Annotated in this window: 88 protein-coding genes and 1 tRNA gene (1 of these 89 running past the window's edge); 28 read left to right on the forward strand and 61 right to left on the reverse strand. The window is 42.1% G+C overall.

Annotated features, from left to right (window positions below; translation table 11 throughout):
- On the reverse strand, nucleotides 1-2,075 hold the 5' portion of the coding sequence (locus ACRD6K_RS13790) for a UvrD-helicase domain-containing protein (protein ID WP_430973703.1). Its footprint begins 1,240 nt before the window's first position; the window shows 2,075 of its 3,315 coding nt (coding positions 1-2,075); it begins with the start codon at nucleotides 2,073-2,075; the stop codon falls past the left edge of the window.
- A 209-nt stretch (nucleotides 2,076-2,284) separates the two neighbouring features.
- Here ACRD6K_RS13790 and ACRD6K_RS13795 point away from each other — a divergent pair, with 209 nt between their 5' ends.
- Together ACRD6K_RS13795 and ACRD6K_RS13800 are read left to right on the forward strand one after the other, a co-directional pair.
- A complete protein-coding gene (locus ACRD6K_RS13795; protein ID WP_299578100.1) occupies nucleotides 2,285-3,247 on the forward strand; it encodes a sensor histidine kinase in 963 nt (320 codons plus the stop codon).
- Nucleotides 3,240-3,890, forward strand: coding sequence for a response regulator transcription factor (locus ACRD6K_RS13800; protein WP_430973704.1), 651 nt, complete (start codon nucleotides 3,240-3,242; stop codon nucleotides 3,888-3,890). Before ACRD6K_RS13795 ends, ACRD6K_RS13800 begins: the two co-directional genes overlap by 8 nt.
- Before the next feature lie 33 nt (nucleotides 3,891-3,923).
- Here the strand turns inward: ACRD6K_RS13800 and ACRD6K_RS13805 are convergent, their stop codons facing one another.
- The 9 genes from ACRD6K_RS13805 to ACRD6K_RS13845 all read right to left on the reverse strand — a co-directional run bounded on the left by ACRD6K_RS13805 (nucleotide 3,924) and on the right by ACRD6K_RS13845 (nucleotide 12,917).
- Nucleotides 3,924-5,144 (reverse strand): transaldolase family protein, encoded by a 1,221-nt coding sequence (locus ACRD6K_RS13805; RefSeq protein ID WP_430973705.1) that lies wholly within the window; start codon nucleotides 5,142-5,144, stop codon nucleotides 3,924-3,926.
- Nucleotides 5,145-5,247: 103 nt separating this feature from the next.
- Entirely contained in the window at nucleotides 5,248-6,129 is an 882-nt protein-coding gene (locus ACRD6K_RS13810) for a fructosamine kinase family protein (RefSeq protein WP_430973706.1), read from the reverse strand.
- A 93-nt stretch (nucleotides 6,130-6,222) separates the two neighbouring features.
- Nucleotides 6,223-6,648 carry a DUF5606 family protein gene (locus tag ACRD6K_RS13815; RefSeq protein ID WP_299578096.1) on the reverse strand — a complete coding sequence of 142 codons (426 nt, stop codon included), beginning with the start codon at nucleotides 6,646-6,648 and terminating at the stop codon, nucleotides 6,223-6,225.
- A gap of 100 nt (nucleotides 6,649-6,748) precedes the next feature.
- Complete coding sequence (locus tag ACRD6K_RS13820; protein WP_430973707.1) at nucleotides 6,749-7,636, reverse strand: tetratricopeptide repeat protein; 888 nt, start codon at nucleotides 7,634-7,636, stop codon at nucleotides 6,749-6,751.
- Nucleotides 7,637-7,848: 212 nt separating this feature from the next.
- On the reverse strand, nucleotides 7,849-9,453 hold the full coding sequence (locus tag ACRD6K_RS13825; RefSeq protein ID WP_430973708.1) for a fumarate hydratase: 1,605 nt from the start codon (nucleotides 9,451-9,453) through the stop codon (nucleotides 7,849-7,851).
- A gap of 156 nt (nucleotides 9,454-9,609) precedes the next feature.
- Nucleotides 9,610-10,440 (reverse strand): aminotransferase class IV, encoded by an 831-nt coding sequence (locus tag ACRD6K_RS13830; RefSeq protein WP_430973770.1) that lies wholly within the window; start codon nucleotides 10,438-10,440, stop codon nucleotides 9,610-9,612.
- Between the two features lie 144 nt (nucleotides 10,441-10,584).
- A complete protein-coding gene (locus ACRD6K_RS13835) occupies nucleotides 10,585-11,298 on the reverse strand; it encodes a LytR/AlgR family response regulator transcription factor (protein WP_430973709.1) in 714 nt (237 codons plus the stop codon).
- Nucleotides 11,299-11,499: 201 nt separating this feature from the next.
- Nucleotides 11,500-11,877, reverse strand: coding sequence for a RidA family protein (locus ACRD6K_RS13840; RefSeq protein ID WP_299578091.1), 378 nt, complete (start codon nucleotides 11,875-11,877; stop codon nucleotides 11,500-11,502).
- Nucleotides 11,878-12,077: 200 nt separating this feature from the next.
- On the reverse strand, nucleotides 12,078-12,917 hold the full coding sequence (locus ACRD6K_RS13845; RefSeq protein ID WP_430973710.1) for a hypothetical protein: 840 nt from the start codon (nucleotides 12,915-12,917) through the stop codon (nucleotides 12,078-12,080).
- 322 nt (nucleotides 12,918-13,239) lie between these two features.
- Here ACRD6K_RS13845 and ligA point away from each other — a divergent pair, with 322 nt between their 5' ends.
- From ligA to ACRD6K_RS13865, 4 genes are all read left to right on the forward strand, one after another.
- Complete coding sequence (gene ligA, locus ACRD6K_RS13850) at nucleotides 13,240-15,246, forward strand: NAD-dependent DNA ligase LigA (RefSeq protein WP_430973711.1); 2,007 nt, start codon at nucleotides 13,240-13,242, stop codon at nucleotides 15,244-15,246.
- A 129-nt stretch (nucleotides 15,247-15,375) separates the two neighbouring features.
- Nucleotides 15,376-15,903, forward strand: a complete 528-nt coding sequence (locus ACRD6K_RS13855; RefSeq protein ID WP_430973712.1) for a DUF6913 domain-containing protein — start codon at nucleotides 15,376-15,378, stop codon at nucleotides 15,901-15,903.
- 22 nt (nucleotides 15,904-15,925) lie between these two features.
- Nucleotides 15,926-16,807, forward strand: coding sequence for a 4-hydroxy-tetrahydrodipicolinate synthase (gene dapA, locus ACRD6K_RS13860; RefSeq protein ID WP_299578088.1), 882 nt, complete (start codon nucleotides 15,926-15,928; stop codon nucleotides 16,805-16,807).
- Between the two features lie 147 nt (nucleotides 16,808-16,954).
- Entirely contained in the window at nucleotides 16,955-17,782 is an 828-nt protein-coding gene (locus tag ACRD6K_RS13865; protein ID WP_299578087.1) for an FRG domain-containing protein, read from the forward strand.
- Nucleotides 17,783-17,797: 15 nt separating this feature from the next.
- Here the strand turns inward: ACRD6K_RS13865 and ACRD6K_RS13870 are convergent, their stop codons facing one another.
- The 5 genes from ACRD6K_RS13870 to ACRD6K_RS13890 all read right to left on the reverse strand — a co-directional run bounded on the left by ACRD6K_RS13870 (nucleotide 17,798) and on the right by ACRD6K_RS13890 (nucleotide 24,268).
- The gene (locus ACRD6K_RS13870; RefSeq protein WP_299578086.1) at nucleotides 17,798-18,631 is read right to left on the reverse strand and encodes an HAD-IIB family hydrolase; all 834 of its coding nucleotides are present in this window, start codon (nucleotides 18,629-18,631) and stop codon (nucleotides 17,798-17,800) included.
- A gap of 1 nt (nucleotide 18,632) precedes the next feature.
- Nucleotides 18,633-19,505: a pyridoxamine kinase gene (locus ACRD6K_RS13875; protein WP_430973713.1), complete on the reverse strand. Its 873-nt coding sequence runs from the start codon at nucleotides 19,503-19,505 to the stop codon at nucleotides 18,633-18,635.
- Nucleotides 19,506-19,626: 121 nt separating this feature from the next.
- Nucleotides 19,627-22,113: an endonuclease MutS2 gene (locus tag ACRD6K_RS13880; protein ID WP_430973714.1), complete on the reverse strand. Its 2,487-nt coding sequence runs from the start codon at nucleotides 22,111-22,113 to the stop codon at nucleotides 19,627-19,629.
- A gap of 53 nt (nucleotides 22,114-22,166) precedes the next feature.
- The gene (locus tag ACRD6K_RS13885; RefSeq protein WP_430973715.1) at nucleotides 22,167-22,556 is read right to left on the reverse strand and encodes a response regulator; all 390 of its coding nucleotides are present in this window, start codon (nucleotides 22,554-22,556) and stop codon (nucleotides 22,167-22,169) included.
- Nucleotides 22,557-22,603: 47 nt separating this feature from the next.
- A complete protein-coding gene (locus tag ACRD6K_RS13890) occupies nucleotides 22,604-24,268 on the reverse strand; it encodes an alanine/glycine:cation symporter family protein (RefSeq protein ID WP_430973716.1) in 1,665 nt (554 codons plus the stop codon).
- Between the two features lie 150 nt (nucleotides 24,269-24,418).
- On the opposite strand from ACRD6K_RS13890, the gene ACRD6K_RS13895 reads away from it, so the two are divergent.
- Together ACRD6K_RS13895 and ACRD6K_RS13900 are read left to right on the forward strand one after the other, a co-directional pair.
- Nucleotides 24,419-24,727 carry a hypothetical protein gene (locus ACRD6K_RS13895; RefSeq protein ID WP_299578081.1) on the forward strand — a complete coding sequence of 103 codons (309 nt, stop codon included), beginning with the start codon at nucleotides 24,419-24,421 and terminating at the stop codon, nucleotides 24,725-24,727.
- Between the two features lie 5 nt (nucleotides 24,728-24,732).
- The gene (locus ACRD6K_RS13900) at nucleotides 24,733-24,939 is read left to right on the forward strand and encodes a PspC domain-containing protein (protein WP_299578080.1); all 207 of its coding nucleotides are present in this window, start codon (nucleotides 24,733-24,735) and stop codon (nucleotides 24,937-24,939) included.
- Here the strand turns inward: ACRD6K_RS13900 and ACRD6K_RS13905 are convergent.
- Complete coding sequence (locus ACRD6K_RS13905; RefSeq protein ID WP_430973717.1) at nucleotides 24,936-27,071, reverse strand: Tex family protein; 2,136 nt, start codon at nucleotides 27,069-27,071, stop codon at nucleotides 24,936-24,938. The two genes, ACRD6K_RS13900 and ACRD6K_RS13905, sit on opposite strands and share 4 nt — an antisense overlap.
- A gap of 292 nt (nucleotides 27,072-27,363) precedes the next feature.
- On the opposite strand from ACRD6K_RS13905, the gene ACRD6K_RS13910 reads away from it, so the two are divergent.
- A complete protein-coding gene (locus ACRD6K_RS13910; protein ID WP_430973718.1) occupies nucleotides 27,364-27,762 on the forward strand; it encodes a hypothetical protein in 399 nt (132 codons plus the stop codon).
- Nucleotides 27,763-27,764: 2 nt separating this feature from the next.
- Here ACRD6K_RS13910 and ACRD6K_RS13915 read toward each other — a convergent pair whose 3' ends face one another.
- From ACRD6K_RS13915 to ACRD6K_RS13930, 4 genes are all read right to left on the reverse strand, one after another.
- Nucleotides 27,765-29,003, reverse strand: coding sequence for a tetratricopeptide repeat protein (locus ACRD6K_RS13915; protein WP_430973719.1), 1,239 nt, complete (start codon nucleotides 29,001-29,003; stop codon nucleotides 27,765-27,767).
- Between the two features lie 58 nt (nucleotides 29,004-29,061).
- A complete protein-coding gene (locus ACRD6K_RS13920; protein ID WP_430973720.1) occupies nucleotides 29,062-30,558 on the reverse strand; it encodes a TonB family protein in 1,497 nt (498 codons plus the stop codon).
- Entirely contained in the window at nucleotides 30,551-30,937 is a 387-nt protein-coding gene (locus ACRD6K_RS13925; RefSeq protein WP_299578075.1) for a BlaI/MecI/CopY family transcriptional regulator, read from the reverse strand. The genes ACRD6K_RS13920 and ACRD6K_RS13925 overlap by 8 nt, the downstream gene beginning before the upstream one ends.
- Before the next feature lie 287 nt (nucleotides 30,938-31,224).
- The gene (locus ACRD6K_RS13930) at nucleotides 31,225-32,022 is read right to left on the reverse strand and encodes an amidohydrolase (protein WP_430973721.1); all 798 of its coding nucleotides are present in this window, start codon (nucleotides 32,020-32,022) and stop codon (nucleotides 31,225-31,227) included.
- Nucleotides 32,023-32,237: 215 nt separating this feature from the next.
- On the opposite strand from ACRD6K_RS13930, the gene ACRD6K_RS13935 reads away from it, so the two are divergent.
- The 3 genes from ACRD6K_RS13935 to prmA all read left to right on the forward strand — a co-directional run bounded on the left by ACRD6K_RS13935 (nucleotide 32,238) and on the right by prmA (nucleotide 34,469).
- A complete protein-coding gene (locus ACRD6K_RS13935) occupies nucleotides 32,238-32,660 on the forward strand; it encodes a DsrE family protein (protein WP_430973722.1) in 423 nt (140 codons plus the stop codon).
- Nucleotides 32,661-32,789: 129 nt separating this feature from the next.
- Nucleotides 32,790-33,548: a triose-phosphate isomerase gene (gene tpiA / locus ACRD6K_RS13940; protein ID WP_299578072.1), complete on the forward strand. Its 759-nt coding sequence runs from the start codon at nucleotides 32,790-32,792 to the stop codon at nucleotides 33,546-33,548.
- Between the two features lie 90 nt (nucleotides 33,549-33,638).
- On the forward strand, nucleotides 33,639-34,469 hold the full coding sequence (prmA, locus tag ACRD6K_RS13945) for a 50S ribosomal protein L11 methyltransferase (RefSeq protein ID WP_430973723.1): 831 nt from the start codon (nucleotides 33,639-33,641) through the stop codon (nucleotides 34,467-34,469).
- A 103-nt stretch (nucleotides 34,470-34,572) separates the two neighbouring features.
- On the opposite strand, the gene ACRD6K_RS13950 is transcribed toward prmA, so the two are convergent.
- From ACRD6K_RS13950 to ACRD6K_RS13960, 3 genes are all read right to left on the reverse strand, one after another.
- A complete protein-coding gene (locus tag ACRD6K_RS13950) occupies nucleotides 34,573-35,295 on the reverse strand; it encodes a DUF3307 domain-containing protein (RefSeq protein ID WP_430973724.1) in 723 nt (240 codons plus the stop codon).
- Nucleotides 35,295-35,969: a helix-turn-helix transcriptional regulator gene (locus ACRD6K_RS13955; protein ID WP_430973725.1), complete on the reverse strand. Its 675-nt coding sequence runs from the start codon at nucleotides 35,967-35,969 to the stop codon at nucleotides 35,295-35,297. Before ACRD6K_RS13955 ends, ACRD6K_RS13950 begins: the two co-directional genes overlap by 1 nt.
- A gap of 69 nt (nucleotides 35,970-36,038) precedes the next feature.
- A complete protein-coding gene (locus ACRD6K_RS13960; protein WP_430973726.1) occupies nucleotides 36,039-36,539 on the reverse strand; it encodes a metallophosphoesterase family protein in 501 nt (166 codons plus the stop codon).
- A gap of 127 nt (nucleotides 36,540-36,666) precedes the next feature.
- Here ACRD6K_RS13960 and ACRD6K_RS13965 point away from each other — a divergent pair, with 127 nt between their 5' ends.
- The 4 genes from ACRD6K_RS13965 to ACRD6K_RS13980 all read left to right on the forward strand — a co-directional run bounded on the left by ACRD6K_RS13965 (nucleotide 36,667) and on the right by ACRD6K_RS13980 (nucleotide 39,788).
- On the forward strand, nucleotides 36,667-37,161 hold the full coding sequence (locus ACRD6K_RS13965) for a SixA phosphatase family protein (protein WP_299578067.1): 495 nt from the start codon (nucleotides 36,667-36,669) through the stop codon (nucleotides 37,159-37,161).
- Nucleotides 37,162-37,288: 127 nt separating this feature from the next.
- The gene (locus ACRD6K_RS13970; RefSeq protein WP_430973727.1) at nucleotides 37,289-37,990 is read left to right on the forward strand and encodes a 16S rRNA (uracil(1498)-N(3))-methyltransferase; all 702 of its coding nucleotides are present in this window, start codon (nucleotides 37,289-37,291) and stop codon (nucleotides 37,988-37,990) included.
- A gap of 116 nt (nucleotides 37,991-38,106) precedes the next feature.
- Nucleotides 38,107-39,042 carry a polyprenyl-phosphate transporter gene (locus ACRD6K_RS13975; protein WP_299578065.1) on the forward strand — a complete coding sequence of 312 codons (936 nt, stop codon included), beginning with the start codon at nucleotides 38,107-38,109 and terminating at the stop codon, nucleotides 39,040-39,042.
- On the forward strand, nucleotides 39,039-39,788 hold the full coding sequence (locus ACRD6K_RS13980; RefSeq protein WP_430973728.1) for a shikimate dehydrogenase family protein: 750 nt from the start codon (nucleotides 39,039-39,041) through the stop codon (nucleotides 39,786-39,788). The genes ACRD6K_RS13975 and ACRD6K_RS13980 overlap by 4 nt, the downstream gene beginning before the upstream one ends.
- Nucleotides 39,789-39,827: 39 nt before the next feature.
- Here the strand turns inward: ACRD6K_RS13980 and tolA are convergent, their stop codons facing one another.
- The 4 genes from tolA to ACRD6K_RS14000 form a co-directional block, all read right to left on the reverse strand.
- A complete protein-coding gene (gene tolA, locus ACRD6K_RS13985) occupies nucleotides 39,828-40,832 on the reverse strand; it encodes a cell envelope integrity protein TolA (RefSeq protein WP_430973729.1) in 1,005 nt (334 codons plus the stop codon).
- Nucleotides 40,832-41,242, reverse strand: a complete 411-nt coding sequence (locus ACRD6K_RS13990) for an ExbD/TolR family protein (protein ID WP_430973730.1) — start codon at nucleotides 41,240-41,242, stop codon at nucleotides 40,832-40,834. The genes tolA and ACRD6K_RS13990 overlap by 1 nt, the downstream gene beginning before the upstream one ends.
- A 5-nt stretch (nucleotides 41,243-41,247) precedes the next feature.
- Nucleotides 41,248-41,955 carry a MotA/TolQ/ExbB proton channel family protein gene (locus tag ACRD6K_RS13995; protein WP_430973731.1) on the reverse strand — a complete coding sequence of 236 codons (708 nt, stop codon included), beginning with the start codon at nucleotides 41,953-41,955 and terminating at the stop codon, nucleotides 41,248-41,250.
- Nucleotides 41,956-42,104: 149 nt separating this feature from the next.
- Entirely contained in the window at nucleotides 42,105-46,421 is a 4,317-nt protein-coding gene (locus tag ACRD6K_RS14000; protein WP_430973771.1) for a translocation/assembly module TamB domain-containing protein, read from the reverse strand.
- Between the two features lie 169 nt (nucleotides 46,422-46,590).
- Between ACRD6K_RS14000 and tsaD the strand changes: the two genes are divergently transcribed.
- The gene (gene tsaD / locus ACRD6K_RS14005) at nucleotides 46,591-47,628 is read left to right on the forward strand and encodes a tRNA (adenosine(37)-N6)-threonylcarbamoyltransferase complex transferase subunit TsaD (protein ID WP_430973732.1); all 1,038 of its coding nucleotides are present in this window, start codon (nucleotides 46,591-46,593) and stop codon (nucleotides 47,626-47,628) included.
- Nucleotides 47,629-47,760: 132 nt separating this feature from the next.
- Nucleotides 47,761-48,729 carry a CobW family GTP-binding protein gene (locus ACRD6K_RS14010; RefSeq protein ID WP_430973733.1) on the forward strand — a complete coding sequence of 323 codons (969 nt, stop codon included), beginning with the start codon at nucleotides 47,761-47,763 and terminating at the stop codon, nucleotides 48,727-48,729.
- 8 nt (nucleotides 48,730-48,737) lie between these two features.
- Here the strand turns inward: ACRD6K_RS14010 and ACRD6K_RS14015 are convergent, their stop codons facing one another.
- The 4 genes from ACRD6K_RS14015 to ACRD6K_RS14030 all read right to left on the reverse strand — a co-directional run bounded on the left by ACRD6K_RS14015 (nucleotide 48,738) and on the right by ACRD6K_RS14030 (nucleotide 51,178).
- A complete protein-coding gene (locus ACRD6K_RS14015) occupies nucleotides 48,738-49,433 on the reverse strand; it encodes an LrgB family protein (protein WP_299578058.1) in 696 nt (231 codons plus the stop codon).
- Nucleotides 49,417-49,785, reverse strand: a complete 369-nt coding sequence (locus tag ACRD6K_RS14020; RefSeq protein WP_299578057.1) for a CidA/LrgA family protein — start codon at nucleotides 49,783-49,785, stop codon at nucleotides 49,417-49,419. The genes ACRD6K_RS14015 and ACRD6K_RS14020 overlap by 17 nt, the downstream gene beginning before the upstream one ends.
- Before the next feature lie 46 nt (nucleotides 49,786-49,831).
- Nucleotides 49,832-50,425, reverse strand: a complete 594-nt coding sequence (locus ACRD6K_RS14025) for an HAD-IA family hydrolase (RefSeq protein WP_299578056.1) — start codon at nucleotides 50,423-50,425, stop codon at nucleotides 49,832-49,834.
- Nucleotides 50,426-50,569: 144 nt separating this feature from the next.
- On the reverse strand, nucleotides 50,570-51,178 hold the full coding sequence (locus ACRD6K_RS14030; RefSeq protein ID WP_299578055.1) for a histidine phosphatase family protein: 609 nt from the start codon (nucleotides 51,176-51,178) through the stop codon (nucleotides 50,570-50,572).
- A gap of 256 nt (nucleotides 51,179-51,434) precedes the next feature.
- Between ACRD6K_RS14030 and ACRD6K_RS14035 the strand changes: the two genes are divergently transcribed.
- Nucleotides 51,435-54,692 carry a S41 family peptidase gene (locus tag ACRD6K_RS14035; RefSeq protein ID WP_430973734.1) on the forward strand — a complete coding sequence of 1,086 codons (3,258 nt, stop codon included), beginning with the start codon at nucleotides 51,435-51,437 and terminating at the stop codon, nucleotides 54,690-54,692.
- A gap of 245 nt (nucleotides 54,693-54,937) precedes the next feature.
- Nucleotides 54,938-55,522, forward strand: a complete 585-nt coding sequence (locus tag ACRD6K_RS14040; protein ID WP_430973735.1) for a PhnA domain-containing protein — start codon at nucleotides 54,938-54,940, stop codon at nucleotides 55,520-55,522.
- 107 nt (nucleotides 55,523-55,629) lie between these two features.
- Here the strand turns inward: ACRD6K_RS14040 and rlmF are convergent, their stop codons facing one another.
- The 3 genes from rlmF to ACRD6K_RS14055 all read right to left on the reverse strand — a co-directional run bounded on the left by rlmF (nucleotide 55,630) and on the right by ACRD6K_RS14055 (nucleotide 58,150).
- Complete coding sequence (gene rlmF, locus ACRD6K_RS14045) at nucleotides 55,630-56,595, reverse strand: 23S rRNA (adenine(1618)-N(6))-methyltransferase RlmF (protein WP_430973736.1); 966 nt, start codon at nucleotides 56,593-56,595, stop codon at nucleotides 55,630-55,632.
- A gap of 197 nt (nucleotides 56,596-56,792) precedes the next feature.
- Nucleotides 56,793-57,251, reverse strand: a complete 459-nt coding sequence (locus tag ACRD6K_RS14050) for a ribose-5-phosphate isomerase (RefSeq protein WP_430973737.1) — start codon at nucleotides 57,249-57,251, stop codon at nucleotides 56,793-56,795.
- Between the two features lie 35 nt (nucleotides 57,252-57,286).
- Nucleotides 57,287-58,150: a helix-turn-helix domain-containing protein gene (locus ACRD6K_RS14055; protein WP_430973738.1), complete on the reverse strand. Its 864-nt coding sequence runs from the start codon at nucleotides 58,148-58,150 to the stop codon at nucleotides 57,287-57,289.
- Nucleotides 58,151-58,296: 146 nt separating this feature from the next.
- Between ACRD6K_RS14055 and ACRD6K_RS14060 the strand changes: the two genes are divergently transcribed.
- The 6 genes from ACRD6K_RS14060 (at nucleotide 58,297) to ACRD6K_RS14085 (ending at nucleotide 63,358) form a co-directional block, all read left to right on the forward strand.
- The gene (locus tag ACRD6K_RS14060) at nucleotides 58,297-59,397 is read left to right on the forward strand and encodes an L-rhamnose/proton symporter RhaT (RefSeq protein ID WP_299578049.1); all 1,101 of its coding nucleotides are present in this window, start codon (nucleotides 58,297-58,299) and stop codon (nucleotides 59,395-59,397) included.
- 12 nt (nucleotides 59,398-59,409) lie between these two features.
- A complete protein-coding gene (gene rhaM, locus ACRD6K_RS14065) occupies nucleotides 59,410-59,724 on the forward strand; it encodes an L-rhamnose mutarotase (RefSeq protein ID WP_299578048.1) in 315 nt (104 codons plus the stop codon).
- A 65-nt stretch (nucleotides 59,725-59,789) separates the two neighbouring features.
- Complete coding sequence (locus tag ACRD6K_RS14070; protein ID WP_430973739.1) at nucleotides 59,790-61,064, forward strand: L-rhamnose isomerase; 1,275 nt, start codon at nucleotides 59,790-59,792, stop codon at nucleotides 61,062-61,064.
- Nucleotides 61,065-61,311: 247 nt separating this feature from the next.
- On the forward strand, nucleotides 61,312-61,650 hold the full coding sequence (locus tag ACRD6K_RS14075; RefSeq protein ID WP_430973740.1) for a hypothetical protein: 339 nt from the start codon (nucleotides 61,312-61,314) through the stop codon (nucleotides 61,648-61,650).
- A gap of 108 nt (nucleotides 61,651-61,758) precedes the next feature.
- Nucleotides 61,759-61,842: transfer RNA gene (locus tag ACRD6K_RS14080), tRNA-Leu, on the forward strand.
- Between the two features lie 286 nt (nucleotides 61,843-62,128).
- Nucleotides 62,129-63,358, forward strand: a complete 1,230-nt coding sequence (locus tag ACRD6K_RS14085; protein WP_430973741.1) for a site-specific integrase — start codon at nucleotides 62,129-62,131, stop codon at nucleotides 63,356-63,358.
- Nucleotides 63,359-63,396: 38 nt separating this feature from the next.
- Here the strand turns inward: ACRD6K_RS14085 and ACRD6K_RS14090 are convergent, their stop codons facing one another.
- Entirely contained in the window at nucleotides 63,397-64,311 is a 915-nt protein-coding gene (locus ACRD6K_RS14090) for an ArdC family protein (protein WP_430973742.1), read from the reverse strand.
- Between the two features lie 154 nt (nucleotides 64,312-64,465).
- Between ACRD6K_RS14090 and ACRD6K_RS14095 the strand changes: the two genes are divergently transcribed.
- Nucleotides 64,466-64,759, forward strand: a complete 294-nt coding sequence (locus tag ACRD6K_RS14095) for a hypothetical protein (RefSeq protein WP_430973743.1) — start codon at nucleotides 64,466-64,468, stop codon at nucleotides 64,757-64,759.
- 66 nt (nucleotides 64,760-64,825) lie between these two features.
- Here the strand turns inward: ACRD6K_RS14095 and ACRD6K_RS14100 are convergent, their stop codons facing one another.
- Complete coding sequence (locus ACRD6K_RS14100; protein ID WP_430973744.1) at nucleotides 64,826-65,266, reverse strand: RrF2 family transcriptional regulator; 441 nt, start codon at nucleotides 65,264-65,266, stop codon at nucleotides 64,826-64,828.
- A 22-nt stretch (nucleotides 65,267-65,288) separates the two neighbouring features.
- Nucleotides 65,289-66,014, reverse strand: a complete 726-nt coding sequence (gene ric, locus ACRD6K_RS14105) for an iron-sulfur cluster repair di-iron protein (protein ID WP_430973745.1) — start codon at nucleotides 66,012-66,014, stop codon at nucleotides 65,289-65,291.
- Between the two features lie 132 nt (nucleotides 66,015-66,146).
- On the opposite strand from ric, the gene ACRD6K_RS14110 reads away from it, so the two are divergent.
- Nucleotides 66,147-68,402, forward strand: a complete 2,256-nt coding sequence (locus ACRD6K_RS14110) for a nitric-oxide reductase large subunit (protein ID WP_430973746.1) — start codon at nucleotides 66,147-66,149, stop codon at nucleotides 68,400-68,402.
- Nucleotides 68,403-68,799: 397 nt separating this feature from the next.
- On the opposite strand, the gene ACRD6K_RS14115 is transcribed toward ACRD6K_RS14110, so the two are convergent.
- The 24 genes from ACRD6K_RS14115 to mobC form a co-directional block, all read right to left on the reverse strand.
- The gene (locus tag ACRD6K_RS14115; RefSeq protein WP_430973747.1) at nucleotides 68,800-71,208 is read right to left on the reverse strand and encodes a glycoside hydrolase family 95 protein; all 2,409 of its coding nucleotides are present in this window, start codon (nucleotides 71,206-71,208) and stop codon (nucleotides 68,800-68,802) included.
- 90 nt (nucleotides 71,209-71,298) lie between these two features.
- Nucleotides 71,299-72,891, reverse strand: coding sequence for a beta-N-acetylhexosaminidase (locus ACRD6K_RS14120; RefSeq protein WP_430973748.1), 1,593 nt, complete (start codon nucleotides 72,889-72,891; stop codon nucleotides 71,299-71,301).
- Nucleotides 72,881-74,548 carry a glycoside hydrolase family protein gene (locus tag ACRD6K_RS14125; protein ID WP_430973749.1) on the reverse strand — a complete coding sequence of 556 codons (1,668 nt, stop codon included), beginning with the start codon at nucleotides 74,546-74,548 and terminating at the stop codon, nucleotides 72,881-72,883. The genes ACRD6K_RS14120 and ACRD6K_RS14125 overlap by 11 nt, the downstream gene beginning before the upstream one ends.
- An 84-nt stretch (nucleotides 74,549-74,632) precedes the next feature.
- A complete protein-coding gene (locus ACRD6K_RS14130) occupies nucleotides 74,633-77,590 on the reverse strand; it encodes a glycoside hydrolase domain-containing protein (protein WP_430973750.1) in 2,958 nt (985 codons plus the stop codon).
- A complete protein-coding gene (locus ACRD6K_RS14135) occupies nucleotides 77,587-79,881 on the reverse strand; it encodes a glycosyl hydrolase family 95 catalytic domain-containing protein (protein ID WP_430973751.1) in 2,295 nt (764 codons plus the stop codon). Before ACRD6K_RS14135 ends, ACRD6K_RS14130 begins: the two co-directional genes overlap by 4 nt.
- 12 nt (nucleotides 79,882-79,893) lie before the next feature.
- The gene (locus tag ACRD6K_RS14140) at nucleotides 79,894-82,410 is read right to left on the reverse strand and encodes a glycosyl hydrolase family 95 catalytic domain-containing protein (RefSeq protein ID WP_430973752.1); all 2,517 of its coding nucleotides are present in this window, start codon (nucleotides 82,408-82,410) and stop codon (nucleotides 79,894-79,896) included.
- A 152-nt stretch (nucleotides 82,411-82,562) separates the two neighbouring features.
- Nucleotides 82,563-83,999: a Gfo/Idh/MocA family protein gene (locus tag ACRD6K_RS14145; protein ID WP_430973753.1), complete on the reverse strand. Its 1,437-nt coding sequence runs from the start codon at nucleotides 83,997-83,999 to the stop codon at nucleotides 82,563-82,565.
- 39 nt (nucleotides 84,000-84,038) lie between these two features.
- Nucleotides 84,039-87,179, reverse strand: a complete 3,141-nt coding sequence (locus tag ACRD6K_RS14150) for a DUF5107 domain-containing protein (RefSeq protein WP_430973754.1) — start codon at nucleotides 87,177-87,179, stop codon at nucleotides 84,039-84,041.
- Nucleotides 87,180-87,400: 221 nt separating this feature from the next.
- Nucleotides 87,401-89,020, reverse strand: a complete 1,620-nt coding sequence (locus ACRD6K_RS14155) for a cellulase family glycosylhydrolase (RefSeq protein WP_430973755.1) — start codon at nucleotides 89,018-89,020, stop codon at nucleotides 87,401-87,403.
- A 291-nt stretch (nucleotides 89,021-89,311) separates the two neighbouring features.
- Nucleotides 89,312-89,932, reverse strand: coding sequence for a beta-galactosidase small subunit (locus tag ACRD6K_RS14160; protein WP_430973756.1), 621 nt, complete (start codon nucleotides 89,930-89,932; stop codon nucleotides 89,312-89,314).
- Complete coding sequence (locus ACRD6K_RS14165) at nucleotides 89,884-92,403, reverse strand: glycoside hydrolase family 2 TIM barrel-domain containing protein (protein ID WP_430973757.1); 2,520 nt, start codon at nucleotides 92,401-92,403, stop codon at nucleotides 89,884-89,886. Before ACRD6K_RS14165 ends, ACRD6K_RS14160 begins: the two co-directional genes overlap by 49 nt.
- Nucleotides 92,404-92,439: 36 nt before the next feature.
- Nucleotides 92,440-95,610 (reverse strand): NPCBM/NEW2 domain-containing protein, encoded by a 3,171-nt coding sequence (locus ACRD6K_RS14170; RefSeq protein ID WP_430973758.1) that lies wholly within the window; start codon nucleotides 95,608-95,610, stop codon nucleotides 92,440-92,442.
- Between the two features lie 388 nt (nucleotides 95,611-95,998).
- The gene (locus ACRD6K_RS14175) at nucleotides 95,999-97,345 is read right to left on the reverse strand and encodes a BNR-4 repeat-containing protein (RefSeq protein ID WP_430973759.1); all 1,347 of its coding nucleotides are present in this window, start codon (nucleotides 97,343-97,345) and stop codon (nucleotides 95,999-96,001) included.
- Between the two features lie 25 nt (nucleotides 97,346-97,370).
- The gene (locus tag ACRD6K_RS14180; RefSeq protein ID WP_430973760.1) at nucleotides 97,371-98,495 is read right to left on the reverse strand and encodes a glycoside hydrolase family 88/105 protein; all 1,125 of its coding nucleotides are present in this window, start codon (nucleotides 98,493-98,495) and stop codon (nucleotides 97,371-97,373) included.
- 600 nt (nucleotides 98,496-99,095) lie between these two features.
- On the reverse strand, nucleotides 99,096-100,709 hold the full coding sequence (locus ACRD6K_RS14185; RefSeq protein ID WP_430973761.1) for a RagB/SusD family nutrient uptake outer membrane protein: 1,614 nt from the start codon (nucleotides 100,707-100,709) through the stop codon (nucleotides 99,096-99,098).
- A gap of 18 nt (nucleotides 100,710-100,727) precedes the next feature.
- Nucleotides 100,728-103,979 (reverse strand): TonB-dependent receptor, encoded by a 3,252-nt coding sequence (locus ACRD6K_RS14190; protein ID WP_430973762.1) that lies wholly within the window; start codon nucleotides 103,977-103,979, stop codon nucleotides 100,728-100,730.
- Nucleotides 103,980-104,086: 107 nt separating this feature from the next.
- A complete protein-coding gene (locus ACRD6K_RS14195; RefSeq protein ID WP_430973763.1) occupies nucleotides 104,087-105,172 on the reverse strand; it encodes a FecR family protein in 1,086 nt (361 codons plus the stop codon).
- A gap of 145 nt (nucleotides 105,173-105,317) precedes the next feature.
- Nucleotides 105,318-105,911 carry an RNA polymerase sigma factor gene (locus ACRD6K_RS14200; RefSeq protein ID WP_430973764.1) on the reverse strand — a complete coding sequence of 198 codons (594 nt, stop codon included), beginning with the start codon at nucleotides 105,909-105,911 and terminating at the stop codon, nucleotides 105,318-105,320.
- Nucleotides 105,912-106,159: 248 nt separating this feature from the next.
- A complete protein-coding gene (locus ACRD6K_RS14205) occupies nucleotides 106,160-106,357 on the reverse strand; it encodes a VHS/ENTH/ANTH domain-containing protein (RefSeq protein WP_430973765.1) in 198 nt (65 codons plus the stop codon).
- A gap of 86 nt (nucleotides 106,358-106,443) precedes the next feature.
- The gene (locus ACRD6K_RS14210) at nucleotides 106,444-107,397 is read right to left on the reverse strand and encodes a HipA domain-containing protein (protein WP_430973766.1); all 954 of its coding nucleotides are present in this window, start codon (nucleotides 107,395-107,397) and stop codon (nucleotides 106,444-106,446) included.
- Nucleotides 107,387-107,722 carry a HipA N-terminal domain-containing protein gene (locus tag ACRD6K_RS14215; RefSeq protein WP_430973767.1) on the reverse strand — a complete coding sequence of 112 codons (336 nt, stop codon included), beginning with the start codon at nucleotides 107,720-107,722 and terminating at the stop codon, nucleotides 107,387-107,389. Before ACRD6K_RS14215 ends, ACRD6K_RS14210 begins: the two co-directional genes overlap by 11 nt.
- Entirely contained in the window at nucleotides 107,719-107,928 is a 210-nt protein-coding gene (locus tag ACRD6K_RS14220) for a helix-turn-helix transcriptional regulator (RefSeq protein ID WP_299578030.1), read from the reverse strand. The genes ACRD6K_RS14215 and ACRD6K_RS14220 overlap by 4 nt, the downstream gene beginning before the upstream one ends.
- A 133-nt stretch (nucleotides 107,929-108,061) precedes the next feature.
- Nucleotides 108,062-108,976, reverse strand: a complete 915-nt coding sequence (locus ACRD6K_RS14225) for a relaxase/mobilization nuclease domain-containing protein (protein ID WP_430973768.1) — start codon at nucleotides 108,974-108,976, stop codon at nucleotides 108,062-108,064.
- 22 nt (nucleotides 108,977-108,998) lie between these two features.
- Complete coding sequence (mobC, locus tag ACRD6K_RS14230) at nucleotides 108,999-109,367, reverse strand: plasmid mobilization relaxosome protein MobC (protein WP_430973769.1); 369 nt, start codon at nucleotides 109,365-109,367, stop codon at nucleotides 108,999-109,001.
- Between the last annotated feature and the right edge of the window lie 200 nt (nucleotides 109,368-109,567).

Consider the following 109,567-nt stretch of genomic DNA (forward strand, 5'->3'; position numbering starts at 1 on the left):
GAGCTGGACAAGAAATCAGAAAGTTTGTTACTGTCGTCCGTCAGCTTTTCGAACCAGTTGATATCATCCGGTTTAACCAGCGCATCAAAACCAAGCGAGAGCTGGTCAGAAGAAGGAAAAGACAAATCGGGTACCCGATGAATAGCCTGAAGCTGATCATACAGCTCATTATAGTACAAATGATTGGCCAGCGCCAATGCCACCGCATCGTTCGGATCGGCCAACAGATGAAGCAGAGCGAGCACAAAACCTACGGCCGGTGAGTTTTTCACATAAAGCGACTCACTGGATAAAATATTGAAATTGTAAGCAGAATCGCCCAGCGCATTTTCCTGTAGCAAGCGATCGGCCACCATCTTGGCTTCGTCCTTTTTACGCACCAATACCGCAATCTCCGAAGCGCTGGCTCCGCTTGACTGAACTTCCTTGATTCTTTCTACCAATTCATCCAGAATCGTCTCCAACAGTTCTTCCTTCTCTTCCTCTTTCGGCTTATCAAAAAACCGCATCCGAATCGCGCCATCGTTTTCCAGCTTGGTATTCGCAATCTCTTGCAAACTTTGTCCGTAAATAGCTTCAATCTGCCCCGACATTTCGGTATCCTTCAGCCGGTTGGCTTCCAGCTCCTCATTGATGTTTTGCTGAAACAGATAAGGCATGACCTGAAAAATACTGTTATTGAAGCGAATAATATTTCCGGTACTTCGCCAGTTCTTTTGCAAAGTCTCCTCTTCCACCCCATTGCCGGGAAACTGCGTATTTACTTCGCCTGCAAGCAGGTTCCAGTCACCATTTCTCCAACGGTAAATGGCTTGTTTCACATCGCCAACAACCATGCCCAAATGATCTTCTGAAAGAGCGTTTAAAATCAAAGGGCGGAAGTTTCCCCATTGCAAGCCCGAGGTGTCCTGAAACTCATCAATCATGAAGTGGTTGTAAAAAACACCGGTTTTCTCATAGATAAATGGCGTGTCCGAATCATCGATAATGCTTTTCAACAAGGTTCCCGATTCAGAAATCAGCACAACACCTTTCTCCTGCGTTACTTTGCGCACCATGGCTTGCAAGTCAACCAGAATCCCTAAGGTATAAAGTTGGCTCACGATGAGTTTGGCGCTGTTGTATTCGTGCAGTTTTTGAAAGTAAAACTCAACCGCTTCATTTAACAATAGTTGCAAAGCAACTGCCGCTTCCATCACATTGGCTTTGTCGTTCTTCTTCGTCCACACTTCCGGATCGTTGGCTGCATCCAGCACCCGGGTGCCGGGCCAGTTATCCAGGTTCAAATCGATCAGCCGCTGAAATGAACTGCAAGCACCGCTTTTCTTATATTTAAAATCATCCACCGACACGCCATGTTGCTGCATGGTCAGTAAACCAGCCCGCCCAATTCGTTTCAAATTACTTTCAAACTGAAAAATCAGACGATTCAGATCCTTTTGGTACTGCGTGATAAATGCTTTATCATTGATTTTCTCATGCAGGGTTTGGTTCAGTGCCTTGAAGGTTTCATTGTAAATTTGCACGCCCAACTTCAGAATATCATTTTTCAGGTTCCAGCCACCGCCTTCCCTGATCTTTTCATTGGCAAACTTCTTCAACCATTCCAGTAACTCCGGGTTATCTTCGATGGAAAGCAGCAATTCGTCCACTGCTTCCTCCAGAATCAGGTTGTCTTCCAAATCAACCTGGTACGATGAATTGATGCCCAGCTCGCGGTTAAACGATTTGATAACCCGCTGAAAAAAACTGTCAATCGTGCTGATTGAAAAACGCGAGTAATCGTGCAAAATCCGTTTCAGACTTTTTCGTGCACGTTCAGCAATATCCGGCTCACTCAGCTTCATTTCCTGCTTCAGTAAAGGCAAGTAAGGCGAAGGCTTTTCTTTGGCCAACACATAAAGCTCTTCGATCACCCGTTCTTTCATTTCCGTGGTGGCCTTGTTGGTAAAGGTAACTGCCAAAATGTTTTTGTAGTTCCACTCGTTATCCAGGGCAATCTTCAGGTATTCAAGGGCCAGGCGAAAAGTTTTTCCGGAGCCGGCTGAGGCTTTATAAATTTTGAGTTTCGACATGCTTATTTTCGAAAAAGTTAACTGAAAGTATGTGTTAAACAAAAGTACAATAATATTGCGATCCGACTTAAGTAAGCAGCAAATAGTCGGTGCATTCAATCAGGATTCAACTTCGGCCCAAAGCAGGTTTTCTTTCAACAGCCGGCCATTCAAAGTTTGAAAAGCCCTTTGGCAATTGTACATTTGCAGGAAGCTCAAATTCAACACGCATGGTACTTCAAGTTTTATTAGGATTTTCCATCATCCTCCAGTTTTTTGCGGCAGGGGTTGCCATCAAGCTCACCCGCGTCACTAAATTCAATTTCTCCTGGATTTTGCTGACCGTTGGCTTCATCGTCATGGCCATCAGCCGCATGGTTGAATTCCTGCCCTTCATCAGCAATTTTGAACCTCAAGAGCTGGGTGAAGTCGTCATTTGGTTTGGCGTGGTTATTTCCCTCACCTTTGCCATTGGCGTTTTCATGATTCAGCGGATTTTTAAATACATGAAACGCGTAGAAGATTCGCGCCGCCTGATGGAAAAGATGTTCCTGAATGCCATCATTCAAACCGAAGAAAAAGAACGAAAGCGCTTTGCCAAAGACCTGCACGATGGTCTGGGGCCTTTGCTTTCGACAGTAAAAATGTCCATTTCATCGCTCGCTCAGCTGGAACACGACCAGGCTTCGCGGGAAATTGTATCGAACACAGAAATGGTCATCAATGAAGCCATGAAATCGCTTAAAGAAATTTCGGATAACCTGAGTCCGCATGTCCTCAACAACTTTGGGCTGCTGCGTGCTTTGCGCAATTTCACCAACAAGATCAATGCAACCAAAGCTATTCGCATTCACCTGAGTTCGAACATTACCAACGAGCGGTTTTCCAACAACATCGAGGTCGTGCTCTACCGGGTGGTATGCGAGCTGATCAACAATACCATTAAGCACGCCAAAGCCAAAAATATACGTATCAACCTTCAGCACATTGAGCAGGAGCTTGTCATCACCTATAAGGACGATGGCATTGGGTTCAACAAAAAACAACTGGAGAAGCAGCCTTCAACGGGAGGAATGGGCTTATCCAATATTTACTCGCGCATCAATTCGCTGAAAGGTGAACTGCATATTGAGAGTAAACCTCACCAAGGTACCCGTGTCAACATCAAAGTAAAAATAGATAAGGATGAATAAACCCAACTACCATATCATGCTGGTCGACGACCACACCTTATTTCGCAATGGCTTGCGAATTTTGCTAAACAACCTGAACGAGTACACCGTAAGCGGAGAAGCTGCTAACGGGCAGGAATTTCTGGATTTGCTGGAAACACAAACCCCTGACCTGGTCCTGCTGGACATTGACATGCCGGTAATGGATGGCATTGAGGCTGCCAGCAGGGCCATCAAAAAGAATCCCGACCTGAAGATTATTACCCTTTCGATGTATGGGGAAGAGGATTATTACTACAAAATGGTTGATGCCGGAGTTAAAGGTTTTTTGCTGAAGGATTCAGATATTCAGGAAGTCAAACTGGCACTGGAAACGGTAGCAGAAGGGGGTACTTATTTTTCTTCCGAACTCCTTCAAAATCTGGTCAGCAGCCTGCGATCCAAGTCTCAACATCATGAAAAACAGAATGTTTTATCCGAACGGGAAACAGAAATTCTGATTCTCATTTGCCAGGGATTTTCAAACCAGGAAATTGCCGATCAGCTATTCATTTCCAAGCGAACGGTTGACAAACACCGCTCCAATATTCTGGAGAAAAGTGAAAGTAAAAATACCGCTCAACTGGTCATGTATGCCATTAAAAACCAATTGGTCGAAATTTGAGACAGGCAAAAAAAGGATCTGTTAAGCCAAACTTTAACTGATCAGCCGTTCGATCCGTGCATCCAGTTGCGCCTGATCTTTTGTAAAACTGGCCAGCCCGGCCAGATTCAGCAAGGTATCAACAGCCAGTTCGCCAGACTTTATTCTTGAAGCCCATCGCTCGTGCACCGGAATCTTGCCCTCGCTGGCAATATCCTCCAGATCCTCATCACTTAAATACGGGAACAGATCTCGGAAGCCGGCATCATGCACTCGCTGAATCAGTTCATTGCCATCCAGAGGAAGGTTGGCACCAAGGTCCAGGGCCAGCGCAAGTTCCTCTTCCGAGACATGCCACAGCTTCGAAATCAAAGGCTCATCTTCCGGCGAATTTAAGTGAACCGGGTAATCGGCATCAAGCCTGGAGCTGAAGCTCCCCTTCAGGCTTGCTTTTCCTGCTGCGGCTACCTGGGTTGGCATGGTAAATACATCCACTCCGGCCAAATCTTCCAGCTGGCTGGCACTGCGTAAACTGGCCGCAATCAGCTTGGTGGGAACCTTATTTTTTGAAGTCAGTTTGGTCACCCAACGCTGGGTTTCAAGAACGGCCTTTTCCCCTGCTCCGGAACCATCTCCAAGCCCATTGTCTTTAAGGTAAGCCCCCAGACGCCCCAGGAAAACATTCAGGTAATTGGGTTTTGTAATTGACGCCACCAAAACATTCTGGCGAGCACTAAATTCAAGCGTAAAATTGATTTTTACGCCTAAATCCCGCAACTTGCGCGCAGCAAGCATCCCCGAAGCCGTATAGGGAACCTTGACAATAAACTGCTCAGGGCATAGTTCGAAATAGCGCAACCCATAATCTACCGTAGCCTCCATATTGTGGGCTGTATTGGTGTGCAGTTCAACACTGACAAATCCCCCAAACGTTTTAGCCAGCCTCAAGCCGTGCCTGGCGTTTACGATAAAGGCTATTTCCATGATCTGCTCCCGGATGGGTAAATCTTTAACAATTGCTTTCGCCTGACCGATCAGCTTGTCATAAATTCCTTTCTGAATTTCTTTATTAATTAAGGTGTTATTGGTGGTTAAGGCCGTCATTTCGGAGGTCCAGTTTTTATTCGCTTCATCGATATCCCCCGTGTCCAGCCACAGTTCGGTACCGGTATTTTTCAGGCTTTGCCAAAAGGGATCAGGTGTTGCTGCAGCAACAGGCTCATTAACTTCACTTAATACAAATTCTTTGATCTTTGTTTTCAGTTTAGCATCCATAGTCGGTTATTTATAGATTGAACGAATCAGAACCTCAACAACCAAATATACCTAATTTATTTATATTGTTATATTTAGACCGTCCTTTTATAACAACTACTGATTACAGAAAACGCTGAGCAAGACTGAGCGCCTGGCTGCCATAAAAACCGCCAAACAAATAATAATGATTCAACACGTGATAGAGTTGGTAAAGCTCAATCCGCTCTTCCCAGCCTGGATTTAAAGGAAACTCGTTTTGATAAGCGCTCCAACACGTTTGTGAGAATCCGCCAAACATGGTCATCATGGAAAGTTCCATTTCGCGGTCGGCATAATAGGCTGCCGGATCAATCAAAGCTGGCCCCTGCGACGTATAAAGGTAATTGCCTGACCACAGGTCGCCATGAATCAGTGACGGAGTCGTGTCAGCAGGGATAAGCTCCGGCAAGCGCGCCACCAGTTTTTCATAGGTATTTCTTTCGCGGGAAGCAAGTGCCCGATGCTGGCTGATCTTTTCAACCAGGTAAAGAATACGCTGAGATCCAAAGAAAGCAATCCAATCGCTGTTCCAGCGGTTATCCTGTTCGGTGGCGCCACAGTAATTGTTATGCGAAAATCCAAAGGCCTTGTTTGTTTTTCGATGCAGTCGGGCCAGGCCCATGCCCAACTTTTCATCTTCGGAAGGAGCATGCCCGGGCGTTAGGTAGTCCATCAGTAAATAGCCGGGAAGCTGACCAGCTTCATGAGCCAGAACAACCTTGGGGATGAGCAGGTCTGATTGGTCGGCTTCGCCGAGTGCTTGTAGAGATTCCGCTTCACGAGTAAACAAGTCAGCCGGCGTATTGGCATTCCATTTCAGAAAGAAATTTCCGTGGTTGGTTTCCAGCTTAATACTGGTACTGATACATCCTCCGCCAACTGCTTTTTGGTTAGTAATCACCAAATCCTGACTAAAGCTCGTGCGATAATTATCAATGATGTGCCTGAGAATTTTTTGCTCCATGCAAACAAATTTCAGCATAATAAAAAAAAGTAGCAAACCCGCTTCCTAAAAAAGCTGATTGGCTACTTTTGTATTCTCTTGTAAGCTTAGCTATTAAGCTTCTGTCTCAGTCTCGGGTGTTTCGTCCGCTTCTGTTTCTTCGTCAAAGTTCAGCAATTCTTTGCTCTGAAGCAAGTTGTACCATTGAATGACTTTTTTCATATCCGAAACATATACGCGATCCTGATCATAGTCAGGGAGAATTTCTCCGAAATACGTTTTCAGCTCATTCCCTGAACTCACTTTAGCTACTTCGCCAGCATTTTCCTTTTCAGAAATACTTTTAAGAACTTCTTTCAAAGGCACTTCTCCTGTTTCAGTAAAGATAGCGATATCTTCCAACGCACTAATCTTCGATGTAGAATAAGCTGGCATTCTTTTCCCAGTCACCAAAGATTCAACGATAATACTGTTTTTTGCTTCAGCCACCAGTTTAAAGAGTCCTGGTTGGCCTGATATAGACATTATTCCTTTCAACATAAATTCAAATTTTTATCTCGGCGAATATACTATTTTCCATGGATTCAGCCTAAACAACCCGAACCGAATTGCAAGTGCTGCAGACCGGGATTAGTGCTTTCTATTCCAGATATTTACGATACAGATTAGCTGATTTCGGATCTTCGAACCGGGTATAAATATTGACCAAATAAGCGGCATAGCGTGAATTTTGATCCATTTCCCACAAAGGCTTAAAGTAGGACAACGATTTCTGGAAATCGGCAGTTACCGTTTTCAGCGCCTGGGTGAGTTTAATGTGCTGCACCCGTGTATGATTCTCTTGGTATTTCTTCATCTCGCTCTGGTAGCGGTTTTCAGCTTGGTTGTAGTACTTTATCCCCATCCATTCCAAGGCGGCTACATTCTTCGGATTGAGAGCCAGAATTTCCTCTGCAACAGAGTCACAAACAGCTTCATTCTTTAATTTCTTCTGAATGGAAAAATACGGATCGAGGTATTTTTCTTGCTGACGATCTTCCATTCTCAAAGATGGCCATAAGGCCAAAGCCTTTTCACGCTCATTAATCTGACTATAGATTTCAAATAAGCGTGCATTCACCTTTTTAAGTTCAGGCTGATCGGGATAGTTGGCTTGGTAAAACTCCAGTGCGTCCAGTTCTTTGGACAGGTTCTTCTTTTGTTCGTAAAGAGCCGCCAAGTTCAAGTACATGTCCGAATCGGCATAATTAAGCGACTGGGCCTGCTCCAGCCAATTCAAAGCCAGCTCAGATTGATTGGCCTGCGTAGCCATTTTTGCAGCTTCTGCATAATAGGCCGGGGGGACCTCATTCCCATCAAGCAATTGCTGTTCAAAATACAACCGCCAGTTTTCGGTTGCCGCCTCAAAATTCCCTTCTGCAACAGCCTGTTGTGCCATATTCCGGTAAGATGTGGTTACTTTAGGAGCCCCGCAACCACCTGCCATTAGCGCAATCATTACAATTAAAATACCTGATCTTGATTTCATAGTTTTCTCTTTGTTTTTCCAACGTCATTATTAACACAAATGTTATACCCGCCAATCACCTCAAGTACTTATCATGAAATAACAACTCAATAATTATGGCCCGTTCTGCAACGCTTCAAAATTGCAAACAAGGCACTTATTCGTATAAAAGAAAGGTCATTTCTGTATGTTGAAATGACCTTCCCAGGTTTATATTTTGATTGATAAAACGATTAAACCTGTTTGAAGAAATCGTTTCCTTTGTCATCAACAATGATGAAGGCCGGGAAATTTTCCACACGGATTTTGCGGATGGCTTCCATACCCAATTCTTCGAAATCAACAACCTCAACGGACTTAATGTTCGTTTTTGCTAAAATAGCAGCCGGGCCTCCAATTGATCCCAAGTAAAAACCGCCGTATTTCTGGCAAGCATCAGTCACCTGCTGCGAGCGGTTTCCTTTAGCCAACATGATCATAGAACCACCTAAACTCTGGAACAGATCAACATAAGGGTCCATACGTCCGGCCGTTGTAGGGCCAAAGCTTCCGGAAGGCATACCTGCCGGAGTTTTTGCAGGACCTGCATAGTAAACCGGATGTTTTTTGAAGTAATCAGGCAATTCTTTTCCTTCGTCAACCATTTGTTTCAAACGAGCATGCGCCATATCGCGGGCAACAATCAGTGTTCCTTTCAAGTTCAAACGCGTTTTGGTCGGGTATTTGCTCAACTCAGCCAATACTTCTTCCATCGGACGATCCAGATCGATATCAACAGCTGGTGCCAATTCAGGAGCTTGCTCAGGCAAATACTTCGCCGGATCTTTCTCCAGTTGCTCTACAAAAATACCTTCTTCTGTAATTTTTGCTTTGATATTGCGGTCGGCGCTACAGCTTACGCCCAGCCCTACCGGACAAGATGCAGCGTGACGTGGCAAACGAATCACCCGTACATCATGTACGAAGTATTTTCCACCAAACTGTGCTCCAATGGCGCTATCCTGGCAAATCTTTTGTATTTTTTCTTCCCACTCCAAGTCGCGAAAAGCCTGTCCACCCTCATTTCCTTCTGTTGGCAAGTGGTCATAGTATCCGGCTGATGCTTTTTTCACGGTAGCCAGCGTTGCTTCGGCCGAAGTACCGCCAATAACCAAAGCCAAGTGGTATGGAGGACAAGCGGAAGTTCCAAGGTCTTTAATTTTTTCCTGAACAAATTTGGTCAGGTTCTCTTCGTTCAACAATGATTTGGTTTGCTGATACAGAAAGGTTTTGTTACCTGAACCACCACCTTTAGTTACAAACAAGAATTCGTATTGATTGCCTTGTTCGGCATAGATGTCAATTTGAGCCGGCAGGTTGTTGCCTGTATTTTTTTCCTCGAACATTGAAAAAGGAACCACTTGCGAATAGCGTAAGTTGCGGTCCTGGTAGGTATCATAAATCCCTTTCGATAAGAACTCAGCGTCCGATGCACCTGTGTAAACATCTTCTCCTTTTTTAGCCACAACAATGGCAGTACCTGTATCCTGGCAGGTTGGCAGTTCACCTTCCGCAGCCACCACCTGGTTCATCAACATGGTGTGTGCCACAAAACGGTCGTTATCCGAAGCTTCTTCATCACTCAAAATGTGCTTCAGCTTTTCCAGGTGTGTTGGTCTTAAGTAGAAAGAAACATCAGCAAAAGCTTCCTTTGCCAGGTATTCCAGTCCTTTCGGATCAACTTTCAGGACTTTCCGGCCATCAACTTCCACCGTTGACACGTAATCCGTCGTCAACAAGCGATAGGGTGTGGTGTCTTTTAAAATTGGAAATGGTTTTTGATACTTGAAATCTGCCATAGCTTTATGTTATTGAAAAGATTATATAATAATTTTGGTTTTTTTATTATGTTTTAAGAAAACGTGTTCCAAATCGAACAAATATAGGGATATTCGAAAAATGAGACACGCAAATTAACCAATTTCGCCTCGAAAAAGAAATTCTTCACAAAGCCTTCACACACCTTTCCTAAGGGCGTTTTGGATGTAAGTCATCATTTTTTCATCGTAGGCTTTCATTAAGGCTCTTACAGCCTGATTCATGGGATCAAATTTTTGTTCACCAATTGAGGCAATGGGCAAAACTTTGGTTGAAGTACCCGTTAAAAAAGCAGCATCATAATCAGCAAGCGTATCCATTGGAATGGTTTGTTCTACGCATGAAAAATTCAACTCGCCAAGGCATTCAAGCACCTTTTGCCGGGTGATTCCGGAGAGCACAAACTCCGAGCGGGGTGTGTAAAAACGATCGCCCTTTACAAAAAAGAGGTTGGTACGACTTCCTTCCAGCACCTGCTTCTCTGCATTGACCAGGATGACTTCAAAAAGCTGATGCTCCTGAATAGCCTGGTTGGCAGTGTTGCGTAAACTTTGCTGCACCGTTTTGGCTTTAGGTAGCACGCGTTCTGCCAACATGCAGTCCGTTTTCACCCCGTATAAATAAGCCTCAGCAGCTGGATAAACATGAGGAATAAAATAAAAGAACGCGGCCTGTTTTCCGCTTCCATACTGAATTAAAACCTTGATGTTGCCCACCGCCAAATCATTGGCCTGAATCAGTTTTTTGATTTCCCGGGCAAAATCTGTTTCCGTCATTGCTAAAGGAATACCAGCCAATTGGGCCGAATGTACCAGGCGGGCATAATGCTCTTCCAGAAACAAGCCTACCGAATCCATTACCCGAAGGACCTCATAAATCAGGATGGCATCCGTGGTCAATACTTCTACCATTCCAACCGGAAAAAGACGATCATCTTTTATAAAATACGTTCCTGTACAATCAATCATGGCATTCACTCAAAGCATATTTTTTTCAAATCTAGGGATTAATCCTGCAGAACTAAAATCAAACATCATCTAAAATAGTAATAGCAGCTTGCTCAATTCGTGGATGGTCTCCCCTGCTCAGGCCAGCAAAAGTCTGAGGTTACTTTAAACACCACTCAAGCTGGCGGCATAATTCAGCATATCAAGCACTTCATTCTTATACCGCCGCCCTATCGGGAGTTCAACACCGGCAATTTCCAGCGAGGTATTGGTGTAAGCATCCACATGACTTGTGCAGATTACATAGGATTTATGAATGCGCAGAAAAAACTGCGAAGGCAGCTTCTCAGCCACCTGGTTCAGGCCCATCTTCGTTATCACTTTTCGTTGTTTGGTATGAATCTGAATGTACTCGCCCAGGCCTTCAATGTAAAGAATATCGCACAACGGCACTTTGACCTCCTTTTTGTTTTCGCGAACAAAAATAAAAGGGCGTCCGGCCTGAAAGTCGGCTTGAAAAGAAGTACTTAGCTGCAGGTATTTGTTTACTGCCCGCATAAAACGCTCAAACCGGATTGGCTTCAGCAGGTAGTCCACCACCTCCAGCTCAAAGCCTTCCATAGCGTACTCGCGGTGCGCCGTGGTTACTATGACTTTGGGCGGGTGGTGAAGTGACTTCAATAGTTGGATTCCGGATTGTCGCGGTAATTCGATATCCAAAAACATCAAATCCACCGGAATTTCCCGCAACAGCTCAGCAGCTTCTTCGGCAGAAGCACATTGCGCCACAATATCCAAAGAATCGAACTTTTGAGCATGCCTGTAAATTAATTCACGAGCCAATGGTTCATCGTCCACAATCAGGCATTTGTTTCTCATTGTTTTCTGTTTTAATGCATTCAAAAAAATAGAAGGATAGTTGCTTAGCCGGTTGTTTTTGGTCCTGAATAAACGTGTCGTCAAAAACGGAAACGCTACGTTTATAATAGACCTTTTTCTTGTCCTTTTGTTACACTTTTTCGGCAAGAAATTCGAAATAAACCAGCTTTAAACAGAAAACAGAACGAGAAACGAGCGGAATTATTTAACCGCTATGGTCTCTATTTCAACGAGCACACCCAGCGGAAGCTCTCTGACAGCAAAGGCCGCCCGTGCCGGTGGATTTTCGGCATAATACTTCCCATACACCTCATTCATCGCCTTGAAATTGGCCATGTCGCTCAGCAGGCAGGTTGATTTAACAACATCGCCGTAGGTATAGCCGGCTGCTTCCAAAATGGCTCCAATGTTTTTCATCACCTGCTCAGTTTGCTCGGCAATGCCACCTTCTACCACAGTTGCCGTAGCCGGATCAAGTGGCACTTGGCCTGAAACATACAAGGTTCCGTTAACTTCTACGGCCTGACTGTAAGGGCCAATCGCTGCAGGGGCATTTGTTGTTGAAATTATTCGTTTCATGATTCAATCGTATTTGGGATTAAAAATTTTTCTTCTTTCATTTCGCTTTTAGCACCAATCTGCCTTTGGGAAGCCAATCCATTTGTGCCAATGCTGAAATTAGTCATACAAAGAAACTAATTTTGATTCATTTATTTCCGGAAGATGTTTTCGGGGCAAACTCCAAATAATTCAGTTTGTTCAAAAAGGTGCTATTCGTCTTATTTTGTAAGCAATTGATCCAGTTCAAGGATTGTGTCCAGCATTAACGATGGCTCTGATAGCGAAGGATAAGAACCTGCGTAAGGGTAACCATTTAAGCAATAATCTCTCGCCTGCAGCGTTTCCCGGGATAAAGAAGTAAGACAAATCCCTGGTCTCACGCGTCCGCCCATGATGTAATTATCACCTTCAATATAAATTGCATAATCCAGTTTTACCTTATTCCCAAACTTCTTCTTCAAACTTACGACACTGTATTGAATACTTTCAACCGGCACCTCAAGTTGGTAACTTCGCACCGTGTCGGTTTCAAGATGAACAGTCATATATTCGCAAAACAGCGTGTGCTCATAAGGTAGGGCATTTTCGTTCTTCGTCTCTACAAAAACAATCAGGCTGATCTCAGAATTTCTAACCAGAGAATCATTTTTTAAGCTCAAAGTAAATTTGAGTGAGTCTATTTTATAATCTTGGTTTTTGGGAAGAGTTACAGCAAAATTTTCGATCAACTCTTTTTCTTCATACTTAACCCTTTGCTTCTCTAAAAACTCTTCTACAGCGGCCCTTGCCTTCTCACGCTTCTTTTTATCCACTTTGTTGTACACATAAATTGAAGTCACAACCAACATAATTCCACCCAAAACGCTCAGGATTCCCGTTAAAGAACTGACCGGCAGAATCTTTTTAAAGATTGCTGCACCCGCCCAAACAAGCAGCCAAATAATGGTAAGCAAAACCATGATATAGCGTGGAGATAACGAAAATGCCTCCCCTTTATCGCTGCTAACAAGTGTAAGTACTACAAGTACAATTGAAACTATTAAAAAGATCCTGTGCATAATTATTGATCTATTGGTTTATTTTGAACTGCCTTGGCAATGTTTGAACCAACCAGCTCATTTACTGCATACCAAATAACATTTATGGTGCTTCAGCAATAGCGAACTAAATAATTTTTACGATCTTTTCAAAACAAACGGCAAAAACCGTCGAGCACCACTCCATAATTTCTGCAAGCACTGCTTATCAACCACGAAAGGAGAAAACAACTTCTCTTCGGACGACTTCGCTTGAAAAAATTATGCGCTTAGGCAGAAGTATCCAGCCCAGCCTCGTTTCATCCAAACTTGTTTTCGTATTTTTAGGCCAAATTTTGAAAATATGGCAACTGAATCCATCCAACAGAGAATCCAACAACTTCGGCAGGAGCTCGAAGAACACAACTATAAATACTATGTCCTTTCCTCACCTGTAATCAGCGATTATGATTTCGACATGAAGCTGAAAGAACTGGAAAAGCTGGAACAGGAACATCCCGAATTTCAGGATCCTAACAGCCCAACACAACGTGTAGGCAGCGACAGCAACCAGGAATTTACCCAGGTGGCTCATAAGTACCCCATGCTATCCTTAAGCAACTCGTACTCGAAAGAAGAATTACTGGAGTTTGACAACCGCATTCGTAAACTGATTGGCGATGAGTTTGACTATGCCTGTGAGCTGAAATTTGACGGTGCCTCACTCAGTTTGCTCTACGAAAATGGGCAATTGGTGCGGGCTGTAACCCGGGGTGATGGCGAAAAAGGAGATGATGTTACCGCCAATGCCCGAACCATCCGAAGCATTCCCTTAACGCTTAAAGGAAAATCGTACCCTGAATCGTTCGAAATTCGCGGAGAAGTGGTACTTCCCTTTCAGGTGTTTGCCGAACTAAATAAAGCACGGGAAGAAGCCGGAGAACAGTTGTACGCCAATCCTAGAAACACGGCTTCCGGCTCGTTAAAAATGCAAAACTCATCCGAAGTAGCTAAACGAAAGTTGGATGCCTATTTCTATTATTTGCTGGGAGAAAACCTCCCCGAAGACGGACACTACGAAACCCTGCAGGAAGCCGGTAAATGGGGGTTTAAGATTTCAGAACATACCCGCAAGTGCAGCAGCATGAACGAAGTGCTGGAGTATATCAGCTACTGGGATACGGCTCGTTTCGATCTTCCGGTAGCTACCGACGGCATCGTTATTAAGGTTAACTCACGTCGTTTGCAAAACAACCTGGGTTTCACAGCCAAATCGCCACGCTGGGCCATTGCCTATAAATTTACGGCTGAGCAGGTCAGCACCCGGCTTGAGTCGGTTAGCTACCAAGTAGGGCGTACCGGTGCTGTTACCCCGGTGGCAAACCTCAGTCCGGTGTTGCTGGCAGGCACCACCGTTAAGCGAGCCTCACTACACAATGCCGATATTATTGAAAAACTGGACTTACACCTCGAGGATATCGTTTTTGTTGAAAAAGGAGGGGAAATCATTCCTAAAATCGTTGGCGTTGACCAATCGGCCCGAAAGCCAGAAGCTCAAAAGATTCAGTTCATCGAAGCCTGCCCGGAGTGTCATACCCCGCTGGTTCGTCGCGACGGCGAAGCGGCACACTATTGCCCCAATGAAACCGGATGTGCGCCACAAATCAAAGGTAAAATTGAACATTTCATCAGCCGCAAGGCAATGGATATTGATGGACTGGGTCAGGAAACCATTGAGCTCCTTTTCAATCAAGGGCTTATCGGCAACAGTGCTGACTTGTACCAACTTGAAGTCGGGCAACTGTCTACGCTCGAACGCATGGGCGAAAAATCAGCCAATCGTATTTTAAAGAGCCTGGAGCAGTCCAGGGAAATTCCCTTCGAACGGGTTCTTTTTGCACTGGGAATCCGATTTGTGGGTGAAACGGTAGCCAAAAAGCTGGCCAACAAGCTGGTGGACATCGACACCATTACCAACTCAAGCTATGAACAACTGGTTGAGATTGATGAAATTGGTGGCAAAATAGCTGAAAGCATCCGTTTGTATTTCGAAAACGAGTCGAATCAACAACTCATCGCAAAGCTCAAAGCTCAAGGGCTTCAATTCAAGTTACATGAAAGTAGTTTGGAAGGACGAACCAACAAATTGGAAGGACTGAGTATAGTTATATCAGGAACCTTCGAAAAACATTCGCGTGACGAGCTGAAAAAATTGATTGAACAGCACGGTGGCAAAAACGTGGGCTCCATCTCCAAAAATACGTCTTACCTTCTAGGAGGTAACAATGTAGGCCCATCTAAAATTCAGAAAGTTGAAAAATTAGGTATTCCAATTCTTTCAGAAGATGAATTTTTGGCCCTGATTAACTGATTTTGAGACAGACTGGAAAAGTTAAAGGAAAGGCAAGCAGAACGAGCAAACTTTTATCAAACAAGTTTTTACATTTGGTTTGCTCCGACTCGTTGTATCAAAAACAAATTGTTATTTTTGCCTCAGGCTATGAGTATAAAAAATCAATTCATCACCTGGTCATTAAAACGTAAGCAAAAACAGCTAAAGCGAACCATTCGGTTCCTTAATCTGAAGCAGGTTAAAACAGCTGGCATTCTTTGGAAGTCGGATGATGCTAAGGCGTTTAAACAGCTCAACGAGCAACTCAACGAGCTTGGCATTTCAGTTAGCAATTTGTGCTTTTCAAACCAGCCAGGATCCGTTGGTGGTGAAGTGTTTTTTTGCCCGGACGATTTTTCCCTGTTTGGCAAAATCAAAAAAACAGAAATTGGTCGCTTTATAGACCAGCCTTTTGATTTGCTGTTAGATATCAGCCTATGCCCTGGGATTGAAATGCAGTACTTACGATGCTTGTCTCGAGCCCGTTTCAAAGCTGGGTGGAGCCATGCAGAACCCAATTACTTTGATTTGAGCATTGACATTCAAGACCGTAAAGACCCCAGCTACCTGGCCGAACAGCTAATTTTTTATTTAAATGAACTAAATAAACCATCATTGGTTAAGCAAGAAGTATAAAGTAATCTATAATAAACATAACATGACACACCCGTTTAAAGGAGCCGGAGTTGCTTTGGTAACTCCTTTTAAAGAAGATTCATCCATTGATTTCAACAGACTTGAAGACCTTGTGGAAGATCAGATTAGCAATGGCATGGACTACCTGGTGGCTCTCGGAACAACTGCCGAAACACCCACCTTGTCGTTACAGGAACAAAAAGAAGTGGTTGACTGCATCAAATCCAAAACAAACAAACGGGTTCCACTGGTTCTGGGCATGGGCGGCAACGACCCATACAAAATTATGCAAACCATTCAGCAAACAGATTTCACCGGTATTGACGGAATTCTGAGTGTGACCCCTTACTATAACAAACCCTTGCAAAAAGGATTAATTGAGCACTTCAAACTGGTTTGCAAAACCAGCCCCGTGCCCGTCATCCTGTACAATGTACCTTCGCGTACCGGTGTAAACATGGATGGAAAGACAACGGTTGAAATTGCGAAAACCTGTCCCAACGCCATCGCCATCAAAGAAGCTTCCGGTATTTCATCGCAAGTTTCGCGCATGGTTAAGTACGCCCCCGAAACGTTCGGAGTTATTTCAGGCGACGATGTTTTGGCATTGCCCACCATTGCCGTAGGAGGCATTGGCGTTATTTCGGTTATTGCCAACGTGCTGCCCGGAAAACTCAGCCAACTCATTCACTTGGCCAATAATGGCCAGTTTGCTGAGGCCCGCGAACTGCACTTGCAAATGCTTGATTTATTTAAACTTTTGTTCCGCGAGGGCAATCCTGGCGGCGTAAAAGCAGCCATGGAAATTACTGGTAAGCTTAAAAACATTGTTCGTTTGCCGCTTGTTCCGGTCAGCAAAAAACTCTATACTGAAATTGAAACTGAACTGAAGAAATTGCTTTAAGAAAAGCATCCCATATTCAAAAAAGACTCGTCCATGTGGCGAGTCTTTTTTGTTTGCAAAAGCTATTGGCATTGGCAGGGTCTCTCTTCAAAAAATTGAAGCCTAATCGTAATCAAAATTCCAATTTTTTAATGAACTTTGGACAACATGAAATCCTATAAGCTCCATCAGAATGATCAAGTCGTACACAGCTGGGAAGAGTTGTGTGAAGAAGTTTACCATGACTCGTGGAAACCACACTTGAGCCGTTATCGTTCCGACTATGCCTTTCGGGGCCTTTCCGATTCAAACTATGAGCTAAAAAACAGCTTTCTTCGTAATTGCGGCCACCGCCCCGAGCTGGAGTACCACTTGCTGCGCAATTTTCGAAAATACAGCCTGTCCAAAGACGCACAGCTTAGCGCTTCATTTTGGCGTTCGCTGGTGATGGCGCAACATCATGGCCTCCCCACCCGCTTGCTCGACTGGACCTATTCGCCATTTATTGCCATGCATTTTGCCACCGCCAACACCGAAAAATTCGACCTCGACGGCGTAATCTGGAAAGTGGATTTTGTAAAAGTAAACCAGATGGTTTCGGAGCCGCTGAACCACTTGCTGTGCGAAGAAAAGTGTAATGCCTTTACTGTTGAAATGCTGGAAGAAAGCATCATGTCCCTATCCGACTTTGACAAGAAGATGGATAAAGAACAAGTCATTTTCTTTGAACCCCCTTCCATCGATCAACGCATTGTCAACCAATACGCTTTTTTTTCGGTCATGAGCCAATCGACCAGCATCCTGGATGAATGGCTGGTAAACCACCCCGAACTCTACCGACGCATCATTATTCCGAAGGAATTAAAATGGGAAGTACGCGACAAGTTGGATCAGGCAAATATTACCGAACGGGTGCTATTCCCTGGGCTTGACGGATTGGCCACTTGGCTAAAACGGCATTATAAACCCGTTCCAAATGATGGAATGGAGGATTAAATTCGAACCCCGGCCTTACAAATATTTTTTCAGACTTTGGCTAAAAGCACTGTTCTCGTTGGAGAGTGCTTTCCTGTAGTGAGGCTTTAATTCTTCGGGCCCGTTTTCAACCAAATAGGAATACGAGGTGAAATTGAGCAAATCCAAATCGTTATAATCATTGCCTATTCCAAAGGTCATGTCATGCTGAATTTGCTTCTGTTCACACAAAAACTTCACAGCATTGCCTTTCGATACATCTTTGTGAAAAATTTCCATCCAAATATAACCAGTCTCCAAGGGCGAACTGGTGCGCACCACTTTAATATCGTCAAACTGGGCCTCAAGTTGTTGCTTGGCTTCTAGAAACGCTTCCAAATCATTGGGGAAAATAACCAAAAACTGGCAGGCATCGCTATCCAGCTGTTGATTGACAGGAAGCTCTTCTGAAACGGAATTATGGAAGTCAAAATAACGCTCAAACTCTTCACACGCCTGACTTCCGCGGTAAAACCAACAACGAAAGTTTTCAGGAACTGCACGAAAAAGGTGAAAGTTCATGTCACGATCAATCAAAAAACGAACAATACCTTCGGTGGTCTCACGCTTTAAGTTCTGCCGAAAGACCAGCTCCCGGTTTTTCCAGTCATAAATACCGGCTCCGGAAGAGAAAGCCACATAGTCGAAAGGCAAATGGTCGGGCAGCACTTCAAGCACTTTCTTGAAGTTACGGCCGGTAGCAACCACGCGCAATACTTCTCGTTCACCCAACACCTGCAGCATTTGAATATCTTCGTCACTGATCGACTTGTCATCTTTCAAAAATGTGCCATCCAAATCGGTGGCCACCAATCGAATATTTTTCATCATTTCAATCCAATAATTGATAACTACTCATTTGTACCGGGGCATTTAACGATGGTAAAACTTTTTCCAGCAAAATCCCCTCTGTCGCTCGTCCATTGTGTCCAAAGGTGGCGCGCACGCCCAAGGCAATGAACTGCACGGCCCGATCAAGCGCTATCGGCAAACTGTCGCCCTGCAGCAACGAACCAACCATAACACTGGCAAAGGCATCGCCGGTTCCCGGATAATGAGCCGGGATGTAATCGCAACTCACCCTCCAAAACCGGTTGTCTGTTTGATTAAATGCCACAACCGAAGTATTGTTATTTTTCATTTGGTCGGGCACACTGGTGATTATGACTTTATTGGGGCCCATTTCGGCCAGTCGCCGGGCCCATTGCTTAATCTCCGACAACTCAATTTCCGGTTGATGCACTTCGCCAAGTAAAAATGCCGCTTCAGTCAGGTTTGGCGTAATCACATCAGCCAAAGTCACCAGCTCTTTCATTTTATCCACCATAGCCGGCGTGTAAGCCGAATAAAGCGCACCATTGTCACCCAGCACCGGATCAACAACAACCAGCGGTTGATTGCCCGAAAAATCATGGATAAACTGCTTGACGGTATCCACCTGTCCGGCGGATCCCAGATAGCCTGAATAAATGGCATCAAAATCAAGACTCAAGCGTTTCCAGTGATCAATCATGGGCTGCAGCTCATCGGTCAGATCAATGGCGTGCAAATCCTTGTAAGCACTGTGTGATGACAAAACAGCTGTTGGCAACGGACAAACCTGAATTCCCATGGAGGAAAGAATCGGAATGACCACGGTTAATGAGGCACGACCGAAACCACTTAAATCATGAATTGCTGCTACCCTTGGAACTGAATTTCTCATTACTGGTTGGCTTACATTTATCTGATTATAATCTTTTCATTCTAAACAATTGACAGGCAAAAAAGATGAGGATGCAACGATTTCACAAAACCTCTGCTGCCTGTTTCAATCGTATCTCAATTTAGTTGACTTCAACAATGGTGATTCCGGCACCGCCAAACTGGACGTGCTCATCACGATAGGATCGGACAACAGGATCAGCTCCCAGAAAGTTACGGATCATTTCCCGAAGAATACCATTTCCTTTCCCGTGCAAAATACGAAGCTCATGCACATCCAGCATAATTGCCTCATCTAAAAACGCCTGGATATTGGTAATCGCTTCTTCGGCCCGCTGGCCGCGAACATCAATTTCGGGTTTGAACGTATTTCGCTTTTCCGACAGTTTTCGGTGGACATTGGGCAGGGTTCTGTTGGTGCCGCGCAATTCTTTCTTTGCTTCATTATTGCTCACCTTCTGCAGCTTTTTGCGGCTAACCGAGGTTCGCAACTGTCCAAAGGCTACCACCACATTCTTATCGCCTATTTCCAGAATTTCGCCAATACTGTTTTGGCCCTCAATCTTCACTTTATCGCCAGGCTCCAGCTCATCCTTCGCTTTTTTAGGCGTCACTTTCGGTTTCTCCTTTTGCTCCGGACGACGTTGGTTGCGACGATTTTCCTTATCCTTCAGCTTCTGAATCTTTTTATTGATCCATTCGTCGTTTTCTTCTTCCGGCTCTTCCACCGCTTCTTTAAAGGTTGCCAGCTGCTTCCGAATGGCTTTGGTTTTTTCCTTTTCAGCCTGGCTTTCCCGGATTTCACGAATGGTATTCTCTACTTTTTTGTTGGCTTCAGCCAATACACGGGCAGCTTCTTCTTTAGCTTCAGCAATAATTTGCTTGCGCTGTTTACCCAGTTCACTCAGGTCCAGCTCATATTTTTCGGCCAGTTCATCCAAACTGCGCTCCACCTTTCGGATACGCATACGCTTGGACTCCCAATAGCGTTTATCGCGCACAATGTCGCGCAGGTGCTTATCAAAATTGATGTGGTCCTTCCCGACCTTTTCGGTCGCTTCCTGCAAGATTGACTCCGGCATCCCGATTTTACGGGCAATTTCGAAAGCAAAAGAACTTCCGGGCTTCCCAATCTGCAATTGAAAGAGGGGTTCCATTCGGTGGTTATCATAGAGCATAGCTCCATTTTCGATCCCCTCAGCTGACGAGGCAAAATGCTTCAGATTCGTATAATGCGTTGTAATCACCCCAAAAGTTCGCTCTTTATTCAACTGGTCCAGAATGGCCTCGGCAATAGCCCCACCAATCATTGGCTCTGTTCCGGTTCCAAACTCATCAATCAGCACCAGGGTTCGGTCATTCGCAAATTTCAGAAAATGTTTCATATTCATCAGGTGCGAACTGTAGGTACTCAAATCATTTTCGATGGATTGTTCATCGCCAATATCAATAAAAAGCTGATCGAACACCCCGGCTCGGCTGGTTTCATCAACCGGAATGAGCAAACCGCACTGCAACATGTACTGCAGCAAACCAACGGTTTTCAGACAAACCGATTTACCTCCGGCATTGGGCCCCGAAATCAATAACAAATGTTTTTCCGGATTCAACTCAATATTCAATGGAATAACCGGGCGCTTTTCACGCTCCAGGGTGATGCGCAACAAGGGATGAACCGCTTTCTCCCATAATAGCAGCGGACCTGCTTCCATGAAGGGTTTTATGGCATCCATTCGTTGGGCCAAACGTGCCTTTGCCCGAATTACATCAACAGTTCCCAGGAAGTCATACAAGCCAAATAACTCGTTCAGGTAAGGACGGATATCATCTGAAAACTCAATAAGGATACGCACAATTTCTCGCTTTTCAGCATACTCCAGTTCCCGAATTTCATTGTTGATCTCCACCACTTCTGCCGGTTCAATGTAGGCTGTTTTCCCGGTGGCAGACTCATCATGCACAATCCCATTCAATCGCCTTTTCATTGCCGAAGAAACCGGGATGACCGGACGCCCGTCGCGAATGGAGACTGAAGTATCCTCGTCCACCAGTCCATCGCGCTGCGCTTGCCTCAGAATGCTGTGCAGGCGTTTGGATACATTGCTTTGCTTGCTCAGTAATTCTCTACGAATCCGCCCCAGTTCGGGCGAAGCCTGATCCTTAATCTTTCCGTGTTGGGTTATGATCTGATCAATTCGATCTTTTAGGTATGGGAACACCTGAACAGGACGAACCAGTGCTTTCAGGTTCGGATAAAGTTCTTCCTTTTGCTGACTCAGAAAACGAACAATTGCTGTAATGGTTTCCAAGGATCGTTTCAAGTCAAACAACTCATTCACTTCCAAAAAACGTCCTTCCGTTTGAATTTTGGCAAGCGATTGACGCAAATCAAAATAATAATTGGTTGGGAAATTGTCATTTTCCGCCATCAGCCGCATAAATTCATCGGCATAAGCCAATTCTTGCTGGATGGTATCAAAGTCCGTTAAAAAGTCTATTTCATCCACCCGGTCTTTTCCGAGCGATCCCAGACAATTCTCTTTAAGTAAGCTTCGAACCCGATCGAAACCAATTTTTGATTCAAAATTTTGAGGATATATTTTTGCCATTACCTTTAATTGTTCGGCAAAAATAGAAAGATGTGAGGTCTAACAATAGAATCTCAGTTAAAATCTTTTAGGATTTGCAGAAATTCATGAACCCGAAAAGGTTTCAGCATGCAGGCATTCATCCCCGAATCGATACAGGCTTTCATTTCCTGATCGGTATCACTTCCGGTCAAAGCAATGATGACGGCTTGGTTTTCAAGCGCCTGTTCCTTTTCGTAATTCCGAATCTTTTGAGTGGCTTCATAGCCATCCATAATGGGCATCCGACCATCCATCAAAATAATGTCGTAATGCTTCTCACAGTACATTTTGTAAGCCTCCATTCCATTCTGGGCTGAATCAATTTCACCCATCGTGTTTTTCAAGGACATGGTAACAACCCGCTGATTGATTGGGCTGTCATCAACTACCAAAAGTGATAGTTTATCTAAATCATTTTTCATACTTATCAAAAAGAATATGACAAAAATAGACTAATTAATGATTCCAACTATTTTTCTCCAAAGAAATCGGAATACTCTTTCCAGAAGGAATTCACTTCTGACTTCATTTCTTTGCGTAACATCAAAATTCCAAACAAGTTAGGAATCGTCATCATGGCTATGGTAATTCCTGAAAATGTCCAGACAATGGTTGTGTCCATAAAAGAGGCCACAAAAAAACCAAGCACATAGACCATCCGGAAATAAACAACCCATTTTATTCCGAAGAGAAAAGTTACGGCCCTCCCTCCATAGTAAGACCAGGAGATAGCTGTGGAAAAAGCAAACAACAACAAGCCAATAGCCACAATATAGCGCCCGGAGTCGCCAAACCAACTTTTGGTAAACGCTTCTGTGGTCAGCGGTGCACTGTGTATCAAAGACTTTCCGACAATCTCAATCCTATTATCCAGAGGAATATGTCCTTCCATTACCGGGAGTCTGCCAGAAAAAACGCCGCCATCTTTATGCACAAGCACTTCATCGGCCACCGAGCGGGCATGCAAAAGGGTTACCTCAGTGATAATTTTACCATCAATCACTTCCAGGTCGCCCGTAAACAAAGGTAGTTCTCTCTTTCCCAGCAAAAAATCAGCAATTTGCTCCCTATCCGACTCCTCACCTTCATCGTAAAAACCGGCCAGTACCTCCAAATCAGCTTCCTGAAACTTATTTTCCATTTTTTCGGTCCAAACCCCTGATGACAGAATCACCAAACCGGTTAGCATACAAATGATAATCGTATCAATGAATGGTTCCAGCAGAGCGACTAAACCTTCCGAAACCGGCTCGTGTGCTCTGGCTGCCGCGTGAGCAATAGGTGCAGAACCTTGTCCGGCTTCATTGGAAAACAAGCCCCGATTAACCCCCCGGTTGAAGGCGAAAGCAAAACTAGCTCCTAAGAAGCCACCCGCTGCTGAAGTACCCGTAAATACATCGCGAAAAACGGCAACAAAAGAAGGAACAATATTTTGGTAATTATAAAGGATAACCGCAACGGCCCCGACAAAATAAATTACTGCCATAAAGGGCACCAAGCGTGAAGTAACCTTGGCAATCCGTTTGATTCCGCCAATGATTACAAACCCCAGCAACAAGGCCAAAACCGCACCAGTCAAAATTTTATTGATGCCAAAGGTGGCATGCACCGAATTGGCTATGGAATTAATTTGCGGCAAATTTCCGGTTCCGAAGGACGAAAAAATAGTGGCCACGGCAAACAGGCCTGCCAGCCATTTCATATTCAGGCGATTTTTCATGTAATACATCGGACCGCCAGCCATTGTTCCATCCGCTGCTTTTTCCCGATACTTGTGCGAAAGAGTTACTTCCACAAACTTCGTTGTCATTCCTAACAAGGCAGTAACCAACATCCAAAACAGGGCAGCCGGTCCGCCCAAATGAATGGCCAGAGCCACACCAGCAATGTTTCCGGTTCCCACCGTGCCGGAGAGTGCCGTGGTTAAGGCCTGAAAATGTGAGGTGTCGCCTTCATCACCTTCGCGGTCAAATTTTCCGCGCACGATGCGGAAAGCAGATTTGAGGTATCGAAATTGTGGAAATCGTAAGTAAAAGGTGAAAAACAGGCCTGTACCCAGTAAAAAGAAAACAAACCACTGGCTTCCGCCGATATATCCGTCAATAAGAGAAAGGAGATCGTTCAGTTTATTCATAGTTGCCGTTTAGCTTAGGGCACTAAATATAACACATCGTTTGCTTTTGTTAAAATTAAATAGCAGAAACCTGTTATTTTCTTCAAATCGTAACATTAAAGCCGAATTTTGCAGGAATTATTTTAATTCAAAAATCTCAGGGAAAGCAGAATGCAAACCGTTTTTTTCCATAAATTTGCTTTTAAACAATTAAGCAAAAAAGCTATGCTACCAAAATTTTTACTTGCAGACAATTCTCAGGAAACACCTGACACAATTTTCGTGGTTCACACTGAAGTACCTAAATTCATTGTTGAAAGTGACATTGAAGACTTCTGGTCAAACCAAGTGGTTCACTGGCTAAGTGATGTGCCTGAATCAGAAAAGCTTATCAAACAACTGCTGGAACAAGCAGAAGAATATCTTGAAGCGGAATTCGAGAGTCAAGAGAACCTTTTTGATGAAGACGACGAAGACTAAAACCAATGGAAATTATTAATGCCCCAAAAAAACGGTTAACCCGTTCCAGGAACAAGATAATTGCCGGCGTACTTGCCGGCTTTGCCGAGTACTTTAACATTGACCCGACTTTGTTGCGGGTAATTTATGTTGTTGTATCTATCCTTAGCGCAGGTTTTCCGGGATTACTAATTTATCTTATTTGCTGGGTACTTATTCCCCAGCAATACTAGTTTTGGTCTACATCTTTCAAGCTTAGCTGAATTCGTTTTCGGGGGATATCCACTTCGAGGACTTTTACTTTCACATGTTCGTGTAGTTTTACCACCTCATTTGGATCACTTACGAAGCGATCAGCTAGTTGAGAGATATGCACCAGACCATCCTGCTTCACACCCATATCCACAAAAGCGCCAAACTTAGTGATGTTGGTGACAATCCCCGGAAGCACCATCCCTTCGTGCAAATCCTCGATTTTAAAAATGCCACTGGCAAATTCAAACACTTTTATGTTTTTACGGGGGTCACGTCCGGGCTTGGCCAATTCCTTCTGAATATCCTTTAAAGTAGGCAATCCGACCGATTCCGTTTGGTACTTTTCCAACACCAAAGCCTGTTGCAGTTCTTCGGATTGCATCAAATCAACAATGCTGCATTTCAAATCTTTGGCCATTTGCTCAACCACATGGTAAGATTCAGGGTGAACGGCTGAATTATCCAACGGATTTTGGGCATCCGCAATACGCAAGAAACCGGCCGACTGCTCATAGGCCTTCGCGCCCATTCGTGGCACTTTCAGCAACTCTTTCCGGGCTTTGAAAGCGCCGTTCTCTTTCCGGAAGTCAACGATATTTTGCGCCAGTTGCGGCCCCAGGCCCGAGATATAGGTTAGCAAGTGCTTCGAAGCCGTATTCACGTTGACCCCAACCTTGTTCACGGCCGATTCAACCACCGTGTCCAGGCTGTTTTTCAATAACTTTTGATCAACATCGTGCTGGTACTGTCCCACCCCAATCGATTTAGGATCGATCTTTACCAACTCGGCCAAAGGGTCCATCAGGCGGCGCCCAATAGAAACAGCACCACGTACCGTCACATCATAACTTGGAAACTCTTCACGAGCCACCTTCGATGCTGAATAAATCGATGCCCCATCTTCAGAAACAACAAAAACTTTCAGATCGCGATCGTAGTGCAATTTCTTGATAAAATGCTCTGTTTCCCGGCTGGCTGTTCCATTCCCAATGGCGATAGCCTCAATTTGATAGGCACTTACCAGTGAAGTAATTTTACGGGCCGATTGCTTGATTTCCTCTTGGGGTTTGTTGGGGTAGATGGTTTCGTTGTGCAGCAAGTTCCCCTGCTCATCCAGACAAACCAACTTACAGCCCGTTCGGTAACCAGGATCGATTGCCAGCACCCGCTTTTGTCCAAGTGGTGCAGCAAGCAGCAATTGCCGAAGGTTTTCAGCAAATACCTGAATTGCCTCCTGATCAGCACTCAACTTCGCTGCCTGGGCAAATTCGGTTTCAATGGCCGATGAAAGCAGCCGCTTATAACTGTCCTTAACCGCCAGCTTGACTTGTTCTCCGCAGGCATTACCCGACCGAACAAAAAAACGATTCAGACGCTCCAGGACAGCCTCCTCATCCGGCGACACCGAAATCCGTAAAACCCCCTCCTGCTCCCCTCTGCGCATAGCCAGCAAGCGATGCGAAGGACAACGCTTCAAAGGCTCTTCCCATTCAAAGTAATCCCGGTATTTAATGCCTTCCTCTTCTTTTCCTTTAACCAGTTTACTTTTAATCAAAGCTCCCTGCGCAAAAGCCTGACGCACCATATTTCGTGCTTTCTCGTTTTCATTCACCCACTCGGCAATAATATCACGGGCGCCTGACAAGGCATCCTCCACCGAGTTCACTTCGCCTTTGACAAAAGCATACGCCCGATTTTCCAAGTCGCGCTCGTCTTGCTTCATCATAATTTTGGCCAAAGGCTCCAGACCTTTTTCCCGTGCAATCGAAGCTTTGGTTTTTCGCTTGGGCTTATACGGCAGGTAAATGTCTTCCAACTCAGTTGCATCAAAACAATTTTCAATGCGGGCTTTCAACTCATCAGTCAGCAGCTCTTGTTCTTCAATGGTTTTCAGGATAGTTTCCTTCCGCTTGGCCAATTCTTCCAAACGGGCTTTCGCTTCCTTGATATCACCAATCTGAACTTCATCCAAACTCCCCGTCATTTCCTTGCGGTAACGTGAAATAAAAGGAACGGTAGCTCCTTCATCCAGAAGTTTGACAGTATTTTCCACCTGCTTGATTGGTAACTGAAATTGAGCTGCTAATCGTTGTATGAGTTGCATATTCATAGTCTTGAAATTTGGGCTAGCGAAGATAATTGTTTTTTGGCGGGATGCCTTATTCTGCGCCGAAGAAATGTGGCAAACAAACCGATCACCAACAAAACTGACAGTCGTATTTCTGTTAAATACAAAGTGTTCCTTACAGTCTGGTTTGAGCTTAAAGTTAAGCCATTGTTAGAAATCCCTCACAGGCACATCAGGTTCTGTTTTTCGTATTAACTTTGTCTGCTGAAAAGAGCGTTGAATGCCGACCCTCTTTTTTATTTTAGAAAAAGAGACTTATTGAGATATATAGCTTATGCTGGTTTTAGTTGGAATTATTGCCGCCTTGTTTATTCTATTGATCGGGGGCACCTGGCTTTCTAATCACTTCGGAAAAAAGAATGCCCGGAACGAGGAAGAGAAAGAAAATGTGAACGTCGCCTTGGATTGCTGTGGCGCGCATGAGGTGTGCGATTTTGAGGAGATGCTGAAGAACCCGGATGAAATCGTATACTACGAGGATGAAGAACTGGATCGTTTTCAGGGAATTGATTCCAATGCTTATCAGGATGATCAAATCGATGAGTTTCGCGATGTACTTTACACCCTCGACAGTGAAGATATTCGCAAATGGCTGCTCAGCATCGAACGCCGGAAAATTCAATTGCCCACTGTTCTGAAGCAGGAAGCCATTCAATTGCTGGCTGACGCGTAAAACTACTTTTCAAAGAAAAGGTCTTCCTTGATCCGTTTGATCCGATCCAGCGCGTAATAGGCATTCTCAGCCTCCTCACCCGCTTCTTTCAAATACGACTGGTAGTAATTTAATGCCAGTGTTTTGTTAAAATTGAATTCTTCGTAGGTGGTTGCTATTTCAAACAAGACCTCTACTTTTCGAGAGTCCAACTCATACGCTCTTTCATAACAGGCAATCGACTTCTCAAACTCACGCTGCGAACCATACACCTGTGCTAAATGATGATACATTTCCGGATGAAATTCAGGAATGGAAATGAATATGGCAAAATCAAGGTAATTTGCCGCCAGCTCATAATGATCCAGCCGTTTATGAGCAACTCCTAAATAAAAATTGATGTAAACATCGCTGGGGCTTTCCGCATAGCAAGCCTCCAGAACTTCTAAGGCATGCTCCGTGTGCTTGTTATGGTAAAGACAAATACCATAGTTCAGGTAAACGGACAGAGTGGTATCGTGCCGGGCCATAAACGATTGATAAACGTGCTGTGCAATGGGGTACTTTTTATTGACAAAAGCGGTATTCGCCCGTTTTAAATGAATAGCCCGACTATCCGGAAAGCGATAATGTGCCATCGCCAAAAGATTCATACACTTGTTTGGCTGATTTGCCTTCTCATAAATAGCAGCCAGATTTAAGTACGCACTCAGATCATCCGGATTCTGAATCAGATACTTCTCGTACAGATGCATGGCCCGCTTCTTTCGGCCAGCTTTAGAGGCCGCTAAAGCACTGTATTTATTAAACATCACATTGGTTGAATCAACCGCCTGAATTTCTTCGAACGTTTGAAACGCTTGGCTATAATCGTTCAGAAACAAGAAGGCTTTACCCAATTCGTATTTCAACAACAAATCATCGGGAGCAATCGTCAAGGCTTTCTGAAAATCAGTCACCGCCCTTGTATTGTTTCCCATGGCCTGAAAAAGGTCTGCCCGTCCCCGAAGATAAGTTACGTTGAGTGAGTCAAGTTTCAGGGCCGCATTTAAATCAGCTAAAGCTGCCGGGTAATCCATCAGCCGCTGATGCACCATACTTTTCTTAAAGTACAGCTCGGCAGTTGGCTTTTCACTCAAGGCAGCGTCAATAGTTTCCAAAGCCTGAGGATACTTCTGATTCAACAAGAGGATATCGATTTTTTGAGCTTTCCCGAAAAAAGGGAGTAGCAAAAGCAACAGGAAGACTGATTTTCTGAACATGGCTTATTCGGTATGAAAAAAAACAGGGACCCCGGCATGCCAAAGTCCCTTTAATCACTTATTCTAAAACAAAATTAATGGGCACCGTAAACGACACAGCAACGAGCTCCCCTTTGTGCTTTCCAGGGGTCCATTTGGGTGATTGGTTAATCACGCGTAAAGCTTCATAGTCCAGTGCGGTATCAACACCTCTTGCAATTTTGGTGCGGCCAACCGAACCATCTTTTTCGACCACAAAAGTTACATAAACCTTGCCCTGAACGCCATTTTCCTTCGCTGAAACAGGATACTTAATATTCCTCGCAATAAACTTGCGCAAGGCCAATTCTCCACCCGGGAATTCAGGCATTTCATCAACCACATGGAAAACAGGATCAGACGATTCAGGCGACGAATTACCATACGCCACAACAACAACGTCATCTACATCGGTATTTTGAGCATCCATTGCCCCGGATTTCAAGGTAATTTCAATCACCCCGTTTTTGGCCAAGTCGCCATACTTTTGGATATAGACATCATCAGCTTGCTTAACGACATTCACACTGGTAATATCTTTCGGGTCCAGCCGATCCATTGCTTCTTTACCTGCCAGTTCTCCGTCAATTATGATTAAAGGCTGTTCGCTCGTTGCCGACCGCAGTTCAAAATCGCTTTCAGGTTCAACCAATGCTGTCTCTTTGTTTTCGCAGGCAAAAACCAACACCAGCGTTATGGCCGTCATCAATCCGATTAAATAGCGGAAATTCGCTTTCTTGGAAGATTTTATTTTTGTCATCATTTTTAGTCTTGATTTGATTAAGGAAGAATTGAAATTATTGGCAATCGAAAATTGTTCGCCAATAAACTGGGTGACTAATATTTCCTTGTAATGATTTATAGCCACTCCTTTATTTAATACTGCCTGGTCAGCCATATACTCATGGTTTTCCTTGATCACTCTCCGAAGCAACCAGAAGAATGGATTGAACCATTGAATAATACTGATCAGTTCAAGTATTAAGATATCCACCGTGTGTCCCTGGCGAATATGTTCGCATTCGTGTGCAAGCATCTTCTCCCACCCGGGTTTCGTTTCCAGGTTTCGGCTCACAAACAAATAATCGAGGAAGGAATACGGGCTTGAATTGTCATCGATATAAACGTAATTGATTCCATGTTTGGAAACGAGCTCTCCTTGCCGAATCACCCGAACCAGCTGGTAAATGCGCCAGGCAACCACCAAAGCCATCAAACCAGCTATCGTAAAATAGCCTCCAATAATTACCTGACTGGCTGAAATCCAGCCAATCAAAGAATTGGAAACAGCAGAACTGCTAACCGTAATGGCTTCCAACATGTTGGTGGCTCCGGAATTTTCCAAGGCCACCACTCCGCCTGAACCATAGATTTTGAAATGCAGCAAAGGCAGCAAGCTGGAAAATACAACGGCAAAAAGCAGAAACAAGCGGTTGGTTTTGAAAAACGTTTCATGCCGCAAAAACACAAAGTAGATAAGAGATAAAGCTCCTAGGCTAATCCCCGACTCCAGAATGTAGTTAATAAAACTATTCATCGTTTTTACCTTTTTCGTTTTCCAAATCTTTTCCAACTTCTTTCATGAGCTCTTCCAACTCGGCAATACTCATATTGTCTTCGCGGGCAAAAAAGGAAACCATTTCCTTAAAGGAATTACTGAAATAGCCTTTCATAAAGGTTTTCATGTATTTTCGGGTATACTCCTTTTTGCTGATGAGTGGGAAGTACCGGTGAGTCTTTCCAAAAGCCTCGTAACCTACAAAGCCCTTTTTCTCCAATATGCGAACAATGGTTGAAACTGTGTTGTACGCGGGTTTTGGCTCGGGCATCTGCTCAATCAACTCCTTTACAAAGGCTTTCTCCTTTTTCCAGAGTAGTTGCATCACTTGTTCTTCGGCTTTGGTCAATTCTTTCATGGGGTCAATTTTTATAGGTTGAATCAATAACAAAAATCAAGCCACAAAACTAGAAATATAGTTCATAAACTAAACTCTTAGTTTTATTGGTTAAAAAAAATGCGCTAGGGAAAAGGCTCTTTGCTTGTTAATTCGTTTTTTGCTTTCATACAATTGAGTTTAAATGAATACTGATTTGGAATTCCAACTCAAACCTACAACTAATTTCTTAGTTTTCAAACTAAATTCATAGTTGATGGCGAATGTAAATTGTCTATTAAAAGCATATTCCTTTAATTACCTGCAATTTACGACTCTGAATTTAATTGAAAATCATCGGCATCAGGTAGTACTGGAAAATTTTTCCGAAAGCGCTCCAGCGAACTTTTAGAGAGTTTAGCATGAAGCAGCTGCTCTTTATTCTCTTCTGCAATCAACATGATTTTTCCTTTTGCGTCCACCAGGCAGCTATCGCCCTTATAGTTGATGCCTTTGGCATCGCGACCAATTCGATTCACGCCGGCAACATACGCTTGGTTTTCAATGGCCCGGGCTTTTAGCAGCGTTTGCCATACTTCGCGGCGGGGAGCGGGCCAGTTGGCCGTATTGATTAACAAATCGTAGTCCTGCCGGTTGCGGCTAAATACCGGAAAACGCAAATCGTAACAAACCTGAGGCAGAATTCGAAAAGATTTGATTTGAATCAGTTTTCGGTTTTGCCCTGCCGTAAAATGAACATGCTCCTCTCCCATCGAAAAAAGATGCCGCTTGTCGTAATAGTCGACTCTTCCATCAGGATGTGCAAAAACAAACCGGTTAAAAAACGAACCACCCTCATGAATCATCAAGCTTCCGGCTATCGATGCCTGCCTGGCAATTGCCAATTCCTTCATCCAGGCAATGGTTTCTCCATCCATTGGCTCGGCCCATTGCACAACCTGCATGCTAAACCCGGTGGCAAACATCTCTGGGAAAACCACCAAATCCGTATTCTCCGGCAAATCATGCAGCAAGCGAGTCAGATGTTTCCGGTTTTCAGCGGGTTGCTCCCAAAACAAATCGCATTGTACCAGGGTAATATTCAAATCGTTTTCAACCATTTCCATGCCTCTCAATTCATTTTACGTGCAAGTGGGTAAAGTTACTCATAAAAAGTTTGAAGTGCGTAGCCAACAAAATATGTTTATCATAGCTCCAAATTAAGACTCACAACCAAAATTCCGCACAAAATAGGACTACGACAAACCTCCCTATCCTACCTGATTTTGATTTTCCATACATTAGTTCTAAATTAAGCTGAAACCCACAAAATTAAGCAATCATGAAAAGTTATTTACTTGTACTAATCACTGTTCTGACGCTTTCTGGCAACAGTTTTGCAACCAAACTCGAAACAATTGACGATAACAGCAATAAGCTGGCAGTGCTATGGACCAGCGGCGATCCGGAAGTTGCTGAAAAAGTGTGCTTCATGTATACCAACAATGCCAAAAAACAAGGATGGTTTGACGAAGTTGTATTGATTGTCTGGGGCCCTTCTGCCAAACTACTAACCGAAAACAAGATGCTTCAAGACTACATCAAAACCATGCAGCAATCAGGCGTAAAAATTGAAGCATGCTACTATTGTGCTGACATGTATGGCGTTGTAGATAAATTGAAAGCAATGGACATTGATGTAAAAGGCATGGGCATCCCGTTAAGCAACTATTTAAAAGAGGGTTGGCATACTCTTACTTTCTGACTTAGCGGGTTTAACCTAAAGTTAAATTCCAAAGTTGGAGAAAGATTCGTTAGGTGGTTTTGCCTGCTTTTCCTATTTTTGAGACGATATTTTTTGAATCAATTTTTACATTCCACAAAATAAAAAATCATGAGAAAAAAAGTTGTTGCGGGTAACTGGAAATGTAACACAACCGTTCAGGAAGGTGTTGAACTAGCCAAAGCAGTAAATGAATTAGTAGCTAAAGAAGGTGCTAAAGATGTTGTTGTTGTTCTGGGAACTCCCTTCACTCATATTACAAGTGTTGTTGATGCTGTTGACACGAACCGTATTGGTGTAGCATCTCAAAACTGTGCTGCAGAAGCAAAAGGAGCTTACACTGGTGAAGTTTCAGCTTCTATGGTAAAATCAACTGGAGCAGAATACGTAATCTTAGGTCACTCTGAAAGACGTGAGTACTACGGTGAAACAAGCGAAATTTTGAACAAAAAAGTAGCTTTAACTTTGGAAAACGGATTGACTCCTATTTACTGCTGCGGCGAGGCTTTAGATGTTCGCGAAGCAGGAACTCAAAACGATTTTGTAAAAACGCAATTGGAAGAAACAGTTTTCAATCTTTCAGCTGAAGATTTTTCAAAAATCATTATCGCATACGAACCAATCTGGGCAATTGGAACAGGTGTTACTGCCAGTTCAGAACAAGCTCAGGAAATGTTGGCTTTCATCCGTGGATTGATTACCGACAAATTTGGTGCTGAAGTTGCTGAAAATACTTCAATCCTTTACGGTGGAAGCTGCAGCCCTAAAAATGCCAACGAACTGTTTGCTAACCCAGACATCGACGGTGGTTTGATTGGTGGTGCTTCGCTGAAAGCTGAAGACTTCCTGGCTATCATCAACGCCTACTAGTCAGCACGCGAAACAAAAAATAATCATGAGCCATCTGGTTTTTACCGGATGGCTTTTTTTATCTTCGTACAAAATTAGACAACAAAAGAGATGAAATATACGAAAGCCACTTTTAAACTTACACCAGACAATGAAACCAACCGTGAAATTCTGGTAGCTTACTTGTCTGAACTTGATTTTGAGAGCTTTGATGAAACCGAGCAAGAGGTCAATGCCTTTTTCCCAATCAATAAGGTTTCCACTGAAGCAATCGAAACTTGCCTGTCAATGCTTCCGTTTCAGGTAAATTTTTCGGAAGAGCAAATGCCTGACATTAACTGGAACGAAGAATGGGAAAAAAACTATTTCAAGCCATTGTTAATCAACAACCAGGTACTGATTCGGGCACCGTTTCACAAAGACTACCCGCAAGCTCAATACGAAATTGTAATTGAACCCAACATGGCTTTTGGAACCGGAAACCACGAAACGACCAGCCTGATGATGAGCCACCTTTCGGAAATCAATCTGGAAAACGAAACGGTGCTGGACATGGGCTGTGGAACCGGAATTTTAGGGATCTACGCATCAATGCTGGGTGCAGCCAACGTTACAGCCATTGATATCGACAGTTGGTCATTCGAAGCCGTTGTTGAGAATTCCAGACTAAACAATGTCTCCAACCTCGAGGCCCTTATAGGCGATGCCCAGTTGCTCGGCGAAAAAACATTTGATGTCATTCTCGCAAACATACAAAAGAATGTCATTCTTCAGGATATTGAAAAATACGTTTCTGTTTTAAATGATGAAGGACTTTTAATTGTCAGCGGATTCTACAACGAAGATTTAGAGGATATTCTGGTAAAAGCCACAGAGCTTGGGCTACGAAAAGTTGAAATAAAAGAACAAAATAATTGGATTGCCTGCGCCTTCCAGAAATAAGCTGATTCGGGCATACAGCCAGACTTTAGTTGCAACAAAAAGAGACTGAAAAAGACAGCATGGAGTAGAGTGAAAGCTCAGCATTCTACTGCCATGCAGTTTATTACAAAAAGGAGAGAGCAGATAGCCCGATTAAAATAGCAATGGCAAAGCTGATAAAGGTTCCCACTAAAACATACTCGGAAAGCAAACGGGCATGAGCTTCACTTTTCACCGAAATTCGCAAAATGGATTTGGCTGCAATCAGAAAACCTATGGCTTGAAACTGAGCCGTCAATACAAAGGTCAAAACTAAAACGCGCTCTAAAATACCAATCCATTTACCAGCATTAGATAAACTAGGTTCTACGTCTTCATTTATTTGATTTTGCCATCGTTTTGTTGCCAGGCTAATAATAATCATGGATGGCCAAATGACGAAAATATAGGCTACAATTAAAACCAATAGGTTTGGGTCGGTAACTAACTCCGTAAACTTCATTTTCCAATCAAATGAAAAATGATTTGTTATTGCAACAACAGCCACTATTGCCACCAAATGAACCAGCTGATCAAACAAGAACCATAGCAAATGATTGAGTTTGGCTGGCTTTAAGTATATCTTTCCCAGGTCAATCAAATAATGAAATACGAATATAAAAACGGGGATTTTCCATGAAAAATAGTCCAATGTTAAAACGACCGATAGAAAAGTAACAACAAGCACATGCAGGAGTAATTTTACCGATTTAATTCCGCGTTCATTCTTTTCCGTCACCCAAGAGCCAGGCTGAAACAAAAAATCAGCCAACAAATGCGCAATTAACAATCGAAGCAATAAAACCATTATTCGTCAATTTTTTCAACAATCTCAAGAAACCGCCTGTTCGTTTTCTCAATCAGGTTCCAATTGGCAAGCTGAATTCGGTTACTTACTGAAGGTTGTGAAAGATTCAGTATACCTGCAATTTCCTTCTGCTTATATCCTTGAACAAGATAATAAATTACTTCAGCCTGTGCCAGCGTCCATCCATTAAAAAGATGATCTAAAAAAGAGCAAATCAACTCAAACTCTTTATTATACTCTTCATGACTTGTGGAAATAATAAAGCTTTGCTTTTTTTTTTTCATCTGGTCAAGTGCTCGTCCTGAAAGCACAAAAGGTTCTTCCATCGATTTTCCAATATGATCTGGTATTTCTTTGGCAAGTCCAACAGCCAGAGATATTCGGATATCGATAGGAGCTTTTTCTCTTTCATCTTTTAATCCGACCTGTTGCTTCTTAAAAAAGGATTTTAAATAAATCGATTTCATGAAACTATGCTGAATATCAACAGTCATTAGCTGAAAGCTATCGCCTCTACTTGATAAAACAGGCTCCCCTTTATTGGTTAAGTAGGTTCCGGCAGGCTCTTCAAGAACATGCATCGTGTTCAAAAAGGCTTGTTCATCAAATTGTGATGAATTTATTATATCTGACGATATGACGGCTATCTTTTCCACACATCTAAAATAGAACATTTAAACTATATTTGCAAATATAGTCTATTAATACTATAACGTAGTAATATATACCGAATAGTCTATTTTCTAGAATTTCGTTCGTTCGAACTCTAACACTTCAAGGTCACTTATATTCTTTCCATCAATCTTAAAACGAACTGCTGTGCAAACATTATGGAATCCACTATTTCCTGCAGCTCCGGGATTTATATGTAACGTATTGATTTTCTTATCGTGAACAACTTTCAGTATATGAGAATGCCCAGAAATAAAGAGCTGAGGAGGATTAGCGTACATTGCTTTTCTGATGCGGGGTTCATAGCGTCCGGGATAGCCTCCAATATGAGTCATCAACACATCAACTTCTTCACAAAAAAAACGCAGATTCTCAGGATACATCCGACGCAAAACATGGCCATCAATATTTCCATAGACTGCTCGCAGCGGCTTCAACTCCATCAGTTTATCGGCTAATTCTTCGGAACCAATGTCTCCAGCATGCCAAATTTCATCAACCTCTTCCAAAAAACGAACCACTCGTTTGCTTAGTTTTCCATGGGTATCCGATATCAATCCGATTCTTTTCATTGCAAATTTTATTAACGTGTAGTCGTCAAAAATAGGGTTATTTTAGTTGTAAAATCATTTATTTATCCCGATTTTACAATCGAAACGAAGTGTAATATTTATAGTTAAACATACAAAATCTAACCCCATGAAAAGAGTTGTGATTGTTCGTCATGCAAAAGCAGTCCCTTATGGCTACGATGAAGATTTTAGCCGAAAACTTCGGGACCGCGGAAAAAGTGATGCAAACCGAATTAGTTTAAAGCTAATTGGTGATGGCGTAAAAGCAGATCTCATTATTTCAAGCCCAGCAAAAAGAGCTTTAAAAACAGCCAAAATATATGCTGATAATTTTCGTTATCCTCTCAATTCAATCCAACTCGAAGAAGACTTATATGAGGGAATGACCACGCAAGAATTTATTGACCTTTTGCGTGAAATACCAAATGACATACAAACTGTTTTTGTGTTTGGGCATAATCCTATGGTTTATCATCTGACCAACAATCTGGTTAAGCTATTTAATAGTGATATGCCAACATGCTCTACAGTTGGTGTTGACTTTGATGTTGACGAATGGGAAGGTGTTTCAGCACGCGGAGGCGACCTGGCTTTCCACCTTATTCCACGAATGCTTAAATAGCCACCCTTTCAGTGTAAACTTAAGGTTTAGAATCCCCGGACTTCATATTGATCTCCGGGGATTCTAATTGTATAGTGCTTCTTTCTGTCAAAAAAATATTTCGCTACTTTTGCCAAAAATATTGAATATGCAGCTTTTTTACACGCCCGACATCAGCGAGTCTACTTATTGTTTAGATGAAACAGAATCAAAACATGCTGTTCGCGTTCTTCGGTTAACAGCCGGTGATGTTATCCAGCTTATTGATGGAAAAGGAAACTTCTTTGAGGCTCAAATCAGCGATGCACATCCCAAAAGGTGTCAGGTTGAAATCATTAAGAAAATAAGCGAGTATAATAAGCGCACACATTACTTGCACCTGGCAGTTGCACCAACTAAAAATATCGATCGTTTTGAATGGTTTTTGGAAAAAGCCACCGAAATTGGAATTGATGAAATTACCCCGGTTTTATGTGACCATTCAGAACGAAAAGTCATAAAAGACGAGCGCTTACAAAAGGTGATTATCTCTGCCATGAAACAGTCACTCAAAGCTTATCTTCCAAAATTAAACCCGCTTACTCCTTTAAAAACTTTACTTGACACTGACTTTGAAGGGAAAAAATTTATTGCTCATTGTTACGAGCAAAATAAGAAAGAGCTAAAAGATGAGCTAAGTGAGAGTGGATCCAACTTGATTCTCATCGGACCAGAAGGCGATTTCTCCGAAGATGAAGTAGCCAAAGCAATCCACAAACAATTCATACCGGTTAGCTTAGGAGAAAGTCGGCTACGGACTGAAACGGCTGCCGTGGTTGCCTGCCATACGGTTAATATGTTAAAATCCTAAAATCAGACTACCAATTCTTATTGATTCAAATCAAATTCACCTAAAATATTCATCAAGTCTTTCTTTTTCATAATTCCTGACCTATTTTTGCCTTTCATCAAAAAAAAAAGGAAAAAATGAACCGATCAATAAAAGAATATCTTCTGATTGTACTGAAAGGAATGGGAATGGGAGCCGCTGATGTGGTTCCGGGGGTTTCCGGAGGTACCATTGCGTTTATTACCGGAATTTACCAGGAATTAATCAACTCCATCAAGTCTGTTAACTTTAAGACCCTGCAATTATTCTTCACCGGAAAATTTAAGGATTTCTGGAATGCCGTAAACGGCAACTTTTTACTAGCCGTGGTACTTGGCATCGGCATTAGTGTACTTTCATTAGCCAAAGGGCTTGAGTACCTGCTTAACCACCACCCAATTCTGATCTGGTCTTTCTTTTTTGGGTTGATTATTGCTTCGGCAATCTACGTAGGTAAAGATATTGCCCAATGGAAAGCTTCTACTTTTCTTTCGCTGGCAACCGGTGCTGTAATTGCTTACTTAATAACGGTCATCACACCATCCGAAGCCCACACCAGCTACACCTTTGTCTTTTTGTCGGGCTCCATCGCTATCTGCGCTATGATCCTGCCAGGCATTTCAGGCAGTTTCATTTTGGTTTTACTTGGTATGTACAAATTTATTTTGGGGGCCGTTTCAAGCTTTAATTTACCAGTTATTGCCGTTTTTCTGGGTGGTGCCAGTATCGGAATCATTCTGTTTTCGAACTTGCTTAGCTGGCTGCTCAAACGCTACTATGATCTGACCATTGCACTATTGGCCGGTTTTATGATTGGCTCTTTGAACAAAGTCTGGCCCTGGAAAGAAGTGGTAGAAACCTTTGTCGATCGTCATGGAGAGCTCAAACCACTAATTGAGCAGAACATTTTACCAACCAACTACGAAGTAATTACAGGCAACCAACCGCTTTTAATAGGCGCCATTAGCCTTGCTGTGGCCGGTTTTGCGTTGATCTTTGTTGTTGAAGGTTTATCCAAAAAACTCCAGAAATGAAAACTTACGGATTAATTGGTTACCGCTTGGGGCACTCATTTTCCAAACGTTTTTTTACCGAAAAATTTGAAAAAGAGGGCCTTAACAATCACGAATATCTGAACTTCGAGCTGGATGATATCAGTCTTTTTCCTTCCATTTTTCAGGAAAATGATCACATTGCCGGACTGAATTGCACCATTCCCTACAAACAGGATGTTATGTCTTTTCTGGATGAAATTGACGAAGAGGCTGCAACTGTAGGTGCAGTCAATACAATTAAAATTATCCGGAAAGCCGAAAAAATAATCCTAAAAGGATTCAATACCGATTGTTATGGGTTTGAACAATCACTCCTCCCTCTGTTAGGAGAGAAGCATCGGAAAGCACTAATTTTAGGGACAGGTGGAGCCTCTAAAGCGGTCAAATTCATCCTGTATAAACATGGCATTGAATACCTTTCAGCCACAACGAAAAAGAGCTTATCAGCAAAGGAATTAAACTATGAACAGATTGACGAGCAACTGATAAAGGACCACCTCATTATCATTAATGCAACACCGCTTGGAACTTTCCCTAAAGTAGATACTTGCCCGTCGATTCCTTATGAATCTCTCACTCCAAATCATGTTCTTTTCGACTTGGTTTACAATCCGGAAGAAACCTTGTTTTTGCAGAAAGGAAAGGCTAAAGGAGCGAGCATAAAAAATGGCCTGGAGATGTTGCATCTTCAAGCCATCAAAGCCTGGGAAATTTGGAATGAATAACCATTCATTCCAAATTCCTCAAACCTTCAGATATCAAATCTAATCCAGCACAAACCGATACGTAATCGTTCCCTGCTGAAAGGCTGGGGCTGACTCATCGAGATTAAATTTAGCCTTAAGGGCTGCCTGCTTGGCTGCATTCAGCAACTGGGCATTGTAGGTTGTTGATCCCCGTGCCCCGGGCTCGGCAGTAGTTACCTTTCCATACTTATCCACTGTAACCTGAACCACTACGACACCTTCTTCATTTCCCGGATAGGTCGGTTTGGGCAACGATTTAGCTGAACGTCCTGCCAGACTGAATGAAATACCGTTTCCTTGTCCACCACCCTCACCATAGTTGGTTGAGTTCGCCGAACCATTCGGAGAGCCTTGGTTTCCTCCGGGGAAAGTAACACCCTCTCCGGTACTTTTTGAATCGGAGCTACCAGCTCCTCCTGCTCCAAAAGCATTGGACACCCTACTATTAATTTCTGCTATTTTTTGCTGCTCAGCTTCTATTCTTTTGCGCTCTTCTTCCTCCCTGCGCTTCCGTTCAGCTTCTTCAGCCAATCGTTTACGCTCAAGCTCTTCCTTTCGCTCACGTTCCAATTCAGCTTGACGCTGAGCTTCCAAATCTTTCTGCCGTTGTTTTTCCAGTTCTTCCTGTTTCCGCTTATTTTCCAGCTCTTGCTGCCGTTTTTGCTCCTCTTCCTTCTTCTTTTTGGCCGCTTCCAAGGCTACCGTTTTCTCATAATCCTGCGTTAGCAACTCCTTTTTTGCTTCAGGTTGTTTGGCCGCAGACGGAGGTGGCGTTGGCGTTGTAGCCGGAGGAGTTACCGTTTTCTTTTCTTCTTTGACAACAGGAGCTGGAGTTTTCCGGCTTGGTGCCGGCTCTCTCGGGCCTGCCCCTTGACTGGAGTTTCCAAAATTCACCAGAATTCCTTCTTCTCCGGGTAATGGCAGTGGGGTGAAAAAACCAAATAACAGAAGCAAAATTAAAACGATTGTATGCACAACAATCGTCCCGATAAATCCCTTTTTATGTTTTTCAAAATAACTCATTAACGTCCTTCGGGTGAAGTGGCCAAAATCATTTTATACTTATTTCTTTTGGCAATATTCATCACTTTTACAACTTGTTCAATCGGCACGGTCCGGTCAGCATGTAGCGAAACATAGGCCTCCGGATTTTCACCAATAGCGTTTTGCAAAGCCGGTTCTATTTCATGAAAAGCAACACGCTTAACTTTCCCATCAATATTGACATGGTATTTTAAATCGGCAGTAATGGAAACCGTTGTTATCGGCTTTGCTGCAGTTTGATTGTTGCTTTGTGGCAACAACAGCTTCAACGCATTGGGAGCAATCAAGGTTGAAGTCACCATAAAAAAGATAAGCAACAAAAATACGATGTCAGTCATGGAAGACATGCTAAAACTGGCATCGACTTTATTTCTTCGTTTTAAGGCCATTATTCCTATTTTGCTGGTTCATTTAAAAGATCAAGAAATTCGGATGTTGCTGCTTCCATCTTGAAAATCACTTTTTCAACACTAGCCACCAAAATATTGTACGCGAAGTAAGCAATAATACCAACCGTTAATCCGGCAACAGTAGTTACCATGGCTTGGTAAATTCCTGATGACAGCAGAGTAACATCAATGTTACTGCCTGCATTGGCCATATCGTAAAATGCCTGAATCATCCCAATTACGGTTCCCAGGAAACCAATCATTGGAGCTCCCCCGGCAACACTTGCCAAAACAGGCAATCCTTTTTCCAGCTTGGCAATTTCCAGGTTTCCGACAGTTTCAATGGCAGAATTCACATCCGACATCGGACGGCCAATCCGGCTAATTCCTTTCTGAATCATTCGTGCTGTGGGGTTATCCTGTGAACGAGCCAAAGATAAGGCGGCATCAATATTCCCTTGCGAAATGTAATCTTTCACACGCTCAAGCAAGGAGTCGTCAACCTTTCCGGCTTTTTTAACGGCAAAATAACGATCAAAGAAAATAAAAACAGCAATCAGCGAAAGCGCCACAATGGGAATCATGATCCAGCCTCCTTTGAGTGCTAAATCAAAAAAGCGGGTCACAATGCCATCCTGTTCGACTGTTTCAGCCAGTGCCTCAGCACTTTCTCCAGCTGCATTTGAAACTTGTAACAAAATATATCCAAACATAAGTCTTCATTTAGAGAAACACATAAAAAACGAGGTATAATAACAATTATTATACCCCTCAAAAATAATGATTATTTGCAAAGTTACGACTTAAAGTCGGAACATCGCTCAAGAGATTTCAGGAAGGGCCCGCTGGTGACCATTCGTATCTACTCCTCGTCCCTTTTGACAAACAAACGCTTCAGCTTTCGCCAAAGTTCGCCCAAATTATTGTAGTTCTCACGGTACGAAACACCAATACCCTGAGTATAAGGCGATGTCTCATAAAGCAAGTTGTCGTTTGAATGATTATACGCCTTTAACTGCAGCTTCCCGTTATTGGTCAACTTTACATTCAAGTCAAAATCACCAACAATATTGCTGTTATTTGAACGGGCTGCGTTGGCCGTGCTGTTATTCCCAATGTTACCATTCAGCGTCACCCGGTCGTTAAAAATCTGAGTGCTCAAGGCCAATTCAATTTCGTCATCCGATATTTGATTACCCGGACGATAGTTCACCCCAATATCAAAATCATTGCTAATTTGAGACAACCAGTTGCTCAGCTGATTGGAGAACAGTTCGCTGGCAGTTGAACCAACCAGGTTTGGGTTGGTGGCTTGGTACGATCCTCTGAGATGGTCGGGCGTGTAAAAACGCCCCAAAACCAGCAATGATAAAATCTGCCGGTTCATATCTTCATCCGTGCTGAAAAACTGCTGAACCTGATCTTTGATTTGATCTTCAACCGTTGGAAAATTAATATCGAATGCAATCTCTGGATTACTCAGGTTTTCTGTCAAAAAGATTCCGCAAGTAACCGGCACCCGCTGGTTGTAGTCAACAGTCCCCCCCGCATCAACAAAAAGTTCTGCTAGTGAAGTTTTGAGCCTGTAGATGGCCTCCAGATCAATCGTTGCATCATATGGGTCTCCGTTCCAGTGAATGGTTCCGCCATGGGCTATTTCAAACTTTTTATTGATAACATTCTGAAGCGTAAACAAGTAATCGCCCTGCTCTACCCGGTACTCACCAAACATGGTAATATTAAAATCAGGATCAATTCGAACCAGTAAATCGCCCGTTCCACGCGAACGGATAACATCACCAATTTGCGAGTTGTAAATAAGCTGAACCTGTGCGTCGGAAGTTACATTGAAATCGAAGTTCATCTGCAAATTCGACTTTTGATTCTGTGACTTTGCAATTGGGCTACTGATGTTGATACGTTCCCTGTTTACAAAGTTTATAAAATCATATTCCTGGGCCTCTTCTTCATAGTCCAATGAAATATTGATCGACGTTCCGCTTAAAGAGCTGGCAGCCGAGGTTAAAAGAACATCCTTGCCATGCCCTCGAACCTGAAAGCTCCCACGGGCATAAGCTTTCCCATAAAAACGTTCGTTATCTCTAAAGGTCGTATTCATGGCCAGCAAGCGTGGGGAACTAATTTCCAGGTCATAATCCATATTCTGAAAATTATCATGGCGAATTGAACCATCAAAAACACCTTTATTCCCTTGGTAATCGTTAATCTGAATTTGATCAAAAATGATTGAATCAGAACGAAAGCTCACCGTATCGCTAAAGTAATAGTCGACTTGCATCGACTTTACGGCCAACCCGGCATCCAGTCCCAGCACATCACCATCCAACAACAGCTTTTTGGGAGTCCCGTGAATCCACACTTCACCCGTACCACGGCCCCGAACATTCTGAAAACTGTTCTGCAAAATGGGCTGTAAAATAGTTAATGACAAATCATTCAACCTCACCGAAAAATCGATTGAATCATTTCCAGGCTTGTAGGAACCAAAACCATAGAGCGATTGGTGATTCTTCGTGTTCACACTAAGCTCAGCCTGCAATTCTTCCGAAGGCCGATCCCACTTACTAACCAAACTCACGTCGCCAATAGCATGATTTCGAAAACTCAAATCGTCAATCTTCAAATCGGACAACAACATGGCCCGCTCATAAACATCAAACAAACTGGCCGAACCATTAAGAACACCCCGGACTGCAACGTCCTTTTGAGCAAACGAATTCAAATTTCCCAGGTTAATTTCGTTTACCTTCAAGTTTAGCCGATCGGCTTTATCTTTAGAGACCACCCCATCCACGGTAAGTTGCTGTTGCTTATTCGAGATTCGAAAGTTATCCACCGCAATGCGCGACGAATCAATGGTAACCGCAGAAGGATGCACGGTCCATAGCGTATCAGCAATGTAAATATTGGAAGGCTTGACCGCAATTTCCACATGCGTTTGGTCATAACCGGTACTCTGGAAGTCAATTTGAGTTTCCAATTCGCCACTGTAGGTCGTCTCATGGAAGTTATTCCATACTATTTTAGAATCCAGCCGATCATCAGCAGCATTGGCCAAAAAAGCCAGGTTGTAGATGCGCTGTTTATCGTTGATCATCAATTCTTCCAGGCGGCTTTTGATCTCCAGTTCATCGTTGGAATGGATACGAAGTGAATAACCATTAAAAATCAGGTTTCCATACTTCATATCAGGAATATCGGCATGAAAATCCAGGTGTAATTGCTGATCATCAAACCGTCCGGCAATTGTTGAAGGCCCAATGTACAACTGGGGCAACAGTGTTCGGGTAATGGGATCAACGTCTTTCACCATCACTTTAAAGTTAAATTGGTTCAGACTTTTAGTCTCGTCAAAAGCAAGGCCTGACGAAGGTAAATAGCGATGCAATAAATTTTTAACACTTCCAACAATGGTCCGAAAAGAGTAATTTCCTGTGATTTCGGCATCGGCAAAATCGGAGCGAATTTGCAGGTAAGCCGAATCTTCATAAAAAGTATTTACACTAAAACTATTCAACAGTAACGTGTCGTTTTCATTCACATACTGCCCTTCTTCCACCCAAATATTTCCATCGAGGTTGTCAATGCTGTTTGCTTTAAAATTGGCATTCAAAAACATCGACAGCATTGATTTTTCATACCGGTGATCAATATTCAACGCTTTCAGATTGGCCTGTCCCAGCTTCATCTCAAAATCAAACTCCGGAATGTCTTTGTTAAAATCAAGCTTTCCCACAAAGTTGGCATCCAGGTTCGGGTCCTGAATATTGAAACTACCTTCAAACTTTTTATCCTGAAGCGCACCATCCAGACTCAGGTTCTTAAATTTATACTGATTGAACACCAGGCTGTCCACCACTCCAGCCACTGCCACATCAAAAGCGCGCGTCACCTGATTAAACGATCCATCAACTTTTCCGTTGAAGGTCAGTTGCTCAAATTGATTAATTTGAGTGAATTCGCCCAGCTCAAAATTCACAGTCCGCAAGCTTCCGTTTACTTTTAGCCGGTTACCCTTTTGCGGAACAAAAGAAAGGTCGGTTTTAATTTGACCAAAGTTGGACTGCACCGAACCATAGGCCACAAAATCACTCAGGAAACCGGTAAAATTACCCTCATAACGCACCACGCCTGCATCGTAAAGCAACTCTGGAAACTCCAAAAAATCGGCATCCATAGAATCCGGAAGTTTGATTTTGCTCAGATCTTTAAAGTCAGCCGTTGAATTCTTAAGGTCAAGTAAAATATAGGTTTGATCGAGGTCGGGCAAACCATTACTGTATAAATCACAAATCAACCGGGTGTTTTGGCCCATCGATAGTTGCAGGTCTTTTGCTTTCAAATCGGCTATGGTTCCATAAACCCGGCCCGACAGGTCAATTTTCAAATCCATTCCACGCAAAGAAGGAACCAATTGACTCACATCCACAAAGTCAACCACCGATTCTTTTAAATCAACATCCAGCTTTAAAAATGAGAAGTCCCTTCCCGCTCCCATCTCCGACTGGTCCAAAGTAACATCGGCATTTCCAATGGAAGAATGAGGCGTGGAAACATTCAGATTTTGAAGTTTGACAACATGATTCGATGAAACAAGCTGGGTGCTTAGCGAACTCAGCTGAAAGGATTTATGATCATCAAAGCTCATGTTATTGATGCTGAATGATAACGAATCGTGATGCAGTTCAAAATCACTTACATCCAATTGAATATCGTATAAATCAATGGTTTTAGGCTTTTCCATTTTGTAATAGGAATAGCCCAAACGAGTATCATTAAACAGAAAATTTTGACAAAAGAAGTCCCAGTTATCCTGTTGTTTATTCGAGCGCATGGCATCAAAAATAAACTTGTAGTTGGGCAACTGATCTTCGGTTAACGACACAAAAAACTTCGTCTTACTCATTTCGATGGACGACAGATTGATCAGTTTTCGTTTGATCTTCAGGTCATCAATCGATGCCACCATTTTATCCACATAAAACAAGGTATCCTGCTGCTGATCTTCAATCAAAAATTCATTTAAAACCACTTGGTTAAAAAAACGAATGTCCACGCTAGCCAAAGTGATTCGGGTATTCAGGCGCTCCGAAAAGTGGTTGGCGATTTGCCGTACCAGGTAAGTCTGCACCACACTGGTCTGAAAGGCCAGATACACACCCAAAATCAGGACCAGAAATGCCCCAACTATCCAAATGACTATTTTGACTGATTTTTTAATAATTTTGTGGCTTTAAAAAATTAGAAAACAAAATAAACTAAAATCCACGTAAATCGTTAGGTTCAACAGTTAAAATAATTGAAATCTACGCTGAAAATTGGTTTTCATGAATAATAAAAAAGATATCATCATTTTAGGGATCGAATCATCATGCGACGATACCTCGGCCGCTGTCATCAAGAACGGGTATTTGCTATCGAATATTATAGCCAGCCAGAAAGTTCACGAGGCTTATGGCGGTGTTGTCCCCGAATTGGCTTCACGGGCCCATCAGCAAAATATTGTTCCCGTAGTTGACCAGGCCATCAAGCAGGCAGGCATTAGCCGCGACGAGATTTCCGCTATTGCTTTTACCCGTGGCCCGGGCTTACTTGGCTCGCTGTTGGTGGGTACTTCTTTTGCCAAAGGATTTTCGCTGGCTGCCGGCATTCCAATGATTGAAATTAATCACTTGCAAGGCCATGTGCTCGCACATTTCATACAGGAAGAAGGAGTAGAGTTTCGCGAGCCCAAATTCCCGCACCTGAATTTGCTGGTATCAGGCGGAAACTCGCAAATCATTATTGTGAAAAATCACCTGGAAATGGAAGTCATTGGCCAAACCATAGACGATGCTGCCGGCGAAGCTTTTGACAAATGTGCCAAAGTAATGGGCATGCCCTATCCGGGTGGTCCGTTGATTGACAAACTGGCAAAAATCGGCGATCCGAACCGGTTCAAATTTGCCAAACCACGAATCAAAGAGCTCGACTACAGCTTTAGCGGACTAAAAACCAGCTTCTTGTATTTCCTGCGCGATCAACTCAAGGAAAATGAGAACTTCATTGAAGAAAACCAGGCTGATTTGTGCGCCTCGCTGCAAAAAACCATCATCGACATTTTAATGGATAAACTGGTAAAAGCAGCCAAACAAACCGGCATTAAGGAAGTTACGGTAGGCGGTGGTGTTTCAGCCAACTCAGGCTTGCAGAATGCACTGAAAGCAGAAGCCCAAAAACGTGGCTGGAACATGTACATTCCTAAATTTGCATTTACCATGGACAATGCAGCAATGATTGCCATTACGGGTTATTACAAGTACCAGAACAAACAGTTTGCCGCGCAAGATGCCGTTCCCTTTGCCCGTATGAGCATCAATGACTAGATTTTTAGTCCGAGCCTATTTGTTAATTAAAAGCCCATTCAACTCCCTGCTAAATCAATGCAGGTTAACTTGAGTATGGCAATCTGCTTCCTGCATTGAAGCAAACAATCCGGAATTCTTAAACATTCAAATTTGGAACAGCACACAAAAATACCCGTCGTTTTGGTTACCGGCTTTTTAGGCGCCGGGAAAACCACCTTGATCAACGAAATTATCCACCACCACCAGCATTTGAAACTGGCTTTGGTTGAAAATGAATTTGGACAGCAATCCATTGATCAGGATTTGATTGTCGGCATGCGCTGTGAAAACATTTTTGACCTGAGCAATGGCTGCATCTGCTGCTCCATCTCCAATGAGTTTTCACTCACCCTGCTTGACCTGGCTGACAAAGCTGGTGAGATTGATTACTTACTGATTGAAACCACGGGGGTTGCCGACCTTTCAAATGTTATTAAACCGTTTTATGACGACCAGGAATTGAAAGAAAAATACACGCTCGCCGGCAGTGTGTGCCTGATTGATGCCAGTAATTTTATTCAACAGATGAGTGAGCGCGAACAACAAATGCAAGTTATTTTAAGCGACTTGCTTGTTGTAAACAAAACCGATATGGTTGATGAAACAACACTGGACGACATTAAAAAGAACCTGACAGCCTGGAACCGAACGGCCCAAATACAGACCACAAAGTTTGGACAATGCAACGAACTTCAACTGGATCATTTTGCTGAAAGTGTACATGGACAGCTGGAGAAGAAGATGGCAGAACCTTTTATGTTTCGCCTCGTGCAATCTAAAAAGTACACCACTTTCACCCATGAGTTTTCGGGCGAAATTCCTTTGGAACGCTTCAAATACTGGTTCAATTACTTTGCGGCCATCAATCAGCGCGAGATTTATCGCATCAAAGGCATTTTATTCTCTCAGAATTCTCCTACCAAAACCATTGTACAATCTGTTGGCGGAGCAACCAGTTATGCCGAAGGCAGCATGATTATCCCTGGCGAAAAACCTGTAAACAGGTTGGTTTTTATCGGAAAGGAAATTGATTTTGACCGGATCAGTTTTGAGCTTGATCACTACCTAAATAAGGAATAAACGTTCAATTAATACCAGCCCAGCACCTGAAGAATAATGACCACCAATACCGTTGTCAAGGCGGTAACTCCAATGGCCAGACTACTCATAGCTCCTTCCGTCTCCCCCATTTCCATGGCTTTGGTCGTTCCCAACGCATGAGCCGAAGTTCCCAGGCCAATTCCTTTAGCTACCGGATGTACTATTCGCAACAAACGATATAAGGAAGGTGCAATGATCACCCCAAAAATACCGGTAATCATGATCGAAAGCACCGTGATTCCTTCATTAGCTCCTAAACTGTCGCTAATTCCGATACCAATCGGAGTCGTTACCGAATGGCCCATAATGGAACGTTCAAGCAGCTCATTCAACTGAAACAGACGCCCAAGTAAAATAACCGATGCCACGGCCGCAAAAACACCAGCGGTAATGCCTCCCATGATGGCGAATTTATGGGCTTTCAGCAACTTTCGGTTGCGGTACAAAGGCAGGGCCAGCACCACCGTTACCGGTCCTAAAAACGAATGGATAACACTACCACCTTCCATAAAGTGTTCAAAAGGAATATCGAAAAGAAGTAGCAACCCAATAATCAAAGCGATGGAAGACATCAACGGATTCAGCCAGGTGGCTTTCAATTTGTCCCTCAGGTAGCTAATTCCATAAAACGAAGCTACCGATAGCAGAATGCCAAACAAGTGGGTATCAGTCAGAAACTTCATCGTGATTTTTTCTTCGTTTAATTAAAAATTGGGTCACCAGGCCAGCGCAAGCCATAACAATAAGCGTTGAAGCCAAAATAGCAACAATCGTTTGAACATACCGTCCTTCAAGCGATTGGTACGAAACCATAACGCCAACTCCGGCTGGGATAAAAAAGAACCCCATGTTCTTCAGAAAAAAATCCGCAGTTTCTGCAATCTGCCTTTCCTTGATTACTCCGGCAAACAATAGCACGAGCAATAAAATCATGCCGGTAATGCTCCCTGGAATGGGCAAACTCAAATAATGGGAAAGCAATTCTCCCATAAAGTTAATTCCCAACAGAATTAAAAGTTGTTTAAATACCTTCATTATTTGCGGATTAAAAACGCGGCCAACCGAAGCTGAACAAGCTCACTTAAACCTTCTCAACAAAAGGACGAACGTCGGTCAGAAACATGCCTGCAGTTTTGGCTGCCTGCATTCCCAACACCCCATCTTCGTATACATGACACTTCTCTGGCGTAACATTGATCAACTCAGCACACTTCAGAAAAGTCTGCGGTTCCGGCTTATGCTCGGTCACATCGTCAGCCGTAACAATCGCATCAAACTTATCCATAATCTTCAGCGTTTGCAATTGCATTTCGGCACTTTTGCGGCTGGCGCCGGTTCCCACGGCCAGTGGAATTTTTCCAAAATAGTCATGCACCAATTGAACCACTGAATCATGCGCACGCAACTGATCGGCGCTCTGCCAAAATATTTCTTGCTTCATGCGAACCAGTGCCTCCGGATCAACCCCTTCCAACTGATTATCGCTGATAATGCGGTAGGCAAATTGAATGGTTGGCATGCCAGTTAGCTCGGCGACCATACTTTCATCGAAACGGCAATTGAAGTGCTCACATACCTTATGCCAAGTGGCAATATGTACCGGAAGTGAATCCGACAAAGTTCCATCCAAATCAAAAATTAAGGCTTTAGCCTCGGGGTGCTTATCTAGTTTCATAACTATTTTTCTTGATGTTTGCGGCGAAATTACGCTTTTTTTCGCCCTAAAAAATAAAGCCCTTGGTTTAGCGCAGGGAATACCGGCAATTTAAACTTCTTTTAATTTTCAGTATGAACCGAGCTTAATGCACGCCCATTAAAATCAGGAAAAGTGCTGCATGGTTCCCGGAGTTTCTGCGTCCAGGTGATCGACATTGTTCAGCTCAACCACACGGTGCCTGCCATCGGCATACAACTCCACCCGACTGACCGAGGTATTTTTAGTTACTTCCCACGAAAAATACTCACTAGCCGGCTTGTTGGCAAGTACGGTCCAAAAAGCCCGAATCAAGCCGCCATGAGTAATGGCAGCCACCCGCTGTCCATCATGCAGCCTCAGCATTTTATCAATAAACTGTTCTGCACGCTCCAGCATGTCTTCATTGGTTTCCGCTCCTTCAGGTAAATAATCCCAACTCCAGTTTTTGGGAAATGCTTTGCCTTCCCACGAGGTAAGCGATCGTTCGCGCAAGAGAGGGTCTGTAATCAACTTCATCTCCGGGTGAAACTTTAAGATTTCATTGGCTGTATCAATCGTCCGCTGCAAATCGCTGGAATAAACCAGATCCAAAGGTTCTTCTTTCAGCTGAACGCCCAATTGACGGGCTTGCCTGATCCCCAGTTCCGACAAGCAACCATGCTGCTGCCCCTGACAAATATTATTTGCGTTTTCAACCGTCTCTCCGTGCCGTATAATCATCAATTGAACCATAAGTCTGACATTATTTAACTGACTATTTATAGTATTTGCATACAAATATGAACTAACTAAGACAAAGATGAAAAGTTTCTGTTCAATGCCCCTTAATACAGGAATTACCTTTACTAAGAAATAACCTTTCAAGCATCTGTTTGTTAATAAAACGAAATCAAACCCCTAAATTTGAGTGTAATTCATTTGAGCAAATGATACTTATTGGGTACGAAATCCAATACAACCTTATCGATATCAATTAAAACGATTCAGTATGTTTAAAATTTATCTTTCGTTCATCTTTGTTTTTCTACTGGGAGCCAGTACGGTTTCCGCAGAAAACGCTGAAGCCCGACTCCTGCGTTTTCCGGCAATTTCCGGCAACCAAATTGTTTTTACCTATGCCGGCGATTTGTACTCGGTGCCAGCCGATGGAGGCACCGCAAGAAAACTAACCAACGACATTGGCTTTGAACTTTTTGCCCGCTTTTCGCCGGATGGAAGCCAACTGGCATTTACCGGCCAATATGATGGGAACACCGAAGTGTTTGTAATGCCTGCCAATGGAGGCACTCCCAAGCGACTAACCCACACGGCGACTCTGAGCCGCGATAAAGTTTCGGACCGCATGGGACCTAACAACATTGTGATGAGCTGGACTCCGGATGGGAAAAACATTGTGTACCGTTCGCGTAAGCAAAGCTTCAATTCTTTTAAAGGACAGCTTTTTCAGGTATCTGTTGAAGGTGGTTTATCTTCTGAACTGCCACTGGCCGAAGGCGGATTTTGCAGCTACTCTCCTGACGGCAAACAACTGGCCTTCAATCGTGTTTTTCGCGAATTCAGAACCTGGAAATACTACAAAGGAGGGATGGCTGACGACGTTTGGGTTTTCGACTTCAAAACCAAGGCAATCAAACAAATAACAGACAATGATGGTCAGGATATTTTCCCCATGTGGGCCGGCGACGAGATTTTCTTTATCTCCGACCGCGACCGAACCATGAACATCTTTGTGTACAACACCAAAACCGAATCGGTTGAAAAAGTAACCAACTTCACCGAATATGATGTAAAATTCCCATCGATTGGTGGAGATTACATTGTGTTTGAGAACGGTGGTTACCTGTATAAAATGAATGTGAATGACAAGCAACCGGTAAAGGTTCCTGTTCACATCAACAACGATTTTACATATGCCCGTAACGAATGGAAAGATGCTTCCAAACACATTACTGACGGCGACATTTCGCCCAACGGAGAGCGTGTCGCATTTTCAGCGCGCGGCGAAGTATTTAGTGTTCCGGCCAAAAAAGGGATCACCTACAACCTGACCAAAAGCTCCGGAGCCCATGATCGCAGTGCGGTTTGGTCGCCTAACGGCAAATACATCGCTTACTTGTCCGATCAATCCGGTGAGTTTGAAGTCTACATCCAGGATCAACTGGGCAACCAGGCCCCGATTCAGCTCACCAAAGGAGCCGACACCTATAAATTTAGCCTCGAGTGGTCGCCTGACAGCAAAAAAATCATGTGGTCGGATCGTAAACTAAGACTCCGCTATGTCGATATTGATTCGAAAAAAATAACCACGGTTCATACGGCTGAGTATGGTTTAATCCGGGCTTATAACTGGTCGCCCGACAGTAAATGGATCACCTTCAGCCTCCCAACAGATAACCGCTTTTCAAAAATTGTGGTCTACAATACCGAAGCCAAAGCATTGCATGAAGTGACCGACAACTGGTACGATTCCGGCTCGCCGTCCTTCTCCAGCGATGGAAAATACATCGTATTCGTTTCGGCGCGCGACTTCAATCCCACATACAGCCACACCGAATGGAACCATGCTTACACCAAGATGTCGCGCATCTACCTGGCTATTTTATCCAGTGAAACCACATCGCCCTTTGCGCCCGAAAACGACACGGTAAAAGTTGCAGACGCATCGAAAGAAGACAGCAAGAAAGATGTGGCCAAATCTGCCGAGCAGAAGTCAACCGATAAAGCGGTAAAAATTGATTTGCAAGGGTTGTCGGATCGGATTGTTTCGCTGCCTATTCCAGCTTCAAACTACTACAATGTAAATTGTGTGGACAATAAAGTTTACTATTACGACTATGGAGATGAGCGCAATGCAAAACTTTACGACCTGGAAAAGAAAAAGGAAACGGTGTTGGGTAACTTCAATTTCAGTATTTCTGCCAACCACAAAAAAATGCTGGTGGTCAAAGACCGAAAATGGGCTGTTATCGACCTCCCCTCCTCTAAGGTCTCACTTGATGAAACGATTGACCTATCAAACATGGACGTTTGGGTAGATTACCAGGCTGAATGGAAACAGATTTACGATGAAAGCTGGCGGCAAATGCGTGACTTTTTCTATGTAGAAAATATGCACGGAGTGAACTGGAAAGCCATGCACGACAAATATGCTCCGCTGGTTCCCCATGCGCGCCATCGCGATGACCTGACTTACATTATTGGCGAATTGATTGGCGAACTGAATGTTGGCCACGCCTACGTGCAGAGCGGCGAACGCCCCGAGCCAGCCCGTATTCAAACCGGACTTCTTGGTGCCAAAATCAGTGCCGATGCTTCAGGCTATTTCAAGATTGATGAAATTTTGGAGGGAGCGAACTGGAGTAAGGAATTGCGCTCGCCATTAACCGAAGTAGGTGTTAATGCCCAGGCAGGAGATTACATTGTTGCCGTAAATGGCGTAAGCACCCAATCAACCAAGGATATTTACGCCTTACTGGTAGGCAAAGCCGGCAAAGAGGTAGAAATCAGCCTCAACAGCAAACCATCAGAAACCGATGCACGCAAGGTGCTGGTAACTCCGATTGCCGATGAAGCCAATCTTTATTACTACAACTGGGTACAAGACAACATCAAAAAAGTAAGCGAAGCCACAAACGGCGAAGTAGGTTACATTCATGTTCCGGACATGGGGCGTGCCGGGCTTAATCAATTTTCCCGCTTGTTTTATCCCCAGCTGAATAAAAAAGGGCTGATTATTGATGATCGTGGCAACGGCGGCGGAAATGTTTCGCCTATGCTTATTGAACGCCTGCAGCGGGTGGCACAACGCGCCAATGTTCGCCGAAATGTCAAACATCCTACTCCCGTTCCCAGCCAGATGGTTCTTGGTCCTAAAGTATTGTTAATTGACCGTTACTCTGCTTCTGATGGCGATTTATTCCCTTATGCTTTCAAACATTACAAACTGGGAACAGTTATCGGAACACGCAGCTGGGGTGGTGTTGTAGGTATCAGCGGTTCACTTCCGTTTATCGATGGTGGCGAACTCAACAAACCGGAATTCGCCTCTTACTCGTCTGAAAAAAGCGAGTGGATTATTGAAGGATATGGCGTTGATCCGGACATTGTTTTAGACAATGATCCTTACCAGGAATACCTGGGCAATGATGCTCAGCTGGAAAAAGCCATTGAGCTAATCAAAGCAAAAGTTAAAACGGAATACAAACCATTACCCGCGGTTCCGCAAGCACCGGACAAATCAAAATAGTCCAATCAAACAAGCATAGAAGGAGGCCGATACGGCCTCCTTTTTTTTTGCTTCAATTTTCTTAAACACACTCTAAATAAATCGATTACATCAATATTAACCAATCCGGACTGACCTTCAAACTTACACCTATCAAAAGTGCTTTTCTGAAAATAAACGGCCTGAAGTGTTCCAATCTAAGCTTTCTGCCTTACCTTTGCCCCCTCATAAAAAACAAAAAATCATAACCATAGAATTATTACGAGATGAGCCTGGAGAAAAAATTACTGGAGCGCAGCGGATCGGTATGCGAATTATGTGGATCAAACCAAGAACTGAAAGCTTATGAAGTACCCCCTAAAACCAGTGGATCGGTTGATGAAAGCATTCTTGTCTGCAACCACTGCCTGACACAAATTGAAAATCCAGACCAATTGGATGTCAACCACTGGCATTGCCTGAACGACTGCATGTGGAGCCAGGAGCCCGCTATTCAAGTCATGGCCTGGCGCATGTTAAACCAACTTCGGAATGAAGGCTGGGCACAAAACCTGCTGGACATGCTTTACCTGGAAGAAGACGTATTGGAATGGGCCAAAACAGGACAAAGCACCGGAGCAGAACAAGATGACGCCCCGAAACACATGGACAGCAATGGAGTTCCCCTTTTAGCCGGCGATACTGTTGTGCTGATCAAAGACCTGAACGTAAAAGGAACCAGCTTTGTAGCCAAACGAGGCACGGCTGTACGCGGAATTTCATTGGTGCACGATAATCCGGAACACATTGAAGGTCGCGTAAACGGACAACAAATTGTTATTCTGACCAAGTTTACCAAGAAAACAAACTAGAAACCTGGCTGGATACCGGTTTTTAACTTCACCATAACAACAAAGGCAGCATAGTCGGTTATTCCGATTGCGCTGCCTTTGTCTTATTCAGTCCTTTCAGGTTGCCGTCACTTCCATCGGTTGTTTCTCCAGCTGGCTCTCGCTTCTTTTGTCAGAAATGTCCATGCTACAATGCGGCTGTTTTTTTGGCCTTGTCCCATTGGCAACGTTTCTATCTCAGCGGCTTCAGCTTGCTTCAAAGCGCGATAGACTGTCGGAAGATTTTCCTTCTTGGAAATTAAAGTAGAAAACCAATAGCAGGAATTCGCAAACTGCCGGCTTTGTTGAATCATTCTGCGCACAAAGTTTGCTTCTCCCCCTTCGCACCACAATTCATTGTTCTGACCTCCAAAGTTCAAATTGAGCTTGCCGCCTTTTTGCTTGTTCAAATTACGAAGCTTCCGAATTGTTCCGGCCTGCGCCTCCGCTGCCGAAGCATGAAACGGGGGATTGCAAATCGTCAGGTCAAAACGCTCACCGGCACGAATAATCCCCCGAAAGATATCCTTCGAATTGGGTTGCTGACGCAAGTCTATTTTCCCGCTTAGCACCTCATTTTTTGAAACAATGTTGGCAGCTGACTTTAGAGCCACCGCATCTATATCTGCTCCAACAAACGACCAACCGTATTCAAGTGTCCCCAAGATGGGGTAAATACAATTGGCTCCAACACCTACATCAAGGCCGGAGATGATACCTCCACTGGGGATTTTACCTTGATTTGAACGGGCAAGCAAATCCGCCATATAATGGATATAATCTGCCCGTCCGGGAATAGGCGGACAGAGATAACCGTCAGGAATATCCCAATACGCCAGATCATAATTAGCCAAAAGCAAAGCCTTATTTAAGGTTTTTACGGCCTTCGGTTCTGCAAAATCGATGGATTCATCCCCATAATCATTCAGCCTTACAAAAGGCTTCAATTCGGGGCAAGCAGTTACCAGCCACTGAAAATCATAACGGCTTCGGTTTTTATTTCGTGGATGTAAGTTAGATTTTTCGTTCGGATGAATTTTCTTTTTCGCATGCATGCATCGTGGCTTTTCTGTGCTGCAAATTTAAAATGAGCTGAGCCTAAATACAAGGTTTTTTTTGCCTGCCTGGGCTTTTTTATATTCCGAAGTTTTAGCTTCTCAACTCTTTCAAAACGACCAAAGCCCAATTGCTAAAATTAAAAGCAACCGTTAGTGGAATATTTACTCAAGATGGAAGCAACAAAATTCACAAGCTAGACCAGCGGACCGGCATAGCCTTCGTAGTCGGCTAATTTCTGAATACGTTTCAAGTGCCGGCCGTTTTCGAAGTTGGCTCCCAGCCAGGCTGCAACCAATTTGATTGCCTCTTCTTCTGAAACCATTCGCCCGCCCAAAGCAATCACATTGGCATTGTTATGTTCCTTGGCAAGCACAGCCGATTTTTCATTCCAACAAAGCGCACAGCGAATACCCTTCACCTTATTAGCGGCCATAGCCTCCCCATTACCACTTCCTCCAAAAACAACCCCACAATCGGCCTGGCCGGTGACAACCGCCTCAGCAGCAGGAATCACATAATCGGTATAATCAACGGCCTCTTCTGAGAAAGTTCCCAAATCCACAAGCTCATAACCTTCTTTCAGCAAGAATTCTTTTATAGCTTCCTTCAAACGGTAACCGGCATGGTCTGTTCCCAGTGCAATCTTTTTCATAATAATAACTTATTCGTTTTTAAAGCTTTTTGTTCTTAACGACGAAACTCGGAAGGGCTCTTCCCTACTTTGTTTTTAAACAAGCGACTGAAATAATGAATGGACTGAAAACCCAACTCATAGCTAATTTCCTTCACACTTTTATCCGTCACCAGCAAAAGCTCCTTGGCACGCATCACTTTTAACTCCAAATGATACTTATGCGGCGACATGCCCGTATAGCTTTTAAACATCTTACGAAAATAGGAGTAGCCAATGTTATAATTATGTGCCAGTTCTTTCATATCCAAAGTCTGGTCAACTTGCTCCCTTATTTTAAAGCGGGCCCCTTCAATAATCTCTTCAATACGCTTCCCGGTAAATTCTTTTTGTTTTTCGATGGAAATGAGTTGTCCCAGCATTTTCATAATCAATCCTGACGCAATTTGCTGGAAACCGGGTTTTTCATCACTCACCAGGTCAAAAATCTTATAGTAAGTATCAATCAAATCTTCGCGCACCCCAACATTTAAAACCGGCGGATTACGGTTAAACAGCGGATGCGTCAACAAGCGGGAAGCCAGCTCCCCCTCAAAGCCAATATAGTGCTCCTGCCAGCCACTTTTTCGGCTGGGCTGATAACGGTGCCATTCTCCCGGCTTAATCAGCAAAACAGCGCCGGCCCGTATAGGCAAACGCCCTTCCCGACTTTCAAACACGCCACTCCCCTGGGTTATGTAATTAAGCTGATATTCCTGCAGAATCCGGCCACCATCCCAGCTAAAATAATACCCACTGGGGTGCTTCATGGGCGGATAAGCCTTCTCGGGCATAGCCCGATAGGCACCTGCCACACTCAAATACAATCCCCAGTTTTGATCCTCCTCACCAGCGGTCAGGTATTTAAAAAAGTCATTCATAATTGGTGTCAAAAAGTGCAAACTATCTGCCAGATTGTGCATTGTTCAAATCTACTAATCAAGCTACTTTTGAAATTGGACTAGTAAGCAAACAAAATCAAAATTACTAAATTCCTGTGGCTTCACAGGATTAAATCAAACTAAACATGCAAGCAATTTTAGGAATTATTTTTCACTCGCTCGGTGGCGCTTCCTCCGGAAGCTGGTACATGCCGTATAATCTTGTTAAAAAATGGCGATGGGAAGTTTACTGGATTGTCGGAGGATTATTTTCCTGGCTAATCATGCCTTTCATCGCAGTTTTGTTAACCACTCCGGAATGGCAGGGAATATTAGCTGCTGCTGACTCTTCCGTCCTAAGAACAACTTACATTCTCGGCGTGCTTTGGGGAATCGGAGGGCTGACCTATGGTTTGGGTATTCGTTACCTGGGAATGTCATTGGGTAATTCGGTTTTATTGGGAATTACCTCGCTCGTGGGTTCGCTGGGTTTACCAATTCTTCGCGATGTTGGAAATTTAGCCGAAGTTTTACCTGCAGGAGATTCTTTTACCGATATGCTGTCAACCGCAAGCGGTCAGGTGGTTTTGTTCGGAATCCTGGTACTCATGGTCGGAATTGTTCTTTGTGGAAAAGCCGGACTGATGAAAGACAAGGATCTTCTGGGCCATAAAGATGGCGTAAACACGGAGTTTAAATTGACCAAAGGCTTAATTATTGCCGGAGTCTCGGGTATTTTAAGTGCATTCTTTAGTTTTGGTATCGATGCCGGTAAGCAAATGGGAGAAGCCGTGCGTGAAATTGCTGTATCCAACAATTTTCCCTTTGTTAGCGACGGCACTTACCTGTTCGAAAATAACATCATCTTTTTGGTTATTCTTTGGGGGGGATTAACAACCAATTTAATCTGGTCAGTGGCTCTTATTCTGAAAAATAAAACCGGGGGTGATTTTGTTGATTCATCTTCGCCATTACTCAGAAACTACCTGCTTTGTGCCTTAGCCGGTACCACCTGGTTCCTTCAGTTTTTCTTTTACGGAATGGGTGAAACAAAAATTGGAAACGGCGCCAGCTCATGGATTTTACACATGTCTACGATTATTCTTACGGCCAACTTCTGGGGTTTTTACCGAAAAGAATGGGCAGGCGTTTCGAGTAAAACGCGGTCGGCCATTTTTCTTGGAATTGGTCTGATTCTGTTATCCATCATCATCATGGGTATTGCGAAAAGTGATTTCTTAAATTAAAACACCAATCGCATGAGTCGTTTAGCATTTAAGATGTATCTGAATGATGGTCAAAAAGAAGAATACATCAAGCGGCACCAGAAAATCTGGCCCGAGCTGAAAAAGCTCCTGAAGGATTCCGGTATCAGTGAGTATTCGATCTTTTTAGACGAAGAAACCAACACGCTTTTTGCTTTCCAGCATACGCACGGGAAAGAAGGCTCTCAAAATCTTGGAAAAACGGAGATTGTGCAACAATGGTGGGCTTTTATGGCCGATATCATGAAAACCAATCCGGATAATTCACCGGTAAGCATTCCATTAAAAGAGGTCTTCTATATGAAATAGGAAGGCTCAGCTAATGAGCTTCAAAATCCATTTATCAAAAATCTAAAAATTAAATTTCTATAAATATGAGTAAAACAGAGTTGATTAAAAAGGCTTATGAACTAGCCAAGGAACAATATGCGGCCATTGGTGTGGATACGGATGCTGCACTGAAAAAAATAGGCGAACTGGCTATTTCACTGCACTGCTGGCAAACCGACGATGTAGGTGGTTTTGAAACTCCCGATGCTGAGCTTGGCGGCGGCGGTATTCAAACAACTGGCAACTACCCTGGAAAGGCACGTACGATTGAAGAAATGCGGGCTGATCTGGACAAGGTCATGTCCTTGCTTCCTGGCAAGCAACGCCTAAACCTACACGCGATATACGGAGATTTTGGAGGCGAATTTGTTGATCGGGACCAAATTGAAGTCAAGCACTTCCAGAGTTGGATTGACTGGGCCAAAGCCCGCGGTATAGGATTGGATTTCAATGCAACCTGTTTCTCTCACCCAAAAGCAGAAGATGGTTTTACCCTATCGAGTAAAAATGAAGAAAACCGCAAGTTTTGGGTTGAACACGTTAAACGTTGCCGGGCAATTTCGGCTGAAATGGGAAAACAACTGGGAACTCCCTGCGTGCATAACACCTGGATTCCGGACGGAACAAAAGATATTCCTGTAGACCGTAATGGTTATCGTGCCACCCTGCGCAAGTCGCTCGATGAAGCTTTTGCAGAGGAATACCCAAAAGAGTTTATGAAAGACGCCGTAGAAAGCAAGGTATTCGGTATTGGTGTTGAGTCAATGACTGTTGGTTCGCATGATTTCTACTTGGGCTATGCCATCAAAAATAACAAGCTAATTTGCCTGGATAGCGGGCACTTTCACCCAACAGAAGTGGTTGGCGACAAAATTTCGTCTTGTTTACAATTTGTCGATGAACTGTTGCTCCACGTAACACGTCCGGTTCGCTGGGATTCTGACCATGTGGTTACCCTGAATGAAGACGTGCAGCTAATCGCTTCAGAAATTGTTCGTAACGACTTTATGAGCCGAGTTAATGTTGGCTTAGACTTCTTCGATGCTTCAATCAACCGGATTGGCGCTTATGTGGTAGGTACACGTGCCGCGCAAAAAGCCTTCCTTATTGCCATGCTGGAGCCAACTAAAACACTGGTTGAACTAGAAGAGGCTGGCCAAAACTTTGAACGCCTGGCTATGTTGGAAGAATTGAAAACAATGCCTTTCGCTGCTGTTTGGGACTACTACTGCCAGCAGGAAGGGGTTCCCTCCGGAGCTGATTACATTGCTGAAATTCAACAATATGAAAAAGAAACTTTAAGAAAACGTAGTAGTTGATTGTCTGCTTATTGGTTGATTTATGCAAAATGGTTGTTGGCAGAAAATTCTGCCGGCAATCATTTTTGTTTTAGCAGCTTTTTCAACAAACATTGCACTCTACGCACCAAAGCAGCCACCCCGAAAAGCTAAAACGAGCTGCACCAACCGCATGCTTTTACACATTTATTAGCCCTTGTTTGCATTTTAACAAATAGAATTCTTCTACCTTTGAATTTCCATTCAGCAAACAGTTAACTTGGAAACTATGAATCGAATTTTGGGTATACTATTTATATTGATTATCGCAGCAGGTTGCAGCATGCAAAGCAAACTTAATCGTGATTTCAAAGGTGAGCGGATAGAAAAAGTCACCGAAGAGTTCTCAAACCTTCCACTATCAAAAATCCCAATGAACAATGGCCACACCAAGTATATTTTCACCAGAGAAGAGCGGCTTCCTGAAACAACCATCAGTCAAGGAACAAAATCTTTGGACCCGATGAGCTCGCCGGCCGTAACAAAGGTTGAACAGTTCATTTTTATTGTCGACGAAAACGAATTGATTATCAATACGCAATATAATAGCAGCTATAAAAGACTCTAATTGGCGATAATATTTTTAAATAAAAGTGTCGTCGTTCTGGATTTTTTTATAGTTTTGCACACACAATTGAGACACGGATTAACATCCGGTTACGTTCTTAACAGAAATGCCCAGTTGGCGGAATTGGTAGACGCGCTAGTTTCAGGGACTAGTGTCCATCTGGACGTGAAGGTTCGAGTCCTTTACTGGGCACACTTAGAGATTCAAATTAAAACAAAAGCGCTTAAATTCAACGATTTAAGCGCTTTTGTTTTAAGGGACCAAATCAAAAATTGGTCGCGGAAAACAAATAAAACGCAACAAAATCGAGACCAAGCCACCCAAAAAAACTTCTGGTCGCGGCAAATCACGCAACAAATTGATTCAAAACATTTTATTTGATTCACATTGACTCATTTTGCCGCTTTTTAAAAAAGTCAAAATGAGGTATTTTAATTAGTCCAATGGACTTAGTTTTTGATTTTTTTATTGTTGCACCATGAAAATTAGTATCAACTTTTTATTACGAAAAAGCAGAAAATCAGAAGATGGCCGATCATCGATCTGTGTAAGGTACACATACCGCGGTAGTCGAACCGAACTCTCAACTGGCCTATACGCTTTACCGGAGCATTGGGATATTTCCAGGCAAAAGATTAATAGCAAAGTCAAAGGATCAAAGATTCTGAATGAAAACCTTGACCGGATTAAAATCGAGATCTTAGATATTTTCAACCAGCTCAGATCCTCTAATGAGGAGTTTGATGTAATTACCATCAAGCAGAAACTATTGAAAATTCAGGATTCCAAAGGTATTTTGGACGTCTTTGATTATTATTTGGATAGCATCCTTGCAAAGCTAAACAAGGGCTATTCAATGGAAACCTACAAACACTATAAGTCGTCCAGAAAAAGGTTGTCTGAGTTTATTACCAAGAAATTAAGACGTTCAGACATCTCAGCTTTATCCATTGATTATAAATTCCTTAATGCCTTTGATGTTTTCATCAAAAAGAACTTCAACAATTCCCAAAATACAGCATGGAATTATCACAAACACCTTAGACGGGTTTTAAACCTGGCAATCTCTTTGGATTACATCGATAAAAATCCCTATTCAAAATTTAAAGTTCGCTTGGATGAAACTCATCGCGAGATTCTGTCAAGCGATGAGTTGAAGAGGATTGAAGGAAAGCAAATCCAGATTGAACGGTTGGCTGTTGTTCGTGATATTTTCGTTTTCGCCTGCTATACGGGACTTTCATTCTCAGATATAGCCAAACTCAGTGCTTTTCACATTCAACAAAAAAATGATGGCAGGGAATGGATTATTATCGACCGAAAGAAAACAAATAACCGGTGTCGGATACCATTGCTCCCCAAAGCAAAGGAGATATTAAAGAAATACGAAGATTATCCGAAAATATCCGGCAAAGCAATTCTCCTTCCGGTTTTGACGAACCAGAAAATGAACAGCTACCTCAAAGAGTTAGGTGATATCTGCAATATCAATAAGAATATTACCATGCACATTGCCAGACATACTTTTGCAACGACCGTCACCCTCAGCAATGGTGTTCCAATTGAAACCGTATCGAAGTTACTGGGGCACTCTTCGCTAAAAACAACCCAGATATATGCCAAAGTATTGGATAAGAAAATAGCAGAGGACATGGAATTATTAGAATCGAAATTAAATCAAGTCCAGACCAGTCCTCCCAAAGATTAATGCCATTCCTGTAATTTCTAAAGTAAAAAAGGCGAAGGCTATTCGGCCTTCGCTAATGCTCCCAATCCTTGTAAACTTACCAGTCCGTCCGGTTCAGTCCGATGCTCCAGGATGTAATCAACTGCTTTCTGAGCCATTGACGAAGCTGTAAGCAATAACTTTTTATCCTCCTTTAATTTCCCGATCCAGCTTTTAATGTAAGCAGCACTGTTATCGATTGTGGCATTCTGAATACCGGTGAGGTAGCACAGGTAAGCAGCCCCCATTTCAGCAACAAGTTCTTCAATACTATAATCTGAAGAGCCGAACTTATGATTAGGTAGTTTTACATGCCTTCCTGTCCGGTTGATGTGACCTGTTGCATGAATGGCCTCATGATAGAGAACTGAATAAAATTGTTCGTCCTGGAAAAAAGTACGAGGATTTGGCATTCCGATATAGTCTCCAGATGGTGAGTAAAAGGCATGAGATTGATCTAATCTGATTTCAGGACAACCAGACCAGCCCTCGATTAACTTTTCTGCCTGATCAATCGGATTAAAATCGTGATCGTAGGCTGCGGTCGATGGAATTTTACTTTCATCAATTCCCTCGGTTTGTTTCAGATTGAAAACGGTGTAATACCTCAGCAACGGAATTTGATCAATACTTCCATCCTTTTCTTCTTTTTCCAATATCTTCCAAAAAACAACAGGAAATCCTTTCTGCCCTTTCAAAACATGACCTCCAAGTTCTTGCACTTGCCTAAAGGTGAGGAAAAACGGGGAATCAAATTGACTGGCAACCGTTAGAAGAAACCAGAAATTAAAACCACGGTAAACTTTACGGTGAATCATATTCTGCGGTAACCCGTTTTCTACTTTCCACGGCATTTGCCAAGGAATAACACCTTTTTCCAAACGCTCAACAATCAGGTTGGTAACCATTTCATAAATATCAAATGAAGTTTTCATGGGAAAATGCTGCTGCCCTGCAGACTTATTTTGGCACCCTTGAAGTATCCAAGGAAATCTCTGGCACGCCATTAAACTTAAATTTTTGGCGTACCTCCATTGAGCTATACCGGATGAGGTCAATGGGGTGCATGTCATTCCGATAATAATCGGAATGAACGCATCCGAAGGAAACGAGCCACGAAAAGCGAGTTCCCCTTTACCGTTCCGGGAAGCGATTAATAACTTTGTCAGAAATTTGAGTGTAACAGGAATCCTCAATACAGATCTCCCTAGAATTAATGAAACGAAAAAAGGAGTGGTCAATCCAAATCAGACTGGAGTTGCTACATTGGAACAGACAGAAAGTAAAGGTATGATTGCCCCTAAATTATACCTTAGTATCATGAAAAAAGCTAGAAGGACTTTTACAAGAGAATTTAAGCTTAATACAGCTGGGCCTCGCTAACGACTAGTACTAGCCAGAGGAAATAAAAAAGGAGGAAAACCTATTTAATTTCCCTCCTACTCTATTTTAATGGATTTTTTGTGTTAGAACAGCTTCGCCGGCTTTGATGCGCTGAGCCAGCGATTGGATGGTTTCATTATTTACCATCTCCGCAAAGTTGTCTCTGATTTTGGAAAATTCATCGTGCAACGGACATTTGTTGGTCGCATCGCAATTTTTAAATCCAAAACTACAGCGTGTAAAGGATTTTTCACCGTCAATGGCCACAATAACCCGATACAGTTTTAACGGGCCATCCTGCTCATCAAAGGTAAAACCACCATTGCGCCCTTTCAAACTGTAAATCAAACTGAAGCGGGTCATAATCTGAAGAATCTTTGCCGTGAAATGTTCCGGAGAATCAATCTCCCGTGCTACTTGCCGGTATCCCGGACGTTTTCCTTCCCAATTTTGCATCTGGATGTAAACCAGTGCACGAATAGCATATTCTGCAGATTTTGAAAGCATGTTTTTTTGTTTGAACGCAAATTTAGTTCTTTTTCACAACTTCTTGCTCGAGTAGCGCTGCCTTTGGAAAAAGAATGTTGTTTTCCAGGTGTATATGCCGGTGCAGGTCTTTTTCGAAAGAGTGCAGGGTTTCATAAGCTGCCCGATAAGTATTGCACGCATCCTGTGGGATGGTGTAATTTTGTGTTAAACGGGCTATTTCTTCGAAACGGGCTCCTTCATTTTCATGTTCCTGCATCATGGCATTGATGGGGTTGTTTACCGACGCATTGTTGGAAATCGTGATGGTTTTGGTTTCTCGCTTCAACTGGCTTAACTTCTCAATTAAAGGAAACAAAACAATTTCTTCTTTTTGCATATGCATCGTCAATTGCCCTGCCGACTCTTTGAAATGGGCATTTACCTCAATAATCTCAGGATGGCGTTCGCCATGTACTTCTTCGATTTTATCCAGCATCCGGGAAAGCAGCGGGATGGTCTCCCGGACAAAACTATGATGGGTATTAATAATGTACTGAATCAAGTCGACCAGTTCCATCGAATCAAAGTTAGGGGCATTGGTCGGTTGCTGAATGGCTTCTTCCAGTCGGCTAATCAGCTCGCCAGGATTGAGCGATTTTTCTTGACAGACTCTTTCCAGACTTTCTTTTCCTCCACAGCAAAAGTCAATCTGGTAATCATCAAACACTTTAACGGTTTGAAAATGGGTTTTGGCAATTTCGCCAACGGGTGTTTCTAAGCTAATCATGACGTTTAATTTTTAGGGATAAAGACTTTGCAAAAAAATGTGGACAAATACATCCATTGATCTACAAATCTAATGCAATCTTTTTATATTTGCAATAGAAGATCAATGGAGATTAATATCTACTAAAATTTTATGAGTACGAAGAAGTTATGGTATGGATTTACCGCAGTAATGGTGCTGTCTTTCGCGGTACTTTTGTTTTATGGTTACGAAATTTACCGGCAGGCTCCACCAATGCCTGATCAGGTGGTGACAAGCTCCGGAAAAACTGTTTTTAGTGGGCAAGACATTAAGGATGGTCAGAATGTATGGCAATCAATTGGTGGACATCAGTTAGGAACGGTATGGGGGCATGGTGCGTACCAGGCCCCAGACTGGACAGCAGACTGGCTTCACCGGGAGGCTATGTTTTTGTTGAACTATTGGGGTAAAAAAGATTTTGGAAAGGCTTATGAGCTGTTGAATGAAGAGCAAAAAGCGGCTCTGGAGGCTCGGGTTCAAAAGGAAATGCGAACCAACACCTACGACGAGTCAACGGGAAATCTGGTTATTTCAGAACTTCGGGCTTTGGCTATCCGGGAGGTTAGTAAGCACTATTCCGGTTTGTTTCAGGATGGCCCTGAGGAAGCTGCTCTGCGGGAAGCTTATGCTATTCCGGAGAATACCATTAAGGAACAGAAGCGAATGGATCACATGAATGCTTTCTTCTTCTGGGCGACATGGGCTACGGTAACGGAGCGCCCCGGACAGGAAATATCGTACACCAACAACTGGCCCCCGGAAGAACTGGTAGGCAATAGACCGACCAGTGCTTTGATTTTGTGGACGGGTTTCAGTGTAATTATTCTGCTGGCTGGTATTGGATGGTTGTCGTGGTACTATGCTTCTTCCAAAGGTGATGAAGAACATCAGCCCGTGCCGGAAGTGAACCCGGTTAGTGGGATGAAATTGTTTCCATCGATGAAAGCGACCTTAAAGTATTTTTGGGTGGTTTCTCTGCTGATGCTGGTGCAGATTATTGCCGGAGTTATTACGGCTCACTATGGGGTTGAAGGCAGTGCTTTTTATGGCATTCCGCTGGATCAATGGTTGCCTTATTCCATATCCAGAACCTGGCATGTTCAAATTGGTATTTTCTGGATTGCTACTTCCTGGCTGGCTACCGGCTTGTTTTTTGCTCCGGCCATTGCCGGTAAAGAACCCAAATTTCAGAAACTGGGAGTTGACTTGTTGTTTTTTGCATTGCTGGTTATTGTTGTCGGATCATTGGCCGGACAATGGCTTGGGGTGATGCAGAAACTGGGTTTGGTTGAGAATTTCTGGTTCGGACACCAAGGCTATGAGTACGTTGAGCTGGGACGTTTTTGGCAAATCTTTCTGTTTATTGGCTTATTTATTTGGTTGTTTTTGATGGGACGAGCCCTGTTGCCGGCTTTACGCGAGCGGTCAGAAAACCGCAACCTGCTCATCATGTTCCTGATTGCATCGATTGCCATTGCCTCGTTTTACGGTGCCGGACTGATGTGGGGACGACAAACACACCTGGCTATTGCCGAATATTGGCGCTGGTGGGTGGTTCACCTTTGGGTGGAAGGATTCTTCGAAGTATTTGCAACGGTGATTATTGCTTACCTGTTTGTACGGATGCAGCTGATTGGTTCGAAGATAGCCACCACTACGGTTTTGTTTTCCACCATCATTTTTCTGAGTGGAGGTATTTTGGGAACTTTCCATCACTTATATTTTACAGGAACGCCCACGGCGGTGCTGGCCTTGGGGGCTACATTCAGCGCGCTTGAAGTTGTCCCGCTGGTTTTAATGGGCTTCGAAGCCTACCATAACCTGACTTTGAGTCGTTCGGGTGAGTGGGTGAAAGCTTACAAGTGGCCGATCTATTGTTTTATTGCTGTTGCATTCTGGAATTTTCTGGGAGCCGGAATCTTTGGATTTTTGATCAATCCCCCCATTGCTCTTTACTACATGCAAGGCTTGAATACCACTCCGGTTCATGGTCATACTGCTTTATTCGGGGTTTATGGCTTTCTTGGAATTGGCTTGATGTTGTTTGTGTTGCGAGATATGAATCTGAAAAGCGAATGGAAAGAGAAGCCAATTAAGTTTGCTTTTTGGGCTATTAACATTGGCCTTTTGCTGATGGTGTTGATTAGTGTTCTGCCGGTTGGATTGGCACAAACCTGGGCCAGTGTTAAGTTTGGTTTGTGGTATGCCCGTTCGGCCGAGTTTATGCAGCAGCCCTTTATGGCCACACTGAAATGGTTACGGGTGATTGGAGATACGATTTTTGCTGCCGGGGTATTTGTTTTGGTTTATCATGTGTTTGGCCTGGCCTTTGGCTGGTCATTTGAGAAAGATACAACGCAAGCCTGATTATTAGTCGTTATTGTTGATTTTTCGCTTAAAAGCCGCCCTTGTTGGGGTGGCTTTTATTTTTACTGAGAATGCATAGGATTGATTGAGGGCTGTAAAGCGTCGGGCTTTCGGAGCGGGAGGCGCAGCGCGTGTTCCTATAGGAAGCTGTTATGTAGTTATTACAAGGAAGCAAGAGCATTTGATAGTTAACAGTTAGCAATTGGCCTAGCTAACCGCTCATGTCCTTAAAATTCCGCAATATCACCTTAATAATACCAGCCTTTATTCATTCGATTCAGATCTATCTGATTCACAATCCTTGCCATGATCGGAACTATAAAAAAGTGAGGTTCTCCCAAAAACTTGTTTTGAGAGAACCTTATATATTGCAGAGATATTTATGGATCAATTCATTTTAATTTCTAATTAACTGCATGTTTGAATCGAATGGATAGCTTTGTCCTTTCTCCGTTTGCTCCAGCTCAATCATTTGATCTCCATACTTCAGTTTTACCGGCAAGCCATTCAGCGATGTTATTGTTGCCTGGGTCAATTGACCGTTTTGCCAGTCAATAGCCACGATGAAGCCACCCCGAGCTTTTAATCCTTCAACTTTACCCGTTGGCCAGGCAGAAGGTAAGGCTGGCAGCAAGTCGATATACCCCGCATGACTTTGAAGTAGCATTTCGGCAATACCGGCCGTTGAACCAAAGTTAGCATCCATCTGGAATGGTGGATGTTGCCCGAATAAGTTTGGGGAAGTACTCTTGGCCAATACCGTGTTCAAGCTTTCCTTGGCTTTGTCACCATCATGCAAGCGCGCATATTGATTAATCAGCCAGGCAGCACTCCAGCCCGTGTGGCCTCCTCCATTGGCTATGCGATGATCCAATGACTTACGAGCTGCTTCCATCAACTCGGGAGCGCTTTCAAAATTAATCTGAGCACCCGGATGCATGGCAAACAAATGCGAAATATGGCGATGCCCAGGCTCAACCTCCGGGAACTCTTCAGCCCACTCCATCAATCGACCATCCGACCCCACTTTTGATCCGGCCAGTTTCGCTTGTGCTTTTGCTACTTTGCCTACCAGTTCCTTTTCAATGCCTAAAATCTGCGAAGCGTGAACGTAATCTGCAAACAACTGCCAGATTACTTGCTGGTCGTGCGTTGGCCCCATGCTAATTTGGCTGCGGCTTCCATCGGGGGCAATAAACGTATTCTCCGGTGATACAGCCGGACCTGATACCAGTTTCCCGGTTTCTTGATCTTCAACCAGCCAATCCAGGTAAAACAAAACAGAACCTTCAAGTACAGGATATAGGCGCTTTAAGAAAGCCTCATCGCCCGTAAAAGCATAATGCTCAAAAACATGGGTACTGATCCAGGCACCACCACCAGAGTGCAAGCCCCAACTGGCACTTTCGCCCGGCGAGGTATAGCCCCAAACATTCGCAACCGGGTGTACCACCCAGCCATTCATTCCATATTGTGTGTAAGCCGTTTTCTCTCCTGGCTCCGAGATCATTTCAATAAAATCAAACAAGGGCAAGTGCATTTCCGAAAGGTTGGTCACCTCTACTGGCCAGTAATTCATTTGCACATTCACATCGGTATGGTAATCGCCATTCCAGGGCGTTTGGATTTTGTTGGCCCAAAGACCTTGCAAGTTGGCCGGCAAAGTTCCGGGACGAGAGGACGCAATCATCAGGTAACGACCGTATTGAAACAACAACTCAGCCAGGTGGGGATCATTTTTTGTTTCCTTGAAGGTCGCCAATCGCTCATCCGTTGGAATAGCGGTCAGCTCTTCCGGTGTAATGTCCAAACTCACCCGGTTAAAATAGCTTTGATATTCATCCAGATGGGCTTGTTTCAAATCCGGATAACTCTTTTCAGAGGCCGCTTGCAACCGCTTGCTTGTTAAGGCAGCGTAGTCACGCCCTTTGAAGACGGGATAATCCAACACATAATCCGTGGAGGCGGCTAATAAAAGCGTTACTTCATCAGCATCCTTTACCGTCAACCCATCATCGCCAGAGCTAACTGTTCCCCCTTTAGTGATGGCTTTTAAGCGAGCCATATAATGTAAGTTTTCACCACCCTTGCCATCACTAAGCGCTCCGCTCATGATCAACTCATCGCCTTCAGCGTAAGTTTTGAAACGCTCCGGACGATCCATTTCACAACTAAAAGAAAGCTGTCTGGGTTTGTCTGCCGTTAAGCGAACGACCATCACCTGATCAGGTTGACTAACAAAAACTTCGCGTTGGAAAGTCACCCCATCCTGAACGTAAGTCACGCGGGCGATCGCATCCGTTAAATCCAGCTCCCGATAATAGTTATCGTAGGGCAGCTTTTTGTCAAAGTCGATGCGTAAATCGCCCAGTGTCTGGAAACATCCAAAAGGGACTTCTGCCCCATTGCCATGCCCGGTCCCTTTCCCTTGACAGATTTGGGTTTTATTGGTTAATGCTGTCGCCTCTTTGTACTTTCCATCATTCAAAAGCCGACGAATCTCACCGAGGTATTTACTTGCCTCCGGGTTGTCATTTTCATCCACACTTCCCGACCACATGCTCTCTTCGCTTAGCTGAATGCGCTCCTGGTGAACATCACCAAAAACCATGGCGCCCAGGGAGCCATTTCCCAACGGTAAGGCACTTAACCACTGAGGATCATCTTTCCATCCATTGGGATCATCGGCAACCGTAGCATCTGCCGGTTGATCATACCAAATTTTAACAGGCTCTTTCGGCGGCTTCGTACAGGAAACACAGAGCACTAAAACAAGTAGTGTAAAAACATTCATTGAGTTTTTCATAAATCGTAGTAGTAATAATAGATTATTTGATTTTCAGATTTTAGACATTTATTGTATATGGTTTTTGATTCAATTGCCTGGCATTCGCAATCAATCAGCATCAAACGATTCAATAGGTTCCCTAAAATTAACTCCCTGTTTTTCTAATCCATCCAAATGCGGCTTCAACTTCTTTTTGAAAACATTCCAATCCCTTTTTTCAGGAGACGACCACCCAGCCTCAGCCAAAGCAAACCCGCGAGGCCAGGTCATATAAAAAGCTCGATCAATATCGCGAACATATTCCCCCCAGACTGTAGCTTCCACTCCAATTATGTGATCACATTTTGCGGGCTTCAAACCCATACAAGGATCAAACTGATAAACTTGCTTTAAAGAGAGAACTGGCATCCAATCACAAGTTTCTTCTCCTTTTGCTTGCGGATAATCAAAATAAGCATGCTCGCCTGGACTCATAATCACACTATAACCATTCTTATACGCTTGGTGAATCACCTTCCGAGACAATCCTTTTCGCCATGCATACATGATACTATTTTCCGGATAATATGGCACATCCAGTTCATACCAGATTAACGGTTTTTTCTGGTTCTTCTGAAGCGACTTATTGACTCGCTCAAAAAAGAAACTCATCAGTTCTCTCGGATTTTCAATATCCAATGTTTCCATTCTCATTTGGCATTTTGGACAGGTTTCCCAATGGTCCAGAGGAGCTTCATCTCCCCCAATATGAAACTCTTCGCTGGGAAAAATAGTAGACAACTCTGTTATTACAGCATCTACAAACTGAAACACTTCGTCCTTCCCTGCGCATAACAGATCTTTAGAAACACCAGGCGTTGTCCGAACATTCAACTTTTTTTCATCAAAACAAGTTAAGTAAGGATAAGCTGCAATAGCAGCCACACTATGTCCGGGAATATCAATCTCAGGAATAATAGCAATATGCCTCTCTGCAGCATAAGCTACCAATTCTCTCATTTCATCCTGAGTGTAAAAACCTGCATGAGTTTTTCCGTCTCCGTCTGTTTCCTGCCTGACTGATCCTATTTCAGTCAACTTTGGGTAGCTCTTTATTTCGATACGCCATCCCTGATCATCGCTCAAATGCAAGTGCAACCGGTTAAACTTATATTGTGCCATTACATCTACGTAACTTTTCAACCCATCCAAAGGTAAAAAGTACCTTGCCGGATCAAGCATCAAAGCGCGAAATGGAAAGCGAGGCTGATCAGTAATAAAAACGCCTTTAAGAGTCATCGTTCTCGCATTATAATGTTGCCACATCCATTGCTTAAACGTTTGTAGTCCATAGAAAACTCCTGCAGAAGTACTTCCTGCAATTACAATACTATCGTTAGAAACCCATAGCTGATATTGTTCTTTAGCTGAAATCGTTTTGTCTAGTAGCAGCTTTATTTTGCCATCATAGTTGTGCCCTGTCCTTACAACCGTCTCAATATCAAAATCTCGTTGTAGAAGATCCTTGCAATACTCTGCTTCAAACAATAAAGGCAAACCTGCCTCTATTGTTGTTTCCTCCGAAAAGTTAAACGTTGTGTTATTATCAGACACCTGTAATGGTTCCGGAATGATTGTATGCTCCTGTCCAAATGCGACTTCACAAAAACCGATCAACAAGAAAGCAATACCAAATATGAACTTTTTAATTTCATTTCTCATTATTCTTTGTCGTTTGAAATAAATACATTGACTGATCTTTTGACTTTATTGTGATCTTCGCATCTTTCCCGATCGGCACTGCTGTTTCCAGTTTAATTGAACGATTGGTATAAGGCGCTAATGCTGGCACATCGCATGTTAGTTGCGTTGTTTTATTGTTGCTTTCAATTTCAACATCAACGGTGGTCAAAACAGAAGGCACTTCGCCGAAGTTGCTCACTTCAAATTCCAGTATGCTTCCACCCTGAGTATTCGCTGAAACAACCGGTTTTCGGGCTGACAGGATTGGGGTCTGATACATCAACCAAGGCAAGCGGGCATAGCCAAACAGCAAGCTTCCGTCCTTGGTTTTCCCAAGCAGTTTAGCCGCAAAGTTTTCATCGGTCAGTCCATTTCCCTGGCCATCAAAGAAAAGGACAAGGTCTTTTCCTTGTCGCTCTGTTTTTACAAGCTTACTCCCCCGCCCAAAGTTAACTTCTTCGGCTGCACCAAAACGAAGCGATTCCAAATCGATGTCTGTATGAGGATCAAAATCCGGTTCTGCTTCAAGCTTCACCCGGATCAGTGGGGTGTCCTCTGTTATTTCTTCCTTATCAAGAATCGTCAGCAATTTTCCTTTGGTAAGCGGGATACCGATGTTCTTGGAACTGTGGTTGTCATTGCCTAAATCGCCCCATTTGGATGAATCAATCACGGCAAAGTTAGCCTGATAAGCCCGTCCATACTCATCCTGAAGCATTTTGATGCGCTCGTATTTATACCAGTCTTCGACTGTTCCATCCTCGTATTTGGCAATTCCCGGCATGTAAGCCTCACCGGGCTCCACTTTCCAGTCGATGCCATTCGGTGAACGCAGGTAATAGGCAATGCGGCCATACCAATCGTTGACGATCATATGGTACTGAATATGCGTCCGCCAGATTACCGGGTCTTCATAGCGCCCGTCAAAAGCAGGATAAACTGACTTGTTCGTTACCTGGTAATAAGGCGATAGGCCGGTTTCACTCATCCAGATCCCACCACCACGACAAACAGCCAGGAAGGAGCCGTCTTTTCGTTGAGCAAAACTCACATTCGACAAGCCATCATGAATCTTCCGATCACGCGGATCGAATGTAAACTCTCCCTTCGTCCAAGGACCATTCAGTCCGTCGGCAACGTAATAGGCATTGATTACATAAATGACATACCGCCCGTCTTTCAGCCTGAAAAACTCCGGGTTATGACCTTGTCCAATGGTTTCACCCTGCACCTGAAAAGGCCCCTGAGGATTTTCGGCTACTGCATGCACCACTTCGGATTTTGGCCATTGCATATGTCCTTTTTCTGAATTTTCGGGCCAGCGGCAAACGATTAGATGGTACTTCCCATCATCGCCTTTGCGGATATTTCCTCCCCAATACGACCACTGCGGATCTTCAATACCATTCGCGGTATAGCGGGGCTTCACGGCATCAGCCCCCCAGGTATCGGAAGTCAGTTCCCAAATTGGAGGGATGGCTTCAAAGCGATCCATAAAGCGGCCACCCAACACCAGCTGTTTCCATTCCTCAGGACGCTGGCGCTCGATATCCTGGGCATTTAAAGGGCTGAATTGCAACACCCCACATACAGCCAATAAAAGGCAAAAAGAATAGTAGTAGTTTAGTTGTTTCATTATTTGATTCGTTGATTATTTGTCTTTCTTTACTCTCAACAACCATTCGTCAAGAATTTTACATTCATTTTTCAGAAATCGTATTTATTGTTTTCCTTCTTCAATAATAAACAGCCATCCCTTCTTGCTTTCAATTGGAATTTTATCTGTAATAGCGAACTGAGCGGATGGTTGAAAATCTGCTATTTCCGGGGCAATTAGTCTTGCATTTGCAGATGAAAAACCAATTCTATCCCAATCCAGGTTCAGCTTAACTTTTTCCGTCTTATCCGACCAATTTCCCAGTGCTATTAAAGTTTTGCCATCGCGGATATAAGCGGTTGCTTTCACCAGGGAGTTATTAGTTAGTACAACAGGCTCTTTTTCCCAAAAACCAACCATTTGGGATTGCTCGATGCCAAATTCATCCCAAACCTTCCAAACAGGACGAGGATCACAGGTTACGCCTTCGGTTACCCAGGGATGCCGAACTGTCATGCCATACACCATGCCCAACCAGCGGTTCCCTCCTCCGTGAAGCATGTCGCCCATCAACCCAAATGGAATACCGGATACTTCAACCAGCCAATTGGCAGGCTCCATTTCGCTATACATAAAGCTCTCTCCAAACCAGAGTTTATCCATATACGGAAAATACTCGGTGTATTGTGTGGCCGGACCTTTACTGAAACCCGTATTGGAGTGCAAGTCAATCAAGCATCCCGGCTTCTCCCGGTCAAGCACTTTTCGGATGCGCTTAACCGTGCGGCGGTCATACGACACATCATCCAGGTACAGTCCATCGATATCGACGTGGCGTACCAGCCAGGCCAAACCTTCAATATAGTAGTTGTACCAACGTGAATCGCTTGGGGCATTAACCACAGATGCATCAGCACTTTTATCGGGAAACCACTGGTACCACTGCGGCCGGTAATTAGAAACCAGGTGCTCGCGCAACCAAGGGTAACCGCCTCCACGACCATTGCCCAGAATCTCATCACCCAGGCTACGCAGCGCCCACAGTTCTGTAGTATAGTTGGTCAGTTCGCGGATGGTGTAGTAAATTTTTACTTTTTGCCCTTTCTCATGCATCCGGTCCACAAACCATTTCATGGAGTCGACTGCGACAAAAGGATAATTGATGTGGGGATTGTAGTTATTTGCATGGTGCAAATTCACAATCTTAACACCACTTTCAAGATCTTCGTCCGATGGTACTGGCTGCCCACCATTGTGGTAATAGCGATTGGTAAACTGGCTCTTGTAATCAATATCCTTAACCGGGGTCAGCAGCATACTCCACTCAAAAGTCAGCTCCTCCCCTTTCTCCAACGAACGTTTACCACTATAAACCAATGCTTTTACTTCTGACGAAGTGCTTTCAATACGAAAACCTCCTTGATCGTTGTTGTACCAGCTTGCCGGATAGTCCGGGCGATAAAGATTTAGCAGAGGTCCGCTGTAGCTGCTACCCCGCAATTCGCACCACAGTCCGGCATGCGTATTGCCAACCCAAAAACTGTCGTGCGGTCCATTCCATCTTGCCGAATGCTTTTTAGGGACAACTCCACCGGGCAAGTCCATGCCCATGATATATTCGGCAACCTCCTTTTTAAAAGGAATTTCCAAACGAATATCTTTTGCATTTATAGCATTCAATGCTTTCAACTTTAGTTTGTAGTTTATAAAGCCATCCGATTCGATGGTTCCAAGTCCTTCAATTTTTATATTTTCAGAAATACTTTCCCATGAGCCAATCATTTTTCCAGGCGAGTTTTTTACCAATTGCACATTCTGAGGTTCAGAAAACTGTTCCTTACCTTTTCGGGTTTCAACAACAAAAGCAATGGGACGGCTAAGAATTTCTGTATCTTTTACTTTCAACGAACCCGGAAAACCTTTCTCTGACATCTGCATGGTTTTTCCTGTAAATCCATAGGTTCTGTCGCCCAAAACAGAAATTGGTTTGTACTCTTTGGTTGGCTCATCGTCAATTCCTAATGTTGAGTTTAACCAACGCAAACGTGAATGTCGCCAGGCCTCGCTATCGCCGCGGTCGGTTAAAACCTGGTTACCAATTTTTAAACTGATGTTGATGGTTTGTGCCGCTGTGTTTTTTGCCGAAATTGTAATCGTTCCTTTATATTTGCCACTTGCCATTTCTTCGGGAATATCAACGCCAATCCAAAGAGGTTGTACATTTCCCTGCTCCACATCCAATTGTTTTACAAACGGCTCGCCATAAGGTCCAATACCACCTGTATTAAAACAGGTGAGTTTCGAACTTGGAAGTGTCGTATCTCCATTTTTTAGTGCCGAAAACTCAACTTTTAAATCGGTTAAATCTTTTTGAGCGGCAAAAACACCTAGTTGAAAAGTGTAGTATTCGTTCCTTTGTGCCTCACCTTTAAATTCGCTCGCAGGTCCATTTTCAATCCAACGTTGCGGAATTTCATCCAACATACGGATGGGTAGTTTGCGATCTTCAGGGAAAACAAGGAAGTCACTTTTATGAACGTTTAAAAGTGAATCCTTTTCGCTTTGTAAGGCGATTACCTCCATTGGGTAAAAGCTATCGAACTCGGTTCTGGATTGAAATTCAACCAATTTGGCTTTTGGAAGCGATTCAATATCAAAACTTTTACTCCAGTTTTGTTCAGGTTTTAAATACCCTTTGTTGTAAAAACCATATTCTTTCTGAACCTCATAAGGTAGGTAGTAGAAATAATAATTCCCGGGCTTTTTCAGGGGACCGAAAGCCAATTTACAGCGCTCATTATCCACCGCAATTCGATGAATATTCTGAATGGTGTCTCCACTTTCATGAATAATAATGAATCGCTTTTCAGCTGGATCTCGATCGTGTCGACGCCAATCAATATCAATCAATGCGGCTTCCGCAGGTTCTTCAACCTGAAGCACGGCACGATGATTACCAAGTGATTCTTCCCAGGGTGTATCGGGGACTGAATACAAAGAGTTTGTTTCAGGCTGACATGCTGTGAATAACAAAATCAGCGTAGTTGTCCAGATAGTACAGATCGGTATTCTTAGTTTCATAAGTTGATTGATTTTAAATTAATGACTTCTCCTTCTTGCATTTCTATGACGATATTATCGCCCTCAAATTGATAGTTTTTATTCATTTCGAACTTGCCTGCGAATGGATTCTGCATCCTGAGAAGCCCACCCTTTTCAGAAACAATTTTCACATCCTGAACCAAACCGTTTGCTTTGTTAGCCGAAATAACAAAAGCGCCATAAGTACGAAGTTGCTCAAAGCTTACATCATTCCAATCTTCGGGAATAGCTGGAAAAAGCTTTACAACACCTGTATGACTTTGTATTAACATCTCCTGAATTCCAGAAGCAAAAGCAAAGTTGCCTTCCAAAGTAAATGGTCGATAAGTCATGTTTGAATGCCCTGCCTTGCATTGGTCGCCATTAACATGAAACGAGTTTTTCAGGCAAAAACACTCGGCAAAAATCCGCAATACACGGGCTGCATTCTCTCCGTCAAAAGCACGGGCATATAAATTCCCCTGCCAACTAAACGAATAACCTGTCCAACCTCCCGAGCCTTGTTTTTCAAGGTTTCTCAAAGTGTTATCGATAACACTTTTATCCGCTTCGCCTTTTGATACATCTAACAACCCAAGTGGGTGGTAAGCCAATAAATGTGAAAAATGGCGATGCGATTCATCGTAAGGGAAACCGGGTGCAAACATCAACCCTGTTTCAGGGTCGATTGACAATTCAGTCCATTCTGCTAATATTTGCGACCATTTCTCAGCTTCTTCTTTTAATCCCAATTCAGTTGCCAGTTCGGCAGCTTTTTCGTAAGTCCAGCGAATTAACGCTAAATCGAAATTAGTTGTTTCGGCAAACCAGGCATCTCCCGAGTTATTGTAAATCTCAGGGCTTGAGCTCATTATTAATTTACGTTTGTCATTTTCGCCTTTTACCGAGACTTCATCAAGGAAGATTGCCACATCTTTTAACCAAGGGTAGGCGCGGTTTTCCAGAAAATCTCTATCCATCGAAAATTTCCAGTGCATATAAAAATGATGCCCCAGCCACGAAGCAACACTTTGTCCCATCGAATACTGAATCCAGCCTCCCATTGGTTCTCCTTCCAGAGTGGTAACTCCTGGTACATTCATTCCCTCTACTCCAAAATAATCTTTGGTATATTTTTTAAATGCAGGACGATATTTCCATAACCAGTTCAAAAAGCCCTCTTCCAAATTCAGGTAGTTTCCGGCATAAGCAGGCCAGTAACTCAATTGCGTATTTAAGTCGTGGTGAAAATCTCCTTTCCAGGGTGGTAGTTTTCCATGGTCGGCAGTCCAAACCGATTGCAATGCGATAGGTGCAGCATCACCACGGGCGGCAGAACCAAATTTGTACATTTCGAGCATATACTGGCGTTGCAACAGCGAATCGGGAACTGAAATACTCGATGTATTCCAATAGTTTTTCCACCAATTAAGGTGCGTTTTTAATGCCGATTTATAACCAATTTCAACATCAGCACGAACTACCTCGCTTGCCAAAGGTGCTGGCTCCCATCCTTTATTTGCCGACGAGACCGACCAACATCCGCATAATTCATTTTCCTTTTCTTCCCACGATGTGTAAATTTGATAGGAAAAATCGCCCCAACCTTTTTGGTTGTAGGTAATCGAGTTTTCATTTTTCACTATTCCTCCTTGTTCGTAGCCCAACTGTTTTAAGTCGGTTTTAGCCTGACTTGTGTACCCTTCTGTATTTTCGCGGTTGTAGGCAGGCGAAACCAATTCAATAGAAATATTTTCAGGCAGGTTTTCGAATTTGTACCAGCCCAAAGGTTTTTCAGCATGAACAAAGGTTGTAAGTTTTGCCCCGTTCTCCCAGTCGATTACACAAGTTGCTGTTTCAACATCTAAACTTACCAATTTTACTTTTCCGAGTTTGGCAATATCAAATTCTAAAGCTCCTGCCGGAATTTTTGATGGTGCGGGAAGTTTATCGTAGGGTACATCAAAAACCTCCTGTACTTTTTTATATTCTCCGGATTTCCAATGTTTATAAACATTTTGGAACTTCCATTTATCGAAATCAATGTTTTCCATTGGGCGTAAATCCCACAAGTCGGCACGGTCAAGCGAAAAACGTAGTTTGCCTTCCTTTTGCCAAATAAGACTACCAACCATGGCATTGCCTAATGGCATGGCTTCATCCCATACGTCAGCCAAATCGTAAAAAACAAGGTTATTCCCTGCATTTTTGGGCAGTGGTTTTTGTATTTGTTTCCCGCACAAAAAAAGAATGGAAACAAGTACGATGATTACTAACGATTTTAATTGCATAATTATTGATTTTTAAAAATTCTTTTGTTTGCCAATTTCAGCTTCCAAAAATTGTTTTGGAGCATTGTTTGCATCGCTTTTAAAGATTTCAGGTTCCACAATATCCATCCCCAGTGGAATAATTATGTAGGATTCACCTTTTTCTGTTTGAAATTCGACACAATTATTATCTATTATTTGATGATTGACCCGAAGATTTTTGTTTTTTGTTTTTAAAACAGAAATGGCTTGCTCTCCCCACGGATTTACAATCTTACAGGTATTTCCTTTTAAACTTTCAACTTGAACTCCGGGGATAGAGCCATCATCGTTCATTTTTGATGAAACGATAAATGCACCACGTGCGCGTAATTTAAACGCCGGAGCCCATCCCGATGGAACGGCTGGGAAAACCCTGATTTTTCCTTCATTACTTTGCAGTAGCATTTCGTTGGTAGCCGCGCCGTAAATACTCAATGTTTCTAATCCGCACTGAATAAAAGGCTTTGCCGGTTGTCCTTTGGGATACTTAGCCCGTGCATCGTAAATATAATCGCGCTGAGTAGTAATGTCGGGTTGCTGCACCGAATCCATGTACAAAGAAAGGTTGTACCAATGGTCGATATTATAGAACAATCCTTGTGGGAAATGTTGCAAACGCCTTATTCCATTAGTCATTCGTTCCAAAACAACATCGCCTAAACCCAGGCGAGCTGCTACAATCGGGTCGGGCGAAATGGCATTTATTGCAATCGAATGGTTTTTAACCACATTTGCTGCGGCATTAAATTCGCGGCTGCCTTTTTGGTCGATACCGATTACATTCGCCGGAAAAACCAAAGATGTATTCGCGCTAAAATGATTTGTCCAGGTACCGTAATCTTCAGGTTTTGGGTAAATACTTCCATCGGGGTGGTATGCCAACTGCATAACTTCGCCTATACCGGGTTCTGTACGAAACGGAATAGCCCATATATGGTCGATAATGTGTTGCCACTCTTTTACTTTTTGTTTGTCAGTATTCAATATGTCAGCCGCTTCGATGCATGCCCGCATTGTTGAAAGAACCATGTTCCGGTCGGAAATTGGATTCTTCAAGTCATGTGTTCTCGGACTTTCATAGGGTTGTGATGGGTAAATATAATATTCGTTCCTTTTTTCGTCCCACTTTAAAGTTTGCACATAAAATTCGGCTGCTTTTTTTAGAAATGGATAGGCTTTTTCTTCCAAAAATTCTTTGTCGTTTGTAAACTGGTAGTACTCCCAAAAGAATCCTGCAATTTGACTGGCAGGAGTAAAATTATTGAGCATGTCTCCACGGTTCCAAAAGGTCATGCTTCCGAAAAAATCGTGAGCTTCGCTCCATAATATTGCATTTTTTGCCCCTCGTTTTTTTGCGTGTTTTTCTGCCTCGGGCATTAAACGGAAATAGGTATTTAGGTAGGGCAACATTAACTCGCAATCGTTTTGTGCCGCCAGCCCCCAGTATTGTTGCTGGGTATTCCAATGGTGGGGTGTTACCCAATTTCGCACATCGTGGTTCCAGGTCCACAAACCACCGTTAAATACCACTGGGAATTTTCCTCTCGATGAACTGCCCATTAAATAACGACGCAGGTAATAAATATTTTCGATGTAATCGTTTCCTAAACTTACAAACGACTTTCCCCAAAAACTGGCCCACCAACTTTTATGTTTTTCCTTTTGTTTTTCAATACTTTCACTTTCAACATCGTTTAACAATTCAATGGCTTTTTGTGTAGTGTTTTCAGCCTCGTTTGAAGTTACTACCGACACCATTACCGTAATACTATGACTTTCTTTTTGCTCGGTTATTAGCTCTGCTTTATTAGTGCTAATGGTTTCAGCCTCCGATTTTTCACCCAAAATCCTGCAAGCCACCGAGAAATTCAAGCCTTCAAATTTTTCTTCAATAACAATATCACCGGCAATGGTTTTTGCCTGCGTGTTGCCCAACCCTATTTGCGTATCTTTTATGTATCCTCCGTACCATCCAGGGAAAGCACGGCTGCCATAACGTTCGAGTGAAACACGTACTTTGTTTCCCATACTATTGCCATCGGTACTGTTTGAGCTGATCTGTACAAACCACACATTTTTATTTGCCGACACCCATGAATTGATTTGGTTGGAAACAAAGGGAGTAACTGAACGAAGCGATACTTCGGCATTTTTAAGTGACAAACGCCCATCGAAATCATCGAGGTACAACCACTCAAATCCCGGGGCTCCAAGATCGATACTCAAGCGTGCGCCTCCACGCAGGGTTGCTCCAGCTTCGCTGTTCGGCTGGTCGAATAAATCGTTTTTATTGATTTGAACTTCAATTCCATTTTTACTGTTCCAAACCATTCCGCCTAAGTCTCCGTTTCCCAAGGGGAAGCCTTCAAACCCTTCTAAAGCAGGAGTTTTATAAACGATGTCGTGTTTTGAAAGATATGTATTATCAACTTTAAAAATTTCATGGTTGTGCTGAGCATTTAACAGCAGTGGGAAAAATAGGACTATTGCCAAAAGTAATTTTGTCATTATATAATAATTTAATCGAACCTTCAATTTCTGATAAAACTCAAAAAGGGTTATTATTTCAAACAAACCACCTGTAGTATGACGAATGAAACAATCCTATCCCCTGATTCATTTTGATAAAATCAACAATTTCTTTGTCTTATTTACAATTATCAGAGTTTTATCTCGCGAACCGTGCCATTATCCAGGCGCGATTCTTCTGCCATAAAACCCATCAAATGGCTTTCCATTGATGCCTGAATGGTGGAAGTAAGCAAAGTTGGGTCTTGAAAACTTACCGCCCTAACAAAATCATGCACCAAGCCGTGGTCGCCACCACCGTGCCCGGAACCATTATTGTTTGCTTTGCTTGCATCCCACACTTCCTGTTTCCCTGTAAGTGAATTTGTAATTGTCAATGTATGCTCATCTCCAATCATATCACCGTTAGTACAAAAAATTCGTGTCCGCCGCCCACCGTAATGCGAATGAGCCTCCATGGAAAAGGCTACTGTTATCCCACCTTCAAATTCAAAATTTGTTATCTGATGATCCACCACATCGTTATCGCAGCGATAAACACAACGTCCGTAGGGTCCGTTTTTCAATTCACGCGTTATGGTATTATCATTCACTTCTTCCAATTGTAAATGGTGCAGCCACCCTCTTTCGTCTTTGTAAATTTTTATGGCCGAATACGGACATTGCCGCTCCACTCCACAACCATCGGTACAACGAGCAGTAGAACCATCAGGGGCATTTTCTTTTCGAAAAACCGACAGAGAACCCATAGAAGAAACTTTTGTACTTGGTTTGCCTACAAGCCAACGCAAAATATCAGTGTCGTGACACGATTTTGAAAGAATAATAGGATTGGATTTCTTTGAATTGCCCCAATTACCACGAACAAAAGAGTGCGCCATGTGTATTCTTCCTATTGGCTCCAAATGTTGCACGCTAACTACGTTACCAATCTCTCCCGAATCGATTACCTCTTTTATTTTACGGAAATAGGAAGTATAACGTAAAACGTGACAAACTGCAACAATGGCTTCTTTCTTCTCAGCCAGTTTAAGAATATCGTTGCACTCGCTCCAGGACTGCGCGATGGCTTTTTCAAGCAACAAATCGTAACCCAGGTTTAAACCCGCCATTGCCGGGCCATAATGTAAATCATCGGGTGTTGTAATAATTATAGCATCGGCAAATTTTGGTTTTTCGAATACATGCTCCCATGTAACAAACTGGTTTTCTTCAGGGATATTAAAGGCTTTTGCCATGCGCTCGCGCCGATACGGAATTGGCTCTGCTACACCTACTATCTGCAATTCATCTGGGTACTTTAAGGCATATGAACTGTATGCCAGCCAACCGCGGCCTCCGGCACCACATACAATGGCTGTTACCGGTTTATCTAATTTCTTTTTATCCTTTTTAAATAGTGGTAAACTATTTATTTCTGAAGTTTCAGCTTCAATAGCTTTTCCTGCAAGCGGTACTCCAACTGCTGCTAATCCTAAGGATTTCAGCACGCTTCTTCTGTTCCAGTTTGATTGTGACATGGTAATAATATTATTTTTTGCGATACTCGCATAATGTATAAATTGCATTCTGCTTCTTATTCATTATAAAAAGAAAATGTTTAATTATTAATTAAGTTCCTTCAGCAAGTAAAGCAGTAATTCAAAGCGTTTATCTTTAAACCTGGTATCGTATGCCATTACAATGCCTGTGTCATGTTTTATCTGATGTTCGATATCACCTGCATCGCCATTTTGGTCAAGCTTTGCTTTTACCCACTCCAGATAAAGACTTTCGGGATACTTTTTTAAGAAGTCGGAAAGCTTGAGTTGGGCTTCTTCTTCCCTGTTATATTGTTTTAACATCATTAACTGAAGAAATAAGCTTGAATTTTCTTCTTTAAAGCCGGGATGGTCGTAATCTGTTATCTTTAATGCTATACTTTTTGCTTTTTGCTTGTCTCCTTTTGCGTTGTAGGCTAGAAACAGGATGTAATCTTCTAATCTTTCATCCACATCGTAGGGTTTCCCAACTCCAAGATTCAGTGGCCATTTCTTTGCTTTTTGTACTAGTTTGATGGCTTTACTGTATTTTCCACTATTTATTGCCCGCACTGCAGAGCGAATACATACCTCATTATACAAATCACGACCTACAGTAGCTCCTTCGAATGGTAAAAGCTCATAGTTCTCCAGGAAATAAACAGCCTCCTCAAATTTCTCTTCACCACTTAAACACTGAGCGTAACACAATCCTATTGCCGACTGTTCGGGATGAGTTTGCAAGAATGGCTGGATGATTTTCTTTGCTTCTGAAGGCTTGTTATCCTTTAAATAAGAATTAGCCACCTCCAGAGCTGCCCTCCAACTTTCAGGTTCGAGCTCCAAGGCCATTTTAGCACATTGCAGCTTTTCTTCTTTCGAATCCAACAACTTCATTTTTGCCAGATAAAAGGCCGCAAAATCAGGGTTGTTCTCACATAGCTCAAATTGCTGGACGGCTTTTTCAAGCAGTCCTTTGTTCCAATAAACAAGCCCAAGATAATAGTTAAGCTTCCAGTGACTATGTGTGTTTAAAAACGATTCAATTAATTTTGCCGTTTGGGCACGATGCGGAAATACAAATTGAGCCGACTGCGATACCACCTTATTTATGTAACTTTCCGTATCTGAATTTTTCAAATGTGCTAGCCACAGATTCACAACCGCATTTTCGGGAGCGAGTTCCAATACTTTTACTGCTTCCTGTTTGCACCCTTTTTCGTAATAAGAAATTGCCAGATCCAGATAAGATTCATGGGGTAGCTCATTGCTGATCCCTGACACAAAAAGCTTTTGGTCTTCCATTTTTTCAGAAAGAAGAAAGGTTTCAAATTTCTGAAAATGGTTGGTTCCATCCAATTCTGCTATTGTTTTTAAAAGTTCCTTCGCTCTTTCCTTATCCCCGGATTTTCGGGCTGAAAGTGCCTGTATTTGTAGTGCATCCAAATTATAGGCATTATAAGCGAGGGCCTTATTTGCATATTGTTCTGCTTTCGACCAGTTTTCTTCATTCAGAAATAAATTAGCTAACTCAGTAGCTGCTGCAAAACGAAAAGCAACTTTACCCATAGCAATTGAAAAACCGCTTTTGGCAGTTGTAATGTCACCACTCTCCCTACAAATTAATCCCAGCAAATAATTCGCCTCTCCGTCGTAGGTATCAATCGACAGCGCTTTATGGATTAACTCCAAAGCTTTTTGGTAATCCATCTGTCGGTAATAAGACAGAGCTAGACGATTTAAGGCCGGCAAAAATCCGGTGTCTTCTTTTAAGGCACTTTCGTAGTGTATTTTTGCCTGCGAGTACTCTCGTTGTTTTTCCAGCTCAAGTCCCTTGATGAACCGGCCGTATGCCGAATCCCAGTTAAATTCATTATTGGCAAGTATCGGGCGGTCGACTAAGGTTTCTTCCGGGATTGACGAATATGTAAGTTTGTTATCGCCAAGAGTAACCTTAAGCACATCACTGGCATTTGATTCTATATTCGTTTCAAACAATTGCAAAGGATCCAGCTTTAAATTTTCCGAGAAAACAAGATTCCCATTTTTATATATGCAAAGCAGGTCTTCTACCATCTGTAAGGCACCTAAAACTATTTTTTGTTTTCCTTCCTGCTTGTTAATATTCAAAACCCCAAACTCCGATGCGGCCACCATTCCTCCGGTTCCCTTTAAAGGAAACCATATTTCATTCATGATATCAGCATCGTGAGGTACAAATTCTTTGTGTTTAAATGGAGTTAAAGTGCTACTATTGGCTGCTTGATTAAACAACTTCCCCGCCTGAAATTCGATGTATTGTCCATCGGTGTCGGTCATTAAATCTTCCCAAACCATCCCTTCAGGTGCAAGTCCCCAAATCCAGAGTTTTTTCCCTGGTTTTTCATCAAAATTACCGTAATGTCCAAAGCCAAAATCTTCGTTATGCCAATAGCCCCCAAAGAAATCGGAGTAAGAATTCATTACATGGTATGATTTATAGCTACCAAAATTGTTGTTTTTATACCAATTTATTTCACGATTATTATCAGTTGGCCAGTTTCCAACCTCTTCGCCGTGCCCAATCCAGTTTTTTCCCGGATATATAAACTCCAGATCGTCGCCGGCTTTGGCGGCTGCATTCATCCAATGATAATAGGTGCAAGGCAGTTCAGTGTTATTAAACCAGCTTGCCTTTGTTTCGAAGAAAGCTTTTCCCGGCGAGACTTTAATTTCCACGTTCCATTTGGTTCCCGATGGTAAATCAATTGCCCCGACCACACACGAAACGCTTCCGTCTTCATTTTCCTTCGTAACATAATCAACGGGAGTAGCGCAGGTTGGAATATGCCCGATATCTCCGAAATTATATTCCAGTCCGCCCGATGTCCAGGCTCCCCGCATGGCGACATCTCTGAATTTCACAACATGATTGTAGTAGAGAAATTCTTTGCCAGTCGATTTTTCTCTGGCTCCCCAGATTTTCCCTCCAATCTCAGGACAAACAAATACCTTTATGTATTCGTTTTCAAGTACAACCATTTTCCATTTTTGCTGAAGGGCATGGTTGGTGTATCCATGAAAATAGAAATACGGATACATACGGTTTATTTCCGGCACCGGATCAGGATCGGAAAAGGGATAGGTTTTAAACTCAATTAGCTCTTCCTTGATTTTCGCTTTTTGAGCATTCACATTTAATATTAGCCCACCCATAATTAGTCCCACTACTATTCTAATAAGGTTCATCGTTAAAAAATTGTTTCATATTTATTGTAAAAATCCATTCATTTGCGCACCATCTAACATACTGGCTGTCAGATAATTGCAATTTAGCACTATTAATTACATTCAATTAGTACCTCTCGAACAGGAGTTTAACCGATCAGAGAGGCACAAAAGATAACTATCTAGATTTTAACCAAATACATCTACTCAACCACTATGCAAGGCGATTTCCCTATCTTTGATTAATCCATCGTAGCCTCACAATTTGGAAGAATGGTAAACTTCACTTCACGCACTTGCTCCTGGCCTTGAGGTTGAATCACCAGGTATCCTCCCTTTCCTTCATCATTTTTAACAAACTTATAAGCGTCAGACTCAGGTAAAATTTTCACAGAATTGGTGGATACATTCTCAAATACAGGGATATAAATGCGTGTTGGGGCTTTTACCTCAGCTTTCTCCTGCCATTTACAAGAAAATGAATTCGCTTTGATATTATATTTGTAAGATAATAATGTACCTGCTATCTCAGAAGGGAAAGGACGAATTACGCCATATTTAAAGTAAGAGTATTGTTCAGTCCCCTTATGATAAGCCCAGTAAGTATTATTGAACAAATACTTTTCAAACAGGCTCAAGTTACGATGTGCCAATTCTGTTCTTCCTGGGGTTTCATGGCCTAGGGCACCCCACTCGCCTATAAGAACAGGAACATTCATACGCTGTCCACTCTCATTAATCCGTTCAAAAATCAATTCGAGGCGATCATCACTTGAATCCGACAAGTTATCAGTATCAACCAATAGATCATAACCGTGAGCAGCATACACCACATTTCTGTCAACTTCTCCGTTTGACAGTTTAAATGGTTTAAGTGCAGTATAAACCCCGCTATTACAAAAATAGCTATGGTTAAAAAACAGCATTTTATCCTGAGAAACCTCCCGAACTGCGTCTGCAACTTTTTGATAAAAGCTTTGCAAAACACCTTTTTCAAACACACTATTTAATTCATACACCGCATCCATAACTTTTGCAAAACTTTCCTTATCATTAACCAATTGCAAAGCTTCATAACGGTTCCCTGTATTTTCCCACATTTTTGCAACATCCATTGCAGATACCTCTTCATTTGTTTTTTCAGAAACTACTTTGGCGTATGCACTAAATAAAACTGGCATAAACATCTTTGCGTCTGTTCCGGCAAATGGTTCATTCATTATATCGAAGCCTATCACAGTTGGATTATCCGCATAACGCTTGGCTAAATGTTGAACGGCGTCGGCATAATGGTCTTGTACTCCCATCCCATCACTTACCGGTTTATTCGCCCAGAAATTATCCCAGGATTTCTGTACCGCAGAACTTATTAGGTAAGAATCACTCCACACAGCACCTGTAATATGCTCTTCTCCTTCATCTAATGTAGCCCACTCAGGAGCCCCATCACTAAATTTAACACTGAATAAATCCTGGTGCATATCAAGAAAGACAAACAGGTTATTATCTTCCGCCCATTTAACTTGCTCATCTATCTTCTTTAGGTATTCCTCGTTGTAAACACCTGGTTCAGGTTCCAGTCCATCCCAAATAACACCTAACCGAATCACATTAAAGCCCCATTTTCTGAAGCTCCGGAATTCTTCTACTCCCTCTGGTCCAATATAACCTTCCTCTGGTTTCTTATTTACAAGATTCACCCCATTCAAAAGTACTTGTCGTCCATGATGATCAATAAATAATCTATCTTCAATATGTAATCTTGTTGCATTAATATCAATAGCAATATCTTTTTCTACTTCCTGACAAGCCCCAATTAATAATCCCAGACTAATAAAAACTAAATAATAAATTCGTTTCATAATTGTTATTCTTACTTATTTTAATTTGATTCCAACAACTTCCCCAAACATAAGCAATTAGAGCACTCCCATTTGCATTTAGGGATATTTACAGCTATTATGGGATAAAGGTGCTATATAAGAACAAACATCGTGAGTTTCAAAGCTTCTCAAGGTGTCGTTTGGGCTGTTTCGAGCATGCCGATGTTACCAGCAGGCCAATTAGTAAGAATAGTACGGCAGTAATTTTCATAAGCTATAATTTTTGAATTGGGTGCAATATAAATCTAAAGGAAACTTCTTTGTTACCATCTATAGTATATTTTTTATGAGTTCGAGCCCCCAGGAATCATCGCCACCTACACCGTGTATTTTGTAATCGATATTTATGTTTATCAAATCGCGTTGTTGGATTTCGTGCGGGTGTTTTGCGGCTTCCAAATCGCTTTCCAAGTAGGGCCAGGCACGAAATGAAAAAGGTTGAATCCCACGAATCACAATTCCTTCCCCAATTTTATTTGTGAATTTTGCATAGCGTGTATCACAACGGTTACTATTGTCCTGTGGCGAGATATAGGATGTAATAAATTCATTCAGAGTTGATTTGTACAATCCCAACATTGCACCGTTTTTACGATCGGGATAATTTTCATGAGGCCCTCTGCCATACCATTTAATATGGAAATATTGTTTTGGGATTGCTATGCGAAAACCAAATTTTGGCATTAGCTGATTTGAATTACCCGAAGGATTATAATCGCCATTTACCTGCACTTCTCCACTTGCAGAAATTGTATAAGTTAATTTATAGGTGGCTTTAATTTTATCCAATTGAATAGCAAATTCAATAATAAGTTGATTGTCGGCTTTGTTTTCAGTGACATTCACCTCAGAAATTTTTCGGTTTTGAGCTGCTTCTTTCCAATCGCCCAAACGTCGGACATAATTGTTCTTTTCCTGGTTATCGTTTGGTGACTTCCAAAACAGGACCCTAATGGGCTAACAATGAATTCATTGCCACTAAATACGAAGCTTATTAATGCGCCACTTTTTAAATCAAATTCTATTTCAAAATTTTTCCCTTCAACTTGAATTGACTTTTTGTTTTTCGAATACTGAAACTTTTGATTATTATTTTGAGCCAATTCGGGAACATTGTAATTGTTTAATATAAATTGTTCTTTAGAAACCACCGTTCCTTTCTTGGCCCAATTTGTATCATCACTTAAACGGGCATAAATATTTAGAGTGTACTCACCTTGTTTAAAATCTAATTCTGGAAGGCTAATAGATTTTGTGATTGATTCATCTGGAGCAACATCTAATTCATCTAATTTTCCATTCGAAACTTCTTTCCCATTTAAGTTTAGTTTCCATTTAAAATCAAACTCCTTCAGACTAATAAAATCGTAGCGGTTAGTAATCTTCACCGAAGGATTTTCTGCATCAAACCATTCGAAATTTATCGACTGATGAATTTTTTGCGCTGCAAAATAATGCGGATTAGGTTTGCGATTGGTTGCAATTAAACCGTTAATACAAAACTCCGCATCGTTTGGGGCATCGCCAAAGTCTCCTCCAATAGCAAAAAACTCATTTTCGTTTAGTTCCAGTTGCTGAGGGTTTTCAGGATATATTAACTTAGAGCCATCGATAGGCTTAGCCAAACCCTGATCAACCCAATCCCAAATTGCACCTCCGGCAAAACGATTGAAATCGTAAATTACATCCCAGTATTCCTTTAAGTTACCAAGAGAATTCCCCATTGCGTGGGCATACTCCCGCATAATAATGGGTCGGTCGGTATGGTCTTCAACCATTCGTTGTACCTTATCGGGGTGGATATATGAAAAGTCGTACATATCCGAAGCATCCATATCGCTGTCGCAAAATACCATAGCTTTTGGGATAATCTGGCGGATACTTTCTGCCATGGCCAACATGTTCCTGCCCCTGCCTCCTTCATTTCCAAGCGACCAGATGATTACACTTGCATGGTTTTTATCCCTTTCCACCATCGAAACAGCACGGTCAACATGTGCCTTTTCCCATTCGGGATTATCTCCCAATATTTTATTGCCAATATCGTAGCCGTGCGACTCCTGGTTGGCTTCGTCCATGAGGTAAATACCATATTCATCGCAGAGCTTGTACCATTGCGGAGAATTAGGATAGTTGCTGGTGCGTACAAAATTAATATTGCATTGCTTTAACAATTTTATATCGGTAAGCATAGTTTCGTTATCAACATATCGTCCGGTCCGTGGATGGTGTTCGTGACGATTAACCCCTTTTAGTTTAACCAATTCTCCATTAATTTTAAACAAGACGCCATCAATTTCAACTTCTTTAAATCCAAATTTCCATGGAATATTTTCAGTTACTTTTCCGCTTGCATCTTTTAACTGAAGCAATACGGTAGACAGATTTGGTGTTTCAGCATTCCAATGCAAAGGCTCTTTTACCACCATTTTCAGGCTTATTCCCGTCTCCTCTTCCGAAGAAAGTTCAGGTAGCTGTGCCAGCAAAATTGTATTGCTTTGCTGGACTATATTTTTATTCCCATCAAAAAGCGTTGCCCGTACCTTTAAGCCTTTTGCAATTTCATTCGAAGCATTTTTAACTTTTACATCAATCGTTAAGTGTGCATCTTCATAATTTTCATCAAAATCAATGGCTAACTTAAAATAGTGAATGAAAGTTTTACTCCTGGCAATTAAAGTTACATCACGATAAATTCCGCTTAATCGCCACATGTCCTGACATTCGAGGTAACTTCCATCCGACCAGCGATAGACTTCAACAGCAATTGTATTCTCGCCAACTTTTACAAATTCAGAAATACTAAATGTTGCCGGGGTCATACTTCCCTGGTTGTATCCAACTTTTTCGCCATTAACCCATATATAAAATGCAGATTTAACGCCGTCAAATTGTACAAAAAGTTCTTTGTCTATCCACTCATCTGTAATATGAAACGTTCTTTTGTAACTACCTACGGGATTTCGAAGTTCAAAACTGGTATATTCCGTTAAAGGTATGGCTGTAACCTTAGGCTGCTCCTTTTTAAAGGGATACTTTATATTAGTGTAAATTGGTAACCCAAAACCCTGCATCTGCCAGTTTCCAGGAACCATAATTTCATTCCATGCCTCAACATCAAAATTATTTTTGTAAAAATCTACCTGACGCTCGTCGGAATTAGCTACCCAATTAAATTTCCACTTTCCGTTTAACGTTAATTCGCTATCGGCATGTCTAAAAGTCAGTGCATCTTGCACCTTTGAATAGGATGAAAAAGTCGCAGTGGTATTCTCTTTATTTATACCCACTATTTGAGGATTTTCCCAATCGTTAATGGTTTGGGCTTTGAGTTCGAAAAAACTAATTATCAATAAAAACAATGTACCTAACCTCATTTTATCTCTATTTTTAACTAATTATTTTAACAACTTTGCATCGCACCAATTCCCTAAATCGCCTTCTATGCCATCACCGCCACCTAATACTCGCAGCTCTAACATTTTAGCTTTATTAATTTCTATTTCAACTCTCCTTGCTTTACACTTCTGGCTCATTAATCCACTCGAAAATGTTCGTTTCCCATCAAGCCATACTTCAAACTCAATATTTCCTTCGTCTGCTTTGTTATCCACGCCAACCCATGAAATGAATTTTTTAAATCCCAGCCCTTCGATATTATATTTTATCCGGCCATACGAATGCATACCAATACCCCTTTTATATTCTTGTTTTGCAATTGTCAGTTTTGAGCCTAACGCATTCTTACTGACCTGAAGTTGCATTTTTGACATGGCCACCTCATCCGGCAAAATATCATCCAAATAAACCTGCTGCTGAGCAGGAGCAATTTTCCGAATTCCTTTGGAGAAGAATCTCAAAGGAATGATTGTTTTAACCTCTCTTTTTATATGGTTATGTACCGCTAATGGATAATTCTTCTGTTCAGTTCTTTTAGATTTATCGCCATTATCAATGTTTATCGTTTGCAAGGCTAATTCTTGCTCGGACCATAACCAACATCCAAGAGAAGCCTTAAAAGTTCCAGTTTCATTCACTGGTACATCAATAATAAATTCAATTTCACTTTCCCCTGTTGGAACATTAAGACTATAGTAATTCCAATCGCTAATAGGCATTTCTTCAAACACTCTTATATGTGGGGTTTCCAACGGTGGAAAACTTACTGTATATTCCGATTCAACACCATTAATCAACACCCTAACATCGGGTTTATATGCAGATGGCACAACCGGGGAAAACAAAATATGCATTTTAGGCTCCGTGCCTTCCGGAATTACCAGATTACAACTTCCTGTTAATCTGTTTTTACCATTATCTTTGCTTTGAAGCTCAATTTGTGGATTGTTAATCTGAACACTATCAGCTTTTCCCGGGAAATGAATTTCGATGGTATCTTTGTTTAGCCTCTGATAATCTCCTTCAATTTTAATATCTTCATTTCTGATGTTCGAGATTTTATAATTGGAAACCGCACCAGATGCACCGTATAAATGAAAACCGGTTTTATTATCTTTTTCTTGAAATACTTCGTACCTTCCCCCGGTAAGTATGGGTTGTGAGTCTATTCCCGATTCAATGTGAACAATAAGCATTTCATGACCTTCTAAATTAATGTCGATTGTATTATTGTATTTTATATCAGTCTGTAAAACTTGGTTATAAGGATAAACAACACGAGCATTAAAATCCTGTTTAGTTAAATCTATTGAAGTATTGTTTTGCCAACCACTTTCCTCATTTAAAGTAATACTGAATTCTTTAGGAGCTATAAACGGGTTGTAAACGACAATAATTCCTCTATTGTTCTTGAAATGGGCATAACCGTAAGGCTCTTTATTTAAAGGATTTCCGGAAAGTATTTTTGTATTTATTAGTATCGTATCGTTTTCCTGCGCCCATTTTATGGCTTTTGCCAAAAATTCCCAGTCTTTTTCGGTTTTTAACAATTCATATGGATCAAGATAGAAGGTCAACAGTCGGCTCCCTCGTCCCATAACAGCCATAACTTCATCATACATTGTCTCATAATACGGAGTAAATACTCCAAGATTTTCCATTGCGCTCATAGGGAAGCCCGGGTTTTCCGAATCTCGCTTCAGAATCATAGCATCACGTGTAGTAATTCTACCATAACCTTTATAAGGTGTAGGAACGATAGGTTCCGGAGGGCCATCATATAGTTCTCCCCACACGGAACTGGAATATTGCAACCACCACGGACTTAACCACATCCCACAGGTTAAATCAATATAGACATCCGGATTTGCTGTTCGAACGTCTTTCAATAATTCAATAAGAGCATCAACATTTGCTTCCTTTGAATAATCGCCCGGTAAATGATTATGGTTTTCAGCATCGCAGTTAAAACAAATTCCATCGTATTTAAAAAACCTTATGTCATAATCATTAATTAATGTATTTATTTTTTCTGAAAGATTATGCGCGTAGCGTGGGTCAGATTGGCAAATAAATTTTCCCCGTGTACCATTCTGGGGGTATCCCTGCTTCACCAACCAGGGACCATGGTCGTACCCCGAAGAAGGAGATAACCACAGCCCCAGGTGCAGTTTTTCTTTTTGTAACTTGTTTTTTACTGAATGAAAACCATTGGGGAATCTGTCTTTTCTGATATCCCAAAGTGTTTTTTTATCGTCCCATCCATCGTCAAAAGTATAAGTATCAAACCTTACATTATATGGTTTGATAAGTTTTTCAGACATCAACTCAAGCATGTCTAAAGATTTCTTTTCTGTGGGGGGCATCAGGGTTTCCCAGGTATTATAATTTATAAAAAGTGGTTTCTTGTCAGAAGGGATAGCTGAAATCGAATCCAGATATTCCTTAAAACATTCTTCAACATTTCTGTTGCCTACAAGCCCAAACACAGCTGATTTTGAGATGTATTTTTCGTTAAATGTTTTCCCAGGGAAATGAGTAAGTGTAAGTGTTCCATCTTTGTATTGGTTATATCCTGCCGGGTATTCCAGACCCCAGAAACTATGATCAAAAAAAACGGGTTGTCCAAAGCCCTTATTTTTACCAAATCCCCAAACCGGATGCGGATATGCCGGACTACCTTCTTCCTGAAAAATACAATCCCCCTCAAACTCCAGTTTCCATGTGTCAACTTGTGATATATTCAATGGTTTGGCTGTTGTTAATGCCAGTTGCCGCCTTACAAAAAAATCGTCATTGCCAAGTGAATAGGTAATGTGCAAATCCATATTTCTTTGCTTGTGCTGAAATTCAAATACCAATGTTTGTTTCGTATCGAGGTTCGCTTTTCTAAAATTTAAAAATTTAAAACCAGATGCATTTAACGGTTCTTGATTTTTTAGGTTGATTTGAAAATCATCGTTTTTAACCTGAATGATACTTCCGGTTTGCAAATTAATTATTTCTCTTAAGCTGATATTTTCTTCTTGCCTAACATAACGAAGTTTAACTTTGTTGTTCCCAAGAACAATTTCACTACTTTTTTCAATTAATTTTCCGGAAGCATTAGTGTAAAAGCCCAAAATATTTATCAATATCAGACTTAAAAAAAGTTTTTTTAATACATTCATCCTCATTAGCTTATACCTTATTAAATTTGTTCATCCATCTCTTCCATTCTCAAATATCCAGTATTTTTCCGTGATAATAAACAGTCATCCAACAAATACGCAGTTAACACCATAAACGGATAATTATCGGCACCGGAATTTTCCACCTCCCAAAAGCCTCTTCTATGGTTGTTTAAAACCGTTGGTATCAAACCACTTTCGGGATCCGTATGTTCGAGCCAGGCTTTGGTTAAGTTTAAACTTTTTACGTAGCCTTGATTGGCCTTTTCTCCATTTTCAATAGCCTGAGTAAAGTCTTCTTAATGAAATTGTTTTTGTACGCATCCATACAGTGAAAAGATTAATAGTATCAAATAGAAAATATGTTCCATTTTAATGTATTTTAATATTAATTGTTTCTAATTCCATATTTTATGGAAGTTTTATAATTCGTAAAATGAATGTATTTTTGATTCTCCATCCATAAGACTATCTCATCCATGTTCCTCTGCAATCCTCTTGGAACATAGGGTCTCACATTATCGTACTCAGAATTTTGAGTAACAGGCTCTTTATTCCAGGTTTTACCCAGATCATCAGTTTCCCACCTCTCTATTTCAAATCTGCCATTGATTTGCCGGGATAGATAAATTACATTGGCATTATCGGGATGAAGAGTCATTCCCCCAAAGTAGTGGGGTTCACTCTCTTCTTCTCTTTCAGGTGTTTGAGGAAACCACCTGCCTGATTTACAAAGTTCGGTATTTACCCATTTTTCACCATCATAACGTGCATAAAAATAACGATGATCGACTTCTTCCGGATGCCTCGTGTAAAGAACAACGGGATTCCCATTATCGTCCTGTCCAATATCAGCGATCCAGGCGCGTCCCTTCTTTTCAGACGCTTTATAAATTAATGAACCTTTTGAAGGGCTAAATGGTAGATTTTCAATTTCGGTAATTTTACTTTTATCAGCACGGTACAAAGCACCATCTTCATAGTAGGCATAATAAACCGAATTAGCAGGGTGAAGCCGAGGATGTCCATCCGTAAAAACCATGTGTATTTTTGAATTCCCATCAGAGAAATACTTCACATACGGTCTCTTCCCTGGTAAGAAAGGAAGTTCAGCTATCATTACTTTACTTTTCGACCATGTTGTCCCGTCATCGTCAGACCACATAATATTGGGTTTGTAGCCGGTCCATCTTCCAAAACAATAAATCCGGTTATTTTCAGATTTAAGACTATACGGATTTGCATAAGTAACCGTGGCAAAAGGAAACTTTTTGAGTTCCTCTGTATCAAGAGGATTTACTAATCTGGCATCTCCAAAACTTGAGACGTTACTTCCATCGGTGGTTTTGTTTATATAAATCTCTTTTCTCGAATGACGTGTGTATGTGGCAATAATATTGCCATCACTTGTTTTGAGAAAAGAAGGATTATCATGATCATCTTTCTCCAATTGAAAAAACAGTTCTTTAGTTTCAACGGAATTGTTATCTATATCTAATGATGCTGCCTCAATGGTTCCATCTGCCGTTACCCAGCCGGTAATAATTAATCCATCACTATAAATAGCCCTTGGATCAGAAAACCAGCACCATGCTCCATTTTTCGTTAGATATCCGGTTTTATAATTCTTCTGAGAATAGCCGTTAAGAGAAATTGCTGTAAAGACCAGACATATAAAATACCATTTAACTAATTTTCTATTTATTCCGACCTGATTTATATTTAAGATTTTCATTCTAAATTTCATTGGTATTATCACGTTATAGATTAATCATTTCGCTTCCTGCAAGTAAAAAAGCCCCGGTACCAAAATTGCTCCAACTTTCGGAAGAGAAATTCTTTTTAGGATCCTGACCGATAGGCTGTACCCAGCCAACCTTACCATTCTTCTGCTGAAGTGCGCATAAACCGATCCATGCTTTTCGCACAACTGGCAAATATTCCTCACGCTCCAATATCCCACTATTAATCCCCCATGCCAAGGCATAACAGTAAAATCCTGACCCGCTGGCCTCACCACCCGGGTAACTATCCGGATCTAGCAGGCTTGTACGCCATAGCCCGTCCGGTTGCTGCAATGTTCTAATCCTTTCTGCTATTTCTTTAAAGTTAGACACATAAAATTGCCTGTTTGGATAATCCTCTGGCAGCTCCTTTAAAATACGTGCTAAGCCTCCCATAACCCAACCATTTCCACGACTCCAGAACACTTTTTCACCATTGGATTCCTTTCTTGGCTTTACTCCAGGAAAATCCCATTTATAACTGATATCTCGGGCATAAAGATGTTCTTCATGATCGTACAAAAGTTCATATGTTTGTTTGAATAAACTATCGCAAAGCGACAGGTATTTCTCCTCATTCAGTGTTATTCCCAGTTTTACCAAAGCCGGAGGCAACATAAATAAAGCATCGCACCAGAACATAAGGGTACCATTCGCCCTTTCAATCGCATTTGCAAGTCCCGGTGTTTCGGAATAATGGGTAGACATAAATTTATCCACCGCCTGCTTATAAGGATGAATCATTTTTTCTTCACCACATATTCGGTACATATCAATGTATGTTTGGGGAAGTGCATGGTCATCTGCATGGTGCAAAAGTTCTCCCATTTGCCATTTATTGGATTCCCCCATTTTATAAAGTGCTTTGTAAAGTTTTTTTGATTCAGAGGCTTCATACGCAGCGAACAGTCCTGCATAAAAAGCTCCGTTGGTCCAGTCTGTAAACTTGTATTCATTTTGAGGATGCTTTAATTGCCAACAGGCAGCTCTATTAAGGCGTTTTTTAATTTCTTTCCTTTGAAACAAATGGGTTGTTGCATTTTGCGCAAATACGGAAATCATCAAAACAATACCTAATAGGCTTAATATTATTTTTTTCATCTGCTTTTAATTGTTTATTCTTTATGGCAATGCGGAGTACTCGGGGGAACTCACATGCTTATTATCATTCGCTTATCTGTGATGACTTTATTATGCTCGTTTCACCTTCCTTATTCTAATTGATTTTCTACTTTATTCAACTTATCTGTAGTTTTTTAATCATACATATTTTCAGAAGTACACCAAACCTTTATGGGCTTTTCATATTCTCCTTCAAAGAAATGATTCCAGAAAGTTCGTTTCTTACTTTTGGTTCCTAGATGTGGTACATTTTTGAAACTGTTCCTGATAGCAGGGATATTATACGAAAAAGAACTGTCACCTTCTGGGAAAAAAGGTTGTACCTTTCTGGCATTACATATCATGAATATCGAGTTAAACAAAAAAAAGCTTTGGCGTTTCCAAAATGAATGTAATTGGAAATTTGGTTGGTTTCAGCACCGTCCAGTATAAAATACCATAGTAACCTTTTGTTCATTCCCTTATGCGCTCAATTTATACTAAGGGAAGCTAACAATAAGTCAATATTATCTTAAAATTAACATGCTCTGCAGATGCAGAGCATGTTATTATTCTGAATAAGATAACTATTAAAAGGTATTAGTTGTATCCTGGATTTTGTGCAAATGTGGCTTCCACATTTGCATCAATAACAGACTGAGGAATTGGCCATAGCTCATCTCGCTCTGTAACTTTATCTGCAACCTGTAGATTTTGTGCTTTTACCCTTTCAAGAAACATTCCTGTTCTAAACAAGGTTTGTCTTCTGTACTCCTCAGAATATAATTCCCGTGCTCTCTCATCCAAGATAAAATTCATATCAACTTCACCAGCAGTAATTGAGGATGCATTAGACCTCGCTCTTAATATGTTTAGAGTATTTGCTGCTGCATTATTATCTCCTTTTAGATGCTGTGCTTCGGCTAACAAGAGATATGTTTCCCCCAGTCTCATTTTATGGTAATCTTTCACTGCAGCCAGGTATGTTGCTGAACTACCACGCCCTTGAACACCAAAATCCCATTTGGTAGTTGAAGGATATAAATCGATGTCCCTATACTGTTCATATAATGGATCATTTGGATCAAGAACCACCAGATCCCCAATATTTTTCCCTTCCGGAAGTGTTGCCGGATTATTATAGTACCACTTTCTTCTTAGGTTATTATTTGTATTTCGTGTGTCATTCTCCTCATACATATCTAAATAAGCCTGTGTTGGGGCAATACGACCTATACCACGACCACCTAAAGAGTCAGCAATTTGCATACCGGGTCCTCTCTGATAAAAAGCTACATGTTGTCTTCTTAACCAGTTATCTCCGTTACCTCCATCGGCATCCCATTCATTTTGCATGGCCCAAATAGATTCAAGGTTTCCATCTTTAAAATCCACATTACCTTCCAGAAACAAATCTCTAAAAACATTTCCTTTAGGATCATCAGCTTCAGGTCCAAACCTGCTGGTCATTAACTTATGAGGGCCGCTATTGATAACATCATTGGCAGTAGTTTCTGCCAGAGCGTATTCACCCAAATGAATATAAACTTCAGCCAATAAATGTTTTGCAGCCCATTTGCTTACTTTTCCTCTTGGAAGAGAAGCCGGATCAGAAGGCAAATTTTCTGCGGCATACTCAAGATCTTGTCTCACAAATTCCAGCACGGTTGTTTTTGAACTTCTCACAAAATCCAATTTGGGTTCTTCGTAAAACCGGTCTAAAATAGGAACATCCCCAAACATTGTTGTTATTTGATTATGGAAATATGCCCTAAAGAATCTTGCTTCAGCAATAATTCGCTCTCTATCTACAGGATTATCCCATCTTACTTCTTCATTTTCAGCTTCCCGAAGAATCAGGTTTACCCATGCAAGTCCTTGGTATGCACCATCCCACCATCTCTGAAATACACTAAGGTTAGCAGTTAATGTAGAACCGTACTCTTCAAAGCCTTTCACAAATGGATGTGAAAAAACTGACCAATGCACATCCGTTCCGGTAAACATAGCAGGAGGTTTAGTTTCTCCTGTAAGTTCTCCTCTTATTTGATCGTAAACGGCATTTAGAGCAACTTCAAACCCACCTGTGCTTCGATACAAATTTTCAGGAGCAAAAAAGGTTTTAGGGACCTCTGTTAGATTGTCTTCGTTGCATGAGGGAAATATACCTGCCAGCAACGTCATAAATAATGTAATTAAAATATATTTTTTCATTTCGTTTCTTTTTAATTATTACAGTCCTACATTAACACCAAAAATAATCGACCTAGAAGTAGGATAAGAATCAAGATCACCTCCAGTAGTTTCCGGATCATACCCTTTCCATTCTGTAATTGTAAAAAGATTATTTACTCCTAAATAAACCCTCAGATTACTTAATCCCAGGTGATCGATTAAAGAACGACTTAAATTATACCCTAATGTGATATTCTTTAATCGAACAAAACTTTGATCATTTATGTACAATATACCATATGGATTTTTATACAGAGGATTAGGAGTAGATGCATCTGGATTTTGAGGTGTCCAGTAGTCAAAATTATATATATTTGTTCTTCCTTCTGCTCCCCACCCCCTTGTATCAAGAATATTATTTACACGTGAAGCGCCTTGAACAGAATAGATAAAAAATGAGAAATCGAAATTTTTATACGTTAAAGTATTCGTTAATCCCATTATATAATCAGGATTTCTAGAACCTTGAAATGTTCTGTCATCAGGTGTTAATTCACCGTCGCCATCTGCATCGCGAATTATTGCATCACCGGGTTGTGCATCCGGCATATGTGAAGCATCAACTTCAGCCTGGTCATTAAAAACGCCATCAAAAGCATACCCCCAGTTTACATTTAACTCCTTACCTATAAACCACTGATTACCTACATCATCAGTTTCATCATCAAATAGTTTTACAATTTTATTTTTGTTATGAGAAAAGGTAAGATCTGCATTCCATTTGAAGTCTCCACTTTCAATAATTTTACCATTTAGCTCGATTTCAACACCTCTATTCTCCAACTCAGCAACATTCTGCAATATTGACGAAAATCCCTGAGTTGAATTTAATAATCGGCTCAAAATAAGTCCATCGGAACTGGTTTTATAATATTCAATACTACCTGACAGCCTGCCATTTAAACCTGCATAATCCATTGCCACATTAAACGTAGCCGTACTTTCCCATCCTAATTCTGGATTACCAAGCGAAGTTGGGGCAAAAGAAACAGCAGTATCATCAAGGTAATAAGAACGCCATTGAGAAACACGAGTTAATGTTCCATATGGTGCTATTGCCTGGTTACCACTTGTTCCATAAGAAGTTCTAAGTTTCAGAAAATCAATCCAATTTATATCTTGTAGAAAGTCCTCCTCAGAGATAGTCCATGCTAACGCACCCGAAGAAAAAACTCCCCACTTTTCATTAGCACCAAAACCGGAATAGCCATCACGCCTTACTGTATAAGTAAGAGAATATTTCCCTTTGTAAGCGTAATTAATCCTTCCCATTTGTGAAATCAAGGCGGTTTCAAAATAGGAAGTACTTATTCCTTTATTTGTTCCAGTACCGACTCCATACTCAGCAAGTTCATCGTTAATAAAATTACTTCCTGTTGTATTGGTAGCATCTGATGTAGCTTCCTGAAAACTGTATAATGCAGAAACATCTACTTTATGCTCTCCAAATTCGCGTTTATAGTTTAAAAGGTTCTCAATAGTAGTATCAATAAATTTTGAGTTATTGCGTTGGGCAACACCACCTCCATCTACACCTGCCAAGGTGGTAGACGGTGCATAATAATCATAATTACTTCTAATCTCTGATCGTCCATAATTTAACCTATAGGATAATCCTTTGATAAATGGAAAATCAATTACACCATATAAATTTGTCTGAATCAGTCTCCTCTCAGAAGCATCTTTTACTTCAATATTTGCAAGTGGATTGGTCCAGAATGGATCTTCAGGAATTGGATACCAGCTAAAACTCCCGTCTTCATCATATGGAGTTCCCAGTGGGCTTATTTGAATCGCTGAATTAATATTTGCATCAGAATCATCCCCCCAATCTTCACTCGTAATCTGAATTTGAGTTCCCACTTCTAACCAATCTGTTACAAAATAACTCCCATTGGTTCTTAAAGAAGTTCTGTTAAATCCACTCCCCTTTAGCACACCTTCCTGGTCGAGTCTTGAAAGCGAAGTAAAATAGGTAAACTTATCCGAGCCTCCTCTTATACTAAGCGCATGATCGCTTTGTGTTCCTGTTTGAGTGGCTAGTTCCTGCCAATTTACAAAATTGGCATTCTCATAGTTTTCTAGCTCTGTACCAGAAATAGACATACCAATATCATCTTTAAATTTCTTGTACTGGTGTGCATCCATTACATCAATAAAATCAACAACATTGCTTACACTAAACTTTCCATCATATGTAATCTCGGGGGCTCCTGTTTGACCTTTTTTAGTTGTGATAATAATTACACCATTAGCTCCTCTTGAACCATAAATAGCTGTTGAGGATGCATCTTTTAATACGTTAAAAGATTCGATATCTCCAGGATTAATTGAAGAAATACTACCACTGTATGGGATACCATCTAATATAATTAGGGGATTATTACTTGCCGTTATTGAATTTATCCCACGAATAAGTATCTCAGGATTAGCTCCTGGAGCAGCACTTGTATTTACAATAGAAACACCTGCCAAGCGGCCTTGTACCTGATCCAGTACATTCGCGTTTGGTAAATCTTTTAACTCTTCCGATGATACCGAAACTACAGAGCCGGTAAGGTCACTTTTCTTCATTGTACCATAACCTATAGCTACCACTTCGTCAATTCCAATCGCATCTTCAACCATGGTAACATCAATTTGTGCTTTTCCATTGACTGCTATTTCCTGAGTTTTCATACCCACAAACGAGAAAACTAAAGTCGCATCAGCGGGGACATTGGATAGTTTATAGACTCCGTCAAAATCAGTAACAATCCCTATAGTGGTTCCTTTAACAACAACAGCAACTCCGGGTAACATCTGACCTGATGAATCGGTGATTTTTCCTTGAATGGAAATCGATTGTTGCGAACCAAAGTTGTGATTATTCTGAAAATCATCAGCAAAAAGAAGCACTTGCCGACCTTTGATATCATATCGAATTCCAAGATCTTTAAAAACAACATTAAGTACTTCTGGAATCGATTTTTTCTCTACCTCCACATTGACCTTCCTATCCACATCAATCATTGCAGAACTGTAAAGAAAATAGAACTCTGTCTCATCCTCAATTTTTGTAAGAATCTCTCGTAACGAGGTACTCTTATAATTCAATGAGATTGTTGTTTCCTGGGAATAGGATTCGAGTCCCAGAGCCTGAAATACTGACAACAATAGTAGAAAAGTAGTTAGTTTCATGAATAATAATAATTTTCGCGCAAAACACGCATTTCCCGCCCTAAAGACGAAATGAATTGTTTTTTTCATACATTTGTTTTGTTAATAGTTAGAAATAACTCTCTTCAGAGAATTTTTAATTAAACTGGCAGGGTGATGTGGGGCATTACCCTGCTGCATTTTTAATCTCTTTCTTTTTATTCCGTTTTTCCTCCTTTTTTATAGATTAAAATTTCTTTTTCTGAAAATGTTCCATCCGACAGTTTATGCCGACTTGAAAAAGTATATGAAATGGGTGTCACAACCTCCATCATTTCCAAAACCTGATCCAACGATTCATCAATAAATGTAGCGGTATAAGAGAGTGAGTTTAAATCAGGATCTGCGATAGTCACCTTAACGTTAAACCAACGCGATAATCGGTCTGCAACCACTCCCAAGCCATCGTCCTTAAATACTAGTTTTCCATCTTTCCACGACACATACTTAGACGTGTTTACCTTTGTAATCGAATATTTATTGCTTAATTTATTAAAAGAAAAATGGTCTCCTGGTTGCATGTCGCATACTTCTGAATTTATATCATTCCCATTTTTCAAAACAATCACTTTTCCTGATTCCAATGTTGTTTCAAAATTTTCGTTGTCTGCATATGCTCTAACATTGAATGATGTACCAACAGCCTTTACCGCCATCCCATTTGCTTCCACAATGAACGGTTTCTTTTTATCCGGAGCGACATCAAAATACCCTTCACCAATCAACCCAACCTCTCGAACACCTCCTGTAAACCACTTGGGATAAACAAGTTTACTGCCTTGATTAAGCCAAACTTTCGTTCCATCAGGTAGCACAAAATGGGTTCTGGAACCAGCAGGTGCCTCAATTTCATATTTGGAGGACATGCTCAGCAGGGAGTAAATTTCGGGTTGAATAAAATGCGTATAGATTAGTAAAGTCAAAATCGGCATTAAAAGGAATACGGCTACCCTTGATAAAAATGGAGAGACCTTTAGTTTTTTCGAAATCAGAAACAGAGTTTTAGTATCTCTTTTCGGATTCGACTGGTTTAAGTTTATGGAATGGTGAATTCGATCCAATCGCCTTTGCGCAGCTTCGGTATTTGGATTCTCAGTAATATCGATATCATTCCAGTAGTTTTCAAATAATGATTTATTCTTTAAATCTACTTTATGTAGTTTATCGAGACTCGCAAAAAATTCATCAATTTCTTTTGAGGTGCATTGATCAGATACAAATTTATGAAGAAGTCTTTTGTCCATTTCTATTTTGATTTAGCTGACCAATTCATTCTCGCATAGAAAAATAAAAAGAATAAATCGATACAGGCTTTCGATAAGAATTTTCACTCTTACTAAAGGTTAGACGCAGCAAATTAGAAAACCACTAGTCCAATCGTGATTTTTTTTATAAAAAAAGATATAGGAAGAGAAGTAGTGACAAATAGGCTTCCCCTAAGTTCTCTTTAAGGTATTTGTGGGCTTTCACAATGTGATTTTCAACAGTATTGACAGAAATACCTAGGGTCTCAGCTATTTCTTTGTAAGAATAGTTCTTAAAATGTTTCATTTTAAAAACTTCACGCTGACGTGGTGGCAAGTTCTCTACCAGTAGGTTGAGTTTTTCATTAAATGCCTCTATATTCACCCCATCTAAAACTTCGGCTTCATCAATATCTATCTGAACCGACTTAACATACTCAATATACTCCGTATTCTTTGCTTTACTCCTTAAAAAGCTGACTGTAGTATTGTACGCTATTGAGAAAAGGTAGGAATCAAAAGATTCCGGGTTCCTTAACTTCTGCTTGTTCTCCCAGACTTTAACAAATACTTCATGAACAAGATCTTCAGTGTCCGCTTTTGTTTTAACCAATGAAAATATAAATTTTTGAAGCTTATAATCGAATGTGGAATAAATATCATCAAAAGCCTTCATATCACCATTGATAAATCGTACGATCAGCTCTCTCTCAACTATATTTCCAATTTTTAGGGACATCGTAAAGATTAAATTGCGCAAGGATTTGCGCAAAGTAACAAAAAAACAAATAACCAACTTTTTATTTCCAATATATATTCTCCTAGAAAAATATTTGAAAGCCTCGCTTCTGAATCTGCTGCAGATAATCATGGAGTTCTTATTCTGATAATCTACTTGATGAAGTCTCCATTTGATATATCTTCTTCATTCATCTTTATACAAAACTTTGAAATTAACCAACATGAATAAGGGATTTCTTTGGCATTTTATTTCTCACAACTTATAAAATAGTACTTTATCAATTCATCAGAAAAACTAAATTTGGCTCTGGTTGCTGGAAATAAATTTACCAAGTTATTTTTCACATTCTCAATTACTCCAAACTCAGCCAACGCCTCGGCTTGTTGCAATACCGTATCGGTTGCCAGTTTTTGCAAACCAAGAGGGTAACCATACTGTCGCAACGTACACTTAACGACTACTTTAAGCTTTTTTCATTGATTCTTTCACAGTCCAATCAAATGCAATTTCGTCTTTGGCATCCATTGCCTCATCGCGTGACAATCATACCCAATTGTTGGTATTTGGCTTGCAGCACTTCCCTGTAGCTTTGTTTCATCTCCTCCGAAAGAAAGGATTCGCTTATCCATGTTAGGGCTTTGGTGTGGTTTTTAACCATTCGCTTAAAGCTTCCCTTTATTTGCCGGTCGGTCAGTCCCATCCCCTCGCCCAGGAGTTCAAAGTGCTCACGATTCAATTTCTTCTTTTTACCACTTAATGTCAAGGCCGATTCTTCTTCATCCTCTGGAAGTACGATAGCCACATTCAGCAGATCATAAGCTGGAGCCAGTCCCCAGCCAAAAGGCTGTTTCAGCATCGAAAAGTTCTTCAGGTGCATATCATTATTTCCGGTGAGAAAAGAGAACAGGGCCAGCTCAAAGAAAAAGATTTTATCAAGTAAGGTATTCGCTGAATAACGATCCAAGGCTTTACCTACCCGCTCCAAAGAACCTTTATACTTGTCGAAAGCTTCCGTGATTTGAAACATATCCAACATATGTATTTTTTCGCCGGAATCGCTGCGATCAATCCGTTTGATGATGTAGGATAATTCGCCAGAGGCCAGACGAACCAAAGAGGATGGAACCACCCTGATTCCAAATGCTTCGGCTATCCGCATGGTTACATGCTCATTTTCCGGCATCTCCGGAAAACGATCGGATGGCGGCTTAAAAATATATTGTCCTCCCAGGGCCCCAACAACCGTTAAGCGGCTATCTGTTTTGCCTTTCACGGCATTAACCAAGGACATCGATAATTTGGGTTGAACTCCGGGAACTGCAATACTTCGTTCCACCACTGACCTGGCCAACTCACTCATTTGATCCAGCGAATAGTCAATGACCGGGGGTGTTGGAGTTCCAAAAAAATCCAGCGAACATTTACGATGAAAATCCTGCTCCCCATCAAGCGGCTGATAGCAATACAAACATCTATGCTTCATTTTCTTCTATTACGGGTACAACACTTACGGCTCCGATGCAATTTTGGCAACATGCCAACAGCAGCCCCATACGATCATTTTTATTGATCCGCCAGCTTTCTGATGCAATTTCAAGTAACCATCCTTCCGGAATAAGCCCCTCAAAAAACGGAAAAAGCCGATTCTCACTGTATGGCTCCTCTCTCACCGGCATCGTAAAGGTGATGAATAAATCCGGATGGGTTTTCACATATTCCGCTTCGTATTGGAATACATAGTCACCATCATCTGTCTCGGTTATCATTCCTGCCAGATACTCTTTATAATAGACCTTTCCACGCCTCATGCTTTCAGTTCTTTGCTATTAACCGGAGCCAGTTCATGTCCAAACATGCTGAGTACCAGGTTAACCTTATCCATATTCAAGTTTGTTTTCCCCTGCTCTATTTTTCGAATCACAGTCAGGGCAACTCCTGCACGTTCGGCAAACTCTTCCTGGGTCAGATTCACTTCCTTTCGCCTTTCTTTAACAAAGTCTGCAAGTTGTTTCATTATATGTATTTAGATATAACCTCAAACAAAGGTAGTCAATTATATGCAAAGAAATATAACACAACAATAAAATTGATCATTATATGCTTTAAAATATAGAATCCACTGAGGGATAAATCGTCTGACTAGCGTTCTAATACCGTTTTCCTTTCTTTCTTCCAATCTTATTCTTTCGCTTGCGCCCTGCTTGGTCTCGCCTTGTCGAAGACTCCTCCAGCCGATAAACCAAGGCTTTCAACAACTCACGTTTAAAATGATCCGGGAGCCGGGGTTCACGATACCGGCTTTCCACTGGAGCATGCCTGTATGTTTGACCACTAAAAAACCTCGGCCTTTCCTCAAAATCACTCATCCGAACCGGATACCGGATGGGATTTCCATTCTCATCGGTGACAAAAACCAAGTGCCCCCTACCCGCTCTTCTGATCTCCACCTGGAACAACTCAAGCGTCTGATCATATAGTTCTTTGGAAGTGATAAACTCCATCCGGTTGAGCTGAGAAAACAAACTCTCCAGGTTTTGCTTCAGATTTCTGCTCGAACTGGAAAAGCGATAGTTGAGTTTCTCTGGTTGATCATCTTTGCTAAGCCCATATTTCTGTTCCAGGGATTTGATAAAACGTTGCATCTTTTCCCGCTCGTAATTGTCTTTGATCTTCTTGCCGGTATCACAATCAATACGCGTGGAGACAATATGAAAATGCACGCGCTCCAAATCGGCATGCTTATAAACTAGGTAGGGTTGGTTCCCGTAGCCAAGATGTTCCATCAGCTTGCTAATCTCATTTCTGATACCGGCATCTCCTAACTTCACCAAATCAGTAACCGTTGGGTTCACCGAAATATGCAGCCCCGGCTTTTTCACCCGGGTATTCCGCCCTTCAATCTCCTGAAATATCTTATACCGATCATTCTTATCTCCCCAAAAAGGATTTACTACCGGCATATTCCCGCTGTGGTAAAAACTCGCTTTGTGCCGTTCCACTTTTCGCTCGTTGTAAAATAAGGCGTTCTTCGTGCTGCAGGCCTGGTGGATTTTAATTATCATACTTGATCCTTTTGGGCTATATTCATCGAAGGTGCTTTTGCAAAAGAATCAGGCAGTCCCGCATCCTGACGAAGGCCTGTTTCAGCAGTTGCCGGTCCTCATCACTTACCCGGTAACCGGCAAAGGAATTCATACGCTTGGAGAGTTGGTTCAGGTTGACCCCAATCTTGTTGAGTTCATAGTCCAGACTTTTCAGCTGCTCCGCTGTCTCTGCATCCAGGGAAATCTGCTTCCACTCTACTGTCTTGAAAATCCGGCTACGCAGGTAGTCACTCCGGCAAGCATACTTTCCCCGTTTAACCCAGGAGTCAAGTCGAAGCTTTTCTTCCGGAGTCATTAATAGTTTAACCACGATTTTCCGTTTATCCTTGTCGGCTAACCTGGGGCGCATGGCTCAATGTTCTGGTTGATTTTTGAAAGGGGAATGCATGAAGCTATTGGGGAACGAGCTCCCGACAGCGTCGGGTTCAGGATAAAAGGTTTTTATGGCCATAAAAACACATCTTGCATTCCCCTTTCTATCAAGATTTCCCTTCTGAATTTCTTCTTCGTTTCATCGCTGAACGGGGCAAAAGAAAGGGAAACCTGACT

It is taken from the genome of Sunxiuqinia rutila, from assembly GCF_050589705.1.
GTDB classification, from domain to species: domain Bacteria; phylum Bacteroidota; class Bacteroidia; order Bacteroidales; family Prolixibacteraceae; genus Sunxiuqinia; species Sunxiuqinia rutila.

Bases quoted from the DNA above. Each gene is read 5' to 3' on its own strand.
- ACRD6K_RS14060 (WP_299578049.1), top strand. From the start codon at position 58,297: ATGCAAGCAATTTTAGGAATTATTTTTCACTCGCTCGGTGGCGCTTCC.
- ACRD6K_RS14125 (WP_430973749.1), bottom strand. From the start codon at position 74,548: ATGAAACAACTAAACTACTACTATTCTTTTTGCCTTTTATTGGCTGTA.
- ACRD6K_RS13960 (WP_430973726.1), bottom strand. From the start codon at position 36,539: ATGAAAAGAATCGGATTGATATCGGATACCCATGGAAAACTAAGCAAA.
- ACRD6K_RS14195 (WP_430973763.1), bottom strand. From the start codon at position 105,172: ATGGACAAAAGACTTCTTCATAAATTTGTATCTGATCAATGCACCTCA.
- ACRD6K_RS14020 (WP_299578057.1), bottom strand. From the start codon at position 49,785: ATGAAGGTATTTAAACAACTTTTAATTCTGTTGGGAATTAACTTTATG.
- ACRD6K_RS13990 (WP_430973730.1), bottom strand. From the start codon at position 41,242: ATGGCCTTAAAACGAAGAAATAAAGTCGATGCCAGTTTTAGCATGTCT.
- ACRD6K_RS14210 (WP_430973766.1), bottom strand. From the start codon at position 107,397: ATGAAGCATAGATGTTTGTATTGCTATCAGCCGCTTGATGGGGAGCAG.
- ACRD6K_RS14190 (WP_430973762.1), bottom strand. From the start codon at position 103,979: ATGAAAAAAACAATTCATTTCGTCTTTAGGGCGGGAAATGCGTGTTTT.
- ACRD6K_RS14055 (WP_430973738.1), bottom strand. From the start codon at position 58,150: ATGAATGACTTTTTTAAATACCTGACCGCTGGTGAGGAGGATCAAAAC.
- ACRD6K_RS13885 (WP_430973715.1), bottom strand. From the start codon at position 22,556: ATGAAAAATGATTTAGATAAACTATCACTTTTGGTAGTTGATGACAGC.
- ACRD6K_RS13880 (WP_430973714.1), bottom strand. From the start codon at position 22,113: ATGGCAAAAATATATCCTCAAAATTTTGAATCAAAAATTGGTTTCGAT.
- ACRD6K_RS14225 (WP_430973768.1), bottom strand. From the start codon at position 108,976: ATGATAATTAAAATCCACCAGGCCTGCAGCACGAAGAACGCCTTATTT.
- ACRD6K_RS13955 (WP_430973725.1), bottom strand. From the start codon at position 35,969: ATGTTCTATTTTAGATGTGTGGAAAAGATAGCCGTCATATCGTCAGAT.
- tsaD (WP_430973732.1), top strand. From the start codon at position 46,591: ATGAATAATAAAAAAGATATCATCATTTTAGGGATCGAATCATCATGC.
- ACRD6K_RS13915 (WP_430973719.1), bottom strand. From the start codon at position 29,003: ATGTTCAGAAAATCAGTCTTCCTGTTGCTTTTGCTACTCCCTTTTTTC.
- ACRD6K_RS14215 (WP_430973767.1), bottom strand. From the start codon at position 107,722: ATGAGGCGTGGAAAGGTCTATTATAAAGAGTATCTGGCAGGAATGATA.
- ric (WP_430973745.1), bottom strand. From the start codon at position 66,014: ATGATTAGCTTAGAAACACCCGTTGGCGAAATTGCCAAAACCCATTTT.
- ACRD6K_RS13805 (WP_430973705.1), bottom strand. From the start codon at position 5,144: ATGGATGCTAAACTGAAAACAAAGATCAAAGAATTTGTATTAAGTGAA.
- ACRD6K_RS13810 (WP_430973706.1), bottom strand. From the start codon at position 6,129: ATGGAGCAAAAAATTCTCAGGCACATCATTGATAATTATCGCACGAGC.
- ACRD6K_RS14220 (WP_299578030.1), bottom strand. From the start codon at position 107,928: ATGAAACAACTTGCAGACTTTGTTAAAGAAAGGCGAAAGGAAGTGAAT.
- ACRD6K_RS13920 (WP_430973720.1), bottom strand. From the start codon at position 30,558: ATGAATAGTTTTATTAACTACATTCTGGAGTCGGGGATTAGCCTAGGA.
- ACRD6K_RS14120 (WP_430973748.1), bottom strand. From the start codon at position 72,891: ATGAGAAATGAAATTAAAAAGTTCATATTTGGTATTGCTTTCTTGTTG.
- ACRD6K_RS14155 (WP_430973755.1), bottom strand. From the start codon at position 89,020: ATGAAACGAATTTATTATTTAGTTTTTATTAGTCTGGGATTATTAATT.
- ACRD6K_RS13800 (WP_430973704.1), top strand. From the start codon at position 3,240: ATGAATAAACCCAACTACCATATCATGCTGGTCGACGACCACACCTTA.
- ACRD6K_RS14175 (WP_430973759.1), bottom strand. From the start codon at position 97,345: ATGAAAATCTTAAATATAAATCAGGTCGGAATAAATAGAAAATTAGTT.
- ACRD6K_RS14035 (WP_430973734.1), top strand. From the start codon at position 51,435: ATGTTTAAAATTTATCTTTCGTTCATCTTTGTTTTTCTACTGGGAGCC.
- ACRD6K_RS14070 (WP_430973739.1), top strand. From the start codon at position 59,790: ATGAGTAAAACAGAGTTGATTAAAAAGGCTTATGAACTAGCCAAGGAA.
- ACRD6K_RS13995 (WP_430973731.1), bottom strand. From the start codon at position 41,955: ATGTTTGGATATATTTTGTTACAAGTTTCAAATGCAGCTGGAGAAAGT.
- ligA (WP_430973711.1), top strand. From the start codon at position 13,240: ATGGCAACTGAATCCATCCAACAGAGAATCCAACAACTTCGGCAGGAG.
- ACRD6K_RS14185 (WP_430973761.1), bottom strand. From the start codon at position 100,709: ATGAAAAAATATATTTTAATTACATTATTTATGACGTTGCTGGCAGGT.
- ACRD6K_RS14050 (WP_430973737.1), bottom strand. From the start codon at position 57,251: ATGAAAAAGATTGCACTGGGAACAGACCATGCCGGTTACCGTTTGAAG.
- ACRD6K_RS14040 (WP_430973735.1), top strand. From the start codon at position 54,938: ATGAGCCTGGAGAAAAAATTACTGGAGCGCAGCGGATCGGTATGCGAA.
- rlmF (WP_430973736.1), bottom strand. From the start codon at position 56,595: ATGCATGCGAAAAAGAAAATTCATCCGAACGAAAAATCTAACTTACAT.
- ACRD6K_RS13815 (WP_299578096.1), bottom strand. From the start codon at position 6,648: ATGTTGAAAGGAATAATGTCTATATCAGGCCAACCAGGACTCTTTAAA.
- prmA (WP_430973723.1), top strand. From the start codon at position 33,639: ATGAAATATACGAAAGCCACTTTTAAACTTACACCAGACAATGAAACC.
- ACRD6K_RS14145 (WP_430973753.1), bottom strand. From the start codon at position 83,999: ATGCAATTTATACATTATGCGAGTATCGCAAAAAATAATATTATTACC.
- ACRD6K_RS13795 (WP_299578100.1), top strand. From the start codon at position 2,285: ATGGTACTTCAAGTTTTATTAGGATTTTCCATCATCCTCCAGTTTTTT.
- ACRD6K_RS14090 (WP_430973742.1), bottom strand. From the start codon at position 64,311: ATGAAAACTTCATTTGATATTTATGAAATGGTTACCAACCTGATTGTT.
- ACRD6K_RS13835 (WP_430973709.1), bottom strand. From the start codon at position 11,298: ATGAGAAACAAATGCCTGATTGTGGACGATGAACCATTGGCTCGTGAA.
- ACRD6K_RS13875 (WP_430973713.1), bottom strand. From the start codon at position 19,505: ATGAGAAATTCAGTTCCAAGGGTAGCAGCAATTCATGATTTAAGTGGT.
- ACRD6K_RS14095 (WP_430973743.1), top strand. From the start codon at position 64,466: ATGAACGCATCCGAAGGAAACGAGCCACGAAAAGCGAGTTCCCCTTTA.
- ACRD6K_RS13980 (WP_430973728.1), top strand. From the start codon at position 39,039: ATGAAAACTTACGGATTAATTGGTTACCGCTTGGGGCACTCATTTTCC.
- ACRD6K_RS13935 (WP_430973722.1), top strand. From the start codon at position 32,238: ATGAAAAGTTATTTACTTGTACTAATCACTGTTCTGACGCTTTCTGGC.
- ACRD6K_RS14200 (WP_430973764.1), bottom strand. From the start codon at position 105,911: ATGTCCCTAAAAATTGGAAATATAGTTGAGAGAGAGCTGATCGTACGA.
- ACRD6K_RS14030 (WP_299578055.1), bottom strand. From the start codon at position 51,178: ATGGTTCAATTGATGATTATACGGCACGGAGAGACGGTTGAAAACGCA.
- ACRD6K_RS14115 (WP_430973747.1), bottom strand. From the start codon at position 71,208: ATGAAAAACTCAATGAATGTTTTTACACTACTTGTTTTAGTGCTCTGT.
- ACRD6K_RS13890 (WP_430973716.1), bottom strand. From the start codon at position 24,268: ATGAATAAACTGAACGATCTCCTTTCTCTTATTGACGGATATATCGGC.
- ACRD6K_RS13975 (WP_299578065.1), top strand. From the start codon at position 38,107: ATGAACCGATCAATAAAAGAATATCTTCTGATTGTACTGAAAGGAATG.
- ACRD6K_RS13910 (WP_430973718.1), top strand. From the start codon at position 27,364: ATGCTGGTTTTAGTTGGAATTATTGCCGCCTTGTTTATTCTATTGATC.
- ACRD6K_RS14025 (WP_299578056.1), bottom strand. From the start codon at position 50,425: ATGAAACTAGATAAGCACCCCGAGGCTAAAGCCTTAATTTTTGATTTG.
- ACRD6K_RS14075 (WP_430973740.1), top strand. From the start codon at position 61,312: ATGAATCGAATTTTGGGTATACTATTTATATTGATTATCGCAGCAGGT.
- ACRD6K_RS13925 (WP_299578075.1), bottom strand. From the start codon at position 30,937: ATGAAAGAATTGACCAAAGCCGAAGAACAAGTGATGCAACTACTCTGG.
- ACRD6K_RS13830 (WP_430973770.1), bottom strand. From the start codon at position 10,440: ATGATTGATTGTACAGGAACGTATTTTATAAAAGATGATCGTCTTTTT.
- mobC (WP_430973769.1), bottom strand. From the start codon at position 109,367: ATGCGCCCCAGGTTAGCCGACAAGGATAAACGGAAAATCGTGGTTAAA.
- ACRD6K_RS14150 (WP_430973754.1), bottom strand. From the start codon at position 87,179: ATGAACCTTATTAGAATAGTAGTGGGACTAATTATGGGTGGGCTAATA.
- ACRD6K_RS13930 (WP_430973721.1), bottom strand. From the start codon at position 32,022: ATGGAAATGGTTGAAAACGATTTGAATATTACCCTGGTACAATGCGAT.
- ACRD6K_RS13845 (WP_430973710.1), bottom strand. From the start codon at position 12,917: ATGCACAGGATCTTTTTAATAGTTTCAATTGTACTTGTAGTACTTACA.
- ACRD6K_RS14135 (WP_430973751.1), bottom strand. From the start codon at position 79,881: ATGCAATTAAAATCGTTAGTAATCATCGTACTTGTTTCCATTCTTTTT.
- tpiA (WP_299578072.1), top strand. From the start codon at position 32,790: ATGAGAAAAAAAGTTGTTGCGGGTAACTGGAAATGTAACACAACCGTT.
- ACRD6K_RS13970 (WP_430973727.1), top strand. From the start codon at position 37,289: ATGCAGCTTTTTTACACGCCCGACATCAGCGAGTCTACTTATTGTTTA.
- ACRD6K_RS13840 (WP_299578091.1), bottom strand. From the start codon at position 11,877: ATGAAACGAATAATTTCAACAACAAATGCCCCTGCAGCGATTGGCCCT.
- ACRD6K_RS14085 (WP_430973741.1), top strand. From the start codon at position 62,129: ATGAAAATTAGTATCAACTTTTTATTACGAAAAAGCAGAAAATCAGAA.
- ACRD6K_RS14170 (WP_430973758.1), bottom strand. From the start codon at position 95,610: ATGAATGTATTAAAAAAACTTTTTTTAAGTCTGATATTGATAAATATT.
- ACRD6K_RS14130 (WP_430973750.1), bottom strand. From the start codon at position 77,590: ATGAAACTAAGAATACCGATCTGTACTATCTGGACAACTACGCTGATT.
- ACRD6K_RS13895 (WP_299578081.1), top strand. From the start codon at position 24,419: ATGCAAACCGTTTTTTTCCATAAATTTGCTTTTAAACAATTAAGCAAA.
- ACRD6K_RS13950 (WP_430973724.1), bottom strand. From the start codon at position 35,295: ATGGTTTTATTGCTTCGATTGTTAATTGCGCATTTGTTGGCTGATTTT.
- ACRD6K_RS13865 (WP_299578087.1), top strand. From the start codon at position 16,955: ATGAAATCCTATAAGCTCCATCAGAATGATCAAGTCGTACACAGCTGG.
- ACRD6K_RS13820 (WP_430973707.1), bottom strand. From the start codon at position 7,636: ATGAAATCAAGATCAGGTATTTTAATTGTAATGATTGCGCTAATGGCA.
- dapA (WP_299578088.1), top strand. From the start codon at position 15,926: ATGACACACCCGTTTAAAGGAGCCGGAGTTGCTTTGGTAACTCCTTTT.
- ACRD6K_RS14100 (WP_430973744.1), bottom strand. From the start codon at position 65,266: ATGCTTTCAAAATCTGCAGAATATGCTATTCGTGCACTGGTTTACATC.
- ACRD6K_RS13905 (WP_430973717.1), bottom strand. From the start codon at position 27,071: ATGAATATGCAACTCATACAACGATTAGCAGCTCAATTTCAGTTACCA.
- tolA (WP_430973729.1), bottom strand. From the start codon at position 40,832: ATGAGTTATTTTGAAAAACATAAAAAGGGATTTATCGGGACGATTGTT.
- ACRD6K_RS14180 (WP_430973760.1), bottom strand. From the start codon at position 98,495: ATGAAAAAAATAATATTAAGCCTATTAGGTATTGTTTTGATGATTTCC.
- rhaM (WP_299578048.1), top strand. From the start codon at position 59,410: ATGAGTCGTTTAGCATTTAAGATGTATCTGAATGATGGTCAAAAAGAA.
- ACRD6K_RS13965 (WP_299578067.1), top strand. From the start codon at position 36,667: ATGAAAAGAGTTGTGATTGTTCGTCATGCAAAAGCAGTCCCTTATGGC.
- ACRD6K_RS13825 (WP_430973708.1), bottom strand. From the start codon at position 9,453: ATGGCAGATTTCAAGTATCAAAAACCATTTCCAATTTTAAAAGACACC.
- ACRD6K_RS14140 (WP_430973752.1), bottom strand. From the start codon at position 82,410: ATGACAAAATTACTTTTGGCAATAGTCCTATTTTTCCCACTGCTGTTA.
- ACRD6K_RS14015 (WP_299578058.1), bottom strand. From the start codon at position 49,433: ATGAAGTTTCTGACTGATACCCACTTGTTTGGCATTCTGCTATCGGTA.
- ACRD6K_RS13855 (WP_430973712.1), top strand. From the start codon at position 15,376: ATGAGTATAAAAAATCAATTCATCACCTGGTCATTAAAACGTAAGCAA.
- ACRD6K_RS14110 (WP_430973746.1), top strand. From the start codon at position 66,147: ATGAGTACGAAGAAGTTATGGTATGGATTTACCGCAGTAATGGTGCTG.
- ACRD6K_RS13870 (WP_299578086.1), bottom strand. From the start codon at position 18,631: ATGATGAAAAATATTCGATTGGTGGCCACCGATTTGGATGGCACATTT.
- ACRD6K_RS13900 (WP_299578080.1), top strand. From the start codon at position 24,733: ATGGAAATTATTAATGCCCCAAAAAAACGGTTAACCCGTTCCAGGAAC.